Raw genomic sequence first — 115,343 nt, 5'->3', positions numbered from 1 at the left:
GATTGCCGGGGTAATTGGCCTGGGAGCGACCCTGGATTACCTGAGCTCGCTGGATCAACAGGCGGTGAACGCCCACGAAGCGGCGCTGCATGACTACCTGTTGCGCGGCTTGCAGGCCCGCAATGGTGTGCGTCTGCTGGGTTCGCCGCAGGTGGCCCTGGCCAGCTTTGTGGTGGAGGGTGTGCACAACGCCGACCTCGCCCACCTGCTGACCGAGCAAGGCATCGCGGTACGCGCCGGCCATCACTGTGCTATGCCCTTGCTCAAAGGCCTGCAGCTCTCGGGGGCGATCCGGGTGTCCCTGGCGCTGTACAACGACTCCGATGACCTGGAGCGCTTCTTTGAAGCCCTGGACCAGGCGCTGGACATGCTGCGATGAGCCTGCCTGTAGAGGCCGTTGCCGCACTGCAAGCCTTTCAGGCAGTGGGCAGTTGGGAGCAACGCGCGCGAATGCTGATGCAATGGGGCGAGCGACTGCCGGCCTTGGCCGAGGCCGATAAAATCGACGCCAACCTGGTACAGGGCTGTGAAAGCCTGGTGTGGCTGGTGGGGCACTTGCACGACGGCCATTGGCAGTTTGCTGCCAGCAGCGAAGCTCGCTTGATTCGAGGGTTGGTGGCGTTGTTGCTGGCGCGGGTCAATGGGCTGTCGGCAGCCGAGTTACAGGCGGTCGACCTGCCTGACTGGTTCAACCAACTGGGGCTTTCCCGCCAATTGTCGCCATCGCGCAGCAATGGCCTGAATGCAGTCCTGCAGCGCATGCGCGACTTGAGCCATACGCAAAACTAACTGTGGGAGCAAGCCCGCCCCCACATTTTTGATTGATGCAGGGCAGTGATATTTATGCAGGCTTGACCCGTTCCGAAGGCCTGCGCACCCCGGCCACGATCTTGTCCACCGCCTTGGTCGCCGCGACCATGCCGAACGTCGCGGTCACCATCATCACCGCGCCAAACCCACCGGCGCAGTCCAGCTTCACCCCATCCCCGACAAAACTCTTCTGCAAACAAATGCTGCCATCGGGCTTGGGATAACGCAGCTGTTCGGTGGAGAACACACAAGGCACGCTGTAGTGCCGGGTCACGGTACGCGAGAACCCGTAGTCGCGGCGCAAGGTGGAGCGCACTTTCGAGGCCAGCGGGTCATTGAACGTGCGGTTCAGGTCGCACACCTGGATCAGCGTCGGATCAATCTGCCCGCCCGCGCCGCCGGTGGTGATGATCTGGATCTTGCGGCGCTTGCACCAGGCAATCAGCGCCGCCTTGGCGTTGACCGCGTCGATGCAGTCGATCACGCAGTCGATGGTTGGCGTGATGTATTCGGCCATGGTGTCACGGGTCACGAAGTCTGCCACGGCATGCACCGTGCAATCGGGGTTGATCGCGCGCAGGCGCTCGGCCATCACTTCGACCTTGGGCTTGCCCACCGTGCTGTCTAGGGCGTGCAACTGGCGGTTGCTGTTGCTGACGCACACGTCGTCCAGGTCAAACAGCGAGATCTCGCCCACCCCGCAACGGGCCATGGCTTCCGCCGCCCACGAACCGACACCGCCCACGCCGACGATGGCCACATGGGCCGCTTTCAAGCGTTCCAGACCTTCAATGCCATATAAGCGGGCGACGCCGGCAAACCGTGGATCTTCTGTACTCATGACCATTACCCCAAAAACCGGCGCGCATTATAGGGCTACGCAGCGATAAGTTCTAAGCTACAAGCTATAACTAAAGAACTTACCGACGCTTTCGCTGCCCAATGCCCGGTTTTTCCGGGCTTGCTGTACGCCCAGGGAAGGGCCGGTGTAGGATGCGCGCCGTTCGACACCTCCATTCGTTCCACACCCTTTGGAACCCGAAACAGCTATGTCATCGCGTAAATTTGGACTCAACCTGGTGGTGGTGCTGGCAATTGCCGCGCTGTTCACCGGTTTCTGGGCGCTGATCAACCGCCCGGTCACTACCCCCAACTGGCCCCAGCAGATTTCCGGGTTTTCCTACTCGCCGTTCCAGCAAGGCCAGTACCCGCAGAAAGACCAGTATCCGAACGACGAACAAATGCGTCAGGACCTTGCGATCATGAGCAAGCTGACGGACAACATTCGGACCTATTCGGTCGACGGCCCCCTGGGCAATATCCCCAAGCTGGCCGAAGAATTCGGCCTGCGCGTGACCCTGGGGATCTGGATCAGCCCGGACCTCGAGCGCAACGAGCGCGAGATCCAGCGGGCCATCGAGATCGCCAACACCTCGCGCAGCGTGGTCCGCGTGGTGGTGGGCAACGAGGCCATCTTCCGCAAGGAAATCACCCCCGAGGAGTTGATCGTCCTGCTGGATCGGGTGCGCGCAGCTGTCAAAGTACCGGTAACCACCTCCGAGCAGTGGCATATCTGGGAACACAACCCGCAACTGGGCAAGCATGTCGACCTGATCGCCGCGCACGTCCTGCCGTACTGGGAACATGTGCCGATGGCCCAGGCCGGGCAATTCGTCCTCGATCGGGCCAAGGATCTGAAGAAGACCTTCCCGAAAAAGCCACTCCTGCTGTCGGAAGTCGGCTGGCCGAGCAATGGGCGCATGCGCGGTGGCGCGGACGCCTCCCCGGCCGACCAGGCCATTTACCTGCGCACCCTGGTCAACAAGCTGAACCGCCAGGGCTACAACTACTTTGTAATCGAAGCCTTCGACCAACCCTGGAAAGCCAGTGACGAAGGCTCGGTGGGCGCCTACTGGGGCGTGTTCAACGCCGCGCGCCAGCAGAAATTCAACTTTGAAGGCCCGGTGGTGGCCATCCCGCAATGGCGGGTGCTGGCCATCGGCTCGGTAGTGCTGGCACTGCTGTCGCTGACCCTGTTGATGATCGACGGCTCGGCCCTGCGCCAGCGTGGCCGCACCTTCCTGACCTTTATCGCGTTCCTGTGCGGGTCGGTACTGGTGTGGATCGGCTACGACTACAGCCAGCAATACAGCACCTGGTTCAGCCTGGTCGTCGGCTTCTTACTCGCCTTGGGCGCCCTGGGCGTGTTTATCGTGCTGCTGACCGAGGCCCATGAGCTGGCGGAAGCGGTCTGGACCCACAAGCGTCGGCGTGAATTCCTGCCGGTTGAAGGGGATTCGGACTACCGCCCGAAAGTATCTATCCATGTGCCGTGCTACAACGAACCGCCGGAGATGGTCAAACAGACCCTCGACGCCCTGGCCGCCCTCGATTACCCGGACTACGAAGTCCTGATCATCGACAACAACACCAAGGACCCGGCGGTGTGGGAGCCGGTACGCGACTACTGCGCCATCCTGGGCCCGCGCTTCAAGTTCTTCCACGTCGCGCCCCTGGCCGGTTTCAAGGGTGGCGCACTGAACTACCTGATCCCGCACACCGCCAAGGACGCCGAAGTGATCGCGGTGATCGACTCGGACTACTGCGTATCGCCCAACTGGCTCAAGCACATGGTGCCGCACTTCGCCGACCCGAAAATCGCCGTAGTGCAGTCGCCCCAGGATTACCGCGACCAGAACGAAAGCACCTTCAAGAAGCTGTGCTACGCCGAATACAAAGGCTTCTTCCATATCGGCATGGTTACCCGCAACGACCGCGACGCGATCATCCAGCACGGCACCATGACCATGACCCGCCGCTCGGTGCTCGAAGAGCTGGGCTGGGCCGACTGGTGCATCTGTGAAGATGCCGAACTGGGCCTACGGGTATTCGAGAAAGGCCTGTCGGCTGCGTACTACCACACCAGCTACGGCAAGGGCCTGATGCCCGATACCTTTATCGACTTCAAGAAACAGCGGTTCCGCTGGGCCTATGGTGCAATCCAGATCATCAAGCGCCACACCGCCAGCCTGCTGCGCGGCAAGGACACCGAACTGACCCGTGGCCAGCGCTACCACTTCCTCGCGGGCTGGTTGCCGTGGGTGGCGGATGGCATGAACATCTTCTTCACCGTCGGTGCCCTGTTGTGGTCGGCGGCGATGATCATTGTGCCGACCCGGGTCGACCCGCCGCTGCTGATCTTCGCAATCCCGCCGTTGGCGCTGTTTGTGTTCAAGGTCGGCAAGATCATCTTCCTCTACCGTCGCGCCGTGGGCGTGAACCTCAAGGATGCGTTCTGCGCGGCCCTGGCCGGATTGGCGCTGTCCCACACCATCGCCAAGGCGGTGCTGTATGGCTTCTTCACCACCAGTATTCCGTTCTTTCGTACACCGAAAAACGCGGATAACCACGGCTTCTGGGTAGCGATTTCCGAAGCCCGCGAAGAGATGTTCATCATGTTGCTACTGTGGGGCGCGGCGCTGGGGATCTACCTGGTGCAGGGCCTGCCGAGCAATGACATGCGCTTCTGGGTGGTGATGTTGCTGGTGCAATCGCTGCCGTATGTGGCGGCGTTGATCATGGCGTTCCTCTCGTCGCTGCCTAAACCGGCGGTGGCCGCGGAGCCTGCAACGGCGACGTAAAAACTTGCGTAATGCACTAAACGGCGGCCTCTGGTCGCCGTTTTGCTATAAGATAACGGCCCTTTATGGGTTCAGGCAGCCACTGATCCCCCTTGTGGGAGCGGGCTTGCCCGCGATGCAGGCGCCGCGGTGTATCAGTTGCACCGCAGCGATGCCATCGCGGGCAAGCCCGCTCCCACACTGGATCTCTTTCACTCTCGTCTTGCGCCCTGACACACCTTCGGAGTTTTCCCATGACGGCCCACGCCGACCTTTCGCCGACCCTCCAACTCGCTATCGACTTGATCCGCCGCCCGTCGGTGACGCCGATCGACGCCGACTGCCAGAAGCTGATGATGCAGCGCCTGGGCGACGCCGGCTTTGCGCTTGAGCCGATGCGTATCGAAGATGTGGACAACTTCTGGGCCACCCACGGCCAGCACGAGGGCCCGGTGCTGTGCTTCGCCGGCCACACCGACGTGGTCCCGACCGGCCCGCTGCAGGCCTGGCAGAATGACCCGTTCGACGCGCTGATCGACGAGCACGGTATGCTCTGCGGGCGTGGCGCGGCCGACATGAAAGGCAGCCTGGCTGCGATGCTGGTGGCGTCCGAGCGTTTTGTGAAGGATTACCCGGACCACAAGGGCTCGGTCGCCTTCCTGATCACCAGCGACGAAGAAGGCCCGGCGCACCACGGCACCAAGGCGGTGATCGAGCGCCTGGCAGCACGCAAGGAGCGCCTGGACTGGTGCATCGTCGGTGAACCGTCGAGCACCACCCTGGTGGGCGATGTGGTCAAGAACGGCCGGCGCGGCTCCCTCGGTGCGACCCTGACCGTGCGCGGTGTGCAAGGCCACGTGGCCTACCCGCACCTGGCCAAAAACCCGATCCACCTGGCCGCCCCGGCCCTGGCCGAACTGGCCGCCGAGCATTGGGACGACGGCAATACCTTCTTCCCGCCCACCAGCTTCCAGATTTCCAACCTCAACTCCGGCACCGGCGCCACCAACGTGATCCCGGGTGACCTGACAGCGGTGTTCAACTTCCGTTTCTCCACCGAGTCCACCGTCGAAGGCCTGCAGCAACGGGTTGCGGCGATTCTCGACAAGCATGGCCTGGACTGGCATGTGGAGTGGGCGCTGTCGGGCCTGCCGTTCCTCACCGAGCCGGGCGCTCTGCTGGATGCGGTGTCGGCCAGCATCAAGGCCATCACCGGCCGCGAGACCCAGGCGTCCACCAGCGGCGGCACGTCCGACGGGCGCTTTATCGCGACCCTCGGCACCCAAGTGGTGGAACTGGGCCCGGTCAACGCGACGATCCATCAGGTCAACGAACGTATCCTGGCCAGCGACCTCGATGTGTTGACCGAAATCTACTACCAGACCCTGATCAAGTTGCTCGCCTGATGCTCGCCTGCCCCCTTTGCAGTGCGCCACTCAATGAGCTGGACAATGGCGTGGTATGCCCGGCCGGGCACCGGTTCGACCGGGCCCGCCAGGGCTACCTGAACCTGTTGCCGGTACAGCACAAGAACAGCCGCGACCCGGGCGATAACCTGGCGATGGTGGAAGCGCGCCGCGACTTCCTCAATGCCGGGCATTACGCCCCAGTGGCCAAACGCCTGGCGGCACTGGCCGCTGAGCGCAAGCCTCAGCGCTGGCTGGATATCGGCTGCGGCGAGGGTTATTACACCGCACAAATCGCCGATGCCCTGCTGCGTGCCGATGGTTATGCCCTGGATATTTCCAAGGAAGCGGTCAAGCGCGCGTGCAAGCGCAACCCGACGCTGACCTGGTTGATTGCCAGCATGGCCCGCGTGCCCCTGGCCGACGGCAGTTGCCAGTTCCTCGCCAGCGTATTCAGCCCGCTGGACTGGCAGGAAGCCAAGCGCCTGCTCAGCCCTGGCGGCGGTTTGATGAAGGTCGGCCCGACCAGCGGCCACCTGATGGAACTGCGCGAACGCCTGTACGACGAAGTGCGCGAGTACACCGACGACAAGCACCTGGCCCTGGTGCCGGACGGCATGAGCCTGCAACACAGCGAAGTGCTGGAGTTCCAGCTCAGCCTGGCCGAGCCCAAGGACCGCGCCAACCTGCTGGCGATGACCCCCCACGGCTGGCGCGCCAGTGCCGAGCGCCGCGCCCAGGTGATCGAACAGGCCGGACCGCTGCTGGTCACCGTGTCCATGCGCTACGACTATTTCGTGCTTCAATAACCGACTTTACGGGCATTTGTGCCCACCCTGAATCCGCGAATGGATTTTCGAATCCCGCAACGAGGAACATCCATGCGCCAACCCGATATCGAGATTTACCTCAAGGACGCCGACGTCGACTACAAGGCCATCGCCGCCTGGCTGGGCGCGGCCCTGGGGCCATGTACCGACTGGGTACAAAAGGGCCAGACCTACAAGTGCAAGGCCGGCAATGTGCCAGTGACCTGGTTGCCCAAGGCCGTGGGCAAGTGGAACAGCCTGTACCTGGAAAGCGACCAGACCCCGTGGGCAGACGACATTGCCTGCGCCCGTGCGGCGTTTGCCGCGCTGAACGTTGAAGTGCGCTGCGCGCCGGGAACGTGGGTCGAGGAAGAAGGTGAGGAAAGCGCCGACACCTGGATTCGCATCAGCACCGATGGTGAAGAACAGATCACCTGGAAAACTGCCTGACCCAACCTGGTCAGTGTGGGGGCGGGCTTGTGTAGGGGCTGGCTTGTGTGGGAGCTGGCTTGCCTGCGATAGCATCACCATGGTCTGACAGAGAGACCGAGGTGACTGTATCGCAGGCAAGCCAGCTCCCACACAAGCCCGCTCCCACATGGGTTCAGCGGCGTTGCAGAAATCGGCTTTAAAGACCGACCACATCCTCCGCCTGCAAGCCCTTCTCACCGGTCACCACGGCGTATTCCACCTGCTGGCCCTCGGCCAGGGAGCGGTGGCCTTCCCCGCGGATGGCGCGGTAGTGCACAAACACATCCTTGCCGTCCTCCCGCTGGATAAAGCCATAGCCCTTGGCGTCGTTGAACCACTTCACATTGCCGGTTTCGCGCGTTGTCATCTGTTTGCTCCCACTGGTTTTTTATTGTTGAGTCAGCCCAATTGAACTGCCGAGTATAAGACAGGCTCAAAAACGATCAACTCAACTTTACTTCGCTGCTTTTTTGCCGATTTTCGGCGAATACGGCACACTACCCGCCCGAGCGCCTGCTCGGTTTTTCCCACTCAAAGCAGCACACCTATGACCCGCTCCCCGTTCCGCCGTCTGGTATTTGGCACCTTGCGCCGACTGTTGTACCTCTGGGTTCGCTCGGAAACGATCAACCAGTCGTCCCTCACCCTAAACCTGGACCGCAGCCGGCCGGTGTTCTACGTCCTGCAATCGCCCTCCCTGACCGAACTGGCCGTGGTGGATGCCGAGTGCACCAAGGCCGGCCTGCCGCGCCCGGTGCTGCCGGTGTCCGTTGGCCCGTTGATGGAACCGGCGGCGTTCTTCTACCTGACCCCCGACCCGGACTGGCTCGGCCGCCAGGACAAGCGCGGCGCACCACCGACCCTGACGCGCCTGGTCAACACCCTGAGCGAGCACGCCGAGGAAAATGCCCAGGTCATCCCGGTCAGCGTGTTCTGGGGCCAGTCGCCAGCCAGCGAGTCCAGCCCCTGGAAACTGCTGTTCGCCGACAGCTGGGCCGTCACCGGGCGCCTGCGCCGGCTGTTGAGTATCCTGATCCTGGGGCGCAAGACCCGGGTGCAATTCTCTGCGCCAATCAACCTGCGTGAATTGATCGAGCACAATAAAGGTCACGAACGTACGGTGCGCATGGCCCAACGGATCCTGCGGGTGCACTTTCGCAACCTCAAGACCGCCGTGATCGGCCCCGACCTGTCCCACCGGCGCAACCTGGTCAAGGGCCTGGTAAACATGCCGCTGGTGCGCCAGGCGATCCTCGATGAGGCCGAGCGCGAGAACATCAGCCCGGAAAAAGCCAAGGCCCTGGCCTTGCGCTACGGCAACGAGATCGCCTCGGACTACACCTACACCGCCATCCGCTTCCTCGAAGTGGTGCTGAGCTGGTTCTGGAACAAGATCTACGACGGGATCAAGGTCAACAATATCGAAGGTGTGCAAAAGGTCGCCCAGGGTTACGAAGTGATCTACGTACCCTGCCACCGCAGCCATATCGACTACCTGCTGCTGTCGTACCTGCTGTTCAAGAACGGCTTGACCCCGCCGCACATCGCCGCCGGGATCAACCTCAATATGCCGGTGATCGGCAGCCTGTTGCGCCGTGGCGGGGCGTTTTTCATGCGCCGCACGTTCAAGGGCAACCCGCTGTACACCTCAGTGTTCAACGAATACCTGCACACCCTGTTCACCAAGGGTTTCCCGGTGGAGTACTTCGTCGAGGGCGGGCGCTCGCGTACCGGGCGCATGCTGCAGCCCAAGACCGGGATGCTGGCGATCACCCTGCGCAGCTTCCTGCGTTCCTCACGCATGCCGATCGTGTTTGTGCCGGTGTATATCGGCTACGAACGGGTGCTGGAAGGCCGCACCTACCTGGGCGAACTGCGCGGGGCGACAAAAAAGAAAGAGTCGATCTTCGATATCTTCAAGGTCATTGGCGCGCTCAAGCAGCGCTTTGGCCAGGTGGCGGTCAACTTCGGCGAGCCGATCAAGCTGGCGGAGTTTCTCGACCACGAGCAACCGGACTGGCGCACCCAGGAACTGGCGCCCCACTACAAGCCGGCCTGGCTCAACGAGACCACCAACCGCCTCGGCGAACGGGTGGCCCAGCACCTCAACGAAGCCGCCGCGATCAACCCGGTGAACTTGGTGGCGCTGGCGCTACTGTCCACCAGCCGCCTGGCCCTGGACGACCAGGCCATGGCGCGGGTGCTGGACCTGTACCTGGCGCTGCTGCGCCGGGTGCCCTACTCGCCCCACACCACGCTGCCCGAGGGCGACGGCCAGGCCCTGATCAAGCACGTCAAAGATATGCACCTGCTGTCGGAACAGAGCGATGCCCTGGGCAAGATCCTGTACCTGGACGAGCAAAACGCGGTCCTGATGACCTATTACCGCAACAATGTGCTGCATATTTTCGCCCTGCCGGCGCTGTTGGCCAGTTTCTTCCAGAGCAGCTCGCGCATGAGCCGCGAACAGATCCTGCGCTACACCCGCGCGCTGTATCCGTACCTGCAATCGGAGTTGTTTATCCGCTGGTCCCTGGACGAGCTGGACGCGGTGGTCGACCAGTGGCTCGAAGCCCTGGTGGAACAAGGCCTGCTGCGCTTTGAAAACAACATCTACCTGCGCCCGGCCCCCAGCTCGCGCAACTTTGTGCTGCTGACCCTGCTGTCCAAGAGCATTGCCCAGACCCTGCAACGCTTCTATATGGCCATTTCCCTGTTGCTCAACAGCGGCCAGAACAGTATCAGCGCCGAAGAACTGGAAGACCTGTGCACAGTCATGGCCCAGCGCCTGTCGATCCTACATGGCCTGAATGCCCCGGAGTTCTTCGATAAGAGCCTTTTCCGACATTTCATCCAGACATTGCTGGAGCAAGATGTGCTGCGCCGCGATGAAGCCGGCAAGCTGAGTTACCACGACCTGCTCGGCGAGTTGGCCGAAGGCGCGGCCAAGCGGGTGCTGCCGGCGGAGATTCGCCTGTCGATCCGCCAGGTGGCGCTGCACCGCAACGAGGAAGCGCCCGCGCCGGACGCCGCGGACGAAACCCGCTAGATTTACCAGGGCGCCAGGGTGTTTCTGGCGCCGTTGACAAGGAGCTGTACCATGAAAAAAATCATTCTCCTGGGCCTGACCGCCCTGCTGGGAGCCTGTCACTCGATGAATCCCGCGCCCAAAGCCAGCCTTGATGGCGAAGTGTTCTACCTGCAACGCATTGCCCTGCCGCCTGCCGCCACCTTGAGCGTCAGCCTGCAGGATGTGTCCCTGGCCGACGCCCCCGCCGTGACCCTGGCCGAGCAGAAAGGCCCGGTCAACGGCCAGGTGCCGCTGCCTTTCCACCTGAACTACGACCCGGCCCAGGTCAAGCCCGGCCACAGCTATTCGGTCAGCGCTCGCATCGAGCTGGATGGCAAGCTAATGTTTATCACCACCGAGCGCCATTCGGTGCAGTTGAACGGCCAGGATCCCCAGCCGCTTCGCCTGCGCGTTGACGCCGTTACCCACTGATCCAGTCGATAAAAAGGAAGCGCCCATGCTCCGCAACTCTCTTCGCCTCAGCGCCCTGTGCGCGGGCCTGCTGCTCGGTGCCAACGCCATGGCCCTGTCCCTCGGTGACCTGTCCCAGGGCGACGCCACGGGCGGCCTCAAGGACGCGCTGACCCAAGGCGCGCAGATTGCCGTCAAGCAACTGGGGGCTCCCGGTGGTTTCAGCAATAACCCCGAGGTGAAAATCGGTTTGCCGGGCAAGCTGGAAAAAGCCGCCGGCGCCCTGAAAATGCTCGGTATGGGCGATCAGATCAGCCAACTTGAAGCCAGCATGAACAAGGCCGCCGAGTCCGCTGTGACCCAGGCCCAGCCGATTCTGGTCAATGCCGTGAAAAACATGAGCGTGAGCGACGCCAAGGGCATCCTCAGCGGCGGCCAGGATTCAGCGACCCAGTATCTGGACAAAAGCAGCCGCGAGCAGATCCGCGCCAAGTTCCTGCCAATCGTCAAGCAATCCACGGACAAGGTCGGTGTTGCCCAGCAGTACAACGCGCTGGCCAAAAAAGCGCCCATGGGGTTGTTGGGCGGCAAGAGCGACAGCGTCGAAAACTACGTGACTGAACAAGCGCTGGACGGTTTGTTCAAGATGATTGCCCAACAGGAAGAAAGCATCCGCCAGAACCCGGCAGCCGCCGCCACCAGCCTGGCGAAGAAAGTGTTCGGCGCCCTCTAGGTACACCGTCGGCAACAAACACCAACGCCCCGAATAATCGGGGCGTTGGTGTTATTGCCCAGCAGATATGCACCTCACTACCATCAGCTGTAGGTGATTTTGCCCTCGTACTTGATGGTACTGGAGAACTGCTGTGGTTGAGCGTGGTGATGGTGGTGCTGCTGGCAGGGCGGTGGCTTACATTTGGATTTGCCCTTGCCCTTGCCGAAGTGTTTCCCCATTTTGAAGGCCATCATCGGCATCATACCGAACCCTGCTAGCCCAAACATGCCCATAGGTCATTCCTCACATTTAATGAAACCTCCTCCTGGAGCAACCCCGCCGCCAGGAAAAGGCACCTGAAACCCAGGTAATCCCTGAGTGGCAGGTGCGCAAAAAACAGTTCCTAAACCGTGTAGCCTATTTACTCCACGTTATGCGGATCTCGGCTTGACCCGGAACCACGCCGCATACAACGCCGGCAAAAACAGCAACGTCAGCGCCGTCGCCACAATCAACCCGCCCATGATCGCCACCGCCATTGGCCCGAAGAACACACTGCGCGACAGCGGGATCATCGCCAGCACCGCCGCCAGCGCGGTCAGCACAATCGGCCGGAAGCGCCGCACGGTGGCTTCGATAATCGCTTGCCAGGGTTCCAGGCCGGCCTTGATGTCCTGCTCGATCTGGTCCACCAGGATCACCGAGTTGCGCATGATCATCCCCGACAACGCGATAGTCCCCAGCATGGCCACGAAACCAAACGGCTGGCGGAACACCAGCAGGAACAGCGTCACGCCAATCAGCCCCAACGGCGCGGTAAGGAACACCATGGCCGTGCGCGAGAAGCTGCGCAGTTGCAGCATCAGCAAGGTCAGCACCACCACGATAAACAGCGGCACGCCGGCTTTCACCGAATTCTGGCCACGGGCGGAGTCTTCCACGGTGCCGCCCACGTCCAGCAGGTAACCATCCGGCAGTTCGGCACGCACCGCGGCCAGAGTCGGCAGGATCTGCTGGACCAGGGTCGCCGGCTGCTCCTTGCCATAGATATCGGCGCGTACAGTCACGGTTGGCAGGCGGTTACGGTGCCAGATAATGCCTTCCTCGAAGCCATATTCCAGGGTGGCGATCTGCGACAGCGCCACGCTGGTGCCATTATCGGTCGGCACCGCCAGGCTCGGCAGCAGCGACAGCTCGGTACGCTCATGCACGGTGCCGCGCAGGAGGATTTCGATCAACTCGTTGTCCTCCCGGTATTGACTGACACTGGAGCCGGTCAGGGAACTCTGGAGGAATTTCGACAGGTTGGCCGTGCTCACGCCCAGGGCGCGGGCGCGGTCCTGGTCGACATTGAGGTAGACGATCTTGCTCGGTTCTTCCCAATCCAGATGCACATTCACCACATGGGTATTCTCACGCACCTTGGCCGCCACCTTGCGCGCCAGGGCCCGCACTTCTTCGATGTGCTCGCCGGTCACGCGAAACTGCACCGGATAACCAACCGGCGGGCCGTTCTCCAGGCGCGTGACCCGCGAACGCAGGTCGGGGAATTGCTCGTTGAGGGTCTCGATCAACCAGGTGCGCAGGGTTTCGCGCTCCTCGATGGTCTTGGCCAGCACCACGAACTGGGCAAAGCTGGCCGCCGGCAGTTGCTGGTCCAGGGGCAGGTAGAAGCGCGGCGAACCGGTGCCGACATAGGCCACATAGTTGTCGATCCCGGCATGCGCCTTGAGCAGGCCTTCGAGACGCTTGACCTGATCGGCGGTATTACTCAGCGAGGCGCCTTCGGCCAGCTTCAGGTCGACCATCAGCTCCAGGCGCCCGGACGCCGGGAAGAATTGTTGCGGGACAAAACGGAACAGCGCCACCGAGCCGATAAACAGCAGCACGGTCAGCACAATCACGGTTTTGCGCCGGCGTACGCACCACTCTACCCAGCGCCGTACGCGCTGATAGAACGGCGTACCGTATGGATCCGGTCCATCGGCGCCGTGTTTGGCCGCGTGAATCTTCGCCAGGTCCGGCAGGAGCTTTTCCCCCAGGTAGGGCACAAACACCACGGCCGCGACCCACGAGGCCAGCAGCGCGATGGTCACCACCTGGAAAATCGAGCGGGTGTATTCGCCGGTACTCGATTGCGCGGTGGCAATCGGCAGGAAGCCGGCTGCGGTGATCAGCGTACCGGTGAGCATCGGGAACGCGGTACTGGTCCAGGCGAAGCTGGCCGCCTTCAGGCGGTCGTAGCCCTGCTCCATTTTGATCGCCATCATTTCCACGGCGATGATCGCGTCGTCGACCAACAAACCCAGGGCCAATACCAGGGCACCGAGGGAGATCTTGTGCAGGCCGATCCCCAGGTAATACATGCAGGCAAAGGTCATGGCCAGCACCAGCGGAATCGCCAGGGCCACCACCATGCCGGTGCGCACGCCCAGGGAGAAAAAGCTCACCAGCAGCACAATCGCCAGGGCCTCGGCCAGCACCTGGACGAATTCGCCCACGCTGGTCTTCACCGCCGCCGGCTGGTCCGACACCTTGCGCAGCTGCATGCCGGCCGGAAGGTTCTTCTGCAGGCGTGCGAACTCAGCCTCAAGGGCCTTGCCCAGCACCAGGATGTCGCCACCATCACGCATGGCCACGGCCAAGCCGATCGCGTCGTCCCCCATATAGCGCATACGCGGCGCCGGCGGGTCATTGAAGCCACGGTGAATCTCGGCCACGTCGCCGATGCGGAAGGTGCGGTCGCCCACGCGGATCGGGAAATTGCGGATCTCTTCCACCGCCTTGAAGTTACCCGACACCCGCAACTGCACACGCTCGCTCGGGGTTTCAAAGAAGCCGGCGGTAGACACCGCGTTCTGCTCCTGCAATGCCTGTTGCACCGCCGCCAGGGGCAGGCCGAGGGTGGCGAGCTTGAGGTTGGACAGCTCGATCCAGATCTTCTCGTCCTGTAGCCCCAGCAGCTCGACCTTGCCCACATCCGGCACCCGTTGCAGCTGGATCTGGATGCGGTCGGCGTAGTCCTTGAGCACCGCGTAGTCAAAACCCTCGCCGGTCAGGGCGTAGATATTGCCAAAGGTGGTGCCGAATTCATCGTTGAAGAACGGGCCCTGGATATCCGGTGGCAGGGTCTGGCGGATATCGCTGATCTTCTTGCGCACCTGGTACCAGAGGTCGGGAATCTGCGCCGAGTGCATCGAGTCCCGGGCGATAAACGTGACCTGGGATTCGCCCGGGCGGGAGAACGAGACAATGCGCTCGTACTCGCCGGTTTCCATCAGTTTCTTTTCAATGCGCTCGGTGACCTGGCGCGACACTTCCTGGGCCGTGGCGCCTGGCCAGTTGGTCTTGATGACCATGGCCTTGAAGGTGAACGGTGGATCTTCGCTTTGCCCCAGCTTGGTGTAGGACAACGTGCCGACGACCGCCAGCAACAGCATCAGGAACAGGACGATCTGGCGATTACGCAACGCCCATTCGGAAAGATTGAAACCCATCGGGGACTACTCCTTGTTGGCCGCCAGATTCACCACCCGGTTGGAGCGATCCACCGGGCGCACTTGCTGGCCCTCATGGAGCACATGGACACCGGCGGCAATCACCCAGTCAGTGGGGGCCAGGCCTTCGAGCACCGGCACGCTTTTTTCGCCGAAGGCGCCGATGCGCACCGCCGTGCGCTTGAGGGTGTTATCCGGCTTGACCAACCAGACGTAGGACACACCATTCTCCGCACTGAGGGCAGACAGCGGCACCGCCAAGGGAATCACACCGTCGGCCTGGATAAAGACCCGCGCACTCTGCCCCAGCTCCGCCGGGACCTTACCGGCGTTGAAGGCAACACGGGCAGCAAAGGTGCGCGACTTGGGATCGGCCGCAGGCGACAGCTCGCGAATGCGCCCTGCGAAACGTTGCTCGGGCTGGCTCCACAACTCCACCGAGACCGGCTGGCCGACCTTGAAGCGGCCGAAGCTTTGCTCCGGAAAGCTGATCAACACTTCACGCTCGCCATCGGTGGCCAGGGTGAACACGGTCTGCCCGGCAGACACCACTTGCCCGACTTCCACCGCACGCTTGGCCACCACCCCATCCTGGGGCGCACGCAGCACGGCATAGCCGGCCTGGTTGTTGGCCACGTCGAATTCGGCCTTGATCTGCTGCAGGCGGGCGACGCCTGCGCGGTAGAGGTTTTCGGAATTGTCGTACTGGGAGCGGCTGACCATCTGACGGTCCATCAGGGTCTTGTAGCGATCACGCTCGGCCCGCACCAGGCTCAGATTGGCCTCGGCTGCCGTGACCTGGGCACGCGTGGCCTGCAGTTGCAGGCGTACATCCTGGGGGTCGAGCTCGGCCAGCGGCTGGTTGGCCTTGACGCGCTCGCCCTCTTCCACCAGCCGGCGGCTGACTTTACCGCCAATGCGAAAGGCCAGGTCCGGCTCATAACGGGCACGAACCTCGCCGGGGTAGCTGTCCATTGCCAGCGCCGAAGGCTGTGGTTGCACCACCATGGCCGGACGGACGGTGGTTTGAGCCGCCTCTTCATGGCCGCAGGCAGCCAATAAAAGAGCAAGGCTGACAGGCAACGCGAGGGGCAGGAAAATGCTGCGCATGCTGAAGGACCTTTCGCAAATAGTGCTTGGAGTAATTATACTGACCGGTATGTTATTAATACCAAACTCACCAGTCCACTATTTAAAGTAAAAATGTCTGACAATCCTGTAACCACCAATAGCCCCGGGCGTCCCAAGGACATGGCAAAACGCCAGGCAATCCTCGACGCAGCGAAAATCCTGTTCTTGAGCAACGGTTACGCGAGCACCAGCATGGACGCCGTGGCCCTTGAGGCGGGGGTGTCGAAACTGACGGTCTACAGCCACTTCACCGACAAGGAAACCCTGTTCACCGCCGCCGTCGAGGCCAAGTGCGAAGCGCAACTGCCGGTGATGTATTTCGAGCTGCCCGACGGTGTGCCGGTGGAGAAGGTGCTGCTGAACATCGCCCGGGGCTTTCACCTGCTGATCAACAGCGATGAGTCGGTGAACCTGCATCGCTTGATGATGACCTCGGGTAATCAGGATCCGAAGCTGTCGCAGATCTTCTTTGAAGCCGGCCCCATGCGGATGTTGCAGGGCATGGAACGCTTGCTGGGCAAGATCAACCAGAGTGGTGCCTTGAGCATCGACAAGCCGTTTACTGCGGCCGAACACTTCTTTTGCATGCTCAAGGGCACGGCCAATTTCCGCTTGCTGTATGGCTGTGGCGAACGCTTGAGCAAAGCCGCCGCCGAAGAGCATGTGCAGGAAGTGGTGGGGTTTTTTATGCGGGCGTACCGGCCTTGAGCGCTTTCTTCGGATAAATATCGTACCGGCTGGATTTGCCATCCAGCGCATGGCTCGGCTTGGGCCCGTCGATGCACGGCGCCTTGCGTGGGCGCTTTACCACCACCCGATGGCTGGCCAGGGCCAAGGCCGCCGCGAGCAACGCCGGGGCATCCGGGTCGTCGCCCACCAGCGGGCGAAACAGGCGCATTTCCTTCTTCACCAGGGCGGTTTTCTCACGGTGGGGAAACATCGGGTCGAGGTAGATCACCTGCGGCGGCTCCCCCTCCCAATGGCGCATCACCTCGATGGAGTTGCCTTTGAGCAGGGTCATCCGCGCAACAATGGGCGCCACTTCAAAATCATCCGCCCCACGCGCCAGGCCATCTTCGAGCAAGGCCCCGATCAACGGCTGACGCTCGATCAGGCTCATCTCGCAGCCCAGGCTGGCCAGTACGAACGCGTCCTTGCCCAGGCCCGCCGTGGCATCCAGCACCCGCGGACGCACACCTTGGGACACCCCCACCGCCTTGGCGATCATCTGCCCGCTGCCACCGCCATAGAGCCGGCGATGGGCCGCACCGCCCTCGACAAAATCCACCCGCACCGGGCCAGGCGCATCGGGGCCCAGCTGTTGCAGTTGCAGGCCATGCTCGCCCACTTGCAGGGCAAACTCAGCATCCGCCAGCTGCACAGGCAAGCCAAGCTGCTCGGCCCAGTGCTGGGCGCGGGCCTGGAAACCGTCGGCCAAGGCCTCGACCCGAATGCGGCTGGCCGCGGGTTGTTCGCTCATCGTTTGCTACGCTCAAAAATATTAAGGATCGGCCAAAAGCGGCCGATAAAAAAGGATCAGGCATTTTGCCAGACCCTGAGCGTCGACCGAGAGAAATGTCAGACATTCATTCCCTATTCACCGGTGTCCTGCCGACCCACAACCACTTCGGCCTGCGCAATACCCAAGCGCTGGCCGGCGTCAGTCATGTGTGGCAGGACTTCTTCGCCCGGGCGTTGGCCGAGCAGCTTGGCCAGGAGCCAGGGGCGCAGTTGGCCGCAGACCCGGTGCCGGTGGATGCCTCGATCGAACCCAGCGCCGGCAGCGACCTGCTGACGCAAATCGTTACCCAACGTCATTGCGACGTCCAGGACACCGAGGTCGCCCCGCCTGAGCCACTGTTCCTGCCGATTGCCGAGTTCGAACTGGACCTGCTGCCACCGGCGGCCGTGCCGTTCCCGGAGGATGAAATCGTTGCCCAGCAACGCCAGCAGAACTTCGAGAGTGGCTGGGTACGCCCCATCGTCCTCACTGCCGGCCAGCCATTACCCGCCCCGGGCCCGGCGCCGCAAGCCAAGCCGTTGTTCCTGCCGATTGCCGAGCTCGAACTGGACCTGCTGCCACCCGCCGCCGAACCGTATCCCGATGAAGAACTAGCGCTGCAGCAAAAGGCATTGGACTTCGATTGTGGTTGGGCCCGCCCGCTGATCCTGCAGAACCTGCGCCTGGCGGCTTGATCCCGCGCGCCTAGAGCAACCCCAGTTGCTCCACCGCAGGTTCCCGATGCAACTGCGCCAACGCTGGCAACCCCGGCAACCGCACTCTCAATTGCTGGTGAAAGCGTATGGCCAGTTGGGCCGCCAGGCGGTTGTCCGAGGTGTGCAAGAACACATAGGGCGTGCGCCCTTCCTCGATCCAGCCGGCGACTTTTTCCACCCACGGCACCAGGAACGGATCGTTGGCTTCCAGCTCCGGGTGGCCGATAAAGCGCACCTGGGGGAACTGGGTCAACGCCGCCGGCCGGGGCGGGACCTTGGGCTTTTTCGATTGGGCATGGAGCACGGCGGCCGAGGTTGAAGTGCAACTGAACAACGCCCGTGGGTCCAGGCAGATGCGCTCGACACCACGGTCACGCAGCAAGCGGTTGAGGCTGCGCTCGGCGTCGCCCTTGGCGAAGAATTCGCGGTGACGCACTTCCACCGCCAGCGGGCGCTCCAGGCCGTCGATAAACCCTGCCAGTTCCCCCAGCCGCTGCGGGGTGAAACTGGCCGGCAGTTGCAGCCACAGTGGCGAAACCCGCTCGCCCAGCGGGCTCATCAGGCCGAGGAAGCTTTCGGCGGCGGGCAACTGTTCGCGCAGGTCAGCACTGTGGCTGATATCACCGGGAAATTTGGCGGTAAACCGAAAGTGCGCGGGCATGATCTCGGCCCAGCGCTGCACGGTGGCCACCGAGGGCCGCGCGTAGAAGGTGGTGTTGCCTTCGCAGGCGTTGAACACCTGGCAATAGAGCCCGAGAAAATCCGTGGCGCGGGCATCTTGTGGATACAGGTACTCGCGCCAGGCGTTTTCACTCCAGGACGGGCAACCGAGGAAATAAGGCAACAGCATCAGATATGGATATCGAGACCCAGCACTTCCATATCCCATTCGACAAAGCCTGCCGTGGTCAGGTAGCTGGCCAGGGCCGTGGCAACGTTGCGGCTCATGGAGCGCGGGAAGACCATGTCTTGCTGGCGCGCCGGAACGCCGCTGATACGTGCGCCGCTGGCGCCCTGGGAGCGCGCGGAAGGCGTCGCGCCTTGGGAGGTTTCTGGCTGGACTTCAATAAAGTCGGGGGACTCTTCGACGGACTCGTCTACCGTCACGTTCGCCTTGCGTGGCTTGCGCTTGAGGGGGTAGGGCTGGGAAGAAAAGCCGTCTATACGCATGCATGCAGATCCGTGATCAGTAATGGCAATTTAGCGGCACTTTCCTTGGCACGCAAATGCTCTGGTGACAACTAGAACACATAAATGGGCAAAGGTTTAAACCCAGGGGGAAATTCTGACGATTGGTGAGGATTGCCTGCGATCAACGGTGGGGCTCGACAGCTCCCACATTAGAGGCTGACCGCAATAAACCTAGAGCCCGCGCTCAGCCTTGGTCTGCGCCACTTTATCGCGCAGGTACACCGGAGCGGCCTGATCAGCCGGGATCGCCTCGCCGCGTTCCCAGGCAAAACGCGCCAGGGTCAGCAGGTCTTCGGCATGGGGCAACATCCCGGCATCCTGGCCGACCGTTGCCACGGCGATCCGCTCGCCATACCCCCAACCCGTACCGGCACCAAACCAGTCGCCACTGGCATCGGCCGGCAACGCGGCGGCTTCGGGTGGCTGCACCGCTTCAACGCCGACCAGGCGCATCTCGCCAGCAGTTTCGCGGTAGCAGCCCCAGTAGACCTCATCCATCCGTGCATCAATGGCTGCCGCCACCTGGGCCGCGCCATGCTCACGCAGTGCGCGCTGGGCCAGCACGGCCAGGTTGGACACCGGCAATACCGGGCGCTCCAGGGCAAACCCCAGGCCCTGCACCACGCCGATGGCGATGCGCACGCCAGTGAACGCCCCCGGGCCGCGGCCAAAGGCGATGGCGTCCACCGCCGACAAGGTGGTGCCGGCATCGAGCAACAACTGCTTGATCATCGGCAGCAACTTTTGCGCGTGCAAGCGGGGGATCACCTCATAGTGGCTCGTGACCTTGCCGTCATGCAGCAGGGCAACGGAGCAAGCTTCAGTCGCGGTGTCCAGGGCCAGCAGGGTGCTCATCGGTGGGGGTGTCCAAATCGAAAAAAAGTTTACCAGTATAAACAACAACGGCCCGCAAGCGGGCCGTTGAACGTCAAGCCGATCGTCAGATCAGTTCAGCGCTTGCAGCACCTTGGCGGTGATGGCTTCCACCGAGCCAACGCCCGGGATGTGGCTGTATTTCGGCTTGCCCTGGGCCGCCGACAGCTTCTGGTAGAACTCTACCAGTGGCTTGGTTTGGGAGTGGTAGACCGACAGGCGATGACGCACGGTTTCTTCGGTGTCGTCCTTGCGCTGTACCAGGTCGTCACCAGTCACATCATCCTTGCCTGCCACTTTGGGCGGGTTGTAGACGATGTGGTAGACGCGGCCCGAGGCTTCGTGAACGCGGCGACCGGCAATACGCTGCACGATTTCTTCGTCTTCAACGGCGATTTCAACCACCGCATCCAACTCGACGCCGGCCTTCACCAGGGCTTCGGCCTGGGGAATGGTGCGGGGGAAACCGTCGAACAGGAAGCCGTTCTTGCAGTCTTCCTGGCTGATGCGTTCCTTGACCAGGTTGATGATCAGGTCGTCGGAAACCAGGCCACCGCTGTCCATCACGCTCTTAGCGATCAGGCCCAGCTCGGTGCCGGCCTTGACGGCAGCGCGCAACATGTCGCCCGTGGAGATTTGTGGAATGCCGAACTTTTCAGTGATGAACTTTGCCTGAGTACCTTTACCGGCCCCGGGAGCTCCCAGCAGAATGACGCGCATCGATGTGCTCCTCAATTTTTTATAGAGATGACGCTCGGATTCGCCGCGTGGGGCCAATCTCGTAGAATATGCTCGTAAAAATACGAATCCAGGCCGCCCAACCGGCCAAAGGCTGATCAAGATACACAGCGAGCCCTAACCACACAAGCCGCCAAAAGTCGGAAGAACCCGCACCACACAAGCCTTTTGGTCGCGGTATCCCTTGGTGCAACCCCGCCCCAAAACCGCCGGCACCGCCCTTTCGGGTCGGCCGGCGGTTTTGTCTGCAAGCCCTTGAGAACACGCGACAAATGTCAGCCAGTGTTACGCAGCCCGGCGGCAATACCGGCCACGGACACCAGCAGCGCCTGTTCCAGAGGGCTGTCCTGTGTCGCCTCCTGCTGGCGGGAGCGGGCCAGCAGCTCGGCCTGCAACAGGTGCAACGGGTCGAGGTAGGTGTTGCGCAGGCGGATGAACTCCAGGGTGTCGGGGCTGTGGGCCAGCAACTGCGACTGGCCGGTCAGGCCAAGCACCACGGCACACGCCTGCGACAATAGGTCGCGTAAATGCGCGCCCAATGGCAGCAGGTCGGCGTGTACCAGACGTTGGTCATACAGCCGGGCGATATCGGCGTCGGCCTTGGCCAGGACCATTTCCAGCATATCGATGCGGGTGCGGAAGAACGGCCATTGCTCACGCATCTGCCCCAGCAACTGGCCTTCGCCGCGCTCCAGGGCCTTGCTCAAGGCCGCTTCCCAGCCCAGCCAGGCCGGCAGCATCAGGCGCGTCTGGGTCCAGCCGAAAATCCACGGGATTGCGCGCAGGCTCTCGATGCCCCCGGCACGACGCTTGGCCGGGCGACTGCCCAGGGGCAAGCGGCCCAGTTCCTGCTCCGGCGTGGACTGGCGAAAATACTCGACGAACTGCGGATTTTCCCGCACCACCGCGCGATAGGCGCTGACACCATCGGCCGCCAATTCATCCATCAAATGGCGCCAGGCCGGCTCCGGGGGTGGCGGTGGCAACAAGGTCGCCTCCAGTACCGCGGCCAGGTACAGATTGAGGTTCTGCTCGGCGATATCCGGCAGGCCGAACTTGAAGCGAATCATCTCGCCCTGCTCGGTGGTGCGGAACCGCCCGGCCACCGAGCCCGGTGGCTGCGACAAAATCGCCGCGTGGGCCGGGCCGCCGCCACGGCCAACGGTGCCGCCGCGACCATGGAACAACAGCAACTCCACCTGCTGCTCGCGGCAGATATCCACCAGGCGTTCCTGGGCCCGGTATTGGGCCCAGGCCGCCGCAGTAGTGCCGGCGTCCTTGGCCGAGTCCGAATAGCCGATCATCACTTCCTGCGGGCCTTGCAGACGCGCGCGATAGCCGGGCAACAGCAGCAGGCGCTCGATCACCGGGCCGGCGTTGTCCAGGTCGGCCAGGGTCTCGAACAGCGGCACCACACGCATCGGCCGCTGCACCCCGGACTCCTTGAGCAGCAACTGCACCGCCAGCACATCGGACGCCGCGCCGGCCATGGAGATAACGTAGGAGCCCAGGGAGGCGGCGGGCGCGGCGGCAATTTCCTTGCAGGTATTGAGCACTTCGGCGGTGTCGGCCGATGGCTTGAAATACCCCGGCAACAATGGGCGACGGTTGGCCAATTCCTGCATCAGGAAGGTGATGCGCGCGTCTTCGTCCCAGTCCTCATAGCGACCCAGGCCCAGGTAGTCGGTGATTTCGCTCATCGCCGCCGAATGCCGGCTGGAGTCCTGGCGCACATCCAGGCGCACCAGGAACAGGCCGAACGTTACCGCACGGCGCAGGCAATCGAGCAGCGGGCCGTCGGCAATCACGCCCATGCCACAGGCGTGCAGGGACTGATAGCACAGCTCCAGCGGCTCCAGCAGGTCGCGATTGTTTTGCAGCACCTCGGCCGGCGCCGGGAGGCTGCCGGCCAACGCCGCGTGCGCCCAATTGCGGGTGGCGCGCAGGCGTTCGCGCAGTTGCTTGAGCAAGGCCCGATAAGGCTCGACGCTATCGCCGACCCTGGCCTGCAACTCGGGGCTGGCCTGCTGCATCGACAGCTCGGAGGCCAACTGATCGATATCGCGCAAGTACAGGTCCGCCGCCATCCAGCGCGCCAGCAGCAAGACTTCACGGGTCACGGGCGCCGTCACGTTGGGGTTGCCGTCACGGTCGCCGCCCATCCACGAGGCGAAGCGGATCGGTGCCGCCTCCAGGGGCAGGCGCAGGCCGGTGGCGGCGTGCAAGGCGTGATCGGCCTTGCGCAGGTAGTTGGGGATCGCGTGCCACAACGAATGCTCGATCACCGCAAAGCCCCACTTGGCCTCGTCCACCGGGGTGGGCCGGGTGCGGCGGATTTCTTCGGTGTGCCAGGCTTCGGCGATCAGCCGTTGCAGGCGTTGACGAATCTGCTCGCGCTCGGCGCTGGTCAAGTCACGGTGATCCTGCAAGGCCAGTTGCGCGGCGATAGCGTCGTATTTCTGGATCAGGGTGCGGCGCGCGACTTCGGTGGGGTGGGCGGTGAGCACCAGCTCGATCTCCAGCCGTGCCAACTGGCGGGCCAGGGATTCACTGCTATGGCCTTCACGCTGCAAACGCGCCAGCAACTCGGGCAGCACCCGCGATTCAAACGGAGCCGGCTGGGACTCATCGCGCCGGTGAATCAGTTGGTACTGTTCAGCGATATTGGCCAGGTTGAGGAACTGGTTGAACGCACGCGCCACCGGCAACAACTCGTCTTCCTGCAACTGGTTGAGGCTGGCGCTGAGCTCTTCGCCGGCCGCCGCCTCCGTTGCCGCGCCCCGGCGATCGGCCTTGGCGCCCTTGCGGATCTGCTCGATCTTGTCGAGGAACTCATCACCGTACTGTTCTCGAATCGTGTTGCCCAGCAGTTCACCCAGCAGGTGAACATCTTCACGCAAACGTGCATCGATATCGCTCATCAGCCAATCTCCAGCCAGGAATCCGGGACGCTTTGATCCTCAAGAGTGCCGTTCAAGCCTCGCGCTTACAAGCAATGTTCGGCATCTCTGTGGCAAGCCCGCTCGCCACTATTTCTTTGCTTATTCACTGAACAGCATTCCCCCTTCTATTCCGGGCCTTTCAGGGCATTTGAGTACTACTGCGCGCAGCAAAAGTTCCATTTTTCACACGCTGACTATCGGGTCAGATTTGTTCAGATGTTTTTTCGGGCAAATCGCCATCTTTGCTGAACTATTCAAAAAAGCCTTGGGTCACAGCCAGTAAGCCATCACTTGGAACAGGCGTTTGAAAAGGCACACTGAGCTTCACCGCCAAAACGCAGACGCTGAACACCGTAGATGGATTTGATGTTTTTTCAGGAGTTACCCAATGGAGTTGAAGACGATGAAGACCAGCACTGCCAAATCCTCGTTTAACCATCTGCGCGGGCTTAAATTGGCCGCGTTGGCAATCGGTACCAGCTTCGTCCTCGCGGGCTGCGCCGGCAACCCGCCAACCGAGCAGTACGCCGTGACCCAATCGGCCGTGAACAGCGCCGTCAGCGCTGGCGGTACCGAATACGCCGCCGTGGAAATGAAAGCGGCCCAGGACAAGCTCAAGCAAGCCGAACTGGCCATGCATGACAAGAAGTACGACGAAGCCCGTCGCCTGGCCGAACAGGCCGAGTGGGACGCACGCGTTGCAGAGCGCAAGGCCCAGGCTGCCAAGGCCGACCTGGCCCTGAAGGATTCTCAGAAGGCTGTTCAGGAGCTGCGTCAGGAAGGTATGCGCCCTGCTGTGATCCAGCATAAGTAAGCAGCGCCTTGTTTGCATCGCACTCGAAATCGAATTGAAAGGACGACACCACTATGCGTAAACAACTGATGATCCCTGCCCTGCTGGCGATGAGCGTTGCACTGGCGGCTTGCTCCACCCCGCCTAACGCGAACCTGGAAAACGCACGGACCAACTTCTCGGCCCTGCAAGCCAACCCGCAGGCGACCAAAATCGCCGCCTTGGAAACCAAGGACGCCAGCGAATGGCTGGACAAGGCCGACAAGGCTTACCGCGACAAGGAAGACGAGAAGAAGGTCGACCAACTGGCCTACCTGACCAACCAGCGCGTTGAAGTGGCCAAGGACACCATCGCCCTGCGCGAGTCCGAAGCCAAGCTGAAAAACGCCGGCGACGAACGTGCCCGCGCCCTGCTCGAAGCCCGCGACGCACAGATCAAGCAACTGCAAGGCAGCTTGAATGCCAAGCAGACTGAGCGCGGTACCCTGGTAACCTTCGGTGACGTGCTGTTTGCCACCAACAAGGCTGACCTGAAATCCAGCGGCCTGGTGAACATCAACAAACTGGCACAATTCCTCCAGGAAAACCCGGATCGCAAAGTGATTGTCGAAGGCTACACCGACAGCACCGGCAGCGATGCCTACAACCTGACCCTGTCTGAGCGCCGCGCGGCTTCGGTGCAGGTTGCACTGATCAAGATGGGCGTTAACCCAGGCCGTATCGTGACCACCGGCTACGGCAAGGAATACCCGGTTGCCGATAACGCCAGCGTGTCGGGCCGTGCCATGAACCGCCGCGTTGAAGTGACCATCTCCAACGACAACCAGCCGGTCAAGCCGCGTTCTTCGATTCAATAATCGACTGACGTACAGCAATGTAAAAGCCCTGCCTGGGTTTCAGGCAGGGCTTTTTTATACAAAACTCTCTGCGCCAGAGTGCTTTTGATTAGCCAAAGTTGACGGAGTTGTTGTTCTCTGGGGGCATCTGCACACCTTGCTGTTGTTGGCCACTCATCTGTTGGCGCATAGAATCTTGATCACCCTCATCGCCGCCACTACTGCCGCCACTGCCCTGGGATCCGCCTGCGCCACCCGCGCCGCCCAACAGTTGCGCCAAAAGTTTCTTCAGGGCTTCAGGGTCCAGACCACCACCCTGTTGCGGGCCCGACTCGACTCCCTTGCCAACTATATTGCCTTGGTTACCCATGCCGCCGATGTCGCCAAAGCCACCGCCGCCGCCACTACCACCACCAACTCCGCTAATGCTCATAGTGATACTCCACTTAATTAAGGGTTATTCGTCAGCGCTGCTGACAACCCATTCAGTGGTGTCATACCCAATATGGTTCCAAAAACTACCGGCCGGCTTACTGCTGCAGTTGCGGGGTTTCCTGGCCCATGCAACGCACCGCCTGCTTCTTGCTGTTCACCAGCACACCGGTCAAGCCCTTCTGCTCGGTATCGAACAGCACCAGCACACCGTCGACGCACTGCGCCACTTGGGGAGCCGGGGTCAGGGAGACTTTATAGTCCTCGCCGGGCACGGTCTTGAGCATGGTGTAGTCGCTGAGCAGCAACGCATCCTCGGGCTTGGCGAAGTGCAGGTAGCCGTAGTACCACAGGCAGCCTACGGTGCCGATGATGGTGCCGATACCGGTGAGGATCAGGGGGATCATGTTGCGTTCTTCGCTCATTACGGACTCTCTGATGATTCAACTTTTAAATGGGAAGCCGCCGGGTAATTGGGGATTTCCCCCAGGCGACGCAGGCCATTGAAATGCTGCGGATCATCAAGATAACGCAGCATCACGGTTTGCCAGGTCTTGTCGGCAAAGGTCTGCACATGCCCACCACGGGTCAATTGCAGCACCCTCGGCGGCGGCGCAGCTTGATACAGACGGATGCCGTTGGAAAGCGGCACGATCGGATCATCCAGGCTGTGGAACAGCAGTTTCGGCACGCCGGTCAGCTGCGGCATGCCGTGGATCGCACTGTCGGCGTCCGGCACCAGCCACGACAACGGCACCTGAAACGGCCATGTTAGCCAGGAAGTGCTCAGGGCGAATTGCCCTACATCACGATAACTGGCGGGCACGCCATCCAGCACCAGCGCCTTGAGCCGGGGCTGGCGCTCGGGATGCGCCGCCAGGTAATGCACCGCCAGCGCCCCGCCCAGGCTCTGGCCAAGCACCACCAGCGGCTGGCCCCGGGTTTCGGGGGCCTGGTCGAGCCACTGGAAGGCGGCGTCCAGGTCCTGGTAGATGGCCGGCAACGAAGGCTTGCCTTCGGACACGCCATAGCCGCGATAGTCCAGCATCAGCACTTGATAGCCCTGGGCCGGCAACCACCAACTGCCACCCAGGTGCCCGGACAGGTTGCCCCCATTGCCGTGCAGGTGCAGCACCGTACCCTTGAGCGGCACCCCAGCCTTGGCCGGCAGCCACCAGGCCCGCAGCTTCAGGCCATCGGCGGTGGTCAGGGTGACGTCACGGTATTCCAGGCGCGCCTGCTGCGGGGTGAACGGCAGGCCGGGCTCGGGGTAGAACAGCAACGAGCTGCAGCCATTGAGGGTCAGGAGCAGGCATAGGATGCCGAGGAGTCTCATCCGTTGAAATCTCGTAAATGGGCTGACAATACAGCCCTGAAGATTAACTGTAGGAGCTGGCTTGCCTGCGATAGCGGGCTGTCAGTTACTCCACCAGTGCCTGACAGGTCGCGATCGCAGGCAAGCCAGCTCCCACAATTGATGGGGTTGGGTCAGAGGATATTAGAGTAATCCGCCTCGATCCGGTCCAGGCTCAGGTGGTTGAGGAAGTTGGAGAAGCACATCCACGCCGACAACGCATTCATATCGCGAAACTGCTCCGGCAGGTATTTGGGCGGCACCACCAGGCCTTCGTCCACCAACTGGCGCAAGGTGCGCATGTCTTCCAGGGTGGTCTTGCCGCAGAACAGCAGCGGCACCTGCTCCAGCTTGCCCTTGCGCACGGCCAGCTGGATGTAGTTGTAGACCATGATAAAGCCCTTGAGGTACGACAGATCCTTGGTAAACGGCAGGCCCGTCGGCGTCGAGCCGCGAAACACCCGGCTGGCGTTGCCGTAGCTCTCGGCCATTTCAAAGCCTTGCTCGCGGAAGAACTCGAACACCTGCAGGAAATCGGCACCCTCTTCCACCATGTGGATCGCGCGGGTGCGGTTGGTCAGCTTGCGCAGGCGGCTGGGGTAGGAGGCAAAGGTGATGATTTCCATCAGGATCGCCAGGCCTTCCTGGGTCACGGTCGATGACGGTGGGCCCTTGGACAGGAAGGTGCAGATCGGCTGGTTCTGGCCATTGAGGGTGGTGCCCACGTGGACCAACCCTTCGTGGACCTCCAAGGCCCGCACATCGCGCTCGTTGAACATCGCATCGGCGCGGATCTTGATGTAGTCGGCGCCCGCCGCCGCGTCGGCGACGATGCCGTCGGACTCAAACACGCGGATGGTTTCCTCGGCTTCGCCAAACACCTTGTTCAAGCGGCTTTGCAGCAGGCTCACGGCGTCCTTGGCGGTCAGGGTCTTGGCTTCGTCCTTGAGGTCGCCACGGCCGTCGATATTGTTCAGGTAATCGGAGAGCATCAGCCCCAGGTCGGCCAGGGTCGGGTCGCCGGCATGGAACGCATCCGACGCCGCGCCATAAAGCTCCTGGGAAATCAGGCCGAAATCCTCGGTGCCACGGGCTTCAAGCATGCGCACCACCATGCGGTATTCCTTGCACATGCGCCGCATGATCTGCCCGACCGGGTTGAACTGGCCCAACTGGCGGGTGATATCGCGCTCGATGTTCTGGAACTCCAGCTTCACCTTGCTCGAATCGAACGACAATGGCCGGTTCAGGTAATAGTCGCGGTCCACGGCCGGCATGTGCTTGCCCTTGCCCTGGAGGAAACCCTTGCGAATGTTGTCGTCCCACTTCACGGCGTCGAGGACGCGAATCGGTGTTTGCGCCAGCACAATGCGATCGGACAAGGTGCGTATCGTCTGCTGGTAATCGTCCACCCGGTGCTCCCTCTTTAAACGTTATTTGCCAACGCGCTGATAGCGCACGGCTTCGACAAACACATCGGCGTTGGCCGGATCATCCAGGTAAGGCAGGACCTGGCTCATGGGGCTGTCGATCAATGTTGCGTCACCTTCGGCGGTTTCCACGCGGCTGCCCAGCAGGATTTTCTGCGCGATGACCTGGTTGATCGCCTCTGGGTCGAGGTTGTAGACCACCAGTTCACGGGCTTTATTCAATTCAAAGCCCGCGAGGATAAAGTGCCCGCCCAGCTTGCCCGGCAGCGGCGCCGACAGGTACCAGCGGTTGCCATGGCGGGACACGCTGAACAGATACTCATCGCGCTTGACCGGCTGGCTCTGCGAGGTGCTCACCGCCTTGTAGCGATGCTGGCCCGCCCGGCTGATCTGCAGGTCGAGCGGCTCACCCCAGGCATTCGTGCTGGCCCACTTGCCCAGCAGCGCATCAGGTGCAGCCTCGCTGGCCGGCAAGGGCTCCTTGAAAGTCACCAGGCACCCGCCCAGAAGCAGGAAGGCCATTGCGGTTACAAGCACACGCCAGGTTTTCATCGATCACTCCACAGCTATTTGGGGGGCCTGGCTCCTACACAAGCCAGCTTCCCACTACTAGACCGAAGCCAGTACCAGGTGCATGTAACGCTTGAGAATCTCCAGCATTTCTTCGCCAGTCAGGGCCTCTGGCTCGAACAGCAGGCCCTGATATTCCATCCGACTGATAATCGCCGTCAAGACTTTGGCATCCTGTTGCGGCTCACGGGAGCCCAGTACCTGGAAAAACTGGCAGGTCCCCTGCAGCAGAATCTGTTGGTGAGAGCGCACCAGGTCTGCCAGGCGCGGGTTCAACAAGGCTTCCTGGCGAAACGCCTGTTCGGCCATCAGGTACTCGCGACGGCTGAGCAATTGGCGCAGGACGTAATCGGCGGTCAACCGCGCGATATCATCGGCCAGTTGCGAGCGCGACTCGGCACTGCCATCACCGTAGGCCACCATCTCCCGTAACAGGCCCTCGTTGCGTACCCACAATTTACCCATGAACGCCGCACTGCGCTCGACATACTGGGCAAACGTGTCGGTCAGCAGGTCATCGATATCCTTGAAGTAGTAAGTGGTGGCCGACAACGGCACCCCGGCCTCGGCGGCCACCGCCCGATGGCGCACTGCCCGCACGCCATCGCGCACGACAATGCGCATGGCCGCGTCGAGAATGTCCTGGCGACGCTGCTCGCTGCCCTGGCGAATGGCCTTGCGACCCTGGTACTGAACACTTTCAGCCACGGCGGCAGCAATGCCAGCGGCGCCTTCTTGAGCCATTTCGCGCTTCACGAAAAATCGTCCTCTCACTCAGCAGAAGCCTGGCGCCGTATGCTTGACGTTAGTACAGGCCATACAAAAAAGCCGCCTTATAAAAGGCGGCTTGATGATTTGCTACGGTTACGCTTGCGGTCGCATGTGCGGGAACAAGATGACATCGCGGATCGACGGTGAGTTGGTCAACAGCATGACCAGGCGGTCGATACCGATCCCTTCACCAGCCGTTGGCGGCATGCCGTATTCCAGGGCGCGCACGAAGTCGGCGTCGTAGTGCATGGCTTCGTCGTCACCGGCGTCCTTGTCGGCCACCTGGGCCATGAAGCGCTCGGCCTGGTCTTGCGCGTCGTTAAGCTCGGAGTAGGCGTTGGCGATTTCGCGGCCACCGATAAACAGCTCGAAACGGTCGGTGACGTTCGGGTTGTCGTCGTTGCGACGGGCCAGCGGCGACACTTCAAACGGGTACTGGGTAATGAAGTGCGGCTGTTCCAGCTTGTGCTCCACCAGTTCCTCGAAAATCATCACCTGCAGCTTGCCCAGGCCTTCAAAGCCCAGGACCTTGGCCCCGGCCTTCTTGGCGATGGCGCGCGCCTTGTCGATGTCGTTCAGGTCGTCAGCGCTCAGCTCAGGGTTGTACTTGAGGATCGAATCGAACACCGACAGGCGCACGAACGGTTCGCCGAAGTGGAACACCTTGTCGCCGTACGGCACGTCGGTAGTTCCGAGAACAAGCTGCGCCAGCTCGCGGAACAGTTCTTCGGTCAGGTCCATGTTGTCTTCGTAGTCGGCGTAGGCCTGGTAGAACTCCAACATGGTAAATTCCGGGTTGTGCCGGGTCGAGACACCTTCGTTACGGAAGTTGCGGTTGATCTCGAACACCTTCTCAAAGCCACCGACCACCAGGCGCTTGAGGTACAGCTCCGGCGCAATACGCAGGAACATTTCCATGTCCAGGGCATTGTGGTGGGTTTCAAACGGCTTGGCGGCCGCGCCGCCCGGGATGGTCTGCAACATCGGCGTCTCGACTTCAAGGAAGTCACGCGCCATCAGGAAGCTGCGGATGTGCGCGATCACTTGCGAGCGCACGCGGAACGTCTGGCGCACTTCTTCGTTGACGATCAGGTCGACGTAGCGCTGGCGATAACGCTGCTCGGTGTCGGTCAGGCCGTGGTGCTTGTCCGGCAGCGGGCGCAGCGACTTGGTCAGCAGGCGCACGTTGGTCATTTCGACGTACAGGTCGCCCTTGCCGGAACGGGCCAGGGTGCCTTCGGCGGCAATGATGTCGCCCATGTCCCAGGTTTTCACCGCGGCCAGGGTTTCTTCCGAGAGGGTCTTGCGGTTGACGTAGACCTGGATACGCCCGGTCATGTCCTGGATCACCATGAACGAGCCACGGTTGAGCATGATGCGACCTGCCACCTTGACCGGGATCGCCGCTTCAGCCAGCTCTTCCTTGGTCTTGTCCGCGTATTGCTTCTGCAAGACATCGCAGTAGTTGTCGCGGCGGAAGTCGTTAGGGAAGGCGTTACCCTTGGCGCGCTCGGCAGCAAGCTTTTCCTTGCGCAGGGCGATCAGGGAGTTTTCTTCCTGTTGCAGGGCCTGGTCGAGTTGTTGGTCGCTCATGTCTTTAAATTTTCCATCACAGGTTCGTTGCCCCCAGGCCTTCGGCCTGGGGATCGCGGGCAAGCCCGCTCCCACAGAGGGTGTTACAGGCCGGACTTCAGGCTGGCTTCCAGGTATTCGTCGATATCACCGTCGAGTACCTTGTCGCAGTCGCTGCGTTCGATGTTAGTGCGCAGATCCTTGATCCGCGAGGCATCGAGCACATACGAACGGATCTGGTGCCCCCAGCCGATATCCGACTTGGTGTCTTCCAGCGCCTGGGACGCGGCGTTGCGTTTCTGCATTTCCTGCTCGTACAACTTGGCCCGCAGCATTTTCATGGCGGTGTCCTTGTTGGCGTGCTGGGAACGTTCGTTCTGGCAGCTGACCACGGTGTTGCTCGGTACGTGGGTGATCCGTACGGCCGAGTCGGTGGTGTTTACGTGCTGGCCACCGGCACCGGAGGAGCGGTAGGTGTCGATGCGCAGGTCGGCCGGGTTGATCTCGATTTCCACCTTGTCGTCGATCTCGGGGGAGACGAAAACGGCAGAGAACGAGGTGTGGCGACGGTTGCCGGAGTCGAACGGGCTCTTGCGCACCAGGCGGTGCACGCCGATCTCGGTACGCAGCCAGCCAAAGGCGTATTCGCCCTTGATATGCACGGTCGCGCCCTTGATACCGGCGACTTCACCGGCGGACAGTTCCATGATGGTCGCTTCAAAGCCGCGCTTGTCGGCCCAGCGCAGGTACATGCGCAGCAGGATGTTGGCCCAGTCCTGGGCTTCGGTGCCGCCGGAACCGGCCTGGATATCCAGGTAGGCGTTGTTCGGGTCCATTTCGTGGCTGAACATGCGACGGAATTCGAGTTTGGCGAGGTTGTCCTCGAGACGGGCCAGCTCGGCGACGATATCGCCCACTGCGCCTTCGTCGTTTTCTTCGACGGCCATGTCCAGCAGGTCGCGGCAGTCGCCCAGACCGGTGTTCAATTCGTCGAGGGTGTCGACGATCTGCGCCAGCGCAGCGCGCTCACGCCCCAGTTCCTGGGCGTATTCAGGTTTGTTCCAGACAGCCGGATCTTCAAGCTCGCGATTGACTTCGGTCAGACGCTCATGCTTTTGATCGTAGTCAAAGATACCCCCGAATAGTTTCGGAGCGCTCGGACAGGTCCTTGATGGTGTTAAGGATCGGGTTGATTTCCATGGCGGGCAGCACTCGTTGGCGAACTTTTGAAAGCCGGCGAGTATAACGGCAAAAGGTCGGAAACGGCAGTCCGCTTGGCCGAAAAGGCTGGGTTTGTGTGATATCTACAGACCGATAAAGATCAAATGTAGGAGCTGGCTTGCCTGCTCCCACATTGGGCTGGCGGTGTTCTGCAAGCTATTCGATCCCCACCTGGTTGCGCCCATTATGCTTGGCCAGGTACAACCCCTTGTCCGCCGCCGAGATCAATTGCCGGCAATCGGTCCCCAGCATCGGCGTCATGGTCGCCAGGCCAATGCTGATGGTCAGGCTCGCCCCTTCAGACGGCGCGATATGCGGGATTTTCAGCGCGGCGACGGCCTGGCGCAGTTTCTCGGCCACCAGCCGCGCACCGCCAGGCGAGGTGTTGGGCAGCACCAGGGCAAACTCCTCGCCCCCGTAGCGCGCCGGCAGGTCCGAAGGACGGCTGCTGGCGTCACGGATGCTCGCCGCCACCTTGCGCAACGCCTCGTCCCCTTCCAAGTGGCCAAAGCTGTCGTTGTAGGTCTTGAAAAAGTCCACGTCGATCATCAGCAACGACAACTGGGTCTGATCACGCATGGCACGCCGCCATTCCAGCTCCAGGTACTCGTCGAAATGCCGGCGGTTGGACAGCCCGGTCAAGCCGTCGGAGTTCATCAAGCGTTGCAGCACCAGGTTGGTGTCCAGCAGTTGTTGCTGGCTGACCCGCAGCGCACGGTAGGCCGCATCCCGCTGCAACAGGGTCATGTAGGAGCGCGAGTGGTAGCGGATACGCGCCACCAGTTCGATGTTGTCCGGCAGTTTCACCAGGTAGTCATTGGCCCCGGCGGCAAACGCGGCGCTCTTGATCAGCGGGTCTTCCTTGGTCGAGAGCACGATGATCGGGATGTTCTGGGTCGCCGGGTGGTTGCGGTATTCCCGCACCAGGGTCAGGCCGTCCAGCCCGGGCATGACCAGGTCCTGGAGAATCACTGTCGGCTTGATGCGGATCGCCTGGGAGATGGCCTGGTGGGGGTCGGCACAGAAGTGGAAGTCGATATTGTCCTCATGGGCCAGACCGCGTCGCACGGCTTCGCCGATCATCGCCTGGTCATCGACCAGTAACACCATGGCGGCATTTTCGTCGGTTTTGAAGTCGTCGAGCTGTAAATCATTCATTTGCGGTCACCTGAATTACTACGTGCAGGCCAGGACAGCGAGTTATCTCGGTCATTTTGCGAATACCTCCAGCAATCGTGGCGCAATTCTGTCCAATGGGCGAATCTCAACAGCGGCATCAATTGCCGCCGCCGCTTTGGGCATGCCGTAAACTGCACAGCTCTGCTGATCCTGAGCGATGGTCAGATAGCCCTGCTGACGCATCAATTTGAGTCCCTGGGCTCCATCGCGTCCCATGCCGGTCAGCAAGACGCCGACAGCATCGCCGTTCCAATGGCTGGCGACGCTCTCGAAAAACACGTCGATGGACGGTCGATAAATCTCGTTCACGGGCTCTGCCGTATAGGCCAGCGTGCCGTTTTTCAGCAGCCGGATATGATGATTGGTGCCGGCCAGCAATACCACGCCGCTTTGCGGCGGTTCCCCCTCGCGCGCCAGGCGCACCGGCAGGCCCGAGGCGCTGCTCAGCCACTCGGCCATGCCGGCGGCGAACACCTGGTCCACATGCTGGACCAGCACAATGGCTGCCGCAAAGTCCCGAGGCAAGCCCTTGAGCAAGGTTTCCAGCGCCGCCGGGCCACCCGCCGAAGAACCGATCGCCACCAGGCTCTGGCGCTTGCCCGTACTGCGCGGGGGGACCGGTTCGGCCCGCACCCGGCTGCCGCGCTGGCCGATCAGCCAGCCAATATTGAGGATCTTGCGCAACAGCGGTGCCGCCGCCTCCTTGGCATCGCCAACCCCCAGTGCCGGGGTGTCCACCACATCCAGGGCGCCATGGCCCATGGCTTCAAACACGCGGCTGACATTCTGCTGACGATCCACCGTCACGATAACGATAGCGCATGGCGTCTCGGCCATGATCTGCCGGGTGGCCTCGACGCCATCCATCACCGGCATGATCAGGTCCATCAGGATCAGGTCCGGGGTCACCTCGGCACAGCGCTGCACCGCTTCCAGGCCATTGGTGGCGACCCACACCACTTCATGGGCCGGCTCGAAGCTCAAGGCACGGCGCAAGGCCTCGACTGCCAGGGGCATGTCATTGACGATGGCGATCCTCATGCCCGGGCGCCTCCAATCAGTTCCACCACCGCATCGAGCAGGGCGTCGTCATGGAAGCTGGCCTTGGCCAGGTAATAGTCGGCGCCGGCATCCAGGCCACGCCGCCGGTCTTCTTCACGATCCTTGTAGGACACCACCATCACCGGCAGCGATTGCAGGCGAGTGTCACGGCGCAAAAGTGTGACCAATTCAATACCGTCCATGCGAGGCATATCAATGTCAGTAATCAGCAGGTCGAAGTCTTCGGAACGCAGAGCATTCCAGCCATCCATGCCATCGACGGCGACCGCCACGTCATATCCACGGTTAAGTAATAGCTTGCGCTGCAATTCGCGCACGGTCAGCGAGTCATCCACCACCAGAATGCGCTTGCGCGCGGCCTCGACGGTTTGCAGGGCGCGGCGGGCAATGCGCTCCAGGCGTCCGGTGTTGAGCAGCTTGTCCACCGAGCGCAGCATGTCCTCGACATCGACGATCAATACCACCGAACCGTCATCGAGCAGCGCACCGGCAGAGATGTCCTGCACCTTGCCCAGGCGATCATCCAGGGGCAGCACCACCAGGGTGCGCTCGCCGATAAAGCGCTCCACGGCAATCCCGTACACCGCATCGCGCTCGCGGATCACCACGACCTTGAGGGTGTCCTGGTTGCTTTGCCCGGGCGGGCGCTGCAACAACTGGCTGGCCGCGACCAGGCCGACATGCCGGCCCTCGTGCCAGAAATGCTGGCGGCCTTCCAGTTGCACGATTTCGTCGGGTTCCAGGTCGCACATGCGCTCGATATGGGCCAGGGGGAAGGCGTAGGCTTCTTCGCCGACCTCCACCACCAGGCTGCGCACCACCGACAGGGTCAGCGGCACTTCCAGGTGAAAGCGGCTGCCCTGCCCCGCCGTCTGCTCCAGCAGCACCGCGCCGCGCAATTGGCGGACCATATGTTGCACGGCATCCAGGCCGACCCCGCGTCCGGAGACCTCGGTCACCTTGTCGCGCAGGCTGAAGCCCGGCAGGAACAGGAACGTCAGCAACTCCTCTTCACTCAGGCGCTGAGCGGTTTCCAGCGGCGACAAATTACGCTCGACAATACTGCCGCGCAGGCGCGCCAGGTCCACGCCGTTGCCGTCATCACTCAACTCCAGCACCAACAGGCCCGCCTGGTGCGAGGCGCGCAAGCGGATCAGGCCCTCGGCCGGCTTGCCCGCCAGCAGGCGCTGCTCGGGCATCTCGATGCCGTGATCGACGGCATTGCGCAACAAATGGGTCAGCGGCGCTTCAAGTTTTTCCAGCACATCGCGGTCGACCTGGGTCTTCTCGCCTTCGATTTCCAGGCGTACCTGCTTGCCCAGGCTGCGGCCCAGGTCGCGCACCATGCGCACCTGGCCCGCCAGCACATCGGCAAACGGGCGCATGCGGCACGCCAGCGCGGTGTCATACAACACCTGGGCCCGTTGCCCGGCCTGCCAGCCAAACTCGTCGAGCTCGGCGGTCTTTTCCGCCAGCAGCAGCTGCGCTTCGCTCAACAGGCGGCGGGCATCGGCCAGGGCTTCCTGGGCTTCGAGGTTCAGGTCGACGGTCTTGAGCTGGCCATCGAGGTTATCCAGGGCCCGGGCGCTGTTGCTTTGGAGGCGCTTGAGGCGTTGCAGGCTGGACAGGTACGGCTTGAGGCGCTGGGTTTCCACCAGGGACTTGCTGGACAGGTCCAGCAGGCTGTTCAAGCGCTCGGCCGTGACCCGCAACACGCGCTCGCCGCCTTCGGTCATGCGTTTGTTCTGGCGCGGCGCATCACTGCTGATGGGCGGCGCGGCCTCCGGTTCCGGGGGCAATAACAGTGATTCTTCAAGGGACGCCAGTGGCTCCGGGAGCGACGCCGGCACGGGCGGCGGTGCAACCACCTTGGCCATGGGTTGCGACGGATCCAGCAAGCGCTCCATCAGCGCCACATAGGCCTCGATATCGGCCGGGCCCACGCTGTTGCCCGGCGTGGCGATGCGCATCAGCAGGTCGGTGCCCTGCAACAACGCGTCGATATGTTCGGGTTGCAGAAACAGCCGGCTTTCCTGGGCGCTGACCAGGCAGTCTTCCATCACGTGGGCCACGCTGACGCCGGCATCGACCCCGACAATCCGCGCCGCGCCCTTGAGCGAATGCGCCGCACGCATGCAGGCTTCAAGCTGGTCGGCCTGGGTCGGGTTGCGCTCCAGGGCCAGCAAGCCGGCACTGAGCACCTGGGTCTGGGCATCGGCTTCCAGGCTGAACAGTTCCAGCAGCGAGGCGTCGCGCATCTGGTCGGGGGTCATGTGAGGCTCCGGGTCACGGCAGACAGCAGTTGCGTCTCGTCCAACCAGCGCAGGCTGCGGCCCTTGAACGGCAACACGCCCTGGGTGTAGCGCGCACTGGCCTGGGTGCCGGACGCAGACGCCGCTTTGAGGGTGCGCTCATCAATGGCATGGATGCCATCCACTTCATCCACCGGCACCACCACCGGGCCGTCCTGCGCGGCGATGATCAGCATGCGCGGCATGATCCGCCCGCCGCTGGGGCCACCGCCCGTGCTGTCGAGCCCGAGCAGTTCCACCAGGGACAGGCAGGCCACCAGCGCACCGCGCACATTGGCGACCCCGAGCAGCGCCCGCGAACGCTGGTGGGGCAAGGAATGAATCGGCTGCAGGGGCGCCACTTCCACCAGGCACCGGGTGGCGATGCCCAGCCACTCCTCGCCCAGGCGGAACATCAGCAGTGAACGGGTGACCACCTCGTCGTCGGCCTGCGCGGCGGCCGCGGGATGTCGGTCTTCCTGCTGCAAGGCGTAGCGATCCAGCAGGCGGGTGGCGGCCGCCGAATACACCGCGCAATTGCGGCAGTGGATATGCTCGACCAGCAACGGGCAGGTTTTATCGCCGTGGATCCCGATGCGGTTCCAGCAATCGTCGATGGCCTGGGTATCGGCGACCGTCAGGTCCAGGTCGGTGTCCGGGGATGGGGAGCTACTCATCGTTTAGGCTCACTGTCAGCGGCTCGCTCGCTACGGGCGGCACGGGCTTGCAAGCGCCGCGCCCCCGCCGTATCGCCCTGGGACTCCAGCAGCGCGGCCAGGTGCATCAAGGCCTGCGGATGCTGGGGCTCCAGGTACAAGGCTTTTCGATAATACCCCTGGGCCTCCAGGGCGCTACCCGCCACATCGCTGAGCAGGCCCAGCCAGTAGAACACCTGGGCCGCCGGTGGATGGTTTTGCAGGTAGCGCTCGCAGGCCGCCCGGGCTTCCAGGCTCTTGCCTTCATTGGCCAGGGTCGCGATCTGCCCGAGCAGATCGGCGGCATCCGACTGCACCGGCGGCGCCTTGAGTACCACCGCCGGCGCGCTGCCCCCACTGAACGGCCGGGGCCGGGCCGGGATCGGCGCCGTACTGCGCTGGGGCAGCGGCACCGGCATGGGCGTAAAGACCGGCGCGGGCGGCGCGGCTTCAGCGTGGCGGCTGAAGGCAAACGACTGCGGCACCCCAATCGAACGCATGCCCAGGCGCCCCAGCAGGCTGCCTTCGGCCGGGCCGATAAACAGCACGCCATCGACATGGGTCAGGCCCTTGAGCACTTCAAATACCTGCTTCTGGGTTGGCTGGTCGAAGTAGATCAGCAGGTTGCGGCAAAACACAAAGTCATAGGTCGGCTCATTGGCCAGCAACTGCGGGTCCAGCAGGTTGCCTACTTGCAGGCGCACTTGCTCGCGCACCCGGTCGGCGACGCGATAGCCGTCGCTCTCGGCAGTGAAATACCGCTCACGGAACTCGATGTCCTGGCCACGAAAGGAGTTCTTGCCATACACCCCGCGCCGCGCCCGCTCCACCGACAGCGGGCTGACGTCCATGCCCTGCACCTTGAACTGGTGGGGCGAAAGGCCCGCATCGAGCAGGGCCATGGCAATGGAGTAGGGTTCCTCGCCGGTGGAGCACGGCAGGCTGAGGATGCGCAAGGCGCGCATCTGCTTGATCTCGCCCAGCCGCGTCACCGCCAGCCGCGCCAGGGTGGCAAAGGATTCGGGATAGCGAAAGAACCAGGTCTCGGGAACGATGACCGCTTCGATCAGCGCCTGCTGTTCCTCGTTGCAGGTTTGCAGGCGCTGCCAGTACTGATCGGCATTCAGCCCCTGCAACGCCTGGCTGCGCTGGCGCACGGCGCGCTCGATAATCGCTTCGCCCACCGAAGCGACGTCCAGGCCGATGCGTTCCTTGAGAAAGTCGAAGAAGCGTTGGTCATTGCTCATCAAGCCTCCCCAGCGCTCAGGTCGGTGGCAAACAGCAAGGCGCGGACCTCGGCAGTGAGCAGGTCGGCGACGCCGATCCACTGCATCAGCCCCCGTTCGTCTTCGCGCACCGGCCCCAGATAAGGCGCCTGGCGATTGTCCAGGCCGTAGGGCTGGAAGTCGGCCGGGTCGCAACGCAGGGTGTCGGTGGCCTGTTCGAGGATCAGCCCCAGCCAACGCGGCGCCTGCCAGGCTTGGGGACGGTAGTTGACCAGCACCAGCCGCGTACTGGTGCGGGCCTGGGCCGGGGTCCCAAACGTCAGGGCGCTGAGGTCGATCACCGGCACCATGTAGCCACGATGGGCAAAGATCCCGGCGACCCACGCCGGCGCATGGGCGATGGGCTTGAGCGGCAGGCGCGGTAGCACCTCAGCCACTTCCGTGGCCTTGAGGGCGTAGCGCTCGCTGCCGATATGAAACACCAGGAACAAGGCTTTTTTGGCGGCCGTCACCGCGTCGCGTTTCGCCGCTGGATCACTCATCAGACTTTAAAACGCGACACGCCGCTGCGCAGACCCACCGCAACCTGGCTCAGTTCATCAATGGCAAAGCTGGCCTGGCGCAGGGACTCCACGGTCTGGCTACTGGCATCGCCCAACTGCACCAGCGCATGGTTGATCTGTTCGGCACCGGTGGCCTGGGCCTGCATGCCCTCGTTGACCATCAGCACACGCGGCGCCAAGGCTTGTACCTGGTGAATGATCTGCGACAGCTGCTCGCCGACCTGCTGCACCTCGAACATGCCGCGACGCACTTCTTCGGAAAACTTGTCCATACCCATCACGCCCGCCGAGACCGCCGACTGGATCTCGCGCACCATCTGCTCGATATCGTAGGTGGCCACGGCAGTCTGGTCGGCCAGGCGCCGCACTTCGGTGGCGACCACGGCAAAGCCGCGCCCGTATTCACCAGCTTTCTCGGCCTCGATGGCGGCGTTGAGGGACAGCAGGTTGGTCTGGTCGGCCACCTTGACGATGGTCACCACCACCTGGTTGATGTTGCCGGCCTTCTCGTTGAGGATCGCCAGCTTGGCGTTGACCAGGTCGGCGGCGCCCATCACCGAGTGCATGGTTTCTTCCATGCGGGCCAGGCCTTGCTGGCCGGAACCGGCGGCCACCGAGGCCTGGTCGGCGGCGGTGGACACTTCGGTCATGGTGCGCACCAGGTCCTTGGACGTGGCGGCGATTTCCCGCGAGGTGGCGCCGATTTCGGTGGTGGTGGCGGCGGTTTCAGTGGCCGTGGCCTGTTGTTGCTTGGAGGTGGCGGCAATCTCGGTCACCGAGGTGGTGACCTGTACCGACGAACGCTGGGCCTGGGATACCAGGGCGGTCAGCTCGGTCATCATGTCGTTGAAGCCGGTTTCGACGGCGCCGAACTCGTCCTTGCGTTCCAGGTTCAGGCGCTTGCTCAGATCGCCGGTGCGCATGGTGTCGAGGATATCGACGATGCGTTTCATCGGCGCCATGATCGCGCGCATCAGCAGCAACCCGCACAGGCCGGCGGCAAGGATCGCCAGGAGCAGCGACACGCCCATGCTGATTTTGGCGGCATCCACGGCGTCATCGATGGCGGCAGTGGCGCTGTCCGCGACTTTTTTGTTCGCGTTGATGATGTCATTGAGCTTCATGCGCCCTGCGGTCCAGGCCGGGGTCAGTTGCTCGTCGAACAGCTTGACCGCCTCGGCCTCCTTGTTGGCTGCATGCAGCTCCAGGACCTGGACCAGCACCTGATTGTACTTCTGGTGCAGGGCCTCGAAGGTGTCGAACTCGTTACGATCCTGGTCGATATTGATCGTCTTGGCGTAACTGGCCATATGCTGGTCCAGCCGCGCCTCGAACGTCTTGTAATCCTGGCGGTCGGCGTCGGAAATGCCCTGATGCTCGCGCAAACCGATCAGCTCCTGGGTTTGCAGGTAGCTGTCGACCCAGGCGCTGCGGATCATCGAGCTGAAAAACACCCCTGGCACGGCGTCGTCGCGCACCGAGTTCTCGCTCGATTCGATTTTCAGCAACCGTGAATACGAGACCACGACCATCAACAGCATGATGGCGATAATGACCGCAAAGCTCGCCAAGATGCGTTGGCGCAAGGTCCAGTTTTTCACAGTACTTCCTCGAAGGCCGATCAAATGCCCTGGAGTATAGCTGAGGCACTGCCATCATTTATCAATGGGTTGTGGGCCAAGTCTCAAGGAATACAAAAACACCCCGCAACCTTGATGGCGGCGGGGTGTTTGATGTCGATCCTTCCCACGCTCTGCGTGGGAAGGATCAGCTGCAACTCATGCGGTGGCCTGGCGTACCTGTTTTTCCAGCTCGGCCTTGAGGCCCGGTTCCAGCTTGAGCTGGCGGGCCAGTTCGTCGAGGTAGGACTTCTCCATAAAGTTTTCCTCGTCCACCAGCATCACGCTGGCGATGTACATTTCGGCAGCCATTTCCGGGGTGCTGGCGGCACGCGCCACATCGGTGGGGTCCAGGGGCTTGTTCAGTTCGGCATGCAGCCAGTGTTGCAGTTCCTGGTCGTTGTCCAGCTTGACGAATTCGCCTTCGATCAAGGCACGCTCGCGCTCGTCCACATGGCCATCGGCCTTGGCGGCGGCCACCAGGGCCTTGAGGATGGCCTGGCTATGCAGCTCGACCTGGGCCGGTGGCAGGCGGTCGAGGGTCTGCGGCTCGCCCTTGGGGGCGCCGGCCTGTTGTGCCTGCCAGTTGCCATAAGCCTTGTAGGCAATCACGCCCAATGCGGCAAGACCACCATAAGTCAGGGCTTTACCGCCAAAATTCCGGGCTTTTTTGTTGCCCAGCAGCAGGCCCATAGCCCCGGCTGCCAACGCCCCGCCACCTGCGCCGCCGAGCAGGCTGCCGAGCCCGCCACCGCCGAGCAGGCCTCCCAGTGCGCCTTTGTCATCGCCTTTACGTTGACCGCCAGCCTTGTTTTGCAACATGTCCTGGCCGGACTTGAGCAACTGATCAAGCAATCCACGGGTATTCATTCATAGCCTCCAGAAACTTGGGTTCATAGGATCAATAGGCTCTCAGCGTAAAACTAAGTGCCAATATTCCTGGATATAGAGTGCTTCCAGATGTAACTCAATTGGCAGGGGCTGACAGCCGACCTGATCAGTGACGCCCCCACAGACACGTCTTGTTTCATATCCAACGCTATCATCCCGCCATCAATCAATTTTCCTTCCCCAGCGAACCCCTTAAGCTATCGGGCATCTGTTTAATGTCCGTTGCGTTTGGCCGAAGGCATGTCCGAACCGTAATTTCTGATCCAGCACGCGCCAGGAACGGCACGGGATTGCTCACCACAGGTTGTATTTATGCACCGCAGGAATTTGCTCAAAGCATCCATGGCCATCGCGGCCTACACCGGGCTGTCGGCCAGTGGCCTGCTGGCCGCCCAGGCCTGGGCCGGGAATCGTGCCGCCGATGGCGATGCCAAGGCGTTCGACTTCGACTGGCTCAAGCGGCAGGCCAAGCAACTGGCCGGCAAACAGTACCAGGACACCCGCCAGGTGCTGCCGCCAACCCTGGCGACCATGACCCCGCAGAATTTCAATGCCATTGGCTACGACGGCAACCATTCGCTGTGGAAAGACCTCAAAGGCCAGCTGGACGTGCAGTTTTTCCACGTCGGCATGGGTTTCAAGACCCCGGTGCGCATGCACAGTGTCGACCCCAAGACCCGCCAGGCGCGGGAGGTGCATTTCCGCCCGTCGCTGTTCAACTATGAAAAAACCACGGTCGATACCCAGCAGCTCAAGGGCGACCTGGGGTTTTCCGGCTTCAAGCTGTTCAAGGCCCCGGAACTGGACCGCCACGACGTGGTGTCTTTCCTCGGCGCCAGCTATTTCCGCGCGGTGGATAACACCGGCCAGTACGGCCTTTCGGCGCGCGGCCTAGCCATCGACACCTACGCCGACAAACGCGAAGAGTTCCCCGATTTCACCCAGTTCTGGTTCGAGACGCCGGACAAGGACAGCACCCGTTTCGTGGTCTACGCCCTGCTCGACTCACCGAGCGCCACCGGTGCCTATCGCTTTGACATCGATTGCCAGGCGACCCAGGTGGTGATGGCCATCGATGCCCATATCAATGCGCGCACCGCGATCCAGCAGATGGGCATCGCGCCGATGACCAGTATGTTCAGCTGCGGCACCCATGAGCGGCGCATGTGCGACACCATTCACCCGCAAATCCACGATTCCGACCGCCTGGCAATGTGGCGCGGCAACGGCGAGTGGATCTGCCGGCCGCTGAACAACCCGGCCACCCTGCAGTTCAATGCCTTCGCCGATAAAGACCCGAAAGGTTTCGGCCTGGTGCAGACCGACCATGAGTTCGCCAGCTACCAGGACACCGTCGATTGGTACAGCAAGCGCCCGAGCCTGTGGGTGGAGCCGACCACTGCATGGGGCGAAGGCTCTATCGACCTGTTGGAAATTCCTACCACCGGCGAGACCATGGACAACATCGTCGCCTTCTGGTCGCCCAAAAAACCGGTGGCCGCCGGTGATTCCCTGAACTTTGGCTACAAGCTCTACTGGAGCGCCCTGCCCCCGGTCAGCACGCCGCTGGCGCAAGTCAATGCGACCCGTTCCGGCATGGGCGGTTTCACCGAAGGCTGGGCGCCGGGCGAGCATTACCCGCCGGTCTGGGCCCGCCGCTTTGCCGTGGACTTCAAGGGCGGTGGTCTCGACCGCCTGCCCGCAGGCACCGGGATCGAGCCGGTGGTCACCTGCTCCCATGGCCAAGTGAAAGACTTCAGCGTGCTGGTGCTCGATGACATCAAGGGCTACCGCATCCTCTTCGACTGGTACCCGACCAGCGACAGCGTGGCGCCGGTGGAGATGCGCCTGTTCATTCGCACCAATGACCGCACCCTGAGTGAAACCTGGTTGTACCAGTACTTCCCGCCGGCACCGGACAAGCGCAAGTACAGCTGATGCCAAGCGTTCCCACGCGCATGGCGGCGTGGGAACGCCCTTGCCGGCTCAAAAGCGCGAAATACTCTTCATCGCGCCAATCAGATAGCGCATTGCAACCTGATCGTTTTCGGTCAAGGCACGGTACTGCTCCAGCAGTTGTGCCTCATCCGAACTCAACCGGCGGCCATGCAACGACAGCTTGCGGCTGAAAAAAAGCATCAGAACCCCTGCGACACCAATGGACTTGGCCATGGAATGTTTCTCCGTGTAATAAACAACAACTCCTGATGCCCATAACCCTGTCCGCGAAGTGCAATGCCTCAGCGAGCAAACAGACTGACTTCCTGGGCCAGAAGTCGTCTTACTCCAAGCGTAGAAACTATCCAGGCGCGTGTGAGATTTTTTTAGAGTATTCACTTAAATAATTACCTTGAAGCAAAAAGCTTGCGGAAAATTCTTACACCTCATAAGTTGAGTGACCACTCAATTAATTAATGAGACAGGCATGCGCACCCCCGATCCCCAACAACGCGAAAGCAAACGCATGGCCCTGCTGGATGCGGCGTCCCAGTGTTTTGCCGAAGCCGGTTTTGTTGCCACGCGCACCGCCGATATCTGTGCCCTGGCCGGTATGAGTGCGGGCAATCTGTTCCACTATTTCGCCAGCAAGCATGAGGTGTTGCTGGCGCTGGTGGCCCGCGAAGGTGAAGAGATCCAACAGGCCATGGCGCCCTTGGCCAAGGCGGCTGATCCGCTGGCGCAGTTGCTGGCCTTCCTCGATCATGTCTGCCAGTTGGCCTGCGACCGCCACTACGCCGGCCTGGCGCTGGAAATTTCGGCCCTGGGCCATCGCGACGAAGCCGTCGCACGCCTGGTAAAAGCCAATGACCGCGCCCTGCGCGACGGCCTCGAAGCACTGGTGCGGGCGGCGGACAAGGCCGGGCAGTTGCACACCTCGTTGAGCGCACCCGAGGCGGCCAACTGGCTGGCCGCCTTGATCGATGGCATGTTCGCCCGCGTGGCGGCCGACCCGGACTTTCACCCCGCGCAGCAGACCCCGGTCCTGCAGGGCCTGGTGGTTCACCTGCTGCAAGGGCGCTGAATATGCCAGCCACGGCCAATGCCCGTTTGGTCCAGGTCGACGCACTGCGCGGGTTTGCCTTGCTCGGCATTCTCAGCGTCAATATCTGGGCCTTTGCCGACCCCTATTACGCCTCGGCCGCCAGCAATCCAGCCTACGCCAGCCTGCTCGATCACGGGGTGCGGCTGCTGGTGGCCTTGCTGTTCGAGACCAAGTTCTACCTGCTGTTTTCCTTTTTGTTTGGCTACAGCTTCACCCTGCAAATGGCCGCCGCCGAGCGGGCCGAGGCCGCGTTCGTCCCACGTATGCTGCGCCGGCAACTGGCCCTGCTGGCATTGGGCCTGGCCCATGGCGCCCTACTGTATTACGGGGAGATTCTCTCGACTTATGCCCTGCTGGGCCTGGTGCTGCTGGCGGCCCGCAACCTGGCAGCGGCCCATGCCCGGCGCTGGGCTATCGGCCTGGTAGTGGTCGCCTGCTCACTGTGGATGGTGCTGGGTATCTTGCAGGGGCTGGAAGGTGAATGGGTCGGCGCTGGCCACGACGAGGCCCAGGCAAAACTCGCGGCATTTTCCGCTGGGGCCCTGCAGACCCTGCAATTTCATAGCCGAGAGGTGTGGAACACCGTGCCCGCCTTATGGCTACTGCAAGGGCCCAGTGCCCTGGCGATGTTCCTGTTTGGCTATGCGGCCGGGCGACAGCAATGGCTGGCCTCGCCACAGGCCTGGGAACCCCGTGCCGGGCGCCTGCTGCTAATGACTGCCCCGCTGGGCCTGCTCGGTGCGCTGGTCTACGCCCTGGCCGCCGCTTATAGACCGGGTGGCGGCCTGGAAACCTTTGCCTTCGGCCTCGGCCAACTGACGGCGCCGCTGCTCACAGCCGCCTATGGCCTAGGGATGCTGGCGCTGTTCAACACCCCCCGCGGCGCAAGGCTATGCGCGCGCCTGGCGCCGTTGGGCAAGATGGCCTTGAGCAATTACCTTATGCAATCGATCGTGCTCGGGCTGTTGTTCACCGGCTACGGCGCTGGCGGGATCAATCAGGTCGAGCCGTGGTTGTTGCTACCGATGGCGACCACGATTTTTATCCTACAAATGTGGCTGAGCACGCACTGGCTACGCCGTCATCCATATGGGCCGTTCGAGTGGTTGTTGCGCGCCGCGACGTTGCTCGCCTGGCCACAGTGGCGACGCGAGGCCCGCTGACCCACCGGGCCAGCGGCGGCTGGGTGGGTTACTCGTTGCGCACATCCGACTCATGGATCGGCTGGTCGCGATGGGTGGCCCGCTGATATTGCGCCGGCCAGATCGCCTTGCGCCCGCCCAGGTCGTCATCGGCGTGCAGCGGCCAATACGGGTCACGCAGCAGTTCGCGGGCAAGGAAGATGATGTCGGCCTGGCAGGTACGCAGAATATGCTCGGCCTGGGCCGGCTCGGTAATCATGCCCACCGTGCCCGTGGCCATGCCGGACTCCTTGCGCACGCGCTCGGCAAAACGCGTCTGATAACCGGGCCCGATGGGGATTTCGGCATTGGCGGCGGTGCCACCGGAAGACACGTCAATCAGGTCCACCCCCAGGTCTTTGAGGCGACGTGCCAGCTCCACGGTTTCGTCGGGGTTCCAGCCGTCTTCCACCCAGTCGGTGGCCGAGACGCGCACAAACAGCGGCAACTCTTGCGGCCACACGTCACGCACCGCCTGGGTGACTTGCAACACCAGGCGGATGCGGTTTTCAAAGGATCCGCCGTATTGATCCTGGCGCTGATTGCTCAGGGGCGAGAGAAATTGATGCAACAGATAACCATGGGCGGCATGGATTTCCACCACTTTGAAGCCGGCGGTCAGGGCACGCTTGGCGGCGGCCACGAAATCGCCGATCACCTGCTGGATTTGCCCTGCGTCCAACTGCCGGGGCGCGGTGTGCTGCGGGTCAAAGGCGATCGGCGACGGACCTACCGGCACCCAGCCACCGTCTGCGGGCTTGACGCTGCCGTGCTTGCCGATCCACGGCCGATGGGTGCTGGCCTTGCGCCCGGCGTGGGCCAGTTGAATGCCCGCCACCGCGCCCTGGGCGCTGATAAAGCGGGTGATGCGCTGCAGCGGTTCAATCTGGGCGTCGTTCCACAGCCCCAGGTCCTGGGCGGTGATGCGGCCATCGGCGGTCACTGCGGTGGCTTCGCTGAAAACCAGCCCGGCGCCGCCGACGGCGCGGCTGCCCAGGTGCACCAGGTGCCAGTCGTTGGCCAGGCCATCGACGGCCGAGTACTGGCACATTGGCGACACGGCAATGCGGTTGAGCAGGGTCAATTGGCGCAGGGTATAGGGTTCAAGCAACAGACTCATGGGGCACCTCTTCTCGTATCCGGTGGGCATTGGCTCCAGGGTGCTGTCTGACCGGTGCGCGTGACGAGAAGATGAAAAGCCCGTCCCCTCCGGGCTAAAAAACAGACAAGGTCACAAGACCAATCACACAGTGCTTAGAGACTAGTCGACAACCGGGGATTGCACAGGGTTCAGCGCGGCTCGATGTGGGCAATCATCAATTGCACGGTTTCCTGGCCACGGAATTCATTGACGTCCAGCTTGTAGGCCAGCTCCACCCAGCGAATGGTCGGGTTCGGCCACACTTCTCGGTCGATGCCAAAGGCAATGCCATCGAGCTTCACCGCACCGCACTCACTCTTGAGCACCACCTTGAGGTGACGCTCGCCCACCACCCGTTGCTCCACCAGTTGAAACACCCCGTGAAACAGCGGCTCGGGAAAGTGTTGGCCCCAAGGCCCGGCGTTGCGCAGGGCGCGGGCCAGTTCCAGGTGGAATTCTTCCACGGCCAAGGTGCCATCGGACAGCAGGCGCCCGGTGAGGTCTTCTTCACGCAGTTGCCGGCGCACTTCGGCGTCGAAGGCTTGGGCGAACAACGGGAAGTTGGCTTCAGGCAAGGTCAGGCCCGCCGCCATGGCGTGGCCGCCGTATTTGGCGATCAGGTTCGGGTGCTGGCTGGCCACCACGGCCAGGGCATCACGGATATGAAAGCCCGGCACCGAACGCCCAGAGCCCTTGAGCAGGCCATCACCGGCATCGGCAAAGGCGATGGTCGGGCGGAAATAGCGCTCTTTCATCCGCGAGGCGAGGATCCCGATAACACCCTGGTGCCACTCCGGGTCGAACAGGCACAGGCCAAATGGCATCGACTCCAGCGGCAAGTCCTTGAGCTGAGCCAGGGCTTCGCGCTGCATGCCCTGCTCGATGGCCTTGCGGTCTTGGTTCATGCCGTCCAGTTGCGCGGCCATTTCCCGGGCCTGGGCGAAGTCGCTGGTGAGCAGGCATTCGATGCCAAGGCTCATGTCATCCAGGCGCCCGGCCGCGTTGAGTCGTGGGCCGAGGATAAAGCCCAGGTCGGTGGAGGTGATGCGCGCGTGGTCGCGCTTGGCCACTTCCAGGATCGCCTTGATCCCCGGCCGCGCACGCCCGGCGCGGATCCGCTCCAGGCCTTGATGGACCAGGATGCGGTTATTGGCATCCAGCGGCACCACGTCGGCCACGCTGCCCAGGGCCACCAGGTCGAGCAATTCGCCGATATTGGGCTGCGGCTGCTTGTCGTACCAGCCCAGGCTGCGCAGGCGCGCGCGCAAGGCCATCAGCACGTAGAAAATCACCCCCACACCGGCCAGGGCCTTACTGGGGAAACCGCAGCCGGGCTGGTTCGGGTTGACGATGGCATCGGCCGCCGGCAGTTCATCGCCGGGTAAGTGGTGGTCGGTGACCAGCACCTTGAGCCCCGCCGCCTTCGCCGCCGCCACGCCTTCGACACTGGAGATGCCGTTGTCCACGGTGATCAGCAACTGCGGCTCACGCTGCAAGGCCACGGCAACGATTTCCGGGGTCAGGCCGTAGCCGTATTCAAAGCGGTTGGGCACCAGGTAATCCACATGGGCCGCCCCAAGCAAGCGCAGGCCGAGGGTGCCCACGGTGCTGGCGGTGGCGCCATCGGCGTCGAAGTCACCGACGATCAGGATGCGCTGGCGCTGCTCCAGGGCCGTCACCAGCAAGTCCACGGCAGCCTCGATCCCTTTGAGCTGCTGATAGGGAATCAGCCGCGCCAGGCTCTTATCCAGCTCATCCTGCGAGGTCACGCCACGGGCGGCGTAGAGACGGGTCAGCAACGGTGGCAATTCACCGAGGAACGGCAGGACAGCGGGCAATGGGCGGGGATCGATGCGCATGGGGTGATGAGGGCTTCTGTGCAATACAACGGTTAAAAAACACTACGAGTAACGACGAACATCAACGGTGTGTGAGGGGCTTGGGTGGGAGCGGGCTTGCCCGCGATTGCGGTGGATCAGTTAAAGATAAGCCGACTGACACATCGCTATCGCGGGCAAGCCCGCTCCCACACAAGCCAGCTCCCGCACAAACCCGTCCTGACATCATCAGCCGCGTTCGCCGACCAGCCATTGCAGCTGCACTTCGTGCTGGCCGCGGTCGTCGGTGACGAAGATCGTGCCTTCGCTGATCATCACGTCCCACTTGATCACCCGGGGCATGTCCTTGGCCAGGGTCTCCAGGACCTCCTGGGGCACGGCGGCGATGTGCACGTTTTTCAGGTTGTTGGCCACCGGCACCACCTTGCCTTCCCACACCCGCAGGCTACCGTAGGCCAGCAGGCTGGTGCGCTCGGTACGGCGCGAACACCAGGTTAGGCGGTCGGCATCGGGCTGGCCGACTTCGATCCAGTGCAAAACCCGATCATCCAGGCTTTTTTCCCACAGGGCTGGCTCGTCTACATCTGACAGTCCACGACCAAACGACAACTGCTCGTTGTACCAAAGGGCGTAGGCCAGCAAACGCACGGTCATGCGCTCTTCGGTTTCCGAGGGGTGACGGGCGATGGTTTGCTTGACGCTCTCGTACACCGAACGATCGAGGTCGGTCAGGTTGAGTTCAAACTTGTAGGTCGTGGACGGCTGGGCCATGAACGGACTTCTAGAGACTGGGAAAGGCGGCCAGTCTAACCGATGGCGGGGCCATTCAACGAATCCTGCGCGCCATCATCCTTATCCCTGCACCGCTCGCCTATGTTAAAAGGCAATACACACCTTCCCGCGCTTGTTAAGGAGCCTCATGTCGTTTACCGCCAAACCGCTTGCCGGCCTGAAAGTCATCGAACTGGGCACCCTGATCGCCGGCCCGTTCGCCTCGCGCATTTGCGCCGAGTTCGGGGCCGACGTGATCAAGGTCGAATCCCCCGACGGCGGCGACCCGCTGCGCAAATGGCGCAAGCTGTATGAAGGCACCTCGCTGTGGTGGTTTGTCCAGGCGCGCAATAAACAGTCCCTGACCCTGAACCTCAAGCACCCGGACGGCCTGGCGATCCTCAAGCAACTGCTGGCAGACGCCGATATCCTGATCGAGAATTTCCGCCCCGGCGTCCTGGAAAAACTCGGCCTGGACTGGGACACCCTGCACGCCCTCAACCCCAAGCTGGTGATGGTGCGGCTCTCGGGCTTTGGCCAGACCGGGCCGATGAAGGATCAACCGGGCTTCGGCGCGGTCGGTGAGTCCATGGGCGGCCTGCGCTATATCACCGGGTTCGAGGACCGCCCGCCGGTGCGCACCGGGATTTCCATCGGCGACTCCATCGCCGCGCTGTGGGCGGTGATTGGCGCGCTCATGGCCTTGCGCCATCGCGAGGTCAACGGTGGCCTCGGCCAGGTGGTGGATGTGGCGCTGTACGAAGCGATCTTCGCGATGATGGAAAGCATGATCCCCGAGTTCGATGTGTTCGGGTTTATCCGCGAGCGCACCGGCAACATCATGCCGGGCATTACCCCGTCATCGATCCATACCACCTGCGACGGCAAGCATGTGCAGATTGGCGCCAATGGCGATGCGATCTTCCAGCGCTTCATGATGGCCATTGGCCGTGAGGACCTGGCCAATGACCCGCAACTGGCCAGCAACGATGGCCGCGATAGCCGGCGCGACGAGTTGTACGGCGTGATCGACCGCTGGGTCAACAGCTTGCCACTGGCCCAGGTGGTGGAGCAGTTGAACCTGGCCCAGGTGCCTGCCAGCCGGATCTACAGCGCCGAAGATATGCTCGGCGACCCGCAATACCTGGCCCGGGAAATGTTCCTCAAGGCCCAGTTGCCCGACGGCAAGGATTTCAAGATGCCCGGCATCGTGCCCAAGCTTTCCGACACCCCAGGCAGTTGCGAGTGGGTCGGGCCGCAGCTGGGCGAGCACAATGCCGTGATCCTGCAAGCTCTGGGCTACGACAGCAGCGCCGTGGCCCGTTTGCGCAAGGATGGCGCGATCTGATGCCGTGCGGAGCATGCTCAAGATAATGGCCGGCCGTTGCATCAGGGCGCTGCGGCGCTTATGGCTTATTACCCCGCTGCTTGGGGCGCTGCCGCTATCGACCCAGGCGCAAGAGACCTTGACCTGGCTGGTGCGCGACCTGCCGCCGATGACTATTTTGGAGGGGCCGCAAAAGGGCCAGGGCAGTGTGGATAAGCTGCTGCCGTTGTTGATTGAGCACCTGCCGCAGTACCGCCATCAGATCCTGCATGTCAACCGCGCCCGCGGCATGCAAATGCTGCTGGCGCCCTCCTTCACCTGCGACCCGTCGTTGGTGTGGACGCCGGCACGGGCAAAAACCATCGTCTTTTCAGGGCCGGCGTTTGCGATGTTAAGCAATGGCATTGCGATCCGCCGCAATCAGCAGGACGCCCTGGCGCCCTATGTGGCCGATGGCACGTTCGATCTGGCGAAGTTGCTCCAGGCGCAGCAGTTGCGTCTTGGGGTCGTTGCCGAACGCAGCTACGGCCCCGGTGTAGATGAACAGTTGAGCCACGCCGACCCGCGCTGGCTGGCGCCGCATTACGGCAACGATGCCCTGGGCAGCCTGTTGCAGATGCAGCGCCTGGGAAGGTTGGAGGCGGTGCTGGGGTACTGGACGGAAATCCGCTACCAGGCCGCGCAACAAGGCATGGATCCCCAGGACCTGCTGTTCTATCCGATCAAGGGCATGCCGCGCTATCAGCGCATCCATATCGGTTGCTCGAACACCGCGCTGGGGCGCCAGGCCATCAGCTATATCAACCGCGAGTTGCAGAATATTCCACAGGAGGCGCTGCTTGAGTCCTACGCCAACGGGCTGGACCCGCTCAAGCGCGCGCAATACCTCAAGGACAACCCGAGTTTTTTCAGCGAAACACCGCTGCCGTGATAAATCCCAGGCAAAAAGAAACCCCGAGCAGTGGGGAGACAACTCGGGGTTAAACGTGGCCTACAAAGACCAGTACAACAAGCTACAAGCACCGGAGCACAATGCTTGATCTTGCTGTTACAGGGTCTGACTCACCCTCCTGTAGGAAGGTTCCAAAGATAAAAACTTCTTCATGCCTGGGCGGTGGCGCGCGTCTGGGCCGCGTTGCGCAAGGCCGCGATCACCGAGGGTTCCAGGCGCCCTTCGGCGATTTTCAGGTCGCGGTGCAGGCAGTCCACCACGTCCACCAGGGCGCGCTTGTCGCTCAACTGTGCACGATCCACTTCGCGTTCGACCACGATAGCGCCCGTCGGGCTCTTTACCGTCACCAGGCACTCGCCGTGTACACCCGAGGCAGTCAGCGTGACCTGATAAGGGCTCAGCGCTTCGCCGAGCAATAGGCTGATACTTTCCATCTCGATCACCACTCAATATGGGAAAACAAAAAACCCGCCATCTGTAGGAGCATCGCGCAAAGCACAAAGTTCGCCTTTGTGCCGAACCTATCGAGCATGCATGGCAAAGATGACAGAGAGAAAACAGCCGCCAACAGGCTAGAATCTCCTGATTATTGCCGGAGTCCACCGTGAGAGACGCGTCTGAACAGCCCTTACGCATTGTCATTGCCGACGATCATCCGATTTTCCTTATCGGTCTGCGGGCAGTGCTGGAGCGCGACGAGCAGGTGCGCATCGTCGGCGAGGCCAGCTCGCCCCAGGCCCTGGCCGCCCTGCTGCAACACTGCCCCTGCGATGTGCTGGTCACCGATTTCATGATGCCTGCCGAACCCCAGGCCGACGGCCTGCGCCTGATCGAACACCTGCGCCGACATTACCCGGACCTGCCCATCGTGGTGGTGACCATGCTCAATAACGCCGGCCTGTTTCACTCGATCCTGGAACTGGGGGTCATGGGCCTGTTGAGCAAGGCCAGCCTGGCCGACGAATTGCCCGAGGCCATCGACCAGGTGCGCCAGCAGCGGCCCTATGTCGCCCGGACCATTCAACAGGCGCTGGCCCTGGCCGGCGCAGTGGGGGCTGACCGCCTGCACTCGCAGCACCAGTTGTCACCCCGGGAACTGGAAGTGATCCGCCTGCTGGCGGGTGGCAAGACGGTGGGCGAGATTGCCACGCACCTCAACCGCAGCAAGCAGACCGTCAGCGCGCAGAAAGTCAGTGCCATGCGCAAGCTGGGGCTGATCAGCGATGCCGCGTTGTTCATCTATGTGCAGGAACACGGGCTGGCCTAGGTTTGCCTACAAGGCAATTGCGGCAGATTGCGCCAGCCAGTGTTGCAGCACCTGGGCACTCATCGGGTGGGCGATCAGGCAACCCTGCAGCCACGCCGGCCCCAGGGCGCGCACCGCGTCACGGTCGGCGGGGGTTTCAATCCCGGTCACCACCACGCTGACGCCCAGGTGCCCGGCCATGCTCATGGCCCCGGCGACCACCGCACACTTGCGCTCGTCCCCCGCCATCCCGCTGGCAAACGCCGGGGGAATCTTCAATTCGGTGAACGGCAACTCCAACAAGCGTTGCAGGCTGGTCCCGCCGATGCCGAAATCGCCAATGGACAGCTTGCAACCGATCATCCGCAGGCGCAGCAAACCGGTGACATGGGCGCTGTCGGTCTTCAGGCGCGAAGTTTCCACCAGTTCCAGGGTCAGGTTGCGGGCGGGCACGGCGAAGCGCTGCAACAGCCCTTGCAGGGTGAGCGCAAAGTGCTCCTGCTCCAACAGCCGCCCGGGAATATTGACCGACACCGGCAGTTCCCGGCCCGTGTCCCGGGCCACCTGGGCGCAAAGGCGCAACACCTGTTGCAGCACGAACCAGGTAAAGGCCGGCTCCAGCCCCGCCAGTTCCAGCAGCGGCAGAAACTCGCTGGGCATCAACTGGCCATGATTCGGGTCTTGCCAGCGCGCCAGCGCCTCCACGCCTTGCAGATCACCGTCCTGATTGACGATGGGCTGGTAGCAGAGGCTGGCGTAACGCTCGATGGCGGCTTCGCCAACCTCGGTGCACAGTGGCTGCGTCGCCAATTCGCTCACCCCCAGCATCTGGCACGCGCGCTCCCAGGACAAGGCCTGCGGGGTTGGCCGCAAGCGTTGTTGGCACGCATCGAGCATTTGCCCGATGGCGGTGGCGGAAGCCGGCTTGGGCATGCACCCCAGCACATTGAGCCCCGCCTGGCGCGCCATGCTTGCCACGCCGTCCAGTACATCGCGATCGGCATCGCTCAACAGCACCAGGACCTGGGCCAGGCCCTGCTCGGCCATTTCGCGGATCAGCCCCAGTGAGTCGCCGTGCTCCAGGTACAGATCGCAGATGGCGATATCCACCGGGCCCTTGCTCGCCAGCGACTGGCGGGCGACCTCGACGCTTTCGGCCGTGAGTACGTTGAACACGCCGTTGGCATTGAGCATCTGGTGCAGGGCCATCAGTTGGAACGGGTGGTCTTCGAGAATCAGGACTTTGAGTGAGCGCATGGAAAACTCTGGGGCTACGTGCAAGATCGCCCACATTAGCCAAAACCTGGGCAAGCCCCCATAGGACGAGTCCTATTCTTGCTTCAGATACGGCTCGATTTCCTGTCGCAGCGTCAGCAAGGTCGCAGACAAGATTGGCCAATGCTGCGCCAGTTCATCGGCACGGTGCTCCCGCGCACAGGTGTCCAGGGCAACGCAGGCCTTGGCCAATGGCAGCGCATCCACCAGGCAACAAATACCCTTGAGGCGATGCAGGCTGGCCCGCAACTGCGCCAGGTCGTGCTCGGCCATGGCGTTGCCCAGCAGGCGGTGCTCGTGCTCAAGGTTGTTCGCCAGTTCCTGCAGCATGCTTTGCAGGATCGGCCCGTCGGCCTGGGTCATCTTGCGCAGGGCCTGCAGGTCGAAGGCCGGCACGGCCGTGACCCGGGCCAGCACCTGGCGCCACTGTTCCAGGGTCACCGGCTTGACCAGCAGCGCATCCATCCCCGCCCGCTGGCCACGCGGGTCTTCGTCGTCCTGGGCATCAGCGGTGCAGCCAAGCAACGCGCAGCGCGGGCGCTGTTCCTGGGCCTCTATCTGGCGAATGGCCTCGGCCAGGGCATAACCGGACATGCCCGGCATATGACAATCGGTCACCAGCACGTCGAACGTCTCGCTACGCCAGCGCTGCAACGCGGCCTCGGCGCTATCGAGGCCCACCACCTGATGGCCGAGGAATTGCAACTGCTGAGCCAGCACCAGGCGGTTGGCCGGCAGGTCGTCGACAATCAGCACCGACAAGGCCCGGCCTGCTGGCAGCAAAGGCACGGTGGCCGCCGGCGCGGGCAGATCGTCACTGCCGACCCGGTCCAGGCGCAGGTCGATGCACACCGTGGTGCCTTCGCCCAAGGCACTGTGCAGGGTGATTTGCCCGCCCATCAAGTCCACCAGTTGCTGGCAGATGCTCAAGCCCAACCCGGTGCCGCCATGTTCGGCGGCCGTCAGCGGACTGCCCTGGATAAACGGCCGGAACACCCGCGCCTGCTGTTCGGAGCTGATACCGGGGCCGGTGTCTTCGACGCACAGGTGCAGGTATTCGTGCCCCTCCCCATCCACCTGGCACGCTACCCGCACGCGCACTTCGCCCTGCTGCGTGAACTTGAGCGCATTGCCCAGCAGGTTGTGCATGACCTGGCGCAGGCGCAGTGGGTCGAACCAGTAAAAGCCTTGCGCCTGGGGGGCGAAGGCCAGGGTCAGGTGCAAACCCTTTTTCTGCGCGGTGGCTTCAAACAGCCGCTGGATCCCCTCGAAGAAGCCTTTCAGGTCAGTGGTCTGGGGCGCCAGTTGCAGATGGCCGGCTTCGATCTTTGCCAGGTCCAGGCTATCGCCCATCAAGTCGATCAGCTCGCGGGCCGAACGATGGGCCACCCGCAGCCCCTCGGAGACCGGCATGCCTGCGGCCAGGGCGCGTTCTTGCTCCAGTTCCAGCAGGCCGATAATCGCCGTCATCGGTGTGCGGATTTCATGGCTGAGGTTCGACACAAAGGCGCTCTTGGCATAGTTCGCCTCATCGGCGGCGCAACGTGCATCCATCAGCTGGGTTTCCAAAACCTTGCGCTCGTTGATATCGACCCAACCGCCCAGCAGCCCCTGCAACTGGCCCCCGGCATCGTAAAACGGCACAGTCCATTGGTAGACATGGGCGATGCCGCCGTTGAACTCCAATTGCCGGTCGATAAACAGCGACTGCTGCGTGGCCAGTTGCTCCATATGCCCCCTGTGCAGGCGCCAGGCGGTAGCGCCAGGCAATATTCCACTTTCTGGCAGGGTCAGGCCCTGGATCTGCTCAAGCCGGGTGGCCAACTGTTGCTCATAGCTTTTGTTGCAGGTGAGCAGGCGGCCTTCGAGGTCGCGCGCAAACACCGGGTTGGGCATGCCGTCGAACAGGGCGCGCTTGAAGGCCAACTGGTCATTGAGCCGCCGCTGCGCCTCGACGCGCTGGCGGATCTGGCGCTTGAGCCGGCTGTTCCACAGCAGTGACACCAGCACAAACAGCAGGGCCGTGGCGACTGTCCAATAGGCCCACGGCGGCACGCGCTGCCAGGCGGGCACCGGCACCGCCACCGTCCCCATCCAGCGCAGGCGCAGGGCGCTCAACTCGGCCACCGGCAACGCTTCCAGGGCCTTGTTCAAAATACTCAGCAACTCGGGATGATCCTTGCGCACCGCCAGGCTGTCACTGGACCACTTGCCATCGACGCTGCGACCGGCCCGCAACTCATCGGCCGGGTAACTCTGCACCTCCACTTCACTCTGGATGGTCGCGGCCGCGTCCCCCCGGGCCACCAGGGCGCGGGCCTCGCTGTAGTTGGCGACCGAGCGCAGGCGGATCGCCGGGTATTCGCGACGGATGTAACCTTCCAGCACATGCCGCGCCGGCAGCGCCAACACCTCGCCCGAGAGCTGGCCGAGACGGGTCAGCGGCGGGCGATCAAGACGTTCGACAAATACCCAGCCGGCGCCACCAAAGCCGTGACTGAAGTCCAGGAACCGCCGGCGCTCGGTATTTTCCACCAGGGTGCTGCTCATATCCGCGCTGCCCTTTTCCAGGGCGGCCAGGGTCTGGGCGGTAGAAAACACTTCCTCCATGACGAACTGCAAACCGGTCATGCGCGAGAGGCGGTTGAGCAGGTCCACATTCAACCCGACCCAGCGCCCATCCTTGTCCTTGAACACATAAGGCGAGTACTGCTGGGCCACCACCACCACATGGGGATGTTGCAGTACCCAGGCCTGCTCGGCGGCCGACAACGGGATACGTTCACCGACCACGTCCACCCCCAGGCCCGTGGTCCAGCGGGCCAGGATCTCCCGGCGCACCGAGTCCTCGATGCTCAGCAGCGCGCGGTCCAGCATCTTGCCCAGCAAGGGGTCGGCCTGACGTGTGGCAAAGGCAAAACCAATCGGCGCCAGGCGGCTTTGCTCCTTGATCTGCATATTCAGATAAGGGCGCAGGGACTGGTAGGCGCGCACGATCACTTCATTGCCGATAAAGGCATCCACATCGCCATGCTCCAGGGCTTCCAGGCCGCTGTAGAGGTTGGGGGCCAACATGATGTGGCTGTGCGGGTAGGCCGCATGCACGTTCTTGACGTTGGCATAACCATCGAGCAACACCAGCTTCTTGTCCGCGAGCGCGTCGTTTTGCGTGGCGTCGTCACCGCGCACCACCACGACCGAACGGTCGGGCATATAGTCGGCGGTAAAGGCCAGGCCGGGCACGTCACGTTCATAGCCATTGGCGCTGGTGAGGATATCGATGCTGCCGGCGCGCAACGCTTCCACGGCCTGGGCCCGCTCGGCGAAGCCCATCACTTGCATCGGCACGCCGAGCCGCGCGCCCACCAGGCTCAGGTAGTCGGCGCTGATGCCCTGGTAGCGATTGCGGTCGCGGGTGATGTCGATGGGTTGGTAATCATCGATGGAGATCCCCACTTTCAAGGTGCGGTGCTGCCCCAGCCATTGCTGCTCGGCGGGTGCCAGGGGCATGGGCGCCAGGCTGATAAACGCCGGCACCAGATTGAACGGCAGGCTGACAGCGGCCAGGCTTGCAGGCAGGTGGCCGAGCAGTAGCAGGCTCAGTAGGCACTGGAGCCATCGAATCGTGAACCGCACCGTGTGGGTTTCCTTGTTGGTTATTGCGCACACAGCATAGCCTTACGCCAAGCGACACCCCCCTGTGGGAGCGGGCTTGCTCGCGATTGCGGTGGGTCAGCCAGCACATACTGCGCCTGGCACACGGCTATCGCGAGCAAGCCCGCTCCCACATTGGTGATGCGGTGAGCGCTGTACCCCAAATAAAAACGACGTTTCCCATTCCTGGGTAAACGCCGTTTTTTCAAGCGAACAGCCTTGAGTCAGCCAAGACTCAGAGCGGTTTCCCACGATTGCCATGCTGGCTGACAAACGCCTGGATAGCCTTCAGGTCATTAGGCAGCACCGTGCAACGCTCTTCCCGCTCGAACAGGTCAGCCAGGTGCGGCGGCAACGCCAGGGCCTCGCCGACACCGGCCTTCTGCACCGCTTCGGGGAATTTCACCGGGTGCGCCGTGCCGAGGATGACCATCGGGATATCCAGGCTGCGGCGGCATTCGCGCGCGGCCTTGACGCCAATGGCGGTGTGCGGGTCCAGCAGTTCGCCGGTCTGGGCATAGACTTCGGCGATGGTCTCGCACGTCTGGGCATCGTCCACGGCCAGGGAGTCGAACAGCTTGCGGGTCTCGGTCCAGCGCTCCTGATCGACGCTGAAACCACCACCCTGCTTGAAGCTGTCCATCAGGCCGGCCAGGGCTGCACCGTTGCGACCGTGCATATCGAACAGCAAACGCTCGAAGTTCGACGACACCATGATGTCCATCGACGGCGACAGAGTGGCGTGCAGGGTTTCCTTGACGTACTGGTTGCCGCTCATAAAGCGGTGCAGGATGTCGTTGCGGTTGGTGGCGACGATCAACTGGTTGATCGGCAGCCCCATGTTGCGGGCCAGGTAGCCGGCGAAGATATCGCCGAAGTTGCCGGTCGGCACCGAGAACGACACCGAACGCGCCGGCCCGCCCAACTGCAGCGAAGCGTGGAAGTAGTAGACGATCTGGGCCATGATCCGCGCCCAGTTGATCGAGTTCACCGCGACCAGGCGCGTGCCCTTGAGGAAACTCTGGTCGGCAAAGCTGGCCTTGACCATCTCCTGGCAGTCATCGAAGTTGCCTTCGACGGCGATGTTGTGGATGTTCTCGCCAAAGAGGGTGGTCATCTGCCGGCGCTGCACGTCCGATACACGGTTGTGCGGGTGCAGGATGAAGATGTCGACGTTTTCGCAGTGCTTGCAGCCTTCGATGGCCGCCGAGCCGGTATCACCGGAGGTGGCGCCGATGATCACCACGCGCTCGCCACGCTTGGCCAACACGTAGTCCAACAGGCGGCCGAGCAGTTGCAGGGCGAAATCCTTGAATGCCAGGGTCGGGCCGTGGAACAGCTCCAACACCCATTCATTGCCATTGAGCTGACGCAGCGGGGCAATGGCGTTGTGGGAAAACACGCCGTAGGTTTCTTCGAGGATCTTCTTGAAATCGGCATCGGGGATGCTGCCGGTGACGAACGGGCGCATGACCCGGAACGCCAGCTCGTGGTACGGCAGGCCGGCCCACGAGGCGATTTCTTCCTGGGTAAAGCGTGGCAGGTTTTCCGGCACGTACAGGCCGCCGTCAGTGGCGAGGCCTGCCAGCAGGACGTCTTCAAAATTCAGGGCCGGTGCCTGGCCGCGGGTGCTGATGTAGCGCATGACTGGCTCCTCTACAACATTCTTGAACAGCGGCCGCCGAACCTCGGCGGCCTCTGCAACCTATCGTTAGTTCAGGTGTTCGACGCGAATCCGCACCACCGGCCCAACCACGCCCTGCAAGGCTTCCAGCGCGGCAATGGCATCGTTCATATGCTGTTCCAGCACACGGTGGGTCAGCAGGATCATGGGCACCAGGCCGTCGTGTTCTTCGACTTCCTTCTGCATGATCGACTCAATATTGATACCGCGCTCCGACAGGATGCTGGCCACCTGGGCCAACACGCCCGGGTGATCCTTGGCCTGGATCCGCAGGTAATAGGAGCTTTCGCAGGCTTCGATCGGCAGGATCGGGTGCGCCGACAGCGAATCCGGCTGGAAGGCCAGGTGCGGCACGCGGTTTTCCGGGTCGCTGGTCATGGCGCGGACCACGTCCACCAGATCGGCGATCACCGACGAAGCGGTTGGCTCCATGCCGGCGCCGGCGCCGTAGAACAGGGTCGAGCCCGCCGCATCGCCATTGACCATCACCGCGTTCATCACGCCATTGACGTTGGCGATCAGGCGGTCGGCCGGGATCAGGGTCGGGTGCACGCGCAATTCGATACCGGCCGCGGTGCTGCGCGCCACGCCCAGGTGCTTGATGCGGTAGCCCAGGGCTTCGGCGTAGTTCACGTCGGCGGTGGTCAGCTGGGTGATGCCTTCGGTGTAGGCCTTGTCGAACTGCAGCGGGATCCCAAAGGCGATGGAGGCCAGGATGGTCAGCTTGTGCGCCGCGTCGATGCCTTCCACGTCAAAGGTCGGGTCGGCTTCGGCGTAACCCAGGGCCTGGGCTTCGGCCAGCACGTCTTCAAAGGTACGGCCCTTCTCGCGCATTTCGGTGAGGATGAAGTTACCGGTGCCGTTGATGATGCCCGCGACCCAATTGATGCGGTTGGCCGACAGGCCTTCGCGGATCGCCTTGATCACCGGGATACCGCCGGCCACCGCCGCCTCGAACGCCACGATCACGCCCTTCTCGCGGGCCTTGGCGAAGATCTCGTTGCCGTGCACGGCAATCAGCGCCTTGTTGGCGGTGACCACGTGCTTGCCGTTTTCGATGGCCTTCAGCACCAATTCACGGGCGACGGTGTAGCCGCCGACCAGTTCGATGACGATATCGATTTCAGGGTTGGTGGCCACATCGAAGACATCGTTGGTCATCGCAATACCGGTCGTTTGGTACTGAGGCTTTGGCGTACGCATGGCAATTTGTGCCACTTCAATCCCACGCCCTGCACGGCGGGAAATTTCCTCAGCGTTACGCTGAAGTACGTTCAAGGTGCCGCCACCGACGGTCCCTAACCCACAGATGCCTACTTTGACCGGTTTCACTGAAGAACTCCCCATGAAACGGCCGACTCAAGGTCGGCCGTGAAAAACAGCCGCACAACTGCGGCTCGCGATGAATGACCCGCCAACGGGTCGGCGGGTCTGACCGTCAAAGGCTCGACGGTACTGTTTATTTGGCACCCAGCGCCAGTTTGGCGATTTGTGGAGCCGGCTGGTAGCCCGGAATGACCTGGCCGTCAGCCAAAACGATGGCCGGCGTACCGTTCACGCCAATCGACTGGCCCAGGGCGAACTGCTTGGACACCGGGTTGGCACAGGCCGCAGCCTTGATGTCCTTGCCGTCGACCATCTTGTCCATGGCGCCCTTTTTGTCAGCCGAGCACCACACCGCTTGCAACTGCTTGTCGCCCGCCGAACCCAGGCCCTGGCGCGGGAACGCAACGTAGCGCACTTCGACGCCCATCTTGTTCAGCTCGGGCACTTCGGCGTGCAGCTTGTGGCAGTACGGGCAGGTGGTGTCGGTGAACACGGTGATGTGGGTCTTGGTCTCGCCAATGGCCGGGTACACCACGGTTTCGGCAACCGGAATGGCATTGATCAGCTTGGACACGCCCAGGCGTTCGGCCTTCTCGGTGAGGTTGACCGGCTTGCCGTCTTTCAATTGGAACAGGTAGCCCTGGACGATGTACTGGCCATCGGCGCTGGCGTACAGCACGCGGCTGCCCTTGAGCTTGACTTCATACAGGCCGGCCATGGGGCTGGCGCTGATGCTTTCGACCGGGGTTTCGAGCTGGAGGCTTTCCAGGCTCTTACGGATTGTCTTCTCGGCGGCGTCATCGGCGACGGCAAAGGTTGAGACCAACGCAATGGCTGCGGCGGCAAAAATCTGGGTCAAGCGCATGGGAACTCCTGAAGGCAGATGCAGGGACGAAGGCCAGGGCGCCGGTCTGGAAACACGGCGTGGGACCGTCCCCTTTGCAAACCGGCAAAGCCTACCACAATTGGGCGCCAGGGCAGACGCTGGCAGCCAAATTGGGGCCTGTCAGCCCCTTGGGTGATGTTTGGCATGCAGGTCCTGCAACCTGGCGCGCGCCACATGGGTATAAATCTGCGTGGTGGACAGGTCGCTGTGGCCCAGCAACATCTGCACCACGCGTAAATCCGCACCATGGTTGAGCAAGTGGGTGGCAAATGCATGGCGCAAGGTGTGGGGGGACAGCGACTTGCCGATCCCGGCCACCCTGGCGTGGTGCTTGATGCGATGCCAGAAAGTCTGGCGGGTCATCTGCTCGCCGCGCAGGCTGGGGAACAGCACGTCACTGGGACGCCCGCCGAGCAGCTCGCCGCGGGCATCGCGCATATAGCGCTCGACCCACACAATCGCCTCTTCGCCCATGGGCACCAGGCGCTCCTTGCTGCCCTTGCCCATCACCCGCAACACGCCCTGGCGCAGGTTGACCTGTTCCAGGGTCAGGCTGATCAGCTCGGTCACGCGCAGGCCGCAGGCATACAACACCTCCAGCATGGCCCGGTCGCGCTGGCCGATGGCTTCGCTCAGGTCGGGCGCGGCCAGCAGGGCTTCGACGTCGGCTTCTGACAGGGATTTGGGCAAGGGCCTGCCGAGTTGCGGCATATCGACTTGCAGGGTCGGATCGACAGCAATCAGCTTTTCCCGCAACAAATAACGATAAAACCCACGCACTCCCGAGAGGAACCGCGCAGTGGAGCGCGGCTTGTAATTCTGCTCAAGGCGCCAGGCCAGGTGATCGAGGATCAACTCGCGCCCGGCGTGGCTCAGTTCGAGGTTTTTCTCCAGCAGCCAGCCATTGAACAAGGCCAGGTCGCTGCGGTAGGACTGGCGAGTGTTGTCCGACAGGCCCTTTTCCAGCCAGAGTGCGTCGAGGAAGCGGTCGATCAGGGGGTGGTCAATGGCGGGCATGGGGGCTCAGGCTGATGGCTGTAGTATCGGGTAGATCCTATCGCAGGCAAGTCGGCTGCCACAGGGAAATGCGTGCCTACTGTGGGAGGCGGGTGGTTATGAACAGGTTCCGGGCAAGGGGCAAATTTCAGGCACAAAAAAGCAGCCCGTAGGCTGCTTTTTTCTGCATCGGGAAGCTGGACTTAAGCCAGTTTTTCCTTGATGCGAGCTGCTTTACCGGACAGGTCACGCAGGTAGTACAGCTTGGCTTTACGTACGTCACCGCGACGCTTAACGGCCATGCTGTCGATTTGCGGGCTGTAGGTCTGGAAAGTACGCTCTACGCCAACACCGTTGGAGATTTTACGAACAGTGAAAGCACTGTTCACACCACGGTTACGCTTGGCGATTACGACGCCCTCGAACGCTTGCAGACGCGAACGGTCGCCTTCCTTCACTTTCACCTGAACGACAATGGTGTCGCCCGGGGCAAAGGTAGGGATCTCTTTGGTCATCTGCTCTGCTTCGAGTGCAAGGATGATTTTGTTAGTCATGCTGTGCTCCTAAGGTAAATCGTCGGATCTACCATCGATACGTTGTTAACTATCGTCCCGCGCGAGGATGTATTCCTCGAGCAGCTTCTTCTCTTCTCCAGAAAGCGAGCGGCTTTCCAGAAGATCGGCGCGTCGTTCATAGGTCCGACCAAGGGACTGCTGTAAACGCCAACGCCGGATGTGTGCGTGATTGCCACTTAGCAATACGTCGGGAACACGCTGATCCGCATACACCTCCGGTCGGGTGTAGTGCGGGCAATCCAGCAAACCATCCGTGAAGGAATCTTCCTCCGCGGAGTCCGCATGCCCTAAAGCTCCAGGCAGCAGTCGTGTAACCGCATCTATCAGGACCATCGCCGGCAGCTCACCGCCAGACAGGACATAGTCCCCAATCGACCACTCTTCATCGACATGAGCTTCAATAAAACGCTCGTCAATGCCTTCATAGCGACCGGCAATCAGGATTAATGCTTCCTGACTCGCCAACCCGCGTACCGCCGACTGATTAAGCTGGCGGCCTTGAGGGGACAGGTAAATGACCTTCGCCTTCTCCCCGGCTGCTGCCTTGGCCTGAACCAGGGCGTCTTCCAGGGGCTTGATCTTCATCACCATGCCCGGGCCACCGCCAAATGGGCGATCGTCCACAGTGTGATGTCGATCCGTCGTGTAGTCTCGCGGGTTCCAACAAGTAAGCTGCAAGAGCCCTTGTTTCACCGCCCGACTGGTGATGCCGTACTCGCTGATGGCGGAAAACATCTCGGGAAACAAACTGATCACTTCAACGCGCAAATTAGCCACGCTTAGAAGTCCGCATCCCATTCCACCTTCATCTCGCCCGCGGCCAGGTCGACGGCCAACACACATTGCTCGGTATAGGGCAACAGGCGTTCGCGATCATCCAGGCTGCCAGCGCAAGGCTTGACCACCATTACATCATTGGCGCCGGTTTCCAGAAGATGATCGATTTTCCCGAGCAATTGCCCGAGTTGATCAATGACCTTCAAACCTTCCAGCTGGTACCAGTAGTACTCGCCGTCGGTCAATTCAGGGAACAGGTTGCGCGGCACGCAGATCTCATAACCGGCCAGAAGACGCGCTTCTTCACGATCATCGAGACCCTTGAGCTTTGCGACCAGGAACTTGTCGTTCCCGCGTCCACTGACCAGCTCGACCTGTTTCACACTCCCTTCGCGCTTGAGCGTCCAGGTCTTGTACTGCAACAGGTTTTCAGTCGGATCAGTAAAGGAATACACCTTCACTTCGCCGCGAACGCCATGAACAGAGTAAATCTTGCCGATAACGATCAAATCATCAGCAACAGCTGGCGTCGCGTTCATATTGCTCAGGCTGCGGCCTTAGCCGAGTCCTTCAACAACTTGGCAACACGCTCGGATGGCTGTGCACCAACGCTCAGCCAGTAGGCTACGCGCTCTTGGTTCACGGACAGACGAACTTCTTGACCACGAGCAACAGGGTTGAAGAAACCAACCTGTTCCTTGTGCGAACCGTCACGCGGGTTGCGGCTGTCGGTTACGGTCAAGTGGTAAAACGGGCGCTTTTTGGAGCCGCCAAGGGCAAGACGGATTGTTAGCATGTGAACATCGTTCCTGTAGTCGGTGCTGCAAATCTAAATGCACAGCGGGCATGGGTGCCCGAAAGGCCGCATATTCTAAGGAATATCCCGACTTTTGCAAATGTCTTTTTCCGGCGCCTGACCGCGTGCCATTCAGATCTGCTAGAGAGCCGTCGGTTAAAACGGCGAGTCAGCTCCCGCCAACGGCGGGTTTGCTGGAGATCCCACATCCCTGTGGGTCTGCGCAAGAGCAAGCCCCTGCGCGAATTCTTTACATCTTCGGCATGCCACGACCGGGCATCATGCCACCCATGCCGCGCATCATTTTGGCCATGCCGCCTTTGGCCGAGAATTTCTTCATCATCTTTTGCATTTGCTTGTGCTGCTTGATCAAGCGCCCGATGTCCTGCACCTGGGTGCCGGAACCCATGGCGATCCGACGTTTGCGCGAACCGCTGATCAGCTCAGGGTCGCGGCGCTCGGCCGGGGTCATGGAGTTGATGATGGCTTCCATCTGCTTGAACTGCTTCTCTGCCGCGCCCTGGGCATTACCCATTTGCGCCAGGTTCACACCGCCGATGTTCGGCAGCTTGTCCATCAGGCCGCCGAGGCCGCCCATGTTCTTCATCTGTTGCAACTGATCGCGGAAGTCTTCGAGGTCGAAGCCCTTGCCCTTCTTCAGCTTCTTGGCCAGTTTGTCGGCCTTGTCCTTGTCGAGGGTCTGCTCGGCCTGCTCGATCAGGCTGAGCACGTCGCCCATGCCGAGGATCCGCGAGGCGATCCGCTCAGGGTGGAACGGTTCGAGCGCTTCGGTCTTCTCGCCCATGCCGATGAACTTGATCGGCTTGCCGGTAATGGCACGCACCGACAACGCGGCACCGCCACGGGCATCGCCGTCGACCTTGGTCAGGATCACGCCGGTCAACGGCAGCGCATCACCAAAGGCCTTGGCGGTGTTGGCCGCATCCTGGCCGGTCATGGCGTCGACCACGAACAGGGTCTCTACCGGGTTGATCGCGGCATGCAGTGCCTTGATCTCGCCCATCATCTCTTCATCGATGTGCAGGCGACCGGCGGTATCGACGATCACCACGTCGATAAACTTGAGCTTGGCTTCTTTAATGGCTGCGTTGGCGATGTCGACCGGCTTCTGGCTCAGGTCGGACGGAAAGAAGGTCACCCCCACTTCACCGGCGAGCATTTCCAGCTGCTTGATCGCGGCCGGACGGTAGACGTCGGCCGACACCACCATCACGGACTTTTTCTTGCGCTCTTTAAGGAAGCGCGCCAGCTTGGCAGCGGTGGTGGTCTTGCCCGCACCCTGCAAACCGGCCATCAGCACCACGGCCGGCGGCACGGCGCTGAGGTTCAGGTCTTCGTTGGCCGCGCCCATCAGGCTTTCGAGCTCGGCCTGCACGACCTTCACAAAGGCCTGGCCCGGCGTCAGGCTGCGGGACACTTCAGTGCCAACCGCACGCTCCTTGACCGAGTTGACGAAATCCTTGACCACAGGCAAGGCAACGTCGGCTTCGAGCAACGCCATGCGCACTTCGCGCAGGGTGTCTTTAATATTGTCCTCGGTCAGCTTGGCCTTGCCGGTGACATGGCGCAGCGTCTGCGAGAGACGGTCAGTCAAGTTTTCAAACATGCGCGATCCTTTCAGGCCCTATTCATCGAAGTGCATCGGTAGACCGAGGTAATGGCGGCCCAGGCTGTGATAAATCGCTATTAAAAACAGCGCTCGGCGAGCCTGCGGCGTGGGCAGGTCGCGGATTATAGCGAAGACTGCCGCCGTGCACACCCGCTGTCTGGCCCGGTGGTCTTTCGTGGAACGCAGGTGTGTGCCAAACTCATCGGCTTTCGGGCTTGCCTAACAGGATTTATGCTCCCTTTGTCACCCAGTTTGCTACCCAGTCTCGCCGCCGCACTCTTGTATGCCGCTGCGACCCTCTATCAGGGCACCCGCCTGGCCCAGCGCACCAGGGCGGACAAACGCCTGCTGGCCGGCCTCGGCGTGCTCGCCCTGGTGGCCCACGCTGCCAGCCTGTTCACCCACCTGATGACCCCGGTGGGCCTGGGCCTGGACTTTTTCAGCGCCGCCAGCCTGATTGCCGCCGCAGTCATTGCCTTGACGCTGCTGGCCTGCGCACGGATCCCGGTGGAGAACCTGCTGTTGCTGCTCTTCCCCCTGGGGATGCTGACAGTCCTGCTGGCGCAATTCGCCCCCACCGGCACGGTGCAGGTGATCGACGAGGAGCCGGGCATCCTCGCCCATATCCTGTTGTCGATCCTGGCCTACGGCATGTTTACCATCGCCGTGTTCCAGGCGTTGCTGCTGCTGTTGCAGGACCACCAGCTCAAGCACAAGCACCCTTCCGGGCTGATCAAGAACTTCCCGCCGTTGCAGACCATGGAAAGCCTGCTGTTCGGCTTTCTCTGGGCCGGCTGGACGCTGCTGTCGCTGTCGCTGATTTCCGGCTGGCTGTTTGTCGAGAACCTGTTCGCCCAGCACCTGGTACACAAGACCCTGCTGGCCTGCCTGGCCTGGGTGGTGTTCAGCGTACTGCTGTGGGGCCGCAATCGCCTGGGCTGGCGTGGGCACAAGGCAATCCGCTGGACCCTGGCCGGTTTCTGCCTGCTGATGCTGGCGTATTTCGGCAGCAAGCTGGTTCGCGAATTCATCCTGCATATCTGACGGGCAGCCATTATGGACAATTTGCCCCTGGAGCCGATGCTCGCGGTCGTCGCGCTGCTAGTGTTGTGGTCGGCGCTGTTTACCGCCATCGAAGCGGCCCAGCACCATTTGCTGGCCCTGCGCCCCGGTACACGCCAGGGCGACAAGGCCGCCGCCCGCCTCAACTTCCCGCGCAACAGCCTGATCCTGTGCAACACCCTGTGCCGCGCGGTGGTAGTGATTCTGTGCACTCTGCTGGCCATCTATGCCTGGGCCGAAAACGGTCCCTGGCTAGGCTGGCTGGTCTCCAGCGGGCTGTTGCTGGTGCTGGCCGACTACCTGCCGCGCACCCTCGCCACCCGCTATCCGCAAGCGGTGCTGGGGTTTGGCAATACGCTGCTGGGAGTGCCGCTGAAGATCCTCTATCCCCTGGCCTGGTTGCTCAATGGCCTCAGCCTGCTGTTGCTGCGCCCGTTCGCGCGCAAGTCCGGGGTCGTGAAGAAAAGCGACGAGCCACAGCCCGACCACCCCGACCAGCAGGCAACGGACGAGCGTGACGACCTTATGCCGGGCATGCCGGGCATCCACGCCCTGGACAACATCACCGTCAATGACATCTTGGTGCCGCGCAGCGAAGTCGATGGCATCAACCTCGACGACCCTATCGAGGAGATCATCGAACACCTGCGCAGCTCCCAGCGCACGCGGCTGCCGGTATTCCACAGCGATATCAACCAGGTCGAGGCGGTGCTCAACACTCGGCAGATCCAGCACCTGCTGCCCGACGCCAGCCTGACCAAGGACGCCCTGCTCGCGGCCTGCCACGAGCCGTACTTCGTCCCCGAAAGCACGCCGCTGCAACTGCAATTGCTGAACTTCCACAAGCAGCAGCGCCGCCTGGGCATGGTGGTGGACGAATACGGCGAAGTGCTGGGTATCGTCACCCTGGAAGATATCCTGGAAGAGATCGTCGGCGAATTCGAGAGCGAACAGAGCCTGGACAACCCGCTGATCCAGCCCCAGCCAGAGGGGCGCTATGTGATTGACGGCGCCGTGTCGATCCGCGAACTGAACAAGTGCCTGGGCTGGCACCTGCCCAGCGACGGCCCCAAGACCCTCAACGGCCTGGTGACCGAAGCCCTGGAGAGCATTCCCGATTGTGCGGTGTGCCTGAAGATCGGCCGTTATCGCCTGGAAATCCTCGAGACCGAGGACAACCGGGTAAGCAAGGTGTTGATCTGGCATGTCGGCTCGGCACCGATTGCTACCTAAATGTAAGAGCAGGCTTGTGTGGGAGCGGGCTTGCTCGCGATAGCGGCGGGTCAGTTAATGCAACTCTGACTGACACACCGTCATCGCGGGCAAGCCCTAATGCCAGTCAGTTAAGCGGATTCTGCTTTCTGTAGGAGCGAGCTTGCTCGCGAAGGACGTCAACGATAACGCGTGTTTGCTAGGTAAACGCGGCGCTCTCAAGTTCTTCGCGAGCAAGCTCGCTCCTACAAAAAGGCTTAACTGACTGGCATTAGGGCAAGCCCGCTCCCACATTTGATCTTTGCAGCCCTAAAGACCGCGCTTCAGCCCTTGTTTGCAGCGCGTGCGCCTTCCTATAATCGATCAAGCTTACCCAAGCCCCCCGCCCGACCGCGTGCTATCCGCACTGAGCGTGTCCAGGCACTGCAACACCGTGTCTGACCGGTACGCTCCCATCCCGAGCCGACGCCGCGCACTGCCCTGATCCATGGGTGCAAGACCAATAATAATCCGCGCCAAAGGCGCAATGACCATCAGGGATACCTCAATGAGCACCACCTATGACGAGGCCGCTCCCGCCGCCCCGACCAACTCGACCAGCCGCGTCGCGACCGCGAGCATCATCGGCACCGCCATCGAGTTCTACGACTTCTATATCTACGCCACGGCCGCCGCGCTGGTGATCGGCCCGGTGTTCTTCCCGCAGAGCTCCGGCACCGCGCAGATGCTGGCGGCGTTCCTGACCTTCGGTATCGCGTTCATCGCCCGCCCCCTGGGCTCGGCGCTGTTCGGCCATTTCGGTGACCGGATCGGGCGCAAGTCGACGCTGGTCGCCTCATTGCTGCTGATGGGCGTGTGTACCACCCTGATCGGCCTGTTGCCGGGTTACGACAGCATCGGCGCCTGGGCACCGATCCTGCTGTGCGTGCTGCGTTTCGGCCAGGGCCTTGGCCTGGGTGGGGAATGGGGCGGTGCCGCACTGCTGGCCACCGAGAACGCGCCCAAGGGCAAGCGCGCCTGGTTCGGCATGTTCCCGCAACTGGGGCCTTCCATTGGCTTTTTGGCGGCCAACGGGCTGTTCCTGATCCTGGCGATGAACCTGGACGATGAGCAATTTCGCAGCTGGGGCTGGCGCATTCCGTTCCTGCTCAGCGCCGCGTTGGTGATGGTGGGCCTGTATGCACGCCTCAAACTGCACGAAACCCCAGTGTTCGCCAACGCCGTGGCCAAGGAAAAACCGGTGAAAGTGCCGCTGGTGGAGCTGTTCAGCCAGCATTGGTTGCAGGTACTGCTCGGCGCGGCAGCGATGGTGGTGTGTTATGCGCTGTTCTATATCACCACGGCGTTTTCCCTGAGTTACGGCGTGAGCACCCTGGGCTACAGCCGCGAAACCTTCCTCGCCCTGCTGTGCTTTGCCGTGCTGTTCATGGGCGCGGCCACCCCGCTGGCAGCCCTGGCCAGCGACCGTTATGGGCGCAAACCGGTGCTGATCGTCGGTGCGGTGCTGGCGATTCTTTCAGGGTTCACCATGGAACCGTTGCTGACCCATGGCTCGACCTGGGCGGTGGCGCTGTTCCTGTGCCTGGAACTGTTCCTGATGGGCGTGACCTTTGCGCCGATGGGGGCGCTGTTGCCGGAACTGTTTCCGACACGCGTGCGTTATACCGGGGCGTCGGCGGCGTATAACCTGGGCGGGATCGTTGGCGCTTCGGCCGCACCGTTTTTCGCGACCAAACTGGTGGCGATGGGTGGGCTCAGTTATGTCGGCGGGTATGTGTCGGCGGCAGCGTTGCTCAGCTTGATTGCGGTGCTGTGCCTGAAAGAGACGCGGGATAACGATTTGAACAAAGTCGCCTGACCACACTCGTTCCCACGCTCCGCGTGGGAATGCAGCCCAGGACGCTTTGCGTCCGAAGCATGACGCAGAGCGTCACAAGAGGCGTTCCCACGCAGAGCGTGGGAACGATCAACTCGGTTTAGAGCTCTACAACCACCGCCTGGGAAGCACGGGTCGCCTTGGCCCGGGCAGCCTCGATCGACTCATCCCGCGCCAGCGCCACGCCCATGCGGCGCTGGCCATTCACTTCTGGCTTGCCGAACAGACGCAATGCCGTGTCCGGCTCGCTCAGGGCCGCGCCGAGGTTGGCGAACGCTGTCTGGGTCGACTGCCCTTCCACCAGGATCACCGCCGAAGCCGAAGGCCCGAACTGGCGGATCAACGGAATCGGCAAGCCCAGGATCGCCCGCGCATGCAGGGCAAACTGCGACAAGTCCTGGGAAATCAAGGTCACCAGCCCGGTGTCGTGGGGGCGCGGCGAGACTTCGCTGAACCACACCTGGTCGCCCTTGATAAACAGCTCGACCCCAAACAGGCCACGGCCACCCAGGGCCTCGGTCACGGCTTTGGCGACGCGCTCGGATTCAGCCAGGGCCGCCGGGCTCATGGCCTGGGGCTGCCAGGATTCCTGGTAGTCACCCTTCTCCTGACGATGGCCCACAGGCGCGCAGAAGGTGGTGCCACCCACGTGACGCACGGTCAGCAGGGTGATTTCGTAATCAAAGTCGATAAACCCTTCGATGATCACCCGGCCCTTGCCGGCGCGGCCGCCTTCCTGGGCGTAGTCCCAGGCTTTCTGCACGTCATCGACGCTGCGCAATAGGCTCTGGCCCTTGCCCGACGAACTCATCACCGGCTTGACCACGCAGGGGAAGCCCAGGTCTTCGACGGCCTTGCGGTAGTCTTCCACGGTGTCGGCAAAGTGGTACGGCGAGGTCGGCAGGTCCAGCTCTTCCGCGGCCAGGCGGCGGATGCCTTCACGGTTCATGGTCAACAGCGCCGCACGGGCGGTGGGGATCACGGTAAAGCCTTCGGCCTCCAGCTCCACCAGGGTGCCGGTGGCGATGGCTTCGATTTCCGGGACGATAAAGTGCGGTTTTTCCGCCTCGATCACCGCACGCAGGGCCGCGCCGTCGAGCATGTTGATCACGTGGCTGCGATGCGCCACCTGCATGGCCGGCGCGTTGGCGTAGCGATCCACGGCAATCACTTCAACGCCCAGGCGTTGCAGTTCGATTACCACTTCCTTGCCCAGCTCACCGCAGCCACACATCAATACGCGGGTCGCGGTTGGCGACAATGGAGTTCCGATTCGGGTCATCTCAGGTCCTCAGGGGAGCGGATCAGGGGGAGAAAGGCCGGCATTTTACATGAACGGCACGCATTGGCCTCAGTTGGCGACACGCTGGTGCCGCAAACGCCAGGCCATGGCCAGCCACACCACGGTGACCCCGGCAAATTTCGAGGCCAGGGCGGTGCCGACCACGGCCGGCGTCAACGCGCCGATCAGGCCAAAAAAGATAAAGGTATCCAGGGGAATGCTCAGTGCCGAGCTGATCCACAGTCGGTCGTGCAATGGGCGCTTGGTGATGCTGAAGACCAGCCAGTCGATGCACTCGGAGACCGCGAACGCCGTGGCGCTGGCCAGGGCGATGGACGGGTCGGAGGTGATATAGGACAGCACCAGCGCCGCGAGCATGGCGATAATCGCCCCGTGGCCGAAGCGCGTTTGCACCATGTCCCGCAGGATAAACACCAGGCCACCCCAGGCGGACCAGATGACATCCAGGTGCGGGGCGGTGGAAAAGGCGAAGTTGATCAGCACGACGCTGCTGATATAGGCAATCAGGAAGAGCATGGGGCGAGGGACCTGTGGGTAATGCGCACAGGGTACACAATTAAAGGGATGTCGTCTGGAGGGGCCTCATCGCAGGCAAGCCAGCTCCCACCTGTTGAAATGCACTTCAAAGGTGGGAGCTGGCTTGCCTGCGATAGCGCCCTTTCAGGCGCCGGATTTTCCAGGAATCATCCACAACACCCCACTGGCCTTCGCCCGCTCATGACACAACCCCAGCACCACCCGGCGCTCGGCATTGTCCATGCGGCTCCAACGGGTGATTTCATCGACAGTGCGCTGGCAACCGGTGCAGATATCGTCGTCGTCCAGCGCACAAATGCTCACACAGGGCGAGGCAACGGGACGTTCAACCGGGTTCATTCCGACTGCTCGGCCAGGTCACGGGCATAACGCTGCGAGTTATGCACATAGTGCGCAGCACTGGCCTCCAGCATTCTTTTCTGTTGCTCGGTCAATTCCCGCACCACCTTGCCCGGCGAGCCCATCACCAGCGAGCCATCGGGGATTTCCTTGCCCTCGCCGATCAACGAGTTGGCGCCAATGATGCAGTGCCGGCCGATTTTGGCGCCGTTGAGAATCACCGCATTGATGCCAACCAGGCTGTAGTCGCCGACAGTACAGCCATGCAGCATGGCGTTATGCCCCACCGTCACCCCCGTGCCCAGGGTCAGCGGGTAGCCCATGTCGGTGTGCATCACGCTACCGTCCTGCACGTTGCTGTTCTTGCCGATCAGGATCAGTTCGTTGTCGCCACGCAACACCGCGTTGAACCAGACGTTGGCGCCCTCCTCCAGCTTGACCTTGCCCACCAGCGTGGCATTGGGGGCCACCCAGCTGTGGGGATGGGTCTCGACGCGGGCATCGCCCAGGCGGTATTTCATGGTCTTCCCTCACGGCTTGCCATTTAAACGATGGCTTTAAGTATTGATAAAGCTTTTCGGCGGACGGTGCAGGCTGATGTCGGCATCGTCATAGAGCAGGTTGATCAACTCGACGATCATGATTGCCGTCAGACCCCATATCTTGTATTCACCAAAGCGATAGCTGGGCACATACCAACTGCGGCCCTGGTAATCGATACGGTGGGTATGCTCGCGCGGGTCCTGGCGGAAAAACTCCAGGGGCACGCTGAATACGGCGGCAATCTCGGCATCGTTGGCCAGGTACTCGACGTAATCGGGGATCACCCCCACATACGGGGTCACGCGGATGCCGTGCAGGGAAATCAGGGGGCTCAAAGGCCCGATCACCTCCACCAGGCCCGGTGGCAGGCCGATTTCTTCTTCGGCCTCGCGCAGCGCGGTGAACACCAGGTCCGGGTCTTCGGGGTCGCGGCGCCCCCCCGGGAACGCCACTTCGCCGCCATGGGTCGACAGGCCGCTGGCACGCAGGGTCAGGATCAGCTCGGGTTCGTCACTACGGGTAATCGGCACCAGCACGGCGGCCTCGGGGAAACGGCCGTCAGTTTCCAGCGTGCGTGGCGTGTGATTGCTTACCCGGCGAAGTAGCTCGTCCAGCATGAGTCATCTCGATCTGTTGGCTACCTTGCATCATGCACCAAAGCGTACGGGTGCCCAACCCCAAAACCCCGGCGGTGTCGCTAAACGACAACTTGCAGGCCACTGCCCTGCACGCCAAGATAGGCGCAGTCCCCAGGAACCCAAGCATGAATTTCTGCAGCCAGTGCGGTAAACCGGTCACCCAGCGCATTCCCGAAGGCGACGCGCGCCTGCGTTATGTGTGTGACCACTGTCAGACCATTCACTACCAGAATCCCAATATCGTTGCTGGCACCCTGCCCGTCTGGGGCAACCAGGTGCTGCTGTGCCGGCGTGCCATCGAGCCGCGCCTGGGCTACTGGACCCTGCCGGCGGGCTTTATGGAGAACGGCGAGACCGTGGAACAGGGCGCCCTGCGCGAAACCCTGGAAGAAGCCTGCGCCAGGGTGCGCAACCTGACGATCTACACGCTGATCGACGTCCCGCACATCAGCCAGGTGCATATCTTCTACCGCGCCGAACTGATCGACCTGGACTTTGCCGCCGGCCCCGAGAGCCTGGAAGTCAGACTATTCGATGAAGCGGACATCCCTTGGTCCGAGCTGGCTTTCCGCACGGTCAGGCGTACCTTAGAATGCTTTTTCGCCGACCGTCGGCAACAGGTGTTTCCCGTGCGCAGCGAATCGGTGCCACCCTTGACTCACCCGGCACAATAACAATCGAAAGGGATATCGCTGCAATGCGTTGGTTGCTTGCTCTGCTCTGCCTGTCGTTCGCCACGCTGTCGTGCGCTACCTCCCTGCAAACCCTGGGCGGTAAAACCGTCGAGAAGATCCTGGTGCTCAAGTCCGCCCATCAGTTGCAACTGATCAACGATGGCAAACCGCTGAAGACCTACCGCATCTCCCTGGGCAAGAACCCCAAGGGCCACAAACTGATCGAAGGCGACCGCCGCACCCCGGAAGGCTTCTACTGGATCGACTGGCGCAAGACCAGCGATCGCTTCAACCTGTCCATGCATATCTCCTACCCCAATATCAGCGATGCTGCCCGCGCCCGTCGCGAAGGGGTCAAGCCCGGCAGCATGATCATGATCCACGGCACGCCAGACAGTGAGGAATACCCGGAACAGTGGCTCCATACCCTGGACTGGACCGACGGCTGCATCGGCATGCGCAATGTCGACATGCGTGAAGTGTGGAACCTGGTCAAGGACGGCACGATGATCGAGATCCGCCCGTAACCGCGACCGTTCGTAAAATAATTCAAAAAAAACCTATCCCCCCTCCAGCCCCTGCCGGTGAATACCATTTCATCGGCAGGGGCTGTGCATTTCTGCGCTCGACCAAGACCTCTCTAATACCACTTGATACCACCCCCTGAAAAAGCCCCTTAAAACCCGGCTCTGCACGCTTTTGGCGGCATTGACATGGTATTTAAGTGGTATTAATTTCCGGCCATTACCGGGCGACAACACTCCAATAACCGCATCGGAAACCCACAGATGAATCCTATCCAGGCCCTGCGCCCCGACGACAAGCAATCCACCCCGCTGTACCTGCAATTGGCCCGCAGCCTGGAAGCGGCGATCCATGCCGGCCAGTGGAAATCCGAGCAGGCCCTGCCCTCCGAACGCGCGCTCAGCGAGCAGTTGAGCATTTCCCGGGTGACGGCCCGTAAAGCGCTGGAAGTGTTGTTCGCCCAAGGCCTGATTCGTCGCAACCAGGGCTCCGGCACCTTTATCACGCCGCGCCTGGAGCAGCCGTTGTCGCGCCTTTCGGGGTTCAGCGAGATGCTGCGGCTCAAAGGCTTTGTGCCCAGCTCCCAATGGCTGGAGCGGGAAATCACCCCGCCGACCCATGAGGAGCTGATCCGCCTGTGCCTGTCGCCCACCGCCAAAGTGGCGCGGCTCAAGCGTCTGCGCAAGGCAGATGACACCGTGATGGCCATTGAAATGAGCACCCTGCCCGCCTCGATCATTCCCAACCCCCAGGCCATCGGCAGCTCGCTCTACGAATACCTCGAAGGCATCGGCAAACCGGTGGTGCGGGCCCTGCAACACATCCAGGCCATCAACGCCTCGGACGAATTCGCCGCCCTGGTGGGTATCGCCCCTGGCACCGCCATGCTGCTGATGACCCGGGTCGGCTACACCGCCGACAACACGCCGATCGAGATCACCGACACCTACTGCCGCAACGACTACTACGACTTTGTCGCAGAGCTGCGTCGCTATGACTTTGCCGCCGAACTGCGGCCTTAGAGAACTGCCATGTCCGAAGACAATATCCTCACGCCCCACGGCTGGATCCGCGGCCGCCTGGTGCACCACAAAGGCAAGGTGACGGCCATCGAAGGCGTGCCTTGCGACCCAGCCGACAATGACCTGCCCTACCTGCTGCCGGGTTTTATCGACCTGCATGTGCACGGCGGCGGCGGCAAGGACATCATGGAAGGCAGCAGCGCCTTCGAGACCATCACCCGCACCCATGTGCGCTTCGGCACCACCTCACTGCTGGCCACCACCATGACTGCGCCGGTCGAGGAAATCTCCCGCGTACTCGGCGAACTCGGCCAGTTCTGCGAACAGCGCCCGGCCGGCAGCGCCCGGGTACTGGGGGTGCATCTGGAAGGGCCCTACATCAATCCGGGAAAACTCGGCGCACAGCCCAACTTCGCCCACACCGCCTTGATGGCCGAGGTCGAGCAATACCTGGGCCTGGCGCCGATCCGGGTGATCACCATTGCCCCGGAAATCGCCGGGCATGACGGCCTGATCCGCGCCCTCAGCCAACGCGGTGTGCGCATGCAGATCGGCCACACCCTGGGCAGCTATGAGGAAGGCGTCGCCGCCCTGGCGGCCGGCGCCACCAGCTTTACCCACTTGTACAACGCCATGAGCCCGCTGCATCACCGCGAGCCGGGCATCGTCGGTGCCGCGCTGGCCCACGCGACCTACGCGGAACTGATCCCGGACCTGCTGCACGTGCACCCCGGTGCCATGCGCGTGGCCTTGCGTTCGATTCCCTGCCTGTACTGCGTCACCGACTCCACCGCCGCCGCCGGCATGCCCGACGGCGAATACAAGCTGGGTAGCCACACCGTGACCAAATGCCTGGGCGGTGTGCGCCTGGCCGACGGCACCCTGGCCGGCAGCACCCTGACCATGGATCAGGCGCTGCGCAACCTGGTGAAAATCGGCCTGCCCATCAGCGAAGCCTCACAGCGCCTGTCGCAATTTCCTGCGGATTACCTGGGCCTGGAACAACGCGGCCGCCTGCACCCCGGCAGCTTTGCCGACTGCGTGCGCCTGGACCGCTCCCTGCACCTCACCGACGTAATGGTCGAAGGAGAAACCATTGACTTCAAAAATGCTTGAAGAGGCCCTGTCCTCCTGTGAGGCCGTCGCGGCCCAATTGCAATGCCTTGGCCCGCTGCTGGCCGAGGTCGCCGGGCGCCTGCGCCGCCAGCCGCCGCAAGTGGCGATGACCGTGGCCCGTGGCAGTTCGGACCACGCCGCCAGCTATTTCGCCTACCTGACCATGCAGCACGTGGGCGTGCCCGTGGCGTCGCTGCCGATGTCGGTGGTAACCCTGGCGCAGGCGCCGCTGAAAGTCAGCGGCCAGGTGGCCTTCGGCTTCTCCCAGTCGGGGCAAAGCCCGGACCTGGTCAACAGCCTGCGCCTGCTGCGCAAGCGCGGGGCCTTGAGTGTGTCGATGGTCAACGCCGAAGATTCGCCCCTGGAAGCCGCCTGCGAATTCCATGTGCCGCTGTGCGCCGGCCCCGAACGCAGCGTGGCCGCGACCAAGAGCTTTATCGCCACCTTGAGCGCCAGCGCCCAGTTGGTCGGGCACTGGAACCAGGAAGACGGCCTGCTCGAAGCCTGCCACGCCCTGCCCGCCGGCCTGCGCGAAGCGGCGACCCAGGACTGGAGCCTGGCCATCGACGCCCTGCGCGATTGCCAGCGCCTGATGGTCATCGGCCGTGGCGCCGGGTTTGCCATCGCCCAGGAAGCCGCGCTCAAGCTCAAAGAGACCTCGGCGATCCAGGCCGAAGCCTTCAGCAGCGCCGAAGTGCGCCACGGGCCGATGGCGCTGATCGATGACAACTACCCGTTGCTGGTATTCGCCCCGCGTGGCGCCGAGCAGCCGGGCCTGCTGAGCCTGGCCACGGAGATGCGCCAACGCGGGGCCCGGGTGCTGCTGGCCGCGCCCGACGATATTGCCGAACGCGACCTGACCCTCAGCCGCGCCGAACACCCGGCCCTGGACCCGATCCTGGCGATCCAGAGCTTCTATGTGATGGCTGCAGGCCTGGCCCAGGCCCGGGGCATGGACCCGGACCAGCCCCGCCACCTGAGCAAAGTCACCCGCACCCACTGAGTTGATTTCTGTCGTTTCCTGATGAGTACCGTGCCCATGCCCGACAATAATAATGACCTCACCCTCAGCGCCCCCCTCAGCGGACCGGTGCTGACCCTGGGCAACGTGCCTGACGAGGTGTTCGCCAGTGGCGCCATGGGCGACGGGATTGCCATCGACCCCCTCAACGACTGCCTGCATGCGCCGTGCGCCGGTGTGGTGATCCATGTCGCCCGTACCGGCCACGCCCTGACGATTCGTGCCGACAATGGCGCCGAGGTGCTGTTGCACGTGGGCATCGACACTGTGCAACTGCAAGGCGAAGGCTTTGCCTTGCTAGTCAAGCAAGGTGCGCGGGTCAGCAATGGGCAGCCCCTGGTGCGCTTTGACCTGGACCGCATCGCCCGCCAGTGCAAAAGCCTGGTCAGCCTGATCATCCTCACCAATGGCGAGCAGTTCGAGTTGCGCCCGGTGGCCGTCAAGACGGTCAAGGTCGGTGAAGCCCTGTTGCGCATCGTCGCGCGTCAGCCTGCCGCCGTGCAGTCTGTGTCCGACCACTCCCAGGCCCATGCCAGCGCCAGCGTGCGCATCACCCATCGCGGCGGCCTGCATGCGCGCCCCGCAGCCCTGATCCGCAAGACCGCCCAGGGTTTCAGCAGCCAGTCGCAGCTGCATTTCGCCGGTAAATCGGCGTCGTGCGCCAGCCTGATCGGCCTGATGGGGCTGGGCATTGGTGAGCAGGACGAGGTACAGGTCACCTGCCAGGGCAAAGATTGCGACGCGGCGTTGCAGGCACTGGTCGCGGCCCTGTCGGTCACCCCCGGCGAACACGTGCAGGCCCCGGTGATCGTCGCTGCGCGCCCGCTCCATAGCGAAGCGGGCGTCTTGCAGGGCGTGTGTGCCGCTCCCGGGCTGGTCTGCGGGCCGCTGTTGCGCCTCAATACCATCGAATTGCCGCAAGACCCGGGCAACCATGGGCGCGATGAGCAATTGCAGCGCCTGGACAGTGCCTTGGAACAGGTACGCGGCGAAATCCGCAACACCCTGGACCACGCCCGCCAGCGCAAGGCCGTGGAGGAAGAAGAGATCTTCGCCGCCCACCTGGCACTGCTGGAAGACCCGACCCTGCTGGAAGCCGCCACCGGCGCCATCGAGCAAGGCAGCGCCGCCACCCACGCCTGGCGCGATGCGATCCAGGCCCAATGTGCGGTGTTGCTGGGCTTGGGCAAGCCGTTGTTTGCCGAACGCGCCAACGACCTGCGGGATTTACAGCAACGGGTGTTGCGCGCCCTGCTGGGTGAGGCCTGGCAGTTTGAATTGCCTGCGGGCGCGATTGTCGTCGCCCATGAACTGACCCCCTCGGACCTGCTGCAATTGAGCGCGCAAGACGCGGCCGGTATCTGCATGGCCGAAGGCGGCGCCACCTCCCATGTGGCAATCCTGGCGCGGGGCAAAGGCTTGCCCTGTGTGGTCGCCCTGGGCAGTGAAGTCCTGGACGTGCCCCAAGGCCAACGGGTAGTGCTGGACGCCAGCAATGGGCGCCTGGAACTCATGCCGGATGAGGCACGGCACGCCCAGGTCCATCAGTTCCGTGACGCGCAACGGCTGCGCCGCCAGCAGCAACAGGCCCAGGCCCAGGCCGCCGCCAATACCCTCGATGGCGTGAGCATTGAAGTGGCGGCGAATGTCGCCTCCAGCAGCGAGGCGCAGCTTGCCTTTGCAAACGGCGCCGATGGCGTGGGCCTGTTGCGCACCGAGTTTCTGTTTGTCGACCGCCGCACCGCACCCGATGAGCAGGAACAGCGCCAGGCCTATCAAGCCGTCCTGGATGCCATGGGTGATAAGTCCGTGATCATCCGCACCATTGATGTGGGCGGCGACAAGCAGCTCGACTACCTGCCCCTGCCCGCCGAGGCCAACCCGGTGCTGGGCCTGCGCGGCATTCGCCTGGCCCAGGTGCGCCCGGAACTGCTCGACCAGCAGCTGCGCGCCCTGTTGCAGGTCAGCCCGTTGCAACGCTGCCGGATCCTGTTGCCGATGGTCAGTGAAGTCGACGAGTTGCTGCATATCCGCCAGCGCCTCGATGAGCTGTGCGCCGAACTGGAACTGACCCAGCGCCCGGAACTGGGAGTGATGATCGAAGTACCGGCCGCTGCGCTGCTGGCCGAGCAACTGGCCGAGCATGCGGACTTTTTGTCGATCGGCACCAATGACCTGTCCCAGTACACCCTGGCCATGGACCGCGACCACGCCGGCCTGGCCGCGCGGGTCGATGCCCTGCACCCGGCGCTGCTGCGCCTGATCGCCCAGACCTGCGCCGGGGCGGCCAAACACGGGCGCTGGGTCGGCGTGTGTGGCGCCCTGGCCTCTGACCCGCTGGCTACTCCCGTACTGGTCGGCCTGGGGGTGCTGGAGCTGTCCGTCAGCCCGCCGCAAATTGCCGAAATCAAAGACCGCGTGCGCCACCTCGACGCCGCGCAATGCCGGCAACTGAGCCAGGGCCTGCTCAACCTGAGCAGCGCCAGGGCCGTGCGCCAAGCCTGTCAACAGCACTGGCCGTTGAGCTGACAACAACAAGAAAAAGGAGACTCGCCATGTACCAACTGTTTATCGAAGGCCTGCAACGCCTGGGCCGTGCGCTGATGCTGCCCATCGCCATCCTGCCGATTGCCGGCCTGCTGCTGCGCCTGGGTGACACCGACCTGCTGAACATCGCCGTCATGCACGACGCCGGGCAAGCGATCTTCGCCAACCTGGCGCTGATCTTCGCCATCGGCATCGCCGTGGGCTTTGCCCGCGACAACAACGGCACGGCCGGGCTGGCCGGGGCCATTGGCTACCTGGTGATGGTCTCTACCCTCAAGGTGATGGACAGCACCATCAACATGGGCATGCTCGCCGGGATCGTCAGTGGCCTGATGGCCGGGGCGCTGTACAACCGCTTCAAGGACATCAAGCTGCCGGAATACCTGGCGTTTTTTGGCGGGCGACGCTTTGTGCCGATTGTCACCGGGTTTTCGGCGGTGGGCCTGGGGGTGATCTTCGGGCTGGTCTGGCCACCGGTGCAGCACGGTATCAATAGCTTCGGCGTACTGCTGATGGAAAGCGGCAGCCTCGGCGCCTTTGTATTCGGCGTGTTCAACCGCTTGCTGATCGTCACCGGCCTGCACCATATCCTCAACAACATGGCCTGGTTTGTGTTCGGCAGCTTCACCGACCCGGCCACCGGCGCGGTGGTCACCGGCGATCTGACCCGCTACTTTGCCGGCGACCCCAAAGGCGGCCAGTTCATGACCGGCATGTTCCCGGTGATGCTGTTCGGCCTGCCTGCCGCGTGCCTGGCGATGTACCGCAACGCCCTGCCGGAACGGCGCAAGATCATGGGCGGGATCTTCCTGTCGATGGCCCTGACCTCGTTCCTGACCGGGGTCACCGAGCCGATCGAATTCGCCTTCATGTTCCTCGCGCCATTCCTGTACCTGCTGCATGCGCTGCTCACCGGCCTGTCGATGGCGGTCACCAACCTGCTGAATATCCACTTGGGCTTTACCTTCTCCGGGGGATTCATCGACATGGTGCTGGGCTGGGGCAAGTCCACCAATGGCTGGCTGGTGTTCCCGGTGGGCCTGGCTTACGCAGTGATCTACTACAGCGTGTTCAACTACTGCATCCGGCGCTTCAACCTCAAGACCCCCGGGCGTGAAGATATCCAGGTGGTGCAGAGCGAGGCCCTGACCGACAACCAGCGCGCCGCCGCCTATATCCGGGCCCTGGGCGGTGCCGACAACCTGCTCAGCATCGGCGCCTGCACCACGCGCCTGCGCCTGGACATGGTGGACCGCAACAAGGCCGTGGACGCCGAGCTCAAGGCCCTGGGGGCGATGGCCGTGGTCCGCCCCGGCAATGGCGGCAGCTTGCAGGTGGTGGTGGGGCCGATGGCCGACAGCATTGCCGATGAGATTCGCCTGGCCATGCCGTCGTTTGTGGCCACTGCGCCTGCGGCGGTTGCGCCGGTGGATAAGCCCGTGACGGTGAATGTGCAAGAAGCCGAGCAATGGCTGAGTGCCTTGGGCGGCCGAGGGAATGTCCACCGGCTGGAAGCGGTGGCGATAACACGGTTGCGTGTGCAACTGGGGGATGACTCGGCGGTGTCTGAAGCCCAGCTGACCGCGCTCGGTTGCCAAGGCATGAGCCGGCTGGATAACGGTGTCTGGCACCTGTTGATGGGCGACAAGGCGGCGGGGATGGGTCAAGCACTGGAGCGCTTGGTTAGCCGCCCGATCGACGCGTGATCGTCCCCACGCTCTGCGTGGGGACGCATCCTCTGACGCTCCGCGTCAGGAGCGGACGCAGAACGTCCAGAGCGTGGGAACGATCGGCGTACCGCTACTTATCTACCGCCCGGCCAAAGACACGCCTGCCCATGCTGTGGGTTCTAATCCCCAGCATGGAGAGCGTGCCTGTGAGCACCACACCCCAGGCCTTTGAAGGTATCAAGGGCCATCTCAACCAAATCGGGCATCACCTGCTCCAGGTCGAAGCAGCGCTATTGCCCGCACACAAACCCGCTGCCGAACTGGCCTACCTGGAAAAACTCAACGGCATCCTGACCCGTTACCGGCACCAGTTTCTGAGCAAGAGCCGGGCCCTTTATCAAGGGATAACCCAGGGCGATCTGCCCGCCCGGGTGGCGACCCTCAAGAGCACCCTCAATCCTTATCTGCTGGCGCTTGATCGCAACGAGCAGATCGACGGCAAGCCGCGCAAATCCTTCATGATCTTTGAAGCCGGTTTCACCGCCCTAGCCAATGAAACCGCCCTCAGCGCCCGCGACCGCCTGCTGCACCCGCAACAACAGGCCATGCTTGAGCGTGTCCCCCTAGGCAGCACGCTGCGCCCCGGCCTGTACGCCCTGAGCTTCGTTTATCAGGAACGGACTGTCGAACTGGCCGGCGCCTTTGTCCTGACCGAACACGCCAGCCCACGGGCTAGCGACCTGACCTCAGCCCCACCGGTGGGTGAAGTCATGTTGTTCACCCCTGCGCGGGGGATCGAATCCTTCGGCTCCCTGGCACAACTGAACACGCATTTGCTGCAAGCCATGGACGCGGTCGCACAGCGGCGTGCCTTCATGCAGCTGCTGCCTGTGCGTTATCGCGACATAACGCCTGGGGCAATCTGGCCGCTGGCACTGGCACCGATCCACGACAAACCGCTGTTTGAACACACCTACAATGCCCTGATCGACAAACGTACCCAGGACATCGAGCGGGCCTTGAGCCTGGTGGACAACCCCGGGCAGGACGCCGCTCAGTTGATCGACGCCCTGGACCATGCCATTGCGGCGGCCTTGCCCGACATCAGCGCGCGCCTGCAATGGCGCGCCCAGCGCTTGCTGGAACGCCACCTGCGCCACAGTGCGCCGGACTGGTACCGCAGCGCCAGCGAAACCCGCCGCGCCCTGCTGGCCGAACACCTGGCGGGCTATAACGACGCCCGCCAAGCCCTGCTGGACCTGCTGGGCCCGGTCACCACCCCGCAAACCCTGGCCCGCTATCAACTGCTCGAACGCTTGAGCGATGAACTGGATATCCACGACCTGGCACCGGAGCATCTGGAGGTCAACACCCGGCGCTACGTAGATCCCATCGGCGAGTACGAGCATGTCCGCACCCTGGTCGACCTGGCCCTGCGCGGACTGCAAGCCGGCGATGCCCTGACGGGCTCGGACTTCCTGAACAAAACCACGCTCACCTATCAAGGCGCGCCGCTGCCCAAGGCCTACGAGGAGCTGACTCCTGCCTGGCTCGCACAGCTGATCGGCACCCTGCAACCGCGTATCGACTTTGCCGATGCGCAACAACAGATGCACGCCAAGCCCGCCGTCAGCCTCGCGATTGAACGGATGCTCGACCAGCGGATCAACGCGCTGGCCTACACCGCACTGCTGCAAGGGCACCTCAGTGAGGATGACTTTCAATTGGTGCAGCATCTGCGCCAGGGCACCGACAGCCGCCTGAGCGCCGCGACCCTGTCGCTGCATGAAGCCCAGTTGCAAGACCTGTGGGTACTGCGCCAAAGCAATGCCCACGGCGCGGTCATCCGCTTGCTGCTGTGTACACCCGAGGCACCACGGGAGCAGCAATTCCAGGTGTTCGACAGTGAAATCGCCTGCCAACGCCACATCCTTGGCTGGAGCCTGGACAACGGCACCCGACAGCCTCCGGGCACCCTCACCGACTACCTGATCAAGCGGGTCGCCTTGCGGTTTCGCGAGGCCATGAAGCGGGTCCTGAGCGGCCTGAGCTTCAAGTTTCACGACGAGGAATACAAAGAAATCCGCTTTGGCAATATCGGCAGCCACGCCGACTGCCTCAAGGCCATGTCAGCCCATGTGCTGGCGACCCGTATCGACGACTATGAGTTCAGCACGCCCAGTTGGTATCGCTCCACCAGCGCCGACAACCGTCAGAACCTGATGAAACTGACCGAAGACAGCGAAGGGGCCTTGTACACCTATAACGACTTCCCATTGTCTGATGCACAATTCCCCAGCTTCACCCACTACCTGCATGAACAGGCCAAAAAACGCCTGAATCAGCTGCTGGGGCGCAGCCAGAACGATATCGACCCCGACACCGTGTGGGCCTTCTCGCCGCCGGCACTGATCGGCCAGGCGGCACAGCCCCTGACCTACACCCAGCTGTACCGCGACGGCTACGCCGACGGCGTGGGTTTTATCGACGAGAAGTTCTCACGCGCCGCCCGTTTCAAAGGCCCGCCAGGCGTTGATCTGAGCCCACTCACCGCCGAAAAGGTCGCCCGTTCGGTCACCGGCACCTGGGTCGGCCAGCACTACATCAACGAGGTCAGGGCCCGGCTGCTGAACACCGGCAGCGCGGACTATGACCTGCGACGCAATGCGACCCTGAGCATCACCCAGCGCCAGATGCAGAACGCCGCGCTGGAGTGCCGGCTGCAAGGGGATATCGCCACGCCCGACTGGGAATGGCTGCAGCGCAGTATCGCCAGCATGGACAGTACCGCCACAGAAACACGCGCCACCTACGCCATCCATCGCCTGCTGGTGGACGGCGAGTGGGTGATGGGCAATTTCCTTTTCAGTCACGCCGGGTTCCCTACCTTGCTCTATACCCCCAACGCCCCGGACGGCATCAACTTCCGTGAAGCACGGTTGTTCAATTACCTGCTGAAAAAAATCCCCGGCATGGTGGCCTACTTCACCTTGCGGGTCGGCGCGCCGTCCCAGGTCCGGGTCCGTGCCTTCCTTGAGGAGGCCAAGGCACAACTGCCCGAGGACCTGAACAAAACCGACGCCAGCCCGGCCCGCTATGACACAACCCGTGCACAGCCGCCCCTGCTGGATCTGCGTCGGGCACTGTATGACATGAAGCTGCAGCGCAAGATCGATGACGTTGAAGGCACCACGCTCAATCGCACTCAGATGATTACCGGGATCCTGTGGAACTGCGTGGAGTGGGTCACCGCCATTGCTACTGCGCCGTTTCCCATCCTCAGCCTGAGCCTGGGCATGCTGCTGGCGTTCAAGGACGGCATGCTGGCCCTGAACGCCTATCAACAAGGCGATACGAGTGCCGCCGTGGAACACCTGATCGGTTATGTGCTGAACAGCGCCGGCGCGGCGTTCACCGACCTGCGTCCGGCATTGGTTTCCCTTAGACAGCTTGCAAGACCAGCCCTGCGCGAGGTCGCCAAGAGCGCCGCTGCGACGAGCGAGGTCCTGAAGCTGGTGCATCCCCTGCAACCCCAGACACTTGCGCCGGCAGACATGCAGGCAGTGCTGTTCGATGGCGAGTTGCTTTGGGCGAAAAACTCCCCGGACCCGATCGGACGGTATTTGCTGTACCGACTCGATCCGCCTACCGGCAAACTGATCTCCACCACTCGCGTGGCGGCACCTGATGCGCAAGGGGTGTGGCGCCGCACCGGCGTCACCGGTGGCGCGCCCAAGTATGAAAAATTGCCCGACACACCGGAGCCGCTCAAGCCTTATGAGATGCCGGCAAAGTACGCCAACAAACTGGAACTGGTACTCGACCCGGATGTGCGCACCGGGCTACTGCGGCGCTCGGAGTGGGATTTCGGCTCGCAAGACGTGATCCTGGGAAGCGCCGCCATTGAACTCAAATCCCTGCGCACCGCCTACCTGCAACAGGTCGAACGCCTGGCCAGCGACGCCCAGGACTTTTTCAAGGCTCTTGACCCGTTGCCGGCCCGCGCCGAGCTTGCGGCCCTGGACGTCAGCACGCCGTTTGCACAACTGCTCGCCAGCGATGCCTTCAGCGGTAACAAGAACCTGGTCATTGGCGCGGTACCCGGCTCCATCGCCAGCAAACAGCTGCTGGTCACACAAATGGACGCGTTGATCAGCAAAGGTTTCAAGCACCTTTATATCGAGTACCTGCCCGGTGATGTATTTCGTCCAAAACTGGAGAAGCTCAACAGCGGAAAATCCTGGCAGCACATCGAACGGCACCTGAAGACCGTCGACAAAGCCTTTGGCTTGGCCGAGGACGCCGAGTACTCCTACGTCGCCCTGGTACGCAAGGCTCAGGAAAAGGGCTTTAAGATCAAGGCCCTGGATGCCTCAACCTCCTATTGGCTGGACGACGCCCTGCAAATGGGCGACACCCCACCGACGACACCACGCGGCAACAGCATCAGAAACTATTACTCCCACAAGGCCATTCAGGCCAATGCCCTCGACGAGCAGGATGAACGCTGGGTTGCCCTGGTGGATCATTCCCGACTGCGTACTTTCGAGCAGACGCCTGGCCTGGCGGACTTAGAGGACGCAGTCGCGTTGCGCGTGGTGGATGTGGGCGCGGACCAACCCGTGGGCGTGTGGGTCGACACCCCCAGCGCCCTGGCGGGGGATGCGCTGCCCAGGGGCGATTACCAGTGGGCAATGCAGACCCCATACAAAGCGCCCGAGCCGCCAGCATCGTCCAGCGCAGCAGCTGCGGTGGTGACACATTACGACGAATACGACATCGCCCCTCCTCTCAGGGACAGCATCGCTCGTCAGACCGGAGCACGGCATGGCCTGGACACGCGCTACTTCCCGCAGAACCCGGAGCATCAGGAAGCCTTCAGAGCGTTTCTGAGCACCCGGGCCCGCCTGAGTGCGGATGCCAGCACTTACCTGGACAGCCACGTGCCACCGGCCAGGCCCGAGCCAGCCGTCCTCGGCCTGCCAAAAACCCCGGAGGCGCTGCTGGAGAAAATCCGTCACAGTGAGTTTTCAGGACTGGTGATCGGTGAAGGGCACAGTGCGCAATCGAGCAAACGCTTGCTGCGCGACTACATGGGGACACTCAAGGAGCTGGAGTTCAAGACGCTGTATGTGGAGCACTTGCTGACCGATATGCACCAGCAAGAGCTGGATCTATTTGTGCAGACACAACGGCTGCCGGATAACCTCAAACGTCACCTCGCGCAACTGGATCGAGGCCATATGCCGGGCTACAAAGGCAGCGATACCTACACCGAAGTGATCCAGATCGCGGCACGGCACGGCATGCGCATCCGCGCCCTGGACTGCACCGCCAGTTACCACATCAAGGGGTTGGGGGACGCGGACGTCTCACGCAACCAGCTGTTCAGTTACTTCGCCTCCAAGGTAATCGAGGCCGACCAGGCCGCACACGGACCGCACAAGTGGGTGGCCTTCGTGGGCAGCGCGCACACCAACACCCACCTGAGCGTGCCTGGCCTCGCGCAACTGCAGGGGGCGGTCAGCCTGCATGTCCGGGACACCGCCCCGGCGCTGGCGCAGAATATTCGAGCGGGTGCCTGGGAGACGGTTTCCGAAGGGATCAGCCCTTACACCAGGGCCTTGCGCAGCGACTTCATCCTGGACGCCGGCGTTGCCGGGATCCAAGCCCCGGCGCCCTTCGTCGCGGTGGACAGGGCACGCCTGAACCGGCCCGGCCTGTTCCTGATCGAACGCCCGTCGCCCTCGCAGAACCACTTGCTGCATCGCTCGCGCAGCGGGGAGATCGTGTCGACACCGATCAAGGTCGACAACAACGGCCTGTTTTATGTCGAGCGCTGGGAGCCGATGCAGGGCAAGCGGTTCAGCTACGAAAACATGTTGATCAATGCGTTGAAGGCTGAAGTGGGGTTGATGCCCGCCCCTTGAACCATTGAGGCTTTGATATCGAAGCCATGAGCGCCAACAAAAAACCCGCTGGCCAAACTGGCCCAGCGGGTTTCTTGTCTTGACCGCCTGCGGATCAGAAATCCGCCAACTGCCACACTTCATAAGCTGGTGTTTCATACGGGTGGCTGCGCTTCAACGCGGCCACAACGGCCACAATCAACTCATCGGCCACCACCAGCTCAACCTTCCATTCCTCGACCACTTCAACCTGGCCCACCTGCCCGATAAACGGCTGGCTGCCGTCCAGCGCGCGGAACTGGCCCTGGCCCAGCACTTGCCAGGCGCAGCGGTCGTAGTTGCCGATGCGCCCGCCGCCAGCGTTGAGGACGGCGGTTTTCACCGCCTCCACATGGCTGTCGGGCACAAAGAAGGCAAGCTTGTACACGGCCTTAGTTCACCCACACGCGAGCGTTACGGAACATGCGCATCCACGCGCCGTCTTCGTTCCACTCTTCGGGGCGCCACGAGTTCTGCACGGCACGGAATACACGCTCCGGGTGCGGCATCATGATGGTCACGCGACCGTCGCGGCTGGTCAGCCCGGTGATCCCGCGCGGCGAGCCGTTCGGGTTGGCCGGGTAGCTTTCGGTGACCTTGCCGTGGTTGTCGACAAAACGCAGGGCCACGGTGCCGGACAGATCGGCTTCCAGCAGGGCTTCCTCGCTCTCGAACTCGGCATGGCCTTCACCGTGGGCGATGGCGATTGGCATGCGCGAACCGGCCATGCCTTGCAGGAAGATCGAGTTCGACTCCTGCACCTGCACCATGGCCACACGGGCTTCAAACTGCTCGGAACGGTTACGCACAAAGTGCGGCCAGAACTCGCTGCCCGGGATCAGTTCGCTGAGGTTGGACATCATCTGGCAACCGTTGCACACACCCAGGGTGAAGCTGTCGTTGCGCTCGAAGAAGCCCTGGAACGCATCGCGGGCACGGCTGTTGAACAGGGCCGACTTGGCCCAGCCTTCACCGGCCCCCAGCACGTCGCCGTAGGAGAAACCACCACAGGCCACCAGGCCTTTGAACTCGTTGAGGTCGACGCGGCCGGCGAGGATATCGCTCATATGCACGTCGATCGCATTGAAGCCGGCACGGTCGAACGCCGCCGCCATTTCCACCTGGCCGTTGACGCCCTGCTCACGCAGCACGGCAACCTGTGGGCGGATGCCTTTCTTGATGTACGGCGCGGCGATGTCCTGGTTGACGTCGAAGCTGAGCTTGGTGCTCAGGCCCGGGTTGTCTTCTTCCAGGATCACGTCGAATTCCTGCTCGGCACAGTCGACGTTATCGCGCAGGCGCTGGATCTGGTAGCTGGTCTCGGCCCACTGGCGTTGCAGCAGGCGGCGCTGGCCTTCAAACACCGTGTCGCCGTTGAACACGATGTTGATCACGCCGTTGTTGATCGGCTGGCCGACCACGGCCACGCAGTCGCCCAGGCCAGCGGCGCTGAACTGTGCAAGCACGTCCGGGGTGGCGTCCTGGCGTACCTGGATCACCGCGCCCAACTCTTCGTTGAACAGGATGGCGGCGATATCGGCAGACGTTTCCGCCAGGCCGTCGAGGTTCAGGCTCAGGCCGCAGTGACCGGCAAAGGCCATTTCCACGACGCTGGTCAGCAAACCACCGTCGGAACGGTCGTGGTAGGCCAGCAGGTGGCCGTCGGCATTCAGGCCCTGGATCACGGCGAAGAAGGCTTTGAGGTCTTCGGCGTCGTCGACGTCCGGGGCCTGCTTGCCGAGCTTGCCGTGGGTCTGGGCGAGGATCGAGGCGCCCATGCGGTTCTGGCCACGGCCCAGGTCGACCAGGATCAGGTCGGTGGTGCCCTTGTCCATGCGCAGTTGCGGGGTCAGGGTCTGGCGGATATCGGTGACCGGCGCAAAGCCGGTGACGATCAGCGACAGCGGCGAGGTGACGCTCTTGTCGGTGCCTGCATCGTTCCAACGGGTGGCCATGGACATGGAGTCCTTGCCCACCGGAATGGTGATCCCCAGTTCCGGGCACAGCTCCATGCCGACCGCCTTGACGGTGTCGTACAGGCGCGCATCTTCACCCGGGTGGCCGGCAGCGGACATCCAGTTGGCCGACAGCTTGATATCCGACAGCTTGCCAATGCGCGACGCGGCGATGTTGGTGATGGTTTCGCCAATGGCCATGCGGCCCGACGCCGGGGCGTCCAGCAAGGCCAGCGGGGTGCGCTCGCCCATGGCCATGGCTTCACCGGTGTACACGTCAAAGCTGGTGGCGGTCACGGCAACGTCAGCCACCGGCACCTGCCATGGGCCGACCATCTGGTCACGGGCCACCAGGCCAGTGATGGTGCGGTCGCCGATGGTGATCAGGAAGCTTTTGCTCGCCACGGCCGGGTGGTGCAGCACGCGCTCGATGCTGTCGGCCAGATCCAGAGTGCTTGGGTCGAAATCATCGCCCAGCTCGGCTTCACGTACCGCCGAACGGTGCATGCGCGGGGCCTTGCCCAGCAGCACTTCCAGGGGCATGTCCACCGGGCTGTTGCCGAAGTGGCTGTCGGTCACGGTCAGTTGCGGCTCGGCCGTGGCTTCGCCGACCACGGCAAACGGGCAGCGCTCGCGCTCGCAGATGGCCTGGAAGCGCGCGAAGTCTTCAGGGCCGACCGCCAGTACGTAACGTTCCTGGGATTCGTTGCTCCAGATTTCGTGCGGGGCCATGCCCGGCTCGTCGTTTGGAATGTTGCGCAGTTCAAAACGGCCACCACGGTCGCCGTCGTTGACCAGTTCCGGGAAGGCGTTGGACAGGCCGCCGGCGCCGACGTCGTGGATAAAGCTGATGGGGTTCTTGTCACCCAACTGCCAGCAACGGTCGATGACTTCCTGGCAACGGCGTTCCATTTCCGGGTTTTCACGCTGTACCGAAGCAAAGTCCAGGTCGGCCGAGCTGGTGCCGGTGGCCATGGAGGAAGCCGCGCCGCCGCCCAGGCCGATCAACATCGCCGGGCCGCCGAGCACGATCAGCTTGGAGCCGACCAGGATCTCGCCCTTCTGCACATGCTCTTCACGGATGTTGCCCATGCCGCCGGCCAACATGATCGGCTTGTGGTAACCGCGCACTTCATCGCCATGGGGGGTGGTGATGGACTGCTCGAACGTACGGAAGTAGCCGGTCAGCGCCGGACGCCCGAATTCGTTGTTGAACGCGGCGCCGCCCAGCGGGCCTTCGATCATGATGTCCAGCGCAGTCACGATGCGCTCAGGCTTGCCGTATGGCACTTCCCACGGTTGTTCAAAGCCCGGGATCTGCAGGTTGGACACGGTGAAGCCGGTCAGGCCCGCCTTGGGCTTGGCGCCACGGCCGGTTGCACCTTCGTCGCGGATCTCGCCGCCCGAGCCGGTGGCGGCGCCCGGGAACGGGGCAATCGCGGTCGGGTGGTTGTGGGTCTCGACCTTCATCAGGATATGCACCGGCTCCTGCACCGCGCCGTACTGGCGGGTTTCAGGGTCCGGGAAGAAACGGCCGGCGACGCTGCCGACGATGACCGAGGCGTTGTCCTTATAAGCCGACAGAACGCCTTCGCTGTGCATCACGTAGGTGTTCTTGATCATGCCGAACAGGCTTTTTTCCTGGCTCTGGCCGTCGATATCCCAACTGGCGTTGAAGATCTTGTGGCGGCAGTGCTCGGAGTTGGCCTGGGCGAACATCATCAGTTCGATGTCGTGGGGGTTGCGCTGCAAGCCGTTGAAGGCGTTGACCAGGTAGTCAATCTCGTCTTCGGCCAGGGCCAGGCCCAGTTCGGTGTTGGCCTTCTCGAGGGCGGCGCGGCCACCGCCAAGCACGTCAATCGCGGTCAACGGCTTGGGTTCGGCGTGGCTGAACAGACCGGCGGCCTGTTCCAGCTGGCCGACGATGATCTGGGTCATGCGGTCGTGCAGGCTGCTGGCGATCAGCTCGGCCTCGGCGTCGCTGAACTGGCCAGCCACGTAGAAGGCGATCCCGCGTTCCAGGCGCTGGATTTTTTCCAGGCCACAGTTACGGGCGATATCGCTGGCCTTGCTCGACCAGGGCGAAATGGTGCCGAACCGTGGCAGGACCAGGAACAAGCGGCCGCTCGGCTCTTGAACGGGAACGCTGGGGCCGTACTTCAGAAGGCGTGCCAGCACTTGCTGTTCGTCGGCGGTCAAAACGCCGTTAACGTCGGCGAAGTGAGCAAATTCAGCATACAGGCCAGTGACAGCTGGAACCTTCTGGCTCAGTTGCTCAAGGAGTTTGCTGTGGCGAAAGGCAGAAAGGGCAGGAGCGCCGCGCAGGATCAACATCTTCGGGACAGCCTCGGGAAGGGGGTGTGCTTTGAGGCCGTGCATTCTAGCGTAAACCTGCGCCAACGGCACCCGAAACGGTGCCACTGGCCGCTGCCGAACGTCAGTTGGCACAGATTGCTCGGTAGCGGGACGATCCGGCGCAGTTATTTTAGCCCGCACAATCGCGCCCCAGGCCACGTTTCTGCGGGCTACAGCACAGTTTCGCCAGCGCTAGCAGACAACGCCCATGCTGTCGAGATATGGCGCCGTGGGCCGTTTGCGTATACTGCGCAGATGTTCTCCCCAACTGCTTTGCGCCCGCGATGCGCCAAATGGCTCATCGCCACCGGACTCTTCCTGCTGCTCAGCGCCTGTGTTGATAAGCCCAGCACGCTCGAGCGAATCAAGGAGGATGGCGTATTGCGGGTGATTACCCGAAACAGCCCGGCCACCTATTTCCAGGACCGCAACGGCGAAACCGGTTTTGAATACGAACTGGTCAAGCGCTTTGCCGACGACCTGGGGGTCAAGCTTGAAATCGAGACCGCCGACAACCTCGACGACCTGTTCGGCCAGTTGGGCAAACCCAACGGCCCGGTACTTGCAGCCGCCGGCCTGGTCAGCAGCGAACAGCGCAAACAGCAGGTGCGGTTTTCCCATCCGTACCTGGAAGTCACCCCGCAGATCATCTACCGCAACGGCCAGTCCCGCCCCACCAACGCGGCCGACCTGGTGGGCAAGAAGATCATGGTGCTCAAGGGCAGCACCCATGCCGAGCAATTGGCCGCGCTGAAAAAGCAGAATCCTGCGATTGAATACGAAGAGTCCGACGCCGTTGAAGTGGTCGACCTGCTGCGCATGGTCGACGAAGGGCAGATCGACCTGACCCTGGTCGACTCCAATGAAGTGGCGATGAACCAGGTGTACTTCCCCAACGTGCGGGTGGCCTTCGACCTGGGCGACGCCAGCAACCAGAGCTGGGCCGTGGCCGCGGGCGAAGACAACAGCCTGCTCAACGAGGTCAACAGCTACCTCGACAAGGTCGAGAAGAACGGCACCCTGCAGCGCCTCAAGGATCGTTATTACGGGCATGTCGATGTACTGGGCTATGTCGGCGCCTACACCTTTGCCCAGCACTTGCAGCAGCGCCTGCCCAAGTACGAGAAGTTCTTCAAGACCTCGGCCAAGGAAGAAAAGGTCGATTGGCGGCTCTTGGCAGCCATTGGTTACCAGGAGTCGCTGTGGCAACCGGCGGTCACCTCCAAGACCGGCGTGCGCGGCCTGATGATGCTGACCCAGAACACCGCCCAGGCCATGGGCGTGTCCAATCGCCTGGACGCGCGGCAGAGTATCAAGGGGGGCGCCAAGTACCTGGCGATGATCAAGAGCGAATTGGACGACAAGATTCTCGAACCTGATCGCACCTGGTTTGCCCTGGCGGCCTACAACGTCGGCGGGGGCCACTTGGATGACGCACGCAAGCTGGCGCAAAAGGAAGGCCTGAACCCAAACAAATGGCTGGATGTGAAGAAAATACTGCCGCGCCTGTCGCAGAAGCAGTGGTACAGCAAGACCCGCTACGGTTACGCCCGGGGCGGCGAGCCGGTGCACTTCGTGGCCAACATCCGCCGTTACTACGACATCCTGACCTGGGTAACCCAGCCGCAGTTGGAAGGCAACCAGGTGGTGGAAGGCAACCTGCATGTGCCGGGGGTGGACAAGACCAAGCCGCCGGAAGCCCCGCAGTTGTGATGATCGCTCCCACGCTCCGCGTGGGAATGCATCCAGTGACGCTCCGCGTCACCGGAGCGGACGCAGAGCGTCCACGGCGGCGTTCCCACGCAGAGCGTGGGTACGATCAAGACACCCCGCAGTTGTGATGATGATCGTTCCCACGCTCCGCGTGGGAATGCATCCAGTGACGCTCCGCGTCACCAGAGCGGACGCAGAGCGTCCACGGCGGCGTTCCCACGCAGAGCGTGGGAACGATCAGAGGCCGGTCAGCAGGTGCACGGTCCCGCCCGCCAGCACCATCACCGCCGCAATCCCCGCCGCCTTCAACGCCACCTCATCCACCCGTGTCGGGTCCTGTAGTTGCACGCGGATGCGGGTCAAGGCCACCCGCTGCTGTGACTTGAGATTACTCGCCCCACCCAACGCACTCAGCACCGCCGGCGCCAGCATCGCGTCAGCCGGCGGCTCGACAATCGCCGTTTCCGCCACCAGGTCCGGGGTCAGGGCTTTCCAGAATGCCCGCTGCAATTTCTCCAACATATTCAGTTCTCCACAACCCATGAGGTTTCCACAGTCGCCGCGTGGTATTGGTTCAAGGCTTCGCGCACCTGGGCGGCCTCTTCCAGGTTCAACACCTGGCGAGCGATCAGTTGGCAATCCGCCAGGTTCAGGTCACGCACCGTGGCCTTGATGCTCGGGATCAACGGCACGCTGACGGACAGCTCATCCACCCCCAGCCCGATCAGCATCGGCACCGCCAGCGTTTCGGACGCCAGCGCGCCACACACCCCCACCCACTTGCCATGGGCATGGGCGGCCTTGACCGTGGTGGCGATCAGGCGCAACACCGCCGGGTGAAAGCTGTCGGCCTGGCTGGCCAGGCGCGGATGGTCACGGTCCATGGCCAGGGTGTATTGGGTCAGGTCATTGGTGCCGATCGAGAAAAAATCCACATGGGGCGCAAACACATCCGCCATCAAGGCCGCCGACGGCACCTCGATCATGATCCCCAGCTTCGGCAGCCTGGCAAGCCCCAGGGCCGTCGCTTCCTCTTCCAGGATCTGGCGCGCCTGGCGCAGCTCCGACAACAGGCTGACCATCGGCAACATGATATGCAGCCGCGCCAAGCCCGCGCTGGCAAGGATTGCGCGCAACTGCTCGCGCAACAGTTCAGGACGCTCCAGGCACAGGCGAATCCCACGCAGGCCGAGGAACGGGTTGGTCTCGGCCGCCATCGGCACATAGGCCAGGGGTTTGTCGCCACCGACGTCGAGGGTGCGCACCACCAGATTGCGCTCAGGGCCCAGGGCACGGGCAATGGCACTGTAAGTGCCGGCCTGCTCCTCGGGGCTGGGCGCGCGGTTGCGGTCCAGATAAAGGAACTCTGAACGCAGCAGGCCAACGCCTTCGCCGCCAAGGCTTAGGGATTGCTCGACCTCCTGCAATGAGGCGACGTTGGCGGTGACTTCAACGTGATGACCGTCACGGGTGACCGCTGGCAAGGCAGCCTGGGCCACTTCACGCTGACGTCGCAGCATCTGCTGTTGACGCGCCGCCTCCAACTGTTCGATCGCGGCCAGGTTCGGCGCCAGGTGCAGCTCGCCTTTGTCGGCATCGAGCAGCACCTGCTTGCCGTTGACCAGCGCCAGCACCTGCGCCGGCGCCCCACACAGGGCCGGCAGGCCCAGGGCACGGGCGAGGATCGCCACATGGCTGGTGGCACCGCCGCCGACGGTGACAAACCCCAGCACCTTTTGGGTATCCAGGCTGGCGGTTTGCGAAGGGGTCAATTGTTCGGCAATCAGGATCGCGCGTTCGGGCAGGTCCCAAGCGTGCTCCGGGATCCCCAGGATCAGTTTGAGTACGCGCTGGCCGACATCGGCCAGGTCCGCCGCACGCTCGGCGAGCAAGGCATTGCCCAGGCCCTGGAGCATTGCGGCAGTGGCCAGTGTGGCGCGGTTCCAGGCAAAGGCGGCACTCTTGCCTGTGGCGAGCAGGTCATGGGCGTGCTCCAGCAGGGTCGGGTCGTCGAGCAACTCCTGATGGGCGCGGAAGATCTCGGCCTGGGCACTGCCCTGCGCTTTGGCTTGCAGGGTTTGCAGCGCCTGGGTGGCCGCCAGCAGGCCGCGGTCCAGGGCGGCACGCTCGAGCGCCTCTGCGCCGCCGGTTTCAGGAATAGCCAACGCGGGCTCCGCCACCTGCACCACCTGGCCAAATGCCGAACCGGGCGATGCACATACGCCACGCAATACCGTCGCCGACGACAGCGGCGCGACCGCTGCAACCCCCTCGGCCATCCCCACAACGGTTTCGCCACAGCCCGCCACCAACAACGCGACCAACGCCTGGATCGCCGCCGCCGCATCCGGCCCCGCCGCACTGACTTGCAAGGTATCGCCTCGCACCGTTTGCAAGCCCATGATCGCCACCAGGGACTTGGCGTTGGCGCTCTGGGTTTGCTTGTGCAGGCAGATGCTCGCCTTAAACCCCTTGGCCGCCTGGGCCAGCACCGCCGCCGGGCGCGCATGCAAACCGTTGGCATTGGGCAGCGTCAGGGGCTTGGAGAACAGGGCATCGCCCTCCTCCTCGTCATTGGCGGCGCGGACTAGCGGTGCCACACGCAGCAACGGTTGCCCGGTTTCCACCAGGCCGGCGTCCGTCGCCAGCAGCACAAATGGCTCGCCGCTGACCACCAGCATCAGGGTCAGCAGGCTGCGGGCATTGAGCGCGATAAAGTCGGCATCAAATTCGATCAACGGCTGCCCCGCCTCGACCCGCTGGCCTTCCTCGACCAGCCGGGTGAAGCCCTTGCCCGCCAGGTTCACGGTATCCAGGCCGATATGCATCAGTACCTGCACGCCATGGTCGTCGGTGACGCTGACCGCATGCCCACTGTCCTGGATAGTGCTGATCACCCCGGCCAGCGGCGCGCAGAGAGTCTGCGAAGTGGGATCGATACACACGCCGTCGCCAATCAGGCGGCTGGAGAACACCGGATCCGGCACCTGGTCCAGGGGCAACAGCACACCCGCCAGGGGCGCCAGCAGTTCCAGGGGTTGAGTTGTGGTCATGACATCACCTGCTGTTGGGTTCTGTAAAAAACATGGGGCTGACTTAGTTCCAAATGTGGGAGCGGGCTTGCTCGCGATGGCGGCATGCCAGCTGATGCATTCGGTGGCTGATACACCGCTATCGCGAGCAAGCCCGCTCCCACATTTAGCTCACCTATAGCCAAGGGCCTATTTCCACCAGTATTCGACCTGCACACCGAAATTGGAGCCGTGCCGCGCGGTGCCGTAGGAGCCGCTGTCGGACAACGCCGAGCCCGCCGCCAGTTCATTGGCCGCGCGCTTGGCCGCTTCGTTCCAGGTGGCATAGGTGTAGTACAAACGCACCTCCGGCCGCGCCCAGAAATCCGGGCCCTTGGGCGACCAGGTCGGGGCGAAGGTGAATTTGCTGAGTTTGCGCGTGCCACCGCTGGCGTCGACCTGATCATGGCCCAGTTCGGCGACCAGCTTGAACTGCTCGCTGATGGCATAGGCCGGGCGTACACCGAGGGACATCCAGGTCTGGTCCTGGCTGCCGGGGCGCACGTCTTTCTGGTACACCGCCTCGACCTGGCCGCCAAAACGCGGGGTCACCTGCCAGTCGAAAAACTCCACCGCGCGGTAGCTTTTGCTGCTGCGCTCCAGGGCGGTATTGCCGGTGTAACCCAGGCCGGTGCCCGGTCCTTCGCCGTACTGCAGGGCGAACTTGTTCCTGCCCCCCAGAAACGGCTTTTGCACATGCTGGGCGGTCAGGGCCCAGCCACTGTGGGTGTCGCGCCCGCCCGCCGGTTCAATGTAGCTCAGGCCCAGCTCCAGCTCGCCGCCGGGGTTGGTCTTGAAGCCAGCGACGTTGAAGTCGTGACGGGTGGCATATTCCTTCTGGTACAGGTTGTCCTTGCGCGACAGGGCGTAGCTGTATTTCAGATCGCCGATCAGCACGTCCTCGATACCGCCGCCGGTGGCGCTCTGGTTCCAGTAGTAGAAGTCGGAAATATGGATGTCATTACGTTTGTAGTAGCGCCGACCGGCCCACAACGAGCCGCCGTTGAGGCTGGGCATGTTCGACCACTGCGCATACATCTGCGGCATGCGCGCCGAACCGTTGTCCTCGCCCTGGAACTTCAGCTCGCGGTCATACTTGTTGTACAGCGAGGCCATGGCATCCACGCTCAGCACCGAGCCGTCGTCGAGGGTGAACAGGTCCTGGCGCAATTCCAGCTCGGCATATTGTTCGCATTCGTTGCCCAGGCGGTATTTGGATGGCGCGCCCGGCAGTTGGAAACATTGCTGCGGGCCGCTGCCGGTCGAGGTGCCGGCGCCGCTGCGCAGGTAGCCGGCAAATTCCAGGGCATGGGCCGCCAGGGGCAGGGTCAGGCAGGATGCGACGAGGCCCAGCTTTATTGTTGTTTTCATGAAGCGCTCCATTATTTTTTCTTATTTTTTCCCTGTCGGAGCCGGTAAGCCGGCGCCTGAACAGGGGGGTGTTTCAGTCGGTCAGGTGCAGCACAAAAGACTCGTAAGGACGCAAGATGACCGTGTCGGTGCGCACCGGGCAGTCGGGGTAGTTGCTGATCAGCAGGCGTTGCGCGCTCGCCGAGCTAATCACGTTGTGAGGCAGCTGGATTTCGCAGGGCTGGCCGTAGAAGTTGTTCAGCACCAACAGGCGCTCGCCATGGCCTTCACGCAGGTACGCCCAGACCTTGTCGTGGTCTTGCAGCAGTTGGCGGTAGACACCTTCTTGAATCAGCGGCTCAACGCGCCGCAAGGCGATCAGCGCACGGTAGTGATGCAGCACCGAATCCGGGTCATCCAGCTGGCTCTGGACATTGATCTGCGCCGCATTGGCCGGGATGCCGATCCACGGTTCTGCGCGGCTGAAACCGGCATGGGCCTGGCTGTTCCACTGCATCGGCGTGCGGCCGTTGTCGCGGGATTTCTGCATGATCGCGGCCATGCTTGAGGCCTCGGATTCACCGGCATCGCGCTTGAGGCGGTAGATATTCAGGGTCTCCACATCGCGGTACTGCGAGATGGTGTCGAAGCCTGGGTTGGTCATGCCCAGCTCTTCGCCCTGGTACACAAACGGCGTGCCCTGGAGCAAGTGCAAGGCCGTGGCGAGCATCTTGGCCGAGACCACGCGGTACTCGCCGTCATCGCCAAACCGCGAGACCACCCGTGGCTGGTCGTGGTTGCACCAGAACAGCGCGTTCCAGCCGCCACCGGCCTGCATGCCCAGTTGCCAGTCGGACAGAATCTGCTTGAGTTGCAGGAAATCGAAGTCGGCCCGCACCCACTTTTGCAGGTTGGGGTAATCGACTTTCAGGTGATGAAAATTGAAGGTCATCGACAGCTCTTTCGACTCTGGCCGCGAGTAGCGAATGCAATGCTCCAGGCTGGTGGAGGACATCTCGCCGACGTTGATCAGCGCGTGGCCCTCGAATACTTCGCGGTGCATTTCCTGCAGGTACTCGTGCACGTTCGGGCCATCGGTGTAGAAGCGCCGGCCATCGCTGTCGTCTTCAGGGAAATCCGCCGGCTTGGAGATCAGGTTGATCACGTCCAGGCGAAAGCCCCCCACGCCCTTGTCACGCCAAAAACGCATGAGTGTGTAGACCTCGGCGCGCACCCTGGGGTTGTCCCAATTGAGGTCGGCCTGGGTGTGGTCGAACAGGTGCAGGAAGTACTGGCCGGTCTGCGCCTCGTATTCCCAGGCCGAACCGCCGAACTTGGATTGCCAGTTATTCGGCTGGTCGCGCCAGATATAGAAGTCGCGGTACGGGTTGTCGAGGCTGCTGCGCGCCTGCTGGAACCAGGGGTGTTCGATGGAGGTGTGGTTGACCACGATATCGAGCATCAGCTTGATGCCGCGCTTGGCCGCTTCGCTGATCAGCAGGTCGCAGTCGGCCATGGTCCCGTAGCTAGGGTCGATGGCGTAGTAGTCGCTGATGTCATAGCCATTGTCGCGCTGGGGCGAGCGCAGGAACGGAGTGATCCACAGGCAATCGACGCCCAGCCACTGGAGGTAGTCGAGTTTGTCCACGATGCCCAGCAGGTCACCGGTGGCGTTACCCGCATGGCTGTGGAAGCTTTTGGGGTAGATCTGGTAGATCACCGAGTGTTGCCAGTCTTGCATGGTGGGTTCCTTCAATTGAGTGTTGTAGCGGCCTTGCGGGCCTCATCGCGGGCAAGCCCGGCTCCCACAGTTGAAATGCATTCCTCTGTGGGAGCTGGCTTGCCTGCGATAGCGATCTATCAGGCGACGCGATAACCCGGCCGCACAATTTTCATGCTCAACCCACAGGTCAGCACAAACGGCACCACAATCGCGACGGCCATGCCGATCACAAAGCTTGGGATGTACTGCGGGATGATCGAGATAAAACCAGGCAAGCCGCCAACCCCGATGGCCGAGGCCTGGACCTTGTTCAGCGAGAGGAAAATGCTGCCCAGGGCCGAGCCGAGCAAGGCGGCATAGAACGGAAACTTGAAGCGCAGATTGACGCCAAACATGGCCGGCTCCGTGATGCCGAAGTAGGCAGAAATCGCCGAAGTCGACGCCATGCTTTTGTCTCGCGCATTGCGGCTCATGTAGAACACGCCGAGGGCCGCGCTGCCCTGGGCCAGGTTGGACATGACAATCATCGGCCAGATAAACGTGCCGCCCTGGGTCGAGATCAGTTGCAGGTCCACGGCCAGGAACATGTGGTGCATGCCGGTGATCACCAGCGGCGCATACAGCAGGCCGAAAATCGCCCCGCCCACCATTGGCGCCAGGTCAAACAGGGTGACCACGCCTTCGGTGATCAGGATGCCGAGGTGCCGGGTCACCGGGCCGATGATCGCCAGGGCCAGCACGCCGGTGACGACAATGGTGGTGATCGGCACGACCAGCAATTGGATGGCGTTCGGCACCCGCGCCCGCAGCCATTTTTCAATCACGCTCATGACGTAGGCGGCCATCAGGATCGGCAGGATCTGGCCTTGATAGCCGACCTTCTCGATCTGGAACCAGCCCAGAATATCGAAGTACGGCAGGCTCTGGCCGTCGAGCCCGGCCACCGCCTTGCCGTAGTTCCAGGCATTGAGCAGGTCCGGGTGCACCAGCATCAGGCCGAGCACAATGCCGAGGATTTCACTGCCGCCAAAGCGCTTGGCCGCCGACCAGCCCACCAGCGCCGGCAGGAACACAAACGAGGTGTTGGCCATCAGGTTGATCAGGCTCCACAGGCCATCCAGCTTCGGATAGGCCTCCAGCAGCGTCTGACCCTCGATGAACATGCCCTTGGCGCCCATCAGGTTGTTGATGCCCATCAGCAGGCCGGCAATGATCAGCGCCGGCAGGATCGGCATGAACACGTCGGAAAACACGCGGACCAGGCGTTGCATGGGGTTGGTCTTGTCGCCACCGGCTTTCTTCACGTCGGCAATGGTCGAGGCAGCAAGGCCGGTCTGTTGGCGCAGGGCGGCGTAGACCTTTTCTACCTCGCCGGGGCCGATGACGATCTGGAACAGACCGCCGGTAAAGAACGAGCCCTTGACCAGATCGACCTGGTTGAGCACCGCACTGTTGACCAGGCTCGGGTCCTTGAGGGCCAGGCGCAGACGGGTCACGCAGTGGGCCGCTTGTTCAAGGTTGTCGCTGCCGCCGAGGCTTTGGAGAATCTCGCGGGCGATGTTGGGGTAATCGTGGCTCATGCTTGGTCTTCCACTTTAGATTCTTGTTATTGGCAGCATGCCGAGGGCAAAATTACTCGTACAGACGAGTTAAAGCAATAACTCGTCTGTACGAGTTGCAAAAATAGTCGCCCAGCGCTTTCCAAGGCCAATGGACAAAGCCCGCCGCTGCCACTAAGGTTCCTGCCTTGAACGCAAACGCGGCACAGAGCCTTCTCCATGAGTAAATACAACCAGATCTACACCGATCTGCTTGCCAGCATCACCACCGAACGCCTGCAACGCGGCACGCGCCTGCCTTCCGAAACCGAATTGATGGACACCTACCAGGCCAGCCGCGGCACCGTACGCCGGGCCATCGAGCAATTGCAGGAGCGTGGGTTCGCGCAAAAGATCCATGGCAAGGGCACCTTCGTGCTGTCGCCCAACCCGATCGAATTTCAACTGGGCGGCATCGTCAGCTTCCATGAAACCCACGCCGACCTGGGCGATGACGTCCGCACCGAAGTGGTCGAATTCACCCAACTGCCGCTGGAAGGCTCGTTGCTGCAACATATCGAGGCCGAGCCCGGCACCCTGATTACCCGTATCAAACGGGTGCGGCGCATTGGTGGCAAACGGGTGATCCTCGATATCAACCACTTCGTCGCCGACCTGATCCCGGGCCTGGACCAGGCGATTGCCGAGCAATCGATCTACGCGTTTATCGAGCAGACATTGCAGCTGCAAATCAGCTACGCCCAGCGCACCATCGAAGCCCTGCCCCGCAGCAAGGACGACCAGACGCACCTGGACCTCGACGGCCAGAGCCATGTGATCGTGGTGAGCAACCAGACGTTTTTGCAGGACGGGCGGCAGTTCGAGTACACCGAGTCGCGCCATACCCTGGATAAGTTCTACTTCTCCGATATCGCCCGGCGTTAATTATCTACCCACCCCCACGCTGAAGCGCTTGGCATGCTCGCCTCTCCCCCCTCAAGGAGAGCAACATGCCACTTGCCGACACCTCCCCCGCCGCCCAGCAACAACTCCAGGCCCTGGCCCCCTTGGTGCTGGATGCCTGCCCGAACATGCAGACGATGGCCATCGAGGCCGCCCGTGAGATTCTCGCCAGGCATGGCCTGGCGGACCTGGATCCCGACCATGTGTACTGGCATCGCTTCAACGGCAGCGTCAGCGACCCCGCGACCTTTACCGGCTGGAGCCACACTGAAAAACCCCAGCAATCGATGACCCTGACGCAGTTGGTGATTCACCGCTTCGAGGTGCATGACCAGGATAATGCCGACCTGCTCGACGGCGATGGCGGCTTCTACCGCGAGGGGCCCCAGGCGCGGTTATTCGACCAGCACAACGAAGTGCGGCTGTCCGCCAGTGCGGTGCTCAAGGATTTTTGGGCAATCAATTTCAGCGATCGCTACACCCGCCGCCTGGACACATTCTGGAGCGCCCACTTCGACGACTTCCGCACCCTGGCCAAGGTCAACTGCCTGGCCCAGGCCCTGCAAGCGCGGCAGGCCGGACACCTCAGCGCGGCACAGTTGCAGACGGTGATCCAGGCCCTCGCCAGCAACCTGCCCTGGCCGCCAACCCTAACCGACTTGCAGGCCACGGCCCCCGCTGCCCACGGGCTGCGCGTGGCGGCGCTGGATATCGGCGGGCATATCGCCACGGATCTCCTGCGCATTGTCGACGGCGATGGCCGGCAAATCCTCTATGTGCCGGGCGAGGCCCAGGCTTTCCACTGCTTCGAGACACCCGCCGACCTGCATTTCTGGCTGCTGAACCAGACCAACCAGCCGGGCAACCGCGCACGCTTCATGACTCACTTCCCACTGTCGGCCCAGGTCCAGCAGGACGACACCGACGCCGTGACCTGGAAGCAGATGCTACTGACCCCCGTGCTGATCTATCGCACCGTCCAGGCCCTGGCTGGCACCCTGCCGCCAGACTGGGTGGACAAGGGCCTGTCCCACCAGCTCGACCAGTTGTTTATCGACTGGGGCACCTGGGATCACCACTTGATCAATCAGGCCGACCAGACGATTGAAGGTGATGCGTTCACCTGGCTGGCGCAATCGAGCCAGACGCGCATGCGCAACGATGCGGACTTCTCCCTGCACAGCAATGGCGACCTGCGCAAGAAACTGTGGATCGGCTACCTGAATGCCTTTGGCCGAACCTTTGGCCCCATGGCCGTGGCGGGCTGGCCGGTAGCCCTGGTAGTGGTGGGCGCCAGCGTGGCCAATCTGGGCCTGAATATCGACCAGGCGCTCAATGGCAAAACCCCGGCCGAACGCCGTGCCGGGGCGCTGGGCGCGATACTCAGCGCCATCGACACCCTGTTCAACCTGGCGTTGCTCAAAGCCGATGGCGTCGTACCGGAAATCGCCGAAACACCCCATACCCTGGTGATTGAACCCACTCGGCCCACCGTGACACCCGCGCGGCCAGAACCCAGCGTACCCGCCACCTACCAGACCAACCTGATCCTGGAAGGCGAAACCCTCAACACCGCGCCCGGTAAGTATCACCAGGTCTATACCCTCAGAACCTCCGGCGGTCTGCCGCAGCACGCTATCCTGCTCAACGATGAGGCGTATTACGTGCGCTACGAAGCCGATCCCAACGGCCGTGGTTACTGGGCGATCGTCGACCCCAACCACCCCCATGGTTTTTCCGGCTCGCTGCCGGTGTGCCTGAACGAACTCGGCGAATGGGAACGGGTGTCTGCCAGCAAAGGCCTGAAGGGCGGTGGCGGCAATTCCAGCAAGGCGTCACGCAGAACCGTGCCCTCCCATAGCGCGGAACCGATGACTCCAGCGTCCAACCCACTGCGCAGGGTCACCACGCCGTTCGATACCCCACCCTCGACCCGCCCGGAAATAAAACGGTGGGCAATGGGCCTGCCTGAAACCCACGTTCACAGCCGCTTCGGGCGCATTGACCGCTTCACTTTCTACTTTGGCGTCAGCCACGAAAAACTGCTGCAATCGGCAAAAGACTTCTTCAACGAACTGCCCTGGACCCGGCTTCCGGCGCGCCCGGACATCCCCGCCTTCGAGCCCGCTACGCCCTTTGATAAAGTGCTCGAACGCCTGCCCGACGACATACCGGGATACGTCATCGGGGAAACCCTGGACCGCGTCACCAGCACCCGCCTGGTGCTCGAAAACATGCCCCACTTCGCACGCAAGGGCGTGAAAACCCTGTATTCGAGCCGCCTGCTCAACGACTTTGCCCAGGATGACTTGAACCTCTATTGGCGCACCGGTGAGATGTCCGAAGACCTGGAAAGCTACCTGGGCCGGCTGGGCACCGACCCGGCCGGCCAGTACAACGAACTGGAACTGGTCAAGACCGCCAGGGCCAACGGCATACGCGTGCAGGCCATCGACTGCGCCGCCCATTACAAGTCCCCCACCCCCACCCCCGACCTTGCAGAGCAGGCGATAAACAACTACCTCGCCCATACCGTTATCCAGGCCGACCAGGCCTTGAATGGCGGCGGCAAATGGTTGCTGCTGACTGGCGCGAGAAACATCAATACCTTCAATGGTTTTGCCGGCATCAGTGAACTGGAAGGCGGTATCGGGCTGCGCGTCGAGGAAGTGCTTGCCGGGCAAGGCAACGATATACGCATCGACCCCGGCATCGACATTGATCGCGACAGCGCACCGGCCCATGCAGACGTGGGCGACAGCTTCGACACCTTGCATGCTGACCTGCGGGTGCAAGTGGAGGCCCCGCTGCTGCACAGGACGCTGGAGCAAAACCGGCGACTGCTGTTTCGCAAGGGCATGTACCTGATCGATGAAAGCCAGGGCCGCTACACCCTGCTGCATCACAGCCGGGCCATGGGGATCCTCTGCACTCCCATCAACCGGCTGGCCGATGGCAGCTTTTATATCGAGCGGCCGGCCTGGACTGCCGTGCATAACGTGCACTTCGCCACCCTGGAAAAGCTGTCCAGCGCGCTCACCAACATGGGCTTGAGCCTGCAGTGCCGGCTGCCCGTTTGACGCCACGGCGCGGCAGGCCATAAAACGCCTGCCGCTCACTGACTAACCATGACAGGCCCAGGCCTAACGTTGTTTAATCGACGTTTGACAAAAGCTGCGGCGAAGACAGGAAGAGCAGCGTGGCGCAATGCCCCATCAAAATATATTGATGGGATACTCTGTAATAACCCTGACCTCATTGAGGTTAGGTGCACCATCGCCACTGAAGCGATGCATCGCATAACGGACCTGCATTGAAAGGTCCTTGAACTGGCCCGCCTGAACTACATATTTAGCCCGAAAATCCTTCTCGCTCTGAGTGGAGGCATTGGCCAGATACCCATAACGGCCATTGGCATCCAAGTGTTTGCCGTCAATGTCGTAGCCATAAACATAACGCGCGCCGACAGAAAGCCCCGGGATACCAAGCCCTCTCATATCGTAATTATAGGTAAGCCCCCAAGATTGCTCATTTGGCGAGTTGAAATCACCGTACTGGGATGAGTTCGCCAAATATATCCCGTTGGTATAGCCACCGTCCGAGGTTTTAAGATAATCAAATGGCTGATCGCCACTGATCTTCTGATAAGCCAAGGTGATTTTATGGGTGTCATATGTATAGGTAGAGGCCAGCGACCAAGCCGTAACATTTATAGGTCCCGCAAGCGACGCACCTTCGTTCAATGTCCTATAGATATTAAAATCAAAATTCAATTGCTCTTTCGAGTTTATTTGAACGTTATGATTGGCGTTTGCGTAATACTGTCGCCATATATCTTCCACACGGGAGGCATACACCATAAGCTTGGTATTTTTATCATAGCGGTACTTCAACCCTACATAACTGACATTTCCACCTTCAACCCCAGCATAACCAGCGCTGAACCCGCCATCATGGCGAGTGCTGACATAGCCCTTGCTTGACGTGAAATACCCGGCATCCAATGAAACATTGTCTATCTCATCACTGGCTATATGCCAGCCCCTGGTGGTTATAGGAACCAGCCTGGAGTCGGGCATGGCAAATATGGGAGCATCAGGGCGAAGGTCGCCATATTTGAGGACTGTTTTAGACACACGCACTTTTACTGCCGCGCCTGCAGAACTGGATTCATCCCTGGGTTTCTCTCCATCCAGAGGAAACAGCCCCGAGCCCCTCGGCCCACCATCGAGCGTAAGCGATCCACCGTGCCCACATTCAAAACCGCCAGTTGAAGCCTGATGCTGTGCTCCCGATTTCCTTACGGAGCCAGCACGTCATGATGCGACCCGACGCAAAAGTGGAAAAAGTTTATCTGTACCCCAAACCCGTGGACTTCCGAAAATCCATCGACGGCCTGTCCGCCCTCGTCGAATTGGATATCAAGGTCGCGGTATTCGATCCCGTGCTGTTCGTTTTTCTGAATCGCCACCGTAATCGAGTGAAAATCCTTTATTGGGAGCGCAACGGCTTTTGTCTTTGGCTCAAGCGCCTGGAGTCCGAGCGTTTCAAAACATCGCCTGAACTTAGCGATGAAGCTATCGTGCTGAGCGTGCAAGAGTTGAACTGGTTGCTGGATGGTTTTGACCTCTGGCGCAACCGCCCACATCAAGTTTTAACCCCTCGATTCGTCGCCTGATCGGATATAATCCGGGCATGAATTTGATGCCCGAAATACTCCCTGATGATCCGGTTCTGCTCAAGCAAATGCTTGTGCAGATGCTCAGTGAGCGTCAGTTGGACAAGGGCCAGATTGTTGATCTGAAAGAGCAGATCAAGTTGCTGCGTGACCGTTTATTTGGCCGCAAATCCGAGCAAACGGTTGAAGCTGACACACCGCAATTGGCGCTGTTCAACGAAGCCGAAAGCGTTGCAGTGCTGGAAGAAGGCATTGCCGAAGACGAAGAAGTCGTTGCACCGACCCAACGCCGAGGCAAACGCAAACCGCTGTCAGCCGATCTACCGCGCATCGAAGTCATCCACGAACTGCCCGAGCACGAATTGACCTGCGCGTGTGGCTGCCGCAAACACAGCATCGGCGAAGAAACCAGTGAACAGCTGGAAATCGTGCCGATGCAGATCCGCGTGATCAAACACATCCGCAAGGTCTACGCGTGCCGTGGTTGTGAAACGGCACCGGTCACCGCCGACAAACCGGCTCAGTTGATCGAAAAGAGCATGGCCAGCCCCAGCGTTTTGGCGATGTTGCTGACCACCAAATACGTCGACGGTTTGCCACTGTATCGGTTCGAAAAAGTACTTGGCCGACACGGCGTCGATATCCCCCGCCAAACCTTGGCGCGCTGGGTGATCCAGTGCGGCGAACACTTGCAACCGTTGCTGAATTTGATGCGCGACCGATTACTGGAAAGTCCGGTGATCCACTGCGACGAAACGCGGGTACAAGTGCTGAAGGAGCCGGATCGAGACCCGACCAGTCAGTCCTGGATGTGGGTCCAAGCCAGCGGCCCGCCTGCGCGCCCAGTTGTCCTGTTTGACTACACCACCAGCCGAGCGCAGGAGGTGCCGTTGCGCCTGCTTGCCGATTATCGCGGCTACCTGATGACCGACGATTACGCCGGCTATAACGCCTTGGGCGCGCAGCCAGGTGTCGAGCGTTTGGGCTGCTGGGCACATGCGCGACGTAAGTTCGTCGATGCGCAAAAAGTGCAGCCCAAGGGTAAGACCGGGCGAGCCGACATCGCGCTGAACCTGATCAACAAACTGTATGGCATCGAGCGTGAACTCAAAGAGGTCACTGATGATCAGCGTTTTTTCGGTCGACAGGAAAAAAGCCGGCCGGTACTCGCAGAACTAAAAAGCTGGCTGGAGAAAACCCATCCCCAGGTGACGACGCAAAGTGCCTTGGGCAAGGCCGTCGGTTATCTGGCCAGCAACTGGAGCAAGCTTGAGCGTTACATCGAGGCCGGCTTCCTGCCCATCGATAACAACAGGGCAGAACGAGCGGTAAAGCCCTTTGTGATAGGTCGCAAAAATTGGATGTTCAGCGACACGCCCAAGGGCGCCACTGCCAGTGCGCAGATCTATAGCCTGGTCGAAACTGCCAAAGCCAACGGCCAGGAGCCCTATACGTGGCTGCGCCACGTACTTGAGCGCCTGCCGCAAGCTACTTCGGTAGAAGACTTCGAAGCCTTGCTGCCGTGGAACTGTTCCCCAACTATCTCGCGCTAAAAGCCCACATCGGTTTTTTGCCATGTGTGGTTTATGGGTCGCTTACCATCGAGCTTCAATACGGAGTAAGCAGAAGCCTCAATACCTAAACCCACCAAGCCCTGAGTAAATCCCGATGTGTAGTCCAGGCGAAATGATTGCCCCCAGCCCCTGGGATCAAGACCACCATTTTTGACATCACGATTGAAATACATATTTCTCAAGAGCAAATCGAGCGTGCTTTGTTCTAGAAACCCTTCAGTTTTTTCTGAGTTCTCTTCTGCACTTCCCGAGCCCGCAAAACCGAGCAAAAATCCAAATGATACAAAGACATACACCTTCTTCATTATTTTGCCCCTTGGTTTTTAACGTTATAAAAGCCAGCGCATAGGCCAAGGGCACTGTATTAAAAAAACACGACCAAACTCACAGATTGCAAAATTGTAATAACCTTGCAATTTTTTTGATATTCGAGTAACTCGCCGAAGCAGGTGGAGCCCTATGGTCCACTCGCTGTTCACGATTGAAATATTACTGTCGTTTTTAGAGCGTACAGTGCACCAGATCTTTAATCTGGATAACGTTTTTCCATATTGATTTCTGAATATAAACCCACCCACACACCCATTAAATTTTCAGCCATCTGCACAGCCTCCTGAGTGTCCCGTATGGAAAGCAGCTGGTTCGATGCGAATAAGGAGTAGGCATGAGCCAAAGGAAACCAGGTAATTCCAGCGTGGGCAGATCATCTAAAAAACCATCGTACGATGATAGGTATCGCTCTTTAGGGCCTGAGAACAATTACACTCACAGATTAAATAATTTTTTATCCCCCTCACGTTTGATCCTCCTGCCTGAATGGCATTTGCAAACCAAGAAGCATCTGCTTCGAGGCTTGGCCGTCGCATCATTTTTTTCGAGCATTGCACATGCCGATGAGCAACCTCTTCAGAAAGAAGATTATGCGCTGAAGTTCATGGTGTTCAACATCTGGAACAAGCAGACGAATTCAAGTATTTGGAGCAAAGATGCGCAGGGTAAGCTGACCGGGTTCTCTGACCCGATGAAAAACCTGATCAATACAGTCAAGCCTGATGTGGCGGTGTTTCCTGAGCTGGACAACAACCGCCCGCAAAAAGCGCTTTTTATAGAAAGCATGAAAAAGCAGTTGGAGATCGCCAATAAAAACAATAACAGCTATTTTGCGCCTGCTTTTCTGGGGACGGCCAACGCCGAAGGTGTAGCCACAACCGTTCGGGCCAACGCCACCGAAGTCCTGCCGGATGGAGACGTGGTGCTCCGTCCGGGCAACGGGTTTCCAAGCGTTATTGTTCATAATGAACACTCTAACTATTACGATGAGTCCACGCGTCGGGTGGCCGATAACCAGAAATATAACCAACGTGTAAAGCAGGCGTTGTTGCCCATGATCACCATGGGAGACTTTAATGCTGGAGATGTTTCTGAACGCGGGCTTTTGAGTGTCGAAGAGCAAAAATATTTACTCCAGAAACTGACTGCATCAAACCCGAAGAATCGATCGGAACTTTATCTGAACTTACTCAAGGAATACCCCCTTGACCCAGAAGCAGCCGAGGCGGTTCAACGCTATATCCAGGCCGGAGACAGCACCCAAAAAATACTTGATAGTTGGTTTACCGACGAAAAGTATCCCGTGAAAAACAATTTGCCGGTTTCACTGAACATTCTGAAACAACAGAATCAGATGTTGGAGAATGCAAACAGTAAAGAGTTGTTTGAGCCACTGCAGGCAGGGGATGGAAGAACCACGTGGCCCAGCCTGAATGAGGTGGCAAGCCAAAGTGTCTGGCCAAGCTGGGGGAAGGTCAAAATTGATCATGTTTTTGCTTCGCGGCCTTTTGCCAAATGGATGGTGGTGGATGAAGCGGCAGAAAATACCGGGGTGCTGACTCAACAATCCCAGTTTCAGTCGGATGGCAAGCTTCAATCGCTTTCGGACCACGAGCCCGCTGCGGTTACGGTGCATTGGGCTGGGCCACAGCTGGAGACGTATCGAGCCATGGAAATGGGCAAGGAGACGGAAAAGCTACGCTTGATTTGGGGAGCGGATGCTGCGGCCTACGCTGGCAACGCCAAGACGTTTTTCCTCACACGTAACAATCAGCGTACCGATGTATACCTTGGACAGGTCGCTGACGAGAACGGTATTCCAACCTTGCAGGGCTTAACCCTGGCGCAGAAAAAATCGCGGCTTGATTGCTCAAGTAAAGACGCAGGTTTAAGCAAAGCCATCAGTAGTTATTGCATGGATGATCATTCGCGTTTTAGCGAGTCGGTGATCCAGGACGGTAAAACCCTGATCGTGGAAGAGGATCAAGCCCTGGGGGCAGACGCCAAGCGACTGGTGTTGAACGATGGCCTGTTGAAGATTGTCGGGAACCAGATGAACAGCCTGGCAGGAACCGTGCATTTGAATGGCGCAGGCGGGGCTCTTCAAGTTGATGATGCACGCAACAATGTCAAAGTCGATGGGGTGATCAGCGGCACAGGCGATCTGATAAAGCTGGGCGCTGGCCAGGTAACGCTTAACGCCGCCAATACATACACCGGCAGAACCTTCATCGATGAGGGGCAACTAACTGTCAACGGTTCTATTGCCTCGCAAGCTATTGTTGATCGCAACGCCATGCTGACAGTCAACGGTGTGGTGGCGGGTGTTACTGTCAATAACGGCGGCCTGTTGCAAGTTAACGATGGGGCCCAGGTTGGTCAGGCCACGCTGGGCAGTACTGCTCAAGGGGCAGTAGCCCGCCTGTCTGGCAGAGGCATTGTCCAGCAACTGACGTTCAATAACGGTGGGCAAGCCGCTCCAGGTAACTCTATTGGAACGTTAAACGCCGGTGACATCACGTTTAACCCTGGTTCACTTTATGCCGTAGAGGTGGCGCCTGACGGGCGTAGCGATCGTATCCAAGCAACAGGCCAGGCCGTTATCGCTGGCGGCGATGTGGTGGTCTCCCTGGAAAATGCTACTGCCCCATTGAGCTCGGACGAGACCCGCAGTTTGCTCGGTCAACAGTTCAATATCCTGAGTGCCAGTGCCGGTATCAGTGGCAAGTTTGCCTCGGTGACTCCTGATTATCTCTTTCTAGGGGCAAGCCTGAATTACCAGCCCCAACAGGTGATACTGAGTATTGATCGAAACACCACTCGTTTTGCGGATGTTACACAAAACCCAAACGAACGCTCGGTAGCAACAGCAGCCGACACGTTAAAAGCCAATAACCCGGTTTACGAAAGTCTTTTGCTATCCCGCTCGAATACCGAGGCTCAACAGGCCTTCAGCCAACTTACCGGGCAAATTCACTCTGATCTTGCTGCGGCACAGATGGCGGACAGTCGCTACCTTCGCGAAGCCTTGAACAGTCGTTTGCAACACGTCCAGCAACAGCGTACTGACGCGCACATAGCGGATGCCGGTGAAGGTGGTTGGGTTCAGCTACTGGGCGGACGCAGCCAGATAGAAGGGAGCAACGTTGCCAGAGGCTATAGCGCTTGGCGGTCTCAAGGAGCAAGTGCAACAGTCAGTTAATTTTCTGAGCTTGCTAAGCGAAACAATCCCGCTTCCAAAACATCGTTATCAATGGGCGTCTGACCGAACCGAGCTTACCTGACTAAGCACAATTTCCACTACCAAGTGCTTAGCCGTGATCAAGCCCTTCGGTGGCTGCAGCAGCGGCTATACACACCCCCCCCTCATCGCTTAAACAATGGCTATACACACCCCCCCCTCCATCGCCAATGTGACGGCTTGGAATGACCCAATAGAAACACCCATTAGACGCATCCACCAGATAACTTGGAGGGCTTGCCCTTACCGGTCAGTTTATCGTTTCAAGCTTGTTGGTCGCGGAAAGCTGAAGATGATCTACTAGCACCTCAACCGGAAATTTCCAGCCCAGTGTCTGGCGGGGTCGGGTATTGAGCAGATCAGCGATTTCGTCCAGCCGTGCCTGCGTCACCAGAGAGAGATCTGTGCCTTTGGGGAGGTACTGACGCAACAAACCGTTCGTATTTTCATTGCTACCACGCTGCCAAGGCGAGTGTGGATCGGCGAAATAAATCTTCATCCCCGTGCGCGCAGTAATTTCGGCATGACGGGCCATTTCGCTGCCTTGATCATGCGTCATGGTTTTTAGGAGCGATGGCGCCATCCGCGACATTTCCCTCACGATCGCTTCCGCCGCCGCCTCTGCGGTGGGGGCTTCGAGCTTGGCGAGAATCACATAACGGCTCGTACGCTCGACCATGGTGGCAACCGCTGAGCGATTATTGGCGCCCATGATCAGATCACTCTCCCAATGCCCAGGGACCAGACGATCTGCAACCTCAGGGGGGCGTAGGTGAATACTCAGATGCGCAGGGTAACGTTCTCGACGCACATTGCTTTGGGTTCGCTTAGGACGTTTGCCGTCAGCCTGACGTAGATAACTGATCAACTGGCGTTTCAGCTCGCCGCGCGGATAGGCATAGATGGCGAGGTAGATAGTTTCGTGGCTCACATGTCGCTCGGATTGGCCTGGCCAGATACTGCGTAGTCTGCGGGCAATTTGTTGCGGTGACCAGCCGATGCGGAGCATTTCGACGACCACTTGAAATAGCTCTGAGTCTGGAGACAAACGCCGCTGACGGCGAGGCGCATGTCGAAGCTGTTGAGCCCTGCTGGTAGCTTGGATGGCGTCATAGTGAGGCTGCTGGGGGTTGCGTTTGATCTCACGACTAATGGTGCTGGGGTGACGGCCTAGCAAAGCGGCAATAGCTCGCAGCGTCTGTCGTTGAAAGAGCATCACCATAATGGTGACGCGCTCCTCGGTACTCAGGTGGTTGTATTGGGTAGACATGGCAACACCTTACATGAGGTGTTGCACTTGCTCCTTGAGACCGCC

Annotated in this window: 93 protein-coding genes and 1 pseudogene (1 of these 94 running past the window's edge); 36 read left to right on the top strand and 58 right to left on the bottom strand. The window is 61.8% G+C overall.

Features of this window, described 5'->3' with window-relative positions; translation table 11 throughout:
* Together BLL38_RS08515 and BLL38_RS08510 are read left to right on the top strand one after the other, a co-directional pair.
* Positions 1–379, top strand: the 3' end of a protein-coding gene (locus BLL38_RS08515) for an aminotransferase class V-fold PLP-dependent enzyme (RefSeq protein ID WP_076962159.1). The gene continues 827 nt to the left of window position 1, outside the view; the window shows 379 of its 1,206 coding nt (coding positions 828–1,206); the start codon falls outside the window, past its left edge; the stop codon is at positions 377–379.
* Entirely contained in the window at positions 376–789 is a 414-nt protein-coding gene (locus BLL38_RS08510; protein WP_076962158.1) for a SufE family protein, read from the top strand. The genes BLL38_RS08515 and BLL38_RS08510 overlap by 4 nt, the downstream gene beginning before the upstream one ends.
* Before the next feature lie 52 nt (positions 790–841).
* Here BLL38_RS08510 and tcdA read toward each other — a convergent pair whose 3' ends face one another.
* Positions 842–1,651, bottom strand: coding sequence for a tRNA cyclic N6-threonylcarbamoyladenosine(37) synthase TcdA (gene tcdA, locus BLL38_RS08505; protein ID WP_065938764.1), 810 nt, complete (start codon positions 1,649–1,651; stop codon positions 842–844).
* 208 nt (positions 1,652–1,859) lie between these two features.
* Between tcdA and BLL38_RS08500 the strand changes: the two genes are divergently transcribed.
* From BLL38_RS08500 to BLL38_RS08485, 4 genes are all read left to right on the top strand, one after another.
* On the top strand, positions 1,860–4,451 hold the full coding sequence (locus BLL38_RS08500) for a glycosyltransferase (RefSeq protein WP_076962156.1): 2,592 nt from the start codon (positions 1,860–1,862) through the stop codon (positions 4,449–4,451).
* A gap of 233 nt (positions 4,452–4,684) precedes the next feature.
* Positions 4,685–5,836: a succinyl-diaminopimelate desuccinylase gene (gene dapE, locus BLL38_RS08495; RefSeq protein WP_076962155.1), complete on the top strand. Its 1,152-nt coding sequence runs from the start codon at positions 4,685–4,687 to the stop codon at positions 5,834–5,836.
* Positions 5,836–6,645, top strand: coding sequence for a putative RNA methyltransferase (locus tag BLL38_RS08490; protein ID WP_076962154.1), 810 nt, complete (start codon positions 5,836–5,838; stop codon positions 6,643–6,645). Before dapE ends, BLL38_RS08490 begins: the two co-directional genes overlap by 1 nt.
* Positions 6,646–6,717: 72 nt before the next feature.
* A complete protein-coding gene (locus BLL38_RS08485) occupies positions 6,718–7,095 on the top strand; it encodes a hypothetical protein (protein WP_076962153.1) in 378 nt (125 codons plus the stop codon).
* 178 nt (positions 7,096–7,273) lie between these two features.
* On the opposite strand, the gene BLL38_RS08480 is transcribed toward BLL38_RS08485, so the two are convergent.
* Positions 7,274–7,483, bottom strand: a complete 210-nt coding sequence (locus BLL38_RS08480) for a cold-shock protein (RefSeq protein ID WP_003189131.1) — start codon at positions 7,481–7,483, stop codon at positions 7,274–7,276.
* Between the two features lie 180 nt (positions 7,484–7,663).
* Here BLL38_RS08480 and plsB point away from each other — a divergent pair, with 180 nt between their 5' ends.
* Genes plsB through BLL38_RS08465 form a run of 3 tightly spaced genes read left to right on the top strand, consistent with a single transcriptional unit; the run spans position 7,664 to position 11,330 of the window.
* Complete coding sequence (gene plsB, locus BLL38_RS08475; RefSeq protein WP_076962152.1) at positions 7,664–10,165, top strand: glycerol-3-phosphate 1-O-acyltransferase PlsB; 2,502 nt, start codon at positions 7,664–7,666, stop codon at positions 10,163–10,165.
* Between the two features lie 51 nt (positions 10,166–10,216).
* Entirely contained in the window at positions 10,217–10,618 is a 402-nt protein-coding gene (locus tag BLL38_RS08470) for a YbaY family lipoprotein (RefSeq protein ID WP_076962151.1), read from the top strand.
* Between the two features lie 25 nt (positions 10,619–10,643).
* Complete coding sequence (locus BLL38_RS08465) at positions 10,644–11,330, top strand: DUF4197 domain-containing protein (protein WP_076962150.1); 687 nt, start codon at positions 10,644–10,646, stop codon at positions 11,328–11,330.
* A gap of 83 nt (positions 11,331–11,413) precedes the next feature.
* On the opposite strand, the gene BLL38_RS08460 is transcribed toward BLL38_RS08465, so the two are convergent.
* The 3 genes from BLL38_RS08460 to BLL38_RS08450 form a co-directional block, all read right to left on the bottom strand.
* On the bottom strand, positions 11,414–11,605 hold the full coding sequence (locus tag BLL38_RS08460) for a hypothetical protein (protein WP_076962149.1): 192 nt from the start codon (positions 11,603–11,605) through the stop codon (positions 11,414–11,416).
* Between the two features lie 138 nt (positions 11,606–11,743).
* Positions 11,744–14,809: an efflux RND transporter permease subunit gene (locus tag BLL38_RS08455; RefSeq protein WP_076962148.1), complete on the bottom strand. Its 3,066-nt coding sequence runs from the start codon at positions 14,807–14,809 to the stop codon at positions 11,744–11,746.
* A gap of 6 nt (positions 14,810–14,815) precedes the next feature.
* The gene (locus BLL38_RS08450) at positions 14,816–15,919 is read right to left on the bottom strand and encodes an efflux RND transporter periplasmic adaptor subunit (RefSeq protein WP_076962147.1); all 1,104 of its coding nucleotides are present in this window, start codon (positions 15,917–15,919) and stop codon (positions 14,816–14,818) included.
* A 93-nt stretch (positions 15,920–16,012) separates the two neighbouring features.
* Between BLL38_RS08450 and BLL38_RS08445 the strand changes: the two genes are divergently transcribed.
* On the top strand, positions 16,013–16,648 hold the full coding sequence (locus BLL38_RS08445) for a TetR/AcrR family transcriptional regulator (RefSeq protein WP_076962146.1): 636 nt from the start codon (positions 16,013–16,015) through the stop codon (positions 16,646–16,648).
* On the opposite strand, the gene BLL38_RS08440 is transcribed toward BLL38_RS08445, so the two are convergent.
* Positions 16,626–17,420 (bottom strand): class I SAM-dependent methyltransferase, encoded by a 795-nt coding sequence (locus BLL38_RS08440; RefSeq protein WP_076962145.1) that lies wholly within the window; start codon positions 17,418–17,420, stop codon positions 16,626–16,628. The genes BLL38_RS08445 and BLL38_RS08440 overlap by 23 nt on opposite strands.
* 95 nt (positions 17,421–17,515) lie before the next feature.
* Between BLL38_RS08440 and BLL38_RS08435 the strand changes: the two genes are divergently transcribed.
* Positions 17,516–18,136: an energy transducer TonB gene (locus BLL38_RS08435; protein ID WP_076962144.1), complete on the top strand. Its 621-nt coding sequence runs from the start codon at positions 17,516–17,518 to the stop codon at positions 18,134–18,136.
* A 10-nt stretch (positions 18,137–18,146) separates the two neighbouring features.
* Here the strand turns inward: BLL38_RS08435 and BLL38_RS08430 are convergent, their stop codons facing one another.
* The 5 genes from BLL38_RS08430 to ppc all read right to left on the bottom strand — a co-directional run bounded on the left by BLL38_RS08430 (position 18,147) and on the right by ppc (position 23,880).
* Complete coding sequence (locus BLL38_RS08430) at positions 18,147–19,007, bottom strand: DUF72 domain-containing protein (RefSeq protein ID WP_076962143.1); 861 nt, start codon at positions 19,005–19,007, stop codon at positions 18,147–18,149.
* Positions 19,007–19,327, bottom strand: a complete 321-nt coding sequence (locus BLL38_RS08425) for a hypothetical protein (protein ID WP_076962142.1) — start codon at positions 19,325–19,327, stop codon at positions 19,007–19,009. Before BLL38_RS08425 ends, BLL38_RS08430 begins: the two co-directional genes overlap by 1 nt.
* A 192-nt stretch (positions 19,328–19,519) precedes the next feature.
* Positions 19,520–20,203 (bottom strand): tRNA (adenosine(37)-N6)-threonylcarbamoyltransferase complex dimerization subunit type 1 TsaB, encoded by a 684-nt coding sequence (gene tsaB, locus BLL38_RS08420; protein WP_076962141.1) that lies wholly within the window; start codon positions 20,201–20,203, stop codon positions 19,520–19,522.
* Positions 20,204–20,293: 90 nt separating this feature from the next.
* Positions 20,294–20,941 carry an adenylate kinase gene (gene adk / locus BLL38_RS08415; protein ID WP_029300155.1) on the bottom strand — a complete coding sequence of 216 codons (648 nt, stop codon included), beginning with the start codon at positions 20,939–20,941 and terminating at the stop codon, positions 20,294–20,296.
* Between the two features lie 293 nt (positions 20,942–21,234).
* Entirely contained in the window at positions 21,235–23,880 is a 2,646-nt protein-coding gene (ppc, locus tag BLL38_RS08410; protein WP_076962140.1) for a phosphoenolpyruvate carboxylase, read from the bottom strand.
* A 409-nt stretch (positions 23,881–24,289) separates the two neighbouring features.
* Here ppc and BLL38_RS08405 point away from each other — a divergent pair, with 409 nt between their 5' ends.
* Positions 24,290–24,715: a DUF4398 domain-containing protein gene (locus BLL38_RS08405; protein WP_076962139.1), complete on the top strand. Its 426-nt coding sequence runs from the start codon at positions 24,290–24,292 to the stop codon at positions 24,713–24,715.
* Between the two features lie 53 nt (positions 24,716–24,768).
* Positions 24,769–25,551 (top strand): lipotoxin F family OmpA-related lipoprotein LptF, encoded by a 783-nt coding sequence (gene lptF, locus BLL38_RS08400; RefSeq protein WP_076962138.1) that lies wholly within the window; start codon positions 24,769–24,771, stop codon positions 25,549–25,551.
* 88 nt (positions 25,552–25,639) lie between these two features.
* Here lptF and BLL38_RS08395 read toward each other — a convergent pair whose 3' ends face one another.
* The 16 genes from BLL38_RS08395 to BLL38_RS08320 all read right to left on the bottom strand — a co-directional run bounded on the left by BLL38_RS08395 (position 25,640) and on the right by BLL38_RS08320 (position 42,385).
* Positions 25,640–25,963 carry a hypothetical protein gene (locus BLL38_RS08395; RefSeq protein WP_076962137.1) on the bottom strand — a complete coding sequence of 108 codons (324 nt, stop codon included), beginning with the start codon at positions 25,961–25,963 and terminating at the stop codon, positions 25,640–25,642.
* A gap of 97 nt (positions 25,964–26,060) precedes the next feature.
* The gene (locus BLL38_RS08390; RefSeq protein ID WP_038446400.1) at positions 26,061–26,387 is read right to left on the bottom strand and encodes a PA3694 family proteiin; all 327 of its coding nucleotides are present in this window, start codon (positions 26,385–26,387) and stop codon (positions 26,061–26,063) included.
* Complete coding sequence (locus BLL38_RS08385) at positions 26,387–27,298, bottom strand: alpha/beta hydrolase (RefSeq protein WP_076962136.1); 912 nt, start codon at positions 27,296–27,298, stop codon at positions 26,387–26,389. Before BLL38_RS08385 ends, BLL38_RS08390 begins: the two co-directional genes overlap by 1 nt.
* 152 nt (positions 27,299–27,450) lie before the next feature.
* Positions 27,451–28,728, bottom strand: coding sequence for a flavohemoglobin expression-modulating QEGLA motif protein (locus BLL38_RS08380; protein WP_076962135.1), 1,278 nt, complete (start codon positions 28,726–28,728; stop codon positions 27,451–27,453).
* A 21-nt stretch (positions 28,729–28,749) separates the two neighbouring features.
* On the bottom strand, positions 28,750–29,298 hold the full coding sequence (locus tag BLL38_RS08375; protein WP_076962134.1) for a hypothetical protein: 549 nt from the start codon (positions 29,296–29,298) through the stop codon (positions 28,750–28,752).
* A gap of 57 nt (positions 29,299–29,355) precedes the next feature.
* The gene (locus tag BLL38_RS08370; RefSeq protein WP_169865343.1) at positions 29,356–30,072 is read right to left on the bottom strand and encodes a TetR/AcrR family transcriptional regulator; all 717 of its coding nucleotides are present in this window, start codon (positions 30,070–30,072) and stop codon (positions 29,356–29,358) included.
* A gap of 108 nt (positions 30,073–30,180) precedes the next feature.
* Positions 30,181–31,680 (bottom strand): lysine--tRNA ligase, encoded by a 1,500-nt coding sequence (gene lysS, locus BLL38_RS08365; protein WP_076962133.1) that lies wholly within the window; start codon positions 31,678–31,680, stop codon positions 30,181–30,183.
* Positions 31,681–31,763: 83 nt separating this feature from the next.
* Positions 31,764–32,859 (bottom strand): peptide chain release factor 2 gene (prfB, locus tag BLL38_RS08360; RefSeq protein WP_099168202.1). Its coding sequence is split into 2 segments (ribosomal slippage): positions 31,764–32,786 and positions 32,788–32,859, totalling 1,095 coding nucleotides; the frame shifts between segments, so codons are not numbered across the junction.
* Between the two features lie 177 nt (positions 32,860–33,036).
* On the bottom strand, positions 33,037–34,038 hold the full coding sequence (locus tag BLL38_RS08355) for a diguanylate cyclase domain-containing protein (protein ID WP_076962132.1): 1,002 nt from the start codon (positions 34,036–34,038) through the stop codon (positions 33,037–33,039).
* Positions 34,039–34,089: 51 nt separating this feature from the next.
* Positions 34,090–35,100, bottom strand: coding sequence for a chemotaxis response regulator protein-glutamate methylesterase (gene cheB, locus BLL38_RS08350; RefSeq protein ID WP_076962131.1), 1,011 nt, complete (start codon positions 35,098–35,100; stop codon positions 34,090–34,092).
* Positions 35,097–37,394, bottom strand: coding sequence for a hybrid sensor histidine kinase/response regulator (locus BLL38_RS08345; RefSeq protein WP_076962130.1), 2,298 nt, complete (start codon positions 37,392–37,394; stop codon positions 35,097–35,099). Before BLL38_RS08345 ends, cheB begins: the two co-directional genes overlap by 4 nt.
* Positions 37,391–38,089, bottom strand: coding sequence for a chemotaxis protein CheW (locus BLL38_RS08340; protein WP_076962129.1), 699 nt, complete (start codon positions 38,087–38,089; stop codon positions 37,391–37,393). Before BLL38_RS08340 ends, BLL38_RS08345 begins: the two co-directional genes overlap by 4 nt.
* Positions 38,086–39,354 carry a CheR family methyltransferase gene (locus tag BLL38_RS08335; protein ID WP_076962128.1) on the bottom strand — a complete coding sequence of 423 codons (1,269 nt, stop codon included), beginning with the start codon at positions 39,352–39,354 and terminating at the stop codon, positions 38,086–38,088. The genes BLL38_RS08340 and BLL38_RS08335 overlap by 4 nt, the downstream gene beginning before the upstream one ends.
* Positions 39,354–39,875 (bottom strand): chemotaxis protein CheW, encoded by a 522-nt coding sequence (locus tag BLL38_RS08330; RefSeq protein WP_076962127.1) that lies wholly within the window; start codon positions 39,873–39,875, stop codon positions 39,354–39,356. Before BLL38_RS08330 ends, BLL38_RS08335 begins: the two co-directional genes overlap by 1 nt.
* Entirely contained in the window at positions 39,875–41,497 is a 1,623-nt protein-coding gene (locus BLL38_RS08325; protein ID WP_076962126.1) for a methyl-accepting chemotaxis protein, read from the bottom strand. The genes BLL38_RS08330 and BLL38_RS08325 overlap by 1 nt, the downstream gene beginning before the upstream one ends.
* Positions 41,498–41,674: 177 nt before the next feature.
* Positions 41,675–42,385 (bottom strand): tellurite resistance TerB family protein, encoded by a 711-nt coding sequence (locus BLL38_RS08320; RefSeq protein WP_076962125.1) that lies wholly within the window; start codon positions 42,383–42,385, stop codon positions 41,675–41,677.
* A gap of 333 nt (positions 42,386–42,718) precedes the next feature.
* Here BLL38_RS08320 and BLL38_RS08315 point away from each other — a divergent pair, with 333 nt between their 5' ends.
* The gene (locus BLL38_RS08315) at positions 42,719–44,344 is read left to right on the top strand and encodes a glucan biosynthesis protein D (protein WP_076962124.1); all 1,626 of its coding nucleotides are present in this window, start codon (positions 42,719–42,721) and stop codon (positions 44,342–44,344) included.
* Between the two features lie 48 nt (positions 44,345–44,392).
* Here BLL38_RS08315 and BLL38_RS08310 read toward each other — a convergent pair whose 3' ends face one another.
* Positions 44,393–44,578 carry a hypothetical protein gene (locus BLL38_RS08310; RefSeq protein WP_076962123.1) on the bottom strand — a complete coding sequence of 62 codons (186 nt, stop codon included), beginning with the start codon at positions 44,576–44,578 and terminating at the stop codon, positions 44,393–44,395.
* A gap of 253 nt (positions 44,579–44,831) precedes the next feature.
* Between BLL38_RS08310 and BLL38_RS08305 the strand changes: the two genes are divergently transcribed.
* Together BLL38_RS08305 and BLL38_RS08300 are read left to right on the top strand one after the other, a co-directional pair.
* Positions 44,832–45,428, top strand: coding sequence for a TetR/AcrR family transcriptional regulator (locus BLL38_RS08305; RefSeq protein WP_076962122.1), 597 nt, complete (start codon positions 44,832–44,834; stop codon positions 45,426–45,428).
* A 2-nt stretch (positions 45,429–45,430) separates the two neighbouring features.
* Positions 45,431–46,612 (top strand): DUF418 domain-containing protein, encoded by a 1,182-nt coding sequence (locus BLL38_RS08300; protein ID WP_076962121.1) that lies wholly within the window; start codon positions 45,431–45,433, stop codon positions 46,610–46,612.
* Positions 46,613–46,640: 28 nt separating this feature from the next.
* Here the strand turns inward: BLL38_RS08300 and BLL38_RS08295 are convergent, their stop codons facing one another.
* The 3 genes from BLL38_RS08295 to BLL38_RS08285 form a co-directional block, all read right to left on the bottom strand.
* Positions 46,641–47,750, bottom strand: coding sequence for an NADH:flavin oxidoreductase/NADH oxidase (locus BLL38_RS08295; protein ID WP_076962120.1), 1,110 nt, complete (start codon positions 47,748–47,750; stop codon positions 46,641–46,643).
* Between the two features lie 170 nt (positions 47,751–47,920).
* A complete protein-coding gene (gene recJ / locus BLL38_RS08290) occupies positions 47,921–49,630 on the bottom strand; it encodes a single-stranded-DNA-specific exonuclease RecJ (RefSeq protein WP_076962119.1) in 1,710 nt (569 codons plus the stop codon).
* Between the two features lie 207 nt (positions 49,631–49,837).
* Positions 49,838–50,380: a YaeQ family protein gene (locus BLL38_RS08285; RefSeq protein WP_032858231.1), complete on the bottom strand. Its 543-nt coding sequence runs from the start codon at positions 50,378–50,380 to the stop codon at positions 49,838–49,840.
* A 148-nt stretch (positions 50,381–50,528) separates the two neighbouring features.
* Here BLL38_RS08285 and BLL38_RS08280 point away from each other — a divergent pair, with 148 nt between their 5' ends.
* Positions 50,529–51,728 (top strand): CaiB/BaiF CoA transferase family protein, encoded by a 1,200-nt coding sequence (locus BLL38_RS08280; protein WP_076962118.1) that lies wholly within the window; start codon positions 50,529–50,531, stop codon positions 51,726–51,728.
* A gap of 13 nt (positions 51,729–51,741) precedes the next feature.
* Positions 51,742–52,638, top strand: coding sequence for a TIGR02285 family protein (locus tag BLL38_RS08275; protein WP_236309057.1), 897 nt, complete (start codon positions 51,742–51,744; stop codon positions 52,636–52,638).
* 170 nt (positions 52,639–52,808) lie between these two features.
* Here BLL38_RS08275 and BLL38_RS08270 read toward each other — a convergent pair whose 3' ends face one another.
* Complete coding sequence (locus BLL38_RS08270; RefSeq protein WP_090412780.1) at positions 52,809–53,093, bottom strand: DUF3509 domain-containing protein; 285 nt, start codon at positions 53,091–53,093, stop codon at positions 52,809–52,811.
* Positions 53,094–53,263: 170 nt separating this feature from the next.
* Here BLL38_RS08270 and BLL38_RS08265 point away from each other — a divergent pair, with 170 nt between their 5' ends.
* Positions 53,264–53,926, top strand: a complete 663-nt coding sequence (locus tag BLL38_RS08265) for a response regulator (protein ID WP_076962116.1) — start codon at positions 53,264–53,266, stop codon at positions 53,924–53,926.
* A 6-nt stretch (positions 53,927–53,932) separates the two neighbouring features.
* On the opposite strand, the gene BLL38_RS08260 is transcribed toward BLL38_RS08265, so the two are convergent.
* From BLL38_RS08260 to ffh, 11 genes are all read right to left on the bottom strand, one after another.
* Positions 53,933–55,162: an EAL domain-containing response regulator gene (locus tag BLL38_RS08260; RefSeq protein WP_076962197.1), complete on the bottom strand. Its 1,230-nt coding sequence runs from the start codon at positions 55,160–55,162 to the stop codon at positions 53,933–53,935.
* A gap of 72 nt (positions 55,163–55,234) precedes the next feature.
* Positions 55,235–58,816, bottom strand: a complete 3,582-nt coding sequence (locus tag BLL38_RS08255) for a transporter substrate-binding domain-containing protein (protein WP_076962115.1) — start codon at positions 58,814–58,816, stop codon at positions 55,235–55,237.
* A gap of 253 nt (positions 58,817–59,069) precedes the next feature.
* Complete coding sequence (gene thrC, locus BLL38_RS08250) at positions 59,070–60,479, bottom strand: threonine synthase (RefSeq protein WP_076962114.1); 1,410 nt, start codon at positions 60,477–60,479, stop codon at positions 59,070–59,072.
* Positions 60,480–60,545: 66 nt separating this feature from the next.
* Complete coding sequence (locus tag BLL38_RS08245) at positions 60,546–61,850, bottom strand: homoserine dehydrogenase (RefSeq protein ID WP_076962113.1); 1,305 nt, start codon at positions 61,848–61,850, stop codon at positions 60,546–60,548.
* Positions 61,851–61,977: 127 nt separating this feature from the next.
* A complete protein-coding gene (gene dsbC, locus BLL38_RS08240) occupies positions 61,978–62,709 on the bottom strand; it encodes a bifunctional protein-disulfide isomerase/oxidoreductase DsbC (protein WP_076962112.1) in 732 nt (243 codons plus the stop codon).
* 141 nt (positions 62,710–62,850) lie between these two features.
* Positions 62,851–63,747, bottom strand: coding sequence for a site-specific tyrosine recombinase XerD (gene xerD, locus BLL38_RS08235; protein ID WP_076962111.1), 897 nt, complete (start codon positions 63,745–63,747; stop codon positions 62,851–62,853).
* 182 nt (positions 63,748–63,929) lie between these two features.
* Positions 63,930–64,280, bottom strand: a complete 351-nt coding sequence (gene rplS, locus BLL38_RS08230; protein WP_003175895.1) for a 50S ribosomal protein L19 — start codon at positions 64,278–64,280, stop codon at positions 63,930–63,932.
* A 45-nt stretch (positions 64,281–64,325) separates the two neighbouring features.
* Positions 64,326–65,099 (bottom strand): tRNA (guanosine(37)-N1)-methyltransferase TrmD, encoded by a 774-nt coding sequence (trmD, locus tag BLL38_RS08225; protein ID WP_154220461.1) that lies wholly within the window; start codon positions 65,097–65,099, stop codon positions 64,326–64,328.
* Complete coding sequence (gene rimM, locus BLL38_RS08220; protein WP_010565276.1) at positions 65,081–65,617, bottom strand: ribosome maturation factor RimM; 537 nt, start codon at positions 65,615–65,617, stop codon at positions 65,081–65,083. The genes trmD and rimM overlap by 19 nt, the downstream gene beginning before the upstream one ends.
* A gap of 5 nt (positions 65,618–65,622) precedes the next feature.
* Positions 65,623–65,874, bottom strand: coding sequence for a 30S ribosomal protein S16 (gene rpsP / locus BLL38_RS08215; protein WP_003175899.1), 252 nt, complete (start codon positions 65,872–65,874; stop codon positions 65,623–65,625).
* 250 nt (positions 65,875–66,124) lie between these two features.
* Positions 66,125–67,501 carry a signal recognition particle protein gene (gene ffh / locus BLL38_RS08210; RefSeq protein ID WP_076962110.1) on the bottom strand — a complete coding sequence of 459 codons (1,377 nt, stop codon included), beginning with the start codon at positions 67,499–67,501 and terminating at the stop codon, positions 66,125–66,127.
* A gap of 234 nt (positions 67,502–67,735) precedes the next feature.
* Here ffh and BLL38_RS08205 point away from each other — a divergent pair, with 234 nt between their 5' ends.
* The 3 genes from BLL38_RS08205 to BLL38_RS08195 all read left to right on the top strand — a co-directional run bounded on the left by BLL38_RS08205 (position 67,736) and on the right by BLL38_RS08195 (position 71,636).
* Positions 67,736–68,548, top strand: coding sequence for a cytochrome C assembly family protein (locus BLL38_RS08205; RefSeq protein WP_076962109.1), 813 nt, complete (start codon positions 67,736–67,738; stop codon positions 68,546–68,548).
* A 12-nt stretch (positions 68,549–68,560) separates the two neighbouring features.
* Complete coding sequence (locus tag BLL38_RS08200; protein ID WP_076962108.1) at positions 68,561–69,799, top strand: transporter associated domain-containing protein; 1,239 nt, start codon at positions 68,561–68,563, stop codon at positions 69,797–69,799.
* Positions 69,800–70,325: 526 nt separating this feature from the next.
* Positions 70,326–71,636: an MFS transporter gene (locus BLL38_RS08195; RefSeq protein WP_065943327.1), complete on the top strand. Its 1,311-nt coding sequence runs from the start codon at positions 70,326–70,328 to the stop codon at positions 71,634–71,636.
* Between the two features lie 118 nt (positions 71,637–71,754).
* On the opposite strand, the gene purT is transcribed toward BLL38_RS08195, so the two are convergent.
* The 5 genes from purT to BLL38_RS08170 all read right to left on the bottom strand — a co-directional run bounded on the left by purT (position 71,755) and on the right by BLL38_RS08170 (position 74,993).
* Positions 71,755–72,936: a formate-dependent phosphoribosylglycinamide formyltransferase gene (gene purT / locus BLL38_RS08190; RefSeq protein WP_076962107.1), complete on the bottom strand. Its 1,182-nt coding sequence runs from the start codon at positions 72,934–72,936 to the stop codon at positions 71,755–71,757.
* 69 nt (positions 72,937–73,005) lie between these two features.
* Positions 73,006–73,473 (bottom strand): VUT family protein, encoded by a 468-nt coding sequence (locus tag BLL38_RS08185; RefSeq protein ID WP_076962106.1) that lies wholly within the window; start codon positions 73,471–73,473, stop codon positions 73,006–73,008.
* Between the two features lie 144 nt (positions 73,474–73,617).
* Positions 73,618–73,833 (bottom strand): DUF1289 domain-containing protein, encoded by a 216-nt coding sequence (locus BLL38_RS08180; RefSeq protein ID WP_076962105.1) that lies wholly within the window; start codon positions 73,831–73,833, stop codon positions 73,618–73,620.
* A complete protein-coding gene (locus BLL38_RS08175; RefSeq protein ID WP_076962104.1) occupies positions 73,830–74,354 on the bottom strand; it encodes a gamma carbonic anhydrase family protein in 525 nt (174 codons plus the stop codon). The genes BLL38_RS08180 and BLL38_RS08175 overlap by 4 nt, the downstream gene beginning before the upstream one ends.
* Positions 74,355–74,390: 36 nt before the next feature.
* Positions 74,391–74,993, bottom strand: coding sequence for a CoA pyrophosphatase (locus BLL38_RS08170; RefSeq protein WP_029296164.1), 603 nt, complete (start codon positions 74,991–74,993; stop codon positions 74,391–74,393).
* 146 nt (positions 74,994–75,139) lie between these two features.
* Here BLL38_RS08170 and BLL38_RS08165 point away from each other — a divergent pair, with 146 nt between their 5' ends.
* The 8 genes from BLL38_RS08165 to BLL38_RS08130 all read left to right on the top strand — a co-directional run bounded on the left by BLL38_RS08165 (position 75,140) and on the right by BLL38_RS08130 (position 89,519).
* Positions 75,140–75,688, top strand: coding sequence for an NUDIX hydrolase (locus tag BLL38_RS08165; protein WP_076962103.1), 549 nt, complete (start codon positions 75,140–75,142; stop codon positions 75,686–75,688).
* A gap of 23 nt (positions 75,689–75,711) precedes the next feature.
* Entirely contained in the window at positions 75,712–76,215 is a 504-nt protein-coding gene (locus BLL38_RS08160) for a L,D-transpeptidase family protein (protein ID WP_076962102.1), read from the top strand.
* A gap of 261 nt (positions 76,216–76,476) precedes the next feature.
* Complete coding sequence (locus BLL38_RS08155) at positions 76,477–77,235, top strand: GntR family transcriptional regulator (RefSeq protein ID WP_076962101.1); 759 nt, start codon at positions 76,477–76,479, stop codon at positions 77,233–77,235.
* Positions 77,236–77,244: 9 nt separating this feature from the next.
* Complete coding sequence (gene nagA / locus BLL38_RS08150) at positions 77,245–78,351, top strand: N-acetylglucosamine-6-phosphate deacetylase (RefSeq protein ID WP_076962100.1); 1,107 nt, start codon at positions 77,245–77,247, stop codon at positions 78,349–78,351.
* Positions 78,344–79,354, top strand: coding sequence for an SIS domain-containing protein (locus BLL38_RS08145; protein ID WP_076962099.1), 1,011 nt, complete (start codon positions 78,344–78,346; stop codon positions 79,352–79,354). Before nagA ends, BLL38_RS08145 begins: the two co-directional genes overlap by 8 nt.
* Before the next feature lie 36 nt (positions 79,355–79,390).
* Complete coding sequence (gene ptsP, locus BLL38_RS08140) at positions 79,391–81,901, top strand: phosphoenolpyruvate--protein phosphotransferase (protein ID WP_076962098.1); 2,511 nt, start codon at positions 79,391–79,393, stop codon at positions 81,899–81,901.
* A gap of 26 nt (positions 81,902–81,927) precedes the next feature.
* Positions 81,928–83,625: an N-acetylglucosamine-specific PTS transporter subunit IIBC gene (nagE, locus tag BLL38_RS08135; protein WP_076962097.1), complete on the top strand. Its 1,698-nt coding sequence runs from the start codon at positions 81,928–81,930 to the stop codon at positions 83,623–83,625.
* Between the two features lie 170 nt (positions 83,626–83,795).
* Positions 83,796–89,519: a membrane-targeted effector domain-containing toxin gene (locus BLL38_RS08130; RefSeq protein ID WP_076962096.1), complete on the top strand. Its 5,724-nt coding sequence runs from the start codon at positions 83,796–83,798 to the stop codon at positions 89,517–89,519.
* 94 nt (positions 89,520–89,613) lie between these two features.
* Here the strand turns inward: BLL38_RS08130 and BLL38_RS08125 are convergent, their stop codons facing one another.
* Positions 89,614–89,925, bottom strand: a complete 312-nt coding sequence (locus tag BLL38_RS08125; RefSeq protein ID WP_076962095.1) for a YqfO family protein — start codon at positions 89,923–89,925, stop codon at positions 89,614–89,616.
* Positions 89,926–89,929: 4 nt separating this feature from the next.
* On the bottom strand, positions 89,930–93,826 hold the full coding sequence (purL, locus tag BLL38_RS08120) for a phosphoribosylformylglycinamidine synthase (RefSeq protein ID WP_076962094.1): 3,897 nt from the start codon (positions 93,824–93,826) through the stop codon (positions 89,930–89,932).
* A gap of 276 nt (positions 93,827–94,102) precedes the next feature.
* Between purL and mltF the strand changes: the two genes are divergently transcribed.
* Positions 94,103–95,560: a membrane-bound lytic murein transglycosylase MltF gene (gene mltF / locus BLL38_RS08115; RefSeq protein ID WP_076962093.1), complete on the top strand. Its 1,458-nt coding sequence runs from the start codon at positions 94,103–94,105 to the stop codon at positions 95,558–95,560.
* Between the two features lie 237 nt (positions 95,561–95,797).
* Here the strand turns inward: mltF and BLL38_RS08110 are convergent, their stop codons facing one another.
* From BLL38_RS08110 to treP, 5 genes are all read right to left on the bottom strand, one after another.
* Positions 95,798–96,082 carry a PTS sugar transporter subunit IIB gene (locus BLL38_RS08110; protein WP_076962092.1) on the bottom strand — a complete coding sequence of 95 codons (285 nt, stop codon included), beginning with the start codon at positions 96,080–96,082 and terminating at the stop codon, positions 95,798–95,800.
* 2 nt (positions 96,083–96,084) lie between these two features.
* Entirely contained in the window at positions 96,085–98,613 is a 2,529-nt protein-coding gene (gene ptsP, locus BLL38_RS08105; protein WP_076962091.1) for a phosphoenolpyruvate--protein phosphotransferase, read from the bottom strand.
* 168 nt (positions 98,614–98,781) lie between these two features.
* Positions 98,782–100,002 carry a maltoporin gene (locus BLL38_RS08100; RefSeq protein WP_076962090.1) on the bottom strand — a complete coding sequence of 407 codons (1,221 nt, stop codon included), beginning with the start codon at positions 100,000–100,002 and terminating at the stop codon, positions 98,782–98,784.
* 73 nt (positions 100,003–100,075) lie between these two features.
* Entirely contained in the window at positions 100,076–101,722 is a 1,647-nt protein-coding gene (gene treC / locus BLL38_RS08095; RefSeq protein ID WP_076962089.1) for an alpha,alpha-phosphotrehalase, read from the bottom strand.
* A 119-nt stretch (positions 101,723–101,841) separates the two neighbouring features.
* A complete protein-coding gene (treP, locus tag BLL38_RS08090) occupies positions 101,842–103,284 on the bottom strand; it encodes a PTS system trehalose-specific EIIBC component (RefSeq protein ID WP_076962088.1) in 1,443 nt (480 codons plus the stop codon).
* Positions 103,285–103,482: 198 nt separating this feature from the next.
* Between treP and treR the strand changes: the two genes are divergently transcribed.
* On the top strand, positions 103,483–104,187 hold the full coding sequence (gene treR, locus BLL38_RS08085) for a trehalose operon repressor (protein WP_076962087.1): 705 nt from the start codon (positions 103,483–103,485) through the stop codon (positions 104,185–104,187).
* Positions 104,188–104,252: 65 nt separating this feature from the next.
* Positions 104,253–107,285, top strand: coding sequence for a membrane-targeted effector domain-containing toxin (locus BLL38_RS08080; RefSeq protein WP_076962086.1), 3,033 nt, complete (start codon positions 104,253–104,255; stop codon positions 107,283–107,285).
* Between the two features lie 135 nt (positions 107,286–107,420).
* Here the strand turns inward: BLL38_RS08080 and BLL38_RS08075 are convergent.
* Positions 107,421–108,431, bottom strand: a pseudogene (locus tag BLL38_RS08075) (OprD family outer membrane porin); the annotation flags it as partial.
* A gap of 92 nt (positions 108,432–108,523) precedes the next feature.
* Between BLL38_RS08075 and tnpB the strand changes: the two are divergent.
* Both tnpB and tnpC read left to right on the top strand, forming a co-directional pair.
* Positions 108,524–108,883, top strand: a complete 360-nt coding sequence (tnpB, locus tag BLL38_RS08070) for an IS66 family insertion sequence element accessory protein TnpB (protein WP_076962084.1) — start codon at positions 108,524–108,526, stop codon at positions 108,881–108,883.
* A gap of 17 nt (positions 108,884–108,900) precedes the next feature.
* Positions 108,901–110,436, top strand: a complete 1,536-nt coding sequence (tnpC, locus tag BLL38_RS08065) for an IS66 family transposase (protein ID WP_076962083.1) — start codon at positions 108,901–108,903, stop codon at positions 110,434–110,436.
* Here the strand turns inward: tnpC and BLL38_RS08060 are convergent.
* Positions 110,433–110,762, bottom strand: coding sequence for an OprD family outer membrane porin (locus BLL38_RS08060; protein WP_076962082.1), 330 nt, complete (start codon positions 110,760–110,762; stop codon positions 110,433–110,435). The genes tnpC and BLL38_RS08060 overlap by 4 nt on opposite strands.
* A gap of 359 nt (positions 110,763–111,121) precedes the next feature.
* Here BLL38_RS08060 and BLL38_RS08055 point away from each other — a divergent pair, with 359 nt between their 5' ends.
* Positions 111,122–113,989, top strand: a complete 2,868-nt coding sequence (locus tag BLL38_RS08055) for an endonuclease/exonuclease/phosphatase family protein (RefSeq protein WP_207303153.1) — start codon at positions 111,122–111,124, stop codon at positions 113,987–113,989.
* Between the two features lie 289 nt (positions 113,990–114,278).
* Here the strand turns inward: BLL38_RS08055 and BLL38_RS08050 are convergent, their stop codons facing one another.
* Positions 114,279–115,298, bottom strand: a complete 1,020-nt coding sequence (locus tag BLL38_RS08050) for an IS30 family transposase (RefSeq protein ID WP_048377755.1) — start codon at positions 115,296–115,298, stop codon at positions 114,279–114,281.
* Between the last annotated feature and the right edge of the window lie 45 nt (positions 115,299–115,343).

The sequence above is a fragment of the Pseudomonas gessardii genome (genome assembly GCF_001983165.1).
Classification (GTDB): Bacteria; Pseudomonadota; Gammaproteobacteria; order Pseudomonadales; family Pseudomonadaceae; genus Aquipseudomonas; species Aquipseudomonas gessardii.
The sequence above is the reverse complement of the archived record's forward strand: the minus strand, read 5'-3'. Positions and strand labels throughout refer to the sequence as shown.

What these genes read in the sequence shown, in the direction of transcription:
- tnpC (WP_076962083.1), top strand. Translation starts at nt 108,901, where the DNA reads ATGAATTTGATGCCCGAAATACTCCCTGATGATCCGGTTCTGCTCAAG.
- BLL38_RS08480 (WP_003189131.1), bottom strand. Translation starts at nt 7,483, where the DNA reads ATGACAACGCGCGAAACCGGCAATGTGAAGTGGTTCAACGACGCCAAG.
- BLL38_RS08180 (WP_076962105.1), bottom strand. Translation starts at nt 73,833, where the DNA reads ATGAACCCGGTTGAACGTCCCGTTGCCTCGCCCTGTGTGAGCATTTGT.
- tnpB (WP_076962084.1), top strand. Translation starts at nt 108,524, where the DNA reads ATGATGCGACCCGACGCAAAAGTGGAAAAAGTTTATCTGTACCCCAAA.
- recJ (WP_076962119.1), bottom strand. Translation starts at nt 49,630, where the DNA reads ATGCGCATCGATCCCCGCCCATTGCCCGCTGTCCTGCCGTTCCTCGGT.
- BLL38_RS08050 (WP_048377755.1), bottom strand. Translation starts at nt 115,298, where the DNA reads ATGTCTACCCAATACAACCACCTGAGTACCGAGGAGCGCGTCACCATT.
- rplS (WP_003175895.1), bottom strand. Translation starts at nt 64,280, where the DNA reads ATGACTAACAAAATCATCCTTGCACTCGAAGCAGAGCAGATGACCAAA.
- BLL38_RS08485 (WP_076962153.1), top strand. Translation starts at nt 6,718, where the DNA reads ATGCGCCAACCCGATATCGAGATTTACCTCAAGGACGCCGACGTCGAC.
- BLL38_RS08355 (WP_076962132.1), bottom strand. Translation starts at nt 34,038, where the DNA reads ATGAATGATTTACAGCTCGACGACTTCAAAACCGACGAAAATGCCGCC.
- mltF (WP_076962093.1), top strand. Translation starts at nt 94,103, where the DNA reads ATGTTCTCCCCAACTGCTTTGCGCCCGCGATGCGCCAAATGGCTCATC.
- BLL38_RS08195 (WP_065943327.1), top strand. Translation starts at nt 70,326, where the DNA reads ATGAGCACCACCTATGACGAGGCCGCTCCCGCCGCCCCGACCAACTCG.
- BLL38_RS08385 (WP_076962136.1), bottom strand. Translation starts at nt 27,298, where the DNA reads ATGAGACTCCTCGGCATCCTATGCCTGCTCCTGACCCTCAATGGCTGC.
- lptF (WP_076962138.1), top strand. Translation starts at nt 24,769, where the DNA reads ATGCGTAAACAACTGATGATCCCTGCCCTGCTGGCGATGAGCGTTGCA.
- BLL38_RS08340 (WP_076962129.1), bottom strand. Translation starts at nt 38,089, where the DNA reads ATGAGTAGCTCCCCATCCCCGGACACCGACCTGGACCTGACGGTCGCC.
- BLL38_RS08185 (WP_076962106.1), bottom strand. Translation starts at nt 73,473, where the DNA reads ATGCTCTTCCTGATTGCCTATATCAGCAGCGTCGTGCTGATCAACTTC.
- ppc (WP_076962140.1), bottom strand. Translation starts at nt 23,880, where the DNA reads ATGAGCGATATCGATGCACGTTTGCGTGAAGATGTTCACCTGCTGGGT.
- xerD (WP_076962111.1), bottom strand. Translation starts at nt 63,747, where the DNA reads ATGCCCGCCATTGACCACCCCCTGATCGACCGCTTCCTCGACGCACTC.
- nagE (WP_076962097.1), top strand. Translation starts at nt 81,928, where the DNA reads ATGTACCAACTGTTTATCGAAGGCCTGCAACGCCTGGGCCGTGCGCTG.
- BLL38_RS08390 (WP_038446400.1), bottom strand. Translation starts at nt 26,387, where the DNA reads ATGAGCGAAGAACGCAACATGATCCCCCTGATCCTCACCGGTATCGGC.
- BLL38_RS08490 (WP_076962154.1), top strand. Translation starts at nt 5,836, where the DNA reads ATGCTCGCCTGCCCCCTTTGCAGTGCGCCACTCAATGAGCTGGACAAT.
- BLL38_RS08310 (WP_076962123.1), bottom strand. Translation starts at nt 44,578, where the DNA reads ATGGCCAAGTCCATTGGTGTCGCAGGGGTTCTGATGCTTTTTTTCAGC.
- rpsP (WP_003175899.1), bottom strand. Translation starts at nt 65,874, where the DNA reads ATGCTAACAATCCGTCTTGCCCTTGGCGGCTCCAAAAAGCGCCCGTTT.
- BLL38_RS08335 (WP_076962128.1), bottom strand. Translation starts at nt 39,354, where the DNA reads ATGAGCAATGACCAACGCTTCTTCGACTTTCTCAAGGAACGCATCGGC.
- BLL38_RS08470 (WP_076962151.1), top strand. Translation starts at nt 10,217, where the DNA reads ATGAAAAAAATCATTCTCCTGGGCCTGACCGCCCTGCTGGGAGCCTGT.
- treP (WP_076962088.1), bottom strand. Translation starts at nt 103,284, where the DNA reads ATGAGCCACGATTACCCCAACATCGCCCGCGAGATTCTCCAAAGCCTC.
- ptsP (WP_076962091.1), bottom strand. Translation starts at nt 98,613, where the DNA reads ATGACCACAACTCAACCCCTGGAACTGCTGGCGCCCCTGGCGGGTGTG.
- BLL38_RS08405 (WP_076962139.1), top strand. Translation starts at nt 24,290, where the DNA reads ATGGAGTTGAAGACGATGAAGACCAGCACTGCCAAATCCTCGTTTAAC.
- BLL38_RS08330 (WP_076962127.1), bottom strand. Translation starts at nt 39,875, where the DNA reads ATGAGTGATCCAGCGGCGAAACGCGACGCGGTGACGGCCGCCAAAAAA.
- plsB (WP_076962152.1), top strand. Translation starts at nt 7,664, where the DNA reads ATGACCCGCTCCCCGTTCCGCCGTCTGGTATTTGGCACCTTGCGCCGA.
- ptsP (WP_076962098.1), top strand. Translation starts at nt 79,391, where the DNA reads ATGCCCGACAATAATAATGACCTCACCCTCAGCGCCCCCCTCAGCGGA.
- adk (WP_029300155.1), bottom strand. Translation starts at nt 20,941, where the DNA reads ATGCGCGTCATTCTGCTGGGAGCTCCCGGGGCCGGTAAAGGTACTCAG.
- BLL38_RS08430 (WP_076962143.1), bottom strand. Translation starts at nt 19,007, where the DNA reads ATGCTGTTGCCTTATTTCCTCGGTTGCCCGTCCTGGAGTGAAAACGCC.
- BLL38_RS08055 (WP_207303153.1), top strand. Translation starts at nt 111,122, where the DNA reads ATGAGCCAAAGGAAACCAGGTAATTCCAGCGTGGGCAGATCATCTAAA.
- rimM (WP_010565276.1), bottom strand. Translation starts at nt 65,617, where the DNA reads ATGAACGCGACGCCAGCTGTTGCTGATGATTTGATCGTTATCGGCAAG.
- BLL38_RS08145 (WP_076962099.1), top strand. Translation starts at nt 78,344, where the DNA reads ATGCTTGAAGAGGCCCTGTCCTCCTGTGAGGCCGTCGCGGCCCAATTG.
- BLL38_RS08200 (WP_076962108.1), top strand. Translation starts at nt 68,561, where the DNA reads ATGGACAATTTGCCCCTGGAGCCGATGCTCGCGGTCGTCGCGCTGCTA.
- BLL38_RS08275 (WP_236309057.1), top strand. Translation starts at nt 51,742, where the DNA reads ATGCTCAAGATAATGGCCGGCCGTTGCATCAGGGCGCTGCGGCGCTTA.
- BLL38_RS08175 (WP_076962104.1), bottom strand. Translation starts at nt 74,354, where the DNA reads ATGAAATACCGCCTGGGCGATGCCCGCGTCGAGACCCATCCCCACAGC.
- lysS (WP_076962133.1), bottom strand. Translation starts at nt 31,680, where the DNA reads ATGAGCGACCAACAACTCGACCAGGCCCTGCAACAGGAAGAAAACTCC.
- BLL38_RS08320 (WP_076962125.1), bottom strand. Translation starts at nt 42,385, where the DNA reads ATGAATACCCGTGGATTGCTTGATCAGTTGCTCAAGTCCGGCCAGGAC.
- treR (WP_076962087.1), top strand. Translation starts at nt 103,483, where the DNA reads ATGAGTAAATACAACCAGATCTACACCGATCTGCTTGCCAGCATCACC.
- BLL38_RS08440 (WP_076962145.1), bottom strand. Translation starts at nt 17,420, where the DNA reads ATGAGCGAACAACCCGCGGCCAGCCGCATTCGGGTCGAGGCCTTGGCC.
- BLL38_RS08100 (WP_076962090.1), bottom strand. Translation starts at nt 100,002, where the DNA reads ATGAAAACAACAATAAAGCTGGGCCTCGTCGCATCCTGCCTGACCCTG.
- BLL38_RS08060 (WP_076962082.1), bottom strand. Translation starts at nt 110,762, where the DNA reads ATGAAGAAGGTGTATGTCTTTGTATCATTTGGATTTTTGCTCGGTTTT.
- BLL38_RS08110 (WP_076962092.1), bottom strand. Translation starts at nt 96,082, where the DNA reads ATGTTGGAGAAATTGCAGCGGGCATTCTGGAAAGCCCTGACCCCGGAC.
- nagA (WP_076962100.1), top strand. Translation starts at nt 77,245, where the DNA reads ATGTCCGAAGACAATATCCTCACGCCCCACGGCTGGATCCGCGGCCGC.
- dapE (WP_076962155.1), top strand. Translation starts at nt 4,685, where the DNA reads ATGACGGCCCACGCCGACCTTTCGCCGACCCTCCAACTCGCTATCGAC.
- BLL38_RS08080 (WP_076962086.1), top strand. Translation starts at nt 104,253, where the DNA reads ATGCCACTTGCCGACACCTCCCCCGCCGCCCAGCAACAACTCCAGGCC.
- dsbC (WP_076962112.1), bottom strand. Translation starts at nt 62,709, where the DNA reads ATGCGCTTGACCCAGATTTTTGCCGCCGCAGCCATTGCGTTGGTCTCA.
- BLL38_RS08455 (WP_076962148.1), bottom strand. Translation starts at nt 14,809, where the DNA reads ATGGGTTTCAATCTTTCCGAATGGGCGTTGCGTAATCGCCAGATCGTC.
- BLL38_RS08425 (WP_076962142.1), bottom strand. Translation starts at nt 19,327, where the DNA reads ATGCGTATAGACGGCTTTTCTTCCCAGCCCTACCCCCTCAAGCGCAAG.
- BLL38_RS08205 (WP_076962109.1), top strand. Translation starts at nt 67,736, where the DNA reads ATGCTCCCTTTGTCACCCAGTTTGCTACCCAGTCTCGCCGCCGCACTC.
- purT (WP_076962107.1), bottom strand. Translation starts at nt 72,936, where the DNA reads ATGACCCGAATCGGAACTCCATTGTCGCCAACCGCGACCCGCGTATTG.
- BLL38_RS08270 (WP_090412780.1), bottom strand. Translation starts at nt 53,093, where the DNA reads ATGGAAAGTATCAGCCTATTGCTCGGCGAAGCGCTGAGCCCTTATCAG.
- tcdA (WP_065938764.1), bottom strand. Translation starts at nt 1,651, where the DNA reads ATGAGTACAGAAGATCCACGGTTTGCCGGCGTCGCCCGCTTATATGGC.
- BLL38_RS08285 (WP_032858231.1), bottom strand. Translation starts at nt 50,380, where the DNA reads ATGGCCCAGCCGTCCACGACCTACAAGTTTGAACTCAACCTGACCGAC.
- thrC (WP_076962114.1), bottom strand. Translation starts at nt 60,479, where the DNA reads ATGCGCTACATCAGCACCCGCGGCCAGGCACCGGCCCTGAATTTTGAA.
- BLL38_RS08395 (WP_076962137.1), bottom strand. Translation starts at nt 25,963, where the DNA reads ATGAGCATTAGCGGAGTTGGTGGTGGTAGTGGCGGCGGCGGTGGCTTT.
- purL (WP_076962094.1), bottom strand. Translation starts at nt 93,826, where the DNA reads ATGTTGATCCTGCGCGGCGCTCCTGCCCTTTCTGCCTTTCGCCACAGC.
- BLL38_RS08435 (WP_076962144.1), top strand. Translation starts at nt 17,516, where the DNA reads ATGTCAGACATTCATTCCCTATTCACCGGTGTCCTGCCGACCCACAAC.
- ffh (WP_076962110.1), bottom strand. Translation starts at nt 67,501, where the DNA reads ATGTTTGAAAACTTGACTGACCGTCTCTCGCAGACGCTGCGCCATGTC.
- BLL38_RS08160 (WP_076962102.1), top strand. Translation starts at nt 75,712, where the DNA reads ATGCGTTGGTTGCTTGCTCTGCTCTGCCTGTCGTTCGCCACGCTGTCG.
- BLL38_RS08300 (WP_076962121.1), top strand. Translation starts at nt 45,431, where the DNA reads ATGCCAGCCACGGCCAATGCCCGTTTGGTCCAGGTCGACGCACTGCGC.
- BLL38_RS08305 (WP_076962122.1), top strand. Translation starts at nt 44,832, where the DNA reads ATGCGCACCCCCGATCCCCAACAACGCGAAAGCAAACGCATGGCCCTG.
- BLL38_RS08465 (WP_076962150.1), top strand. Translation starts at nt 10,644, where the DNA reads ATGCTCCGCAACTCTCTTCGCCTCAGCGCCCTGTGCGCGGGCCTGCTG.
- trmD (WP_154220461.1), bottom strand. Translation starts at nt 65,099, where the DNA reads ATGGGATGCGGACTTCTAAGCGTGGCTAATTTGCGCGTTGAAGTGATC.
- BLL38_RS08165 (WP_076962103.1), top strand. Translation starts at nt 75,140, where the DNA reads ATGAATTTCTGCAGCCAGTGCGGTAAACCGGTCACCCAGCGCATTCCC.
- BLL38_RS08280 (WP_076962118.1), top strand. Translation starts at nt 50,529, where the DNA reads ATGTCGTTTACCGCCAAACCGCTTGCCGGCCTGAAAGTCATCGAACTG.
- treC (WP_076962089.1), bottom strand. Translation starts at nt 101,722, where the DNA reads ATGCAAGACTGGCAACACTCGGTGATCTACCAGATCTACCCCAAAAGC.
- BLL38_RS08445 (WP_076962146.1), top strand. Translation starts at nt 16,013, where the DNA reads ATGTCTGACAATCCTGTAACCACCAATAGCCCCGGGCGTCCCAAGGAC.
- BLL38_RS08375 (WP_076962134.1), bottom strand. Translation starts at nt 29,298, where the DNA reads ATGAAAACCTGGCGTGTGCTTGTAACCGCAATGGCCTTCCTGCTTCTG.
- BLL38_RS08450 (WP_076962147.1), bottom strand. Translation starts at nt 15,919, where the DNA reads ATGCGCAGCATTTTCCTGCCCCTCGCGTTGCCTGTCAGCCTTGCTCTT.
- BLL38_RS08315 (WP_076962124.1), top strand. Translation starts at nt 42,719, where the DNA reads ATGCACCGCAGGAATTTGCTCAAAGCATCCATGGCCATCGCGGCCTAC.
- BLL38_RS08345 (WP_076962130.1), bottom strand. Translation starts at nt 37,394, where the DNA reads ATGACCCCCGACCAGATGCGCGACGCCTCGCTGCTGGAACTGTTCAGC.
- BLL38_RS08460 (WP_076962149.1), bottom strand. Translation starts at nt 11,605, where the DNA reads ATGGGCATGTTTGGGCTAGCAGGGTTCGGTATGATGCCGATGATGGCC.
- tsaB (WP_076962141.1), bottom strand. Translation starts at nt 20,203, where the DNA reads ATGAGCACCCTGCTGGCCCTGGACACCGCGACTGAAGCTTGCTCCGTT.
- cheB (WP_076962131.1), bottom strand. Translation starts at nt 35,100, where the DNA reads ATGAGGATCGCCATCGTCAATGACATGCCCCTGGCAGTCGAGGCCTTG.
- BLL38_RS08500 (WP_076962156.1), top strand. Translation starts at nt 1,860, where the DNA reads ATGTCATCGCGTAAATTTGGACTCAACCTGGTGGTGGTGCTGGCAATT.
- BLL38_RS08260 (WP_076962197.1), bottom strand. Translation starts at nt 55,162, where the DNA reads ATGCGCTCACTCAAAGTCCTGATTCTCGAAGACCACCCGTTCCAACTG.
- BLL38_RS08155 (WP_076962101.1), top strand. Translation starts at nt 76,477, where the DNA reads ATGAATCCTATCCAGGCCCTGCGCCCCGACGACAAGCAATCCACCCCG.
- BLL38_RS08510 (WP_076962158.1), top strand. Translation starts at nt 376, where the DNA reads ATGAGCCTGCCTGTAGAGGCCGTTGCCGCACTGCAAGCCTTTCAGGCA.
- BLL38_RS08295 (WP_076962120.1), bottom strand. Translation starts at nt 47,750, where the DNA reads ATGAGTCTGTTGCTTGAACCCTATACCCTGCGCCAATTGACCCTGCTC.
- BLL38_RS08170 (WP_029296164.1), bottom strand. Translation starts at nt 74,993, where the DNA reads ATGCTGGACGAGCTACTTCGCCGGGTAAGCAATCACACGCCACGCACG.